The organism is Yoonia litorea (assembly GCF_900114675.1).
Classification (GTDB): Bacteria; Pseudomonadota; Alphaproteobacteria; order Rhodobacterales; family Rhodobacteraceae; genus Yoonia; species Yoonia litorea.
Window position 1 is genome coordinate 1,347,595 of sequence record NZ_FOZM01000001.1, and the last position, 115,343, is coordinate 1,462,937.

Consider the following 115,343-nt stretch of genomic DNA (forward strand, 5'->3'; position numbering starts at 1 on the left):
AGACCACGTGCCACTCGCGCTGCGAGAAAAGCAAAGGCCTGTGCCTCGATCATGTCTCCGTTGAGCCCGACGTCATCGATATTGACCACCGGACAAGGTAAGTCAGTTTCCAGCCGCTGCATTAGTGTTTTGTTGTGGCGACCACCGCCCGCGACATAGATGCGCGCAGGAAAGACAGGGCACTGTGCACAGCCGCGCTTGACTGACGCCACAACAACTCCGACCAATGTTGCCAGTGCATCTGCGTCGCCAAATCCATCGACCCGCGCCAAAACATCTTCAAAACTGTTGCGATCCAGTGATTTTGGGGGAAGCGCCTCAAAATAGGGATGGGACATGAAGTCTTCGACGAAATCTCTGTCCTCTTGACCCTTGGACGCCAAGAGACCGCCCGCATCAAACGAAAGGCCGCGCCGCTTCTGCATGAGATCATTCATCGGAGCATTTGCCGGGCCGGTGTCAAAGGCAAGCAATGCGCCGGTGTCGGAGGGTTTCTCAAACGTTGGATCGACGAACGTCAGATTTCCAACGCCACCAAGGTTGAGAAACCCGACCGGCTTTGTTTCTTTCAGCCACTTGGCAAGAGCGAAGTGGTAGAAAGGTGCGAGTGGTGCTCCCTGCCCGCCTGCAGCCACGTCTGCGCTTCGAAAATCCCACGCCACAGGCAACCCTGACTGATCAGCTATCCGCTGGCCGTCGCCGCATTGGTGGGTTTGGCGATTGTCAGGATCGTGCGCCAGTGTCTGTCCGTGAAACCCGACAAGTGCAATGTCATGGAAATCTGCCATCACCGCCAGATGCGCCGCCTCAACCACGTCAGCGGCGGCGCGAACGTCATCTGTTTGCCACTGGCCCAGTGCGGCTTTCAACGTGGCACGCTCTGCATCGCTGTAGGCACGATATGCGGTCTGACCAAAGGCGCGGATTGTCTCTCCATCGGTTTCGATCACAGCAGCATCGACACCATCGAGTGACGTCCCCGACATAAGGCCCAAAATCCGCTCAAACCGGCCTTCAAACATCCGCTTCCCCTCTGCGCATTGGCTGACTATAGAGTGCATCGCAAACCAAGCAGGAACAAGCAGATGACCTATCATCCCAAGTCCGATTTCATGAATGTCATGATCCGCCGCGGCTTTCTGGCCGACTGCACGGATTATCAGGGCCTCGATGAGGCGCTGAGCAAGGGAGTGGTGCCCGCCTATATCGGCTTTGATGCCACCGCGAAATCACTGCACGTCGGCAGCCTGATCCAGATCATGATGCTGCGTTGGCTACAGAAAACCGGCCACAAGCCGATCACGCTGATGGGTGGTGGCACGACAAAAGTCGGTGACCCGTCCTTCCGTGCCGATGAGCGTCCACTTTTGGGGCCAGAGCAGATTGACGAGAATATCGCAGGTATCCGCAAGGTCTTTGCCGCCTATGTCACTTACGGTGACGGCCCGACTGACGCGTTGATGCTCAACAACGCTGAGTGGCTGGACGGTCTGAACTACCTCGATTTCCTGCGGGATATCGGACGGCACTTCTCAATCAATCGAATGCTGTCGTTCGAAAGCGTGAAATCGCGGCTGGATCGTGAACAGTCACTGTCGTTTCTCGAATTCAACTACATGATCTTGCAAGCCTATGACTTTCTTGAGTTGAACCGGCGCTACGGCTGCCTTTTGCAGATGGGTGGTTCGGATCAGTGGGGCAATATCGTGAATGGTATCGACCTGACGCGCCGAGTGCTGGACCACGAGATTTACGGCCTGACCTCGCCTTTGCTAACCACCAGCGACGGCAAGAAAATGGGCAAGTCCCAATCCGGTGCGGTCTGGCTGAATGCCGACATGTGTTCGCCTTACGAGTTCTGGCAATTCTGGCGCAACACAACCGATGCCGACACGGGCCGCTTCCTCAAGCTCTACACAGAGCTGCCGATTGAAGAATGCGACCGCCTTGGCGCGCTCGAGGGGTCCGAGATCAACGCGGCCAAGATCATCCTTGCCAATGAGGTCACAACCCTGCTGCACGGCGCCGAAGCTGCGGCAGCGGCAGAGGCGACCGCACGCGAGGTTTTCGAAAAGGGCGGGATTGGGGATGATTTGCCAACCTTGAGCCTGTCTGCAGAGGACATTGGTGACGGCATTTCAATCGTGCAGCTGATTGTAAAATCTGGTCTTGCCAAAAGCGGGAAAGAGGCAAAGCGTCTCATCGCAGAGAACGGCGCAAAGATGAACGACGAAGCCCTGACAGAGGCGGGATTGATCATCGACGCCGATGCACTGGCGCAGCCGATCAAGCTCAGTGCAGGCAAGAAACGCCATGCACTGGTGCAGTTGGGCTAAAGCAACAGCAGATCAACAAGCAACAACGTGACTGTCACTGGGAAAACGATGTTGGCGGCGAATATCGCCGCCAACAGGATCGCCATCAGTGAATGCGGTTGATATTTTGCAAGCATGGGCCGAGGCTAGCCTTTGGTGCTTAACACGCCTCTAAAGGTGCCGCAGAAATCCGCGACAGGAGCCGAGAATGACCAAGTTCTTCGTCTACGACGTTTTCACGAACGAACCGTTTGCCGGGAACCAGCTTGGCGTTGTTCCAGACGCCGCAAATATACCGGAGGAACACCTCCAGAAGATTGCCAGAGAGTTCAACTTTTCAGAAACAACCTTCGTCTACCCGCCTGAAGACCACACCCACACTGCACGCGTGCGGATCTTTACGCCAACCATGGAAATCCCATTTGCGGGGCATCCGACGATTGGCACTGCGATTGCACTTAACGACGAGGGACATGAAGGCGATTTGGTGTTGGAGCTCGGTGTCGGTCCGATCCCGTGCACCCTCGACGCAGGTGGTGCATCATTCACTGTGGCCGCTCCGCTCGAACATTTCGGCGCACCCGAACCGGAACTTGTCGCGCAGGCGCTTTCACTGAACGCGGATGCGATCAATAGCGAGACGCATGCGCCAGTGAAAGCTGGCGTTGGTTTGGATTTTGTCATCGCAGAATTGAAAACAAAATCTGACCTTGAGGCCTGCCAGATCAATGTCTCGGCATTTCGTGAAGGTGCCGCGCGCTTCCCTTCGGGACTGGACTTCGCGATCTTTGCCTATGTCCGCAACGGTTCACAGATCGACGCCCGCATGTTTGCGCCACTTGACGATATTCTCGAAGACCCGGCCACAGGCAGCGCTTGTGCCGCCCTTGCGGCCCTCTTGACCGAAACCCTTGGCGCTGACCTCAGCCTGCAAATTCTTCAAGGCGAGGCGATGGGACGGCCCTCGCACATTCAGGCGCGCACGACGGCAAGCCAGCCTGTTGCTGTCACGATCAGTGGCCAGGCCGTGCGAGCGATGGAAGGCCAATTCACCTTCTAGCGTTATCAGGGTGGAATCCGGTCGCACGCTTGGCTATCAGATCACAGACCAAGACAAAGGGGCCGGTATGACCGCGACTATTCTGGAGCGTTGTGAAGCCAACGGTCTGCGTATGACCGATCAGCGCCGCATCATTGCGTCAGTGCTGCAAGACGCCGATGACCACCCCGACGTGGAAGAACTCTACAATCGCGCCTCCGCAGTCGATCCGCGTATCTCGCTCGCCACGGTTTACAGAACGGTCAAACTTTTCGAAGAAGCAGGGATTCTTGAAAAGCACGAATTCGGCGATGGTCGTGCCCGATATGAGGCCGCCGACCGCGACCACCATGATCATCTCATTGATGTGCATTCCGGTGAAGTGATCGAATTCGTTGATCCCGAGATTGAAGCCCTACAAGAAAAAATCGCTGCAAAGCTTGGATATCGCTTGATGGGCCATCGGCTGGAACTCTACGCCGTGCCGCTCTCTGACAAGGACAAATAGCTTGGAGAATCTGCGCGGCGCCGCCTTTATGGTTCTGGCGATGCTCTGCTTTGCGATCGAGGACGCCTTGATCAAAGTCCTCGCCGGGCGCATCCCTGCCGGACAGGTCCTCGGTCTGATCTGCTTTGGCGGGTTGGTGATATTTCTGCTCTGGTCAACCCTACGCGGCATGCCTCTTTGGGATGAGGCGTATCTGAATGGTCGTGTCATCTTGCGCAGCTTTTGCGAAGTTGTCGGATCGTGTTTTTTCGTGTCTGCGCTGGCGCTGATTCCGTTGACAACGGCGTCTGCCGTCATTCAGGCGACACCCCTGGTCGTCGCAATGGGCGCTGCACTGTTCCTGCAACAAGAGGTTGGATGGCGGCGATGGCTGGCAATTGGCGTTGGTTTCTTTGGCGTCTTGCTGATCATCAGACCGGGCTTTGAAGGCTTCGTTCCGGCGACGCTGCTGGCCGTCGGCGGAATGCTCGGGCTTGCTGCACGCGATCTGCTTACCCGCAGTTTAAGAGTCCAGATCAGCGGCATGCAGCTTGGCATTCATGCTTTCGCCTTCGTTGCGCCTGCAGGGTACATCGTGTCCCTCGCGCAGGGTCAGCCAATCGTCGTGCCATCCGGCGACGAGTGGTGGTTGCTGGGTGTGAGCGTCGTTGTGGGCATGTTCGCCTACCTCGCCATCGTTGCCGCGACACGCGGCGGCAATGCGGGCATCATTTCATCCTTTCGCTACAGCCGGATGGTATTTGCCTTAATCATCGGCTATCTGGTTTTTGCAGAAACGCCGGATGCGCCCACCTTGTTTGGCGCGGCGATCGTCATCGCCTCTGGCGTCTACACGCTGTGGCGAGAGGCCCGTCTGGCACGGGCTTCCCATACGTCATAACCCGCGCTATAGAGCGCCTGATACCGCTAACACTGCCATTAGGAGCACATTTATGAGCACAATCATCGACATCCACGCCCGCGAGATCCTCGACAGCCGCGGCAACCCGACGGTTGAGGTTGATGTGATCCTTGAAGACGGCACCATGGGCCGCGCGGCCGTACCTTCGGGTGCATCGACCGGTGCACATGAAGCCGTCGAGAAGCGTGACGGTGACAAAGGCCGCTACATGGGCAAAGGCGTGCTTGAGGCTGTCGCCGCCGTCAACGGTGAGATCGCCGAAGCCATCCTTGGCATGGACGCCACAGAACAGGTCGCCATCGATGAGGCGATGATCGAACTCGACGGCACCCCGAACAAGGGTCGTCTGGGCGCAAATGCGATCCTTGGGGTTTCCATGGCTGTGGCAAAAGCAGCTGCCGATTTTACCGCGCAACCGCTCTTCCGCTACATTGGTGGCACATCTGCGCGCACCCTGCCCGTCCCGATGATGAACATCATCAACGGTGGCGAACACGCTGACAATCCGATCGACATTCAGGAATTCATGATCATGCCAGTGAGCGCGGACAACATCCGCGACGCGGTGCGCATGGGGTCTGAAGTCTTCCATACACTGAAGAAAGAACTTTCAGCCGCTGGCCACAACACAGGTATCGGTGATGAAGGCGGCTTTGCCCCTGCTCTCGGCAGCACGCGCGAGGCACTGGACTTCATCCTGACCTCGATTGAAAAGGCAGGCTACAAAGCAGGCGAGGATATCTACCTCGCGCTCGATTGTGCCTCGACCGAATATTACAAGAACGGCAAGTACGAGATGGCTGGCGAAGGCATTTCGCTGACATCCGAAGAAAACGCGGACTATCTGGCAAAGCTGGTCGCCGACTACCCGATCATCAGCATCGAAGACGGTATGGCCGAGGATGACTGGGACGGTTGGAAGCTCTTGACCGACAAGATTGGTGACAAGGTGCAGTTGGTCGGTGACGACCTTTTTGTGACCAATCCTGCGCGCCTTGCCGACGGGATTGCCAAAGGATCGGCAAACTCCATGCTGGTCAAGGTGAACCAGATCGGCACCCTGACCGAGACGTTGAAAGCCGTTGATATGGCGCACCGCGCACGGTTCACAAACGTCATGTCACACCGTTCGGGCGAGACCGAGGACGCGACAATTGCGGACCTCGCCGTTGCCACAAACTGCGGTCAGATCAAGACCGGTTCGCTGTCGCGGTCTGACCGACTCGCAAAGTATAACCAGCTCATCCGCATTGAAGAACTGCTTGGCGAGACAGCGATCTATGCCGGTCGCAGTATCCTCAAAGGATGATCCCCGAAGGTATGCACGAGGTCCCCGCCGGACATGTTCCGGCGGTTGTGACCTACCTTCAGATGGCGTCTGCACAAATGACGGCGGCGAAGCCATTTCCGTTGGGTGTAACCGCCACTGAAGAAAACTTAGATGTCGCGGCATACCGGAATTTGTTCCGCGCTGTTGGCGCGCCTTGGCTGTGGTCATCACGATTGGTGATGCCAGAGGATGAACTTCAAGCTATCCTGCAAAGCGATCAGACCGAATTGTGGGTGATCCGTCACGAAAGCAAAGCGATCGGGATTGTGGAACTGTCGTTTCAGGACGATGGGGATTGCGAACTGGACTACTTCGGCATCGTCACATCAGCGACAGGACAGGGCTTGGGTGGCCCAATGATGCATCTGGCACAGACCCAAGCATTCTCGCGCCAGATCAATCGCTTTTTTGTGCATACCTGCAACTGGGATGATCCCCGCGCACTCGACTTCTATCAGAAGGCCGGATTTAAACCTTACAAGATCGCGGTTGAGGTCTTTCCGGACCCGCGCGTGGATGGAATCCACGACCGGAGAATTGCACCGCACGTCCCGCTGATCGAATAAAAAAGGACGTAATGCGCAAGCGCTACGTCCTTTTCTCTCAATATCGTTATGGCTTATGGGCAAGCAGCGAGGCGGTAAGTCCCGTCACCATTTGCATAGGCACACTGGCTTGTGCGCGAATTTTGCGCGACAACTGTACCAGCGGCAGCACCACCAAGCGCTGCAATCATCCGCCAATCGTCGTCCGCGTCAAAGACATCAGCGGCAACAAGCCCTGCAGCAGCACCACCAGCCGAACCGACGAGTGCAGCCTGATCTGCTGTCAGATTTTCACAGCCAGCCACGAAAAACGCGCCGGATGCGGTCAATGCGATCATCTTTGCTTTAAACATTCTAGTCTCCTCGCTCTGTTTTACAGCAAACGCATTGCTCAGAGAGTGGTTCCCGCATTTTTTACAAAGTTACCAAGACGCTGGCTTGTGAAGACACGGTCACAGCCATAGGCTGCCTCAATGATGACCGCCGACGAGATAATCACAAAGCTTGATCTCACACCGCATCCAGAAGGCGGATATTACCGGCAGACCTGGGAGGCCGAGAACGAAGGTCGCGCGACCGGAACATGCATCTATTTCCTGCTGAAGGCCGGTCAGGCCAGCCATTGGCATGCAGTCGATGCCGTGGAAATCTGGCACTACTATTCTGGTGCGCCGCTGATCCTATCGACTGCGCCGTCGCTTGAGGGGCCCGCTGTCGATCACCTGCTTGGACCAGACCTGGAGATCGGGCAATTGCCTCAGATCATCGTTCCGAAAGATTATTGGCAAATGGCGGCAACCACAGGGGATTGGACCTTGGTGGGTTGCACAGTCTCTCCTGGATTTCAGTTTTCAGGATTCTCACTCGCGGCCAAAGACCTGGAAATCCCGCGCTGATCGCCCTCAGTTGACGCCGCATCTGAGAACGCGTCCTCTGCGGGCATTTCACCGGTTTCAAGAATATGCATCATCTGTGCGTGAAGCTGGGCCTCGCGCGGGCCAAGCACTTCCTGTACACGTTTGATGTATGGTTCGTTTTCCATCACCGGGATATTCGGGTCATAGGCGCTCGCCAAAGAAATCATTGAGGCACGATCGACCCTGTTGAATGCTTCCACCATCATCTGCGCACGTTCTTTGGGCACATCCAGCGCCTCAAGAGCCGAGCGCCCCATCCGCAAGCTGCTGTCGTAGCTTTCACGAATGATATCGCGGCAACCGGCTGCCCACAGTTCATAGACATGATGGCGATCTACCGCCCGCGCGATCACATGGACCTGCGGCGCGTTCGCGATGACGTATTTGACGAGTGATGTAATCCGCTCACGATCGTCGATTGCGACGATAATCATTTTCGCGCGCTGAAGCCCTGCTGCATGCAGCATATCAGGTCGCGTCGCATCTCCGTAATAGAGGCGCGCACCAAAGCGACGCATGTTTTCGAGATGCTGCGCATTATAGTCAATCACTGTGAGCGAATAGCCAGCGGCACTCAGGATGCGTCGCACAAGCCCACCGACCCGCCCGCCGCCTGCAATGATAACCTCACCGGGCTCATCTATGTCATCCGCAGCATCATCAGCGGCGGTCGTATAGCGCGGGACGATGGCGCGGTCGTATAGGATGAACAGGATTGGTGTCAGCATCATTGAGAATGCCACCACCAGTAACAACAGGTCCGCCAGTTCTTGTGGCAGGATCGCATTGCTGACCGAAAAAGACAAAAGCACGAAGCCGAATTCACTAGCTTGTGCAAGACTCAAGGCCAGAAGCCACCTGTCTGCACCGCGAATCCGGAAGACGACTGCGAGCAGCAACAAAACGCCCGCCTTGAGGGCGATGAGCAAGACCGTCAGGCCAATGACAATGGCCACATTATCAAGAAAGAGGCCAAAATTGATTGCAGCCCCAACTGTCATAAAGAACAGCCCCAGCAGAAGGCCCTTGAACGGATCAACGTCTGATTCAAGTTCGTGACGGTATTCGCTATTGGCCAGCACGACGCCTGCAAGGAATGTGCCCAGTGCTGGCGATAGACCGACGAGCGACATCAGTAGCGCGATCCCAATGACAATCATCAAAGCTGTTGCAGTGAACAGCTCGCGCAGGTTCGCGGCCGCAATGAACCTGAAAATCGGCCGCGTCAGGTAGCTGCCTGCACCGATCACCGCGGCGATGGCGACCACGTTGACCAACGCCGTTTGCCAGCCGCTCAATCCCGCCACAAGGCTCATCCCTGCATCGTGGTGCTCTGCATCGCCTGCCTGCGCATGTGCATCCCCTGTCCCGCTCAGCAATTCGGGCATGGCGAGCAGCGGCATGAGGGCCAACATCGCAATGACGGCAATGTCCTGTGCCAGCAGGACAGAAAATCCCGCGCGCCCGCCATCGCTGCGCATCAATCCTTTTTCATTCAGGGACTGCAGAACAATGGCTGTTGAACTCAAAGATGCGATCAGACCAATTGCCAATGAGATGCGCCAGTCCAGACCGAATACGACACCCAAAGCGACTGCACCAGCAGCCGTCAGAGCGACCTGACCTCCGCCTAGGCCGAGCAGCTCTCCGCGCATTTCCCAAAGCCGGCGCGGCTCCAGTTCAAGCCCGACCAGAAACAGCATCATGACCACGCCGAATTCCGCGAAATGCTGAATTGAAATCACATCCACGTCCAGCACCGCAAGAATTGGACTGATCGCGATACCCGCAATCAAATAACCAAGGACAGACCCCAAATTATAGCGGCTTGCGATTGGCACGGCGACGACGCCTGCAACCAGAAAAATAAAGGCCAATAGCAAGAAATCTGTCACTGGCCATCCCTCGTCAGTGCGTGCGCGCGTTTGGTTCAGAGTGGCCTATCGTTCCCGAGATGCAAAGCGCGTTTCCGGCGATAATTACCCGCGGCGAGGCGAATTACGGCAACAATTCACGCAGCGTTCACTGAATATGCACGAAATTAACAAAATCGCTGCCAAATTCGCGCCCAATTCATCGGGCAACACATAAGCGAGGACCGAACGTCTATTTTTACCAAGTCGTATTTTTTCATAGTCCCAGGCGAGCGACCACATCTTTTAGCCGCACCGGATCTATCATCCGGTCTACTAGGACATTGGAAAGACTATGAAAATCAGATATAGCCTTGCGCTTGTGCTCGCCGCGTCGATAGGTGCAACGACCCTCCCCAGCATCACGCTCGCGCAGAGCACCTCTGCCGAAACAGTCGAAACGAATGCACAGCAGCGGATCAATTTTTCCGGCAAATTACGAATGTTGTCGCAGCGCATCCCTTCGGCGGCCTGTCATTTCAGCCAGGGCATTGATCCTGAAGGGTCCCTTGCGCTGCTAAACGCAGCAACAGCCGAATTTGACAAGATCATCACAGCGCTCGAATTCGGCGGCGACACGGATCTCAACATCATTGCTGCAGAATCACGCCGCAAGACGCTCGAGCGGATTCATCAACTCCACGAACAGTGGGACCCGCTGAAAACTGCCGCTCAGGCAGTTGCATCTGGCAACGGATCTGACGCCGATATTGATTTCATCCTGAACAACAACATGCCCGTCCTTCGGGCCGCACAGCTTCTTGTCGAGGAACTGGTCAAGCAATATTCGAACCCGAATGCGACGACCCGCGCGATGTTGTTCCTGATTGATATCTCTGGTCGCCAGCGGATGTTGACGCAAAAGGTTTCAAAGGAGTCCTGCATGCTGGGTGGGCCATTCGAGACAGAAACCACAATGACGGACCTTGAAGGCACGATTGGCATTTTCGAGGCATCTCTCGAAGCCCTGCGTTTCGGGATGCCAATGGTCGGTGTGAATCCTCCGCCAAATGACGCAATCTTTGAGGGGTTGAACGGAGTTCATGAGGACTGGCAGCGTGTCACACCGCTTTTGACCGAAATCAGAGCAGGCAATACGCTTGATGCTGAACAAAGCACGATCAAGTTTCAGGGCCTCAACACAACGATGGCCAATATGAACACCGTCGTCGGGATGTATACCGCAGCGGCTGGCAGCTAAAGCCTTACCACAGAACAAAAAAAGAGGGGCCAAGGCCCCTCTGTTAGTCTTGCTGATCAGGCTCACTCTATATTACCGCTCGGATTTTTTGCCTGCGGCCCGATCCGCGTCAGGGGCGAGCGCACCCGCCCCGGAACTGAGTTCTTAGCTACACCCCGATGTGCCGCCGCAGGTGTTGCACTTCATGCAGGTGCCGTTGCGCACCAGCGTGTAGTTGCCGCATTCGCCGCATGGATCGCCCTCGTAGCCTTGCATCTTGGCCTTGTCGCGGGCCGAGATGGTGGCGGTGCCGGTCGCAACGACGCTTTCCGTCTTTGTCTCGGTGACGATGGCAGCGACGGCTGTCTCTGGCTTGCTCGTGACGGCAGGCGCCGCTTGCAAGGCAACAAGATCCTGCGGCATCCGCTTGCGCAGATAGCCAGTCGAGGAAATCTGCTTGAGCACTTCGAGGGACCGCGACGCTGCATTCTCAGATGGGGCTTGCACGTTGCTGACACCCTCTTCTTCGCCACGGCCGATATCGTCGAAGGTCGCGCCCTCTGGCTTGACGTGAGCCAGATCGGTGCGGTCGAGATAGGACACGGCCAACTCGCGGAAGATGTAGTCGAGGATCGACGTCGCATTCTTGATGCTGTCGTTGCCCTGCACCATGCCCGCTGGCTCGAACTTGGTGAATGTGAAGGCATCCACGAACTCCTCCAGCGGCACACCGTATTGCAGACCGACCGACACGGCGATGGCGAAGTTGTTCATCATCGCACGGAAGCCTGCGCCCTCTTTGTGCATGTCGATGAAGATTTCACCCAAAGAGCCATCTTCGTATTCACCTGTGCGCAGATAAACCTTGTGACCGCCCACAATCGCCTTCTGCGTATAGCCCTTGCGACGCTGAGGCATCTTCTCACGCTCACGGCTGCGGACCTCTTGGACGATGATCTTTTCGACGATTTTCTCGGCCAGAACAGCGGCTTTCTCCTGCGGTGTGCCGGATTCGAGGGTTTCCATCGCTTCGTCATCGTCTTCGACCAGAGCGGCGGCCAGCGGCTGTGACAGCTTGGAGCCATCACGGTATAGCGCATTGGCCTTGATGCCTAGCGACCAGGACAGCTCGTAAGCCTTCTGGCAGTCCTCAATTGTCGCGTCATTTGGCATATTGATCGTCTTGGAGATCGCACCCGAGATGAACGACTGGGCTGCAGCCATCATGTAGATATGGCTGTCAACACTCAGATAACGCTTGCCTTTCTTGCCACATGGGTTTGCACAGTCAAAGACGCTGTAGTGCTCTTCCTTGAGGTGTGGTGCACCCTCAAGCGTCATCGTGCCACAAACGTGATCGTTGGCAGCGTCGATCTCTGCCTTCGAGAACCCAAGGTGGCGCAGCAGATCAAATGTCGGATCGTTGAGCTTTTCCGCCGGAATGCCCAGCGTCTTGGTGCAGAACTCTTCGCCCAGCGTCCACTGGTTGAAGACAAAACGGATATCGAAAGCCGACCCGAGTGCGGCCTCGATCTTGTCGAGTTCGGACTGACCAAACCCGTGACCGATCAGCGAGGTGTGGTTGATCGCAGGCGCCTGCCCGATGGAACCGTGACCGACCGCATAGGCGATGATCTCTTCAATCTCGGCAGAGCCGTAGCCCAAAACGTCCAAAGCTGCTGGGACAGACTGGTTGATGATCTTGAAGTAGCCGCCACCGGCCAGCTTCTTGAATTTCACCAGTGCAAAGTCAGGCTCGATCCCTGTGGTGTCGCAGTCCATGACGAGACCGATAGTGCCGGTCGGTGCAATGACAGACACCTGCGCGTTGCGGTAGCCGTGCTTTTTGCCCAGCTCCAGCGCCTCGTCCCAAGCTTCAACTGCCAGCTTGACCAGTTTCTGATCAGGGCAGTTGGCGTGATCGAGTGGCACAGGCTTGACCGCCAGCTTGTCATAGCCGGTGTCCTTGCCCAGAGCGGCCTGACGGTGGTTTTTGATCACGCGCAGCATGTGCTTGGCGTTTTTCTTGTAGCCCGGGAAAGCACCCAACTCGCCCGCCATTTCAGCAGAGGTCGCATAAGAGACACCCGACAGGATTGCCGTCAGCGCAGCGCACATGGCGCGGCCTTCATCGCTGTCGTAACCGTAGCCCATGTTCATCAGCAGACCGCCAATGTTGGCGTAGCCCAGACCCAAGGTGCGGAAGTCATAGGACCGCTGCGCGATTTCCTTGGACGGGAACTGCGCCATCATGACCGAGATTTCCAGCGTGACAGTCCAGAGGCGTGTCGCGTGGATGTAATCCTCAACCTGAAACTCGCCGTCCTTATAGAATGTCAGCAGGTTCATCGACGCGAGGTTACAGGCCGTATCGTCGAGGAACATGTATTCAGAACAAGGGTTTGAACCGCGAATCTCACCGTGCTCCGGGCATGTATGCCATGCGTTGACGGTGTCGTGGTACTGGATGCCTGGATCGGCACAGGCCCAAGCGGCGTGACCAACCTGCTCCCAGAGATCACGGGCTTTGATGATCTTGGCGACCTCACCATTGCGGCGGTTGACGAGCTTCCAGTCCGCATCTTCTTCGACTGCCTTCAGGAAAGCATCAGTGACGCGGATCGAGTTGTTGGAATTCTGGCCAGAAACGCTGTTATAGGCCTCGGAATCCCAGTCAGTGTCGTAGGTCGGGAATTCTATGCTGGAATATCCCTGCTTTGCATAGTCCAAGACGCGCTTGATGTATGTCTCCGGAATGGAGGACTTCTTCGCATCGCGGACTGCCTGCGCCAGCGTTTCGTTTGTTTTTGGATCGTAGGCCGCAACTTCTTCACCATCCCAGGACTTGATGGCCGAGAAGATCGCGTTGAGGTAACGCGAGTGCATCTTGGAGCCAGCCACGATCGACGCGACCTTTTGCTCTTCAAGCACCTTCCAGTTGATGAACTCCTCAATATCGGGGTGGTCCGCATCGACGATCACCATCTTGGCCGCGCGGCGTGTTGTGCCGCCCGACTTGATCGCACCCGCAGCACGGTCACCGATTTTGAGGAAACCCATCAGGCCGGACGACTTGCCACCGCCTGACAGCGGCTCACCCTCGCCACGCAGTGATGAGAAGTTCGTGCCTGTACCGGAGCCATATTTGAAGAGGCGCGCTTCACGGACCCAGAGGTCCATGATGCCGCCATCGTTCACCAGATCATCATCAACAGACTGGATGAAGCACGCGTGCGGCTGCGGATGCTCGTAAGACGATTTGGACTTTGTCAGTTTGCCTGTCTTGTAGTCGACATAGTGGTGGCCCTGTGCCGGTCCGTCGATGCCGTAGGCCCAGTGCAGGCCGGTGTTGAACCACTGAGGGCTGTTTGGCGCAGCGCGCTGGGTCGCCAACATGTAGCGCATCTCGTCAAAGTAGGCGCGCGCGTCTTCCTCTGTCGAGAAGTAGCCGCCCTTCCAGCCCCAGTAGGTCCAAGCACCGGCCAGACGATCAAAGACCTGCTTTGCAGATGTCTCGCCGCCGAAAGTCGCACCTTTGGCCGGCGCCGAGCGCCACAGAAACTCCGGTACACCTTTTTCCTTAACCTTCGTGACTTCAGAAGGCACACCTGCTTTCCGGAAGTATTTCTGCGCAATCACGTCAGATGCGACCTGAGACCAGCCTCCGGGGATTTCACAGTTGTCCAGCTTGAACACCACCGTTCCGTCAGGATTCCTGATTTCCGAGGTCGCCGATTTGAAAGCGACGTCTGCATAGGCGTCCTGACCAGACTTCGTGAAATTGCGTGCGATTTTCATCTGAACTGCCCCGTTCATTAATGGCCGACGTTGCGGCGTTTCTCCCCACCGCTGTCGCGGCGCCAAAATCATGCGGAGACAAAAACGATCCGGCCGCTGAGTCCCCAACCTCACCGGTTGGACCTCGCGCCTGTGCCATTTGCGGCACTTGCAGATTGAACCTATCCCCTTTTGCCGACACCACATATTGTGTGGCTTGTCTCGGCCCGCACAAACTGGCGCATCTACTGGTAGTGGGTCAACGAGTTTTTAACACAAAATGCAGATTTCTTTTGTTGACGGGGTGGGCATCCAATGCCGTTCAAAACGGCGAGTGATTCACACACAGATTTGTCCACGGGTCCTGGCGTCACCCTAGGCAGGCGAAAAAGTTTGAGATGCGGCACACTTAGGCCAAGCCCTTCATGGATTCGTTGAAGCGGCAGACGCATTGAACTGTATCAATGACATGATTTGTGGTTCGACAATCTCAAAGGAACACACGGACACTAGCGTGTAGATTTACAACACAGCTGCGTTCGGAGATGGCGAGAGAGTCGCGAGCCGGCGGCATCTTGCGGCGGCGTGCGGATGCCTGAGGACCGCGGCCACAAAGGCTCATTCAGCCTTCGCGTTGCCAATTGTTTTTGTGAAATGGTCGGGGCGGAGAGATTCGAACTCCCGACCCTCTGTTCCCAAAACAGATGCGCTACCAGGCTGCGCTACGCCCCGAACCGAGTGCGTCTTTAGCCCCCTATAAATGATTTGAAAACCCCTAACTTTGGGATTTTTCATCACAGGCCAAAATCGCATCCGGCCCAAAGCTTGGATGCTGCATCAGGTCACCTTCAGCAATCCCGAGGCGAGATGAAAGTCCGCCGTTGATCTCAAGGACAAACTGCACCCCTTCGCCTCCCGGGATCGGTGTGAGGTCCCCGGGAATCGCGTTTTCATGAATTCGCAGGACTTCGCCGGAGGGAGCGACAAAAATCATATCCAAAGGAATGAGCGTATTGCGCATCCAGAAAGACACAGATTGCGGCCGCTCGTAGACGAACAGCATTCCGCTCAAAAGCGGCATCGATTCGACAAACATTAGGCCTTGTGCGCGCTCTTGGACATCGTCGGCGACAGCGACCTGAAAGGTCGCTTGACCCCATTCCCCTTGCACAGTGACTTTGTCGTCAGCGCAAGCAGCATAGGCTTGCCCACCAAAGACAAGGAACAGAACCGCCGCACATGTCCGGATCAATGGATCGCAGCCTCCCAGCCGATCACCTCAAGCGCCATGCGTCCGCGTTCACCATCAACTATTCGCAAGCCAATCGCCTCGCCTGACTGAAGATCAGCCAGCCCGGACCGGCGTAATACCTCGATATGAATAAAGACGTCAGCATTGCTGCCGAAGACGTTGGCAAAGCCAAAACCTTTGGCTTTGTCGAACCATTTCACCCGCGCAGGCTCGATTGGTCGCTGCGCGATATCTTCTGGCGTGAATTCTTCCATGTCGCGCAAAGGCGGCGTGGTTTCGTCAGCCGGTGGAATAATTTCCACAACTTCCGTGGCCTGCAGGCCGCGCTGTGTGTCCTGCACAACAATCGTAATGCGTGATCCGTCGACCACAGAACCCTGTCCAAAGTTCCGCAGCACGTTGGCATGAAGAAGGATATCGCGGCCACCCTCATCGGCCACGACAAATCCAAACCCCTTGCCGGGATCGAACCATTTGACTTGTCCTTGCAGCTGGCGTTCACCACCAGTCTTCTGCGTCGTCATATTTGTGCCCTTGAAACAGCAGTGTTGAGTGCCACTTGCCATCCCCTTCTGACCCGAATCTGAATGAAGTCCCACGGTAACAGTTTTGCTTGGATTGACAAAACCAACTGTCAGGGTGAGAGGCGTGTAATTCTCCACTCGTCTTCGGGATCACCACGCGACCACCGAAACCGGTCGTGTAGCCTGAACGCACCGTCGGACCAAAACTCGATCTCGACGGGTACGATGCGGAAACCACCCCAGAACGGCGGACGCTTCGGATCCGAACCCTTCTGAACTGTTAACTTTGCCACCTCTGCCATGAGCGTTCCTCGGGACGCAAGAGGCTGTGACTGCCTAGAGGCCCATGCCCCCAGACGACTTTGTAGCGATCTGCTTTGAAAATAGGCATCGGCTTGAGCGCCGTCCTCTTTTCTAACCAACCCGCGGACGCGGATCTGCCTGCGCAAGCTCTTCCAGTGCATGACGAAAGCGGCCTTTTGTGTGGCCTCAATCTCGCGGCCTTTGCGACTTTCGTAATTTGTATAGAAGACAAAGCTGTCGTCGCTGATGTCTTTCAGCAGCACCATGCGCACATTCGGTAAACCGTCTGTATCAACTGTCGCCAATGCGATCGCGTTGGGATCGTTGGGCTCTGCCTTCTCGGCCTCGCGCAGCCAGTCCTGCGCGATGGTGAATGGGTCGTCACCAGCAAAGATGCCGTTACGGTCGGACAAAGCCCTTCCCCAAATTGTTCCCCCACCTGAAACGCTAAGCAGATTCCCTTGACCGCGCAAGAATATTTCAATGCTGCTGCAAGCTTGCCGCCTGACTTTCAATGGCCTAAACGAAAACCGGAACCAACAACTTGACGCAGAGGAACAGGCGATGACAGCACAGCTGATGGAAGGCAAAAGAGGCCTGATCATGGGGCTTGCCAACGACAAGTCGATTGCATGGGGTATTGCAAAAGCTTGTGCTGACGCCGGCGCGGAACTGGCGTTTTCCTATCAGGGCGAGGCGTTGAAGAAACGTGTGGGCCCGCTGGCCGAGTCGCTTGGATCAGACATCGTCCTGCCTTGCGACGTGGGCGACGAAGACAGCATTGATGCACTCTTCGCTGCGTTGGAAGAAAAATGGGGCAAGCTTGATTTCATTGTTCATGCGATTGGATTTTCTGACAAATCCGAATTGCGCGGACGCTATGTCGACACCACCCGCGGCAATTTCCAGATGTCTATGGATATCTCGGTCTATTCCTTCACGGCCGTGGTCCAGCGTGCTGAAAAGCTGATGACGGATGGCGGCTCATGCCTGACGCTGACCTACTACGGCGCAGAAAAGGTCATGCCGCACTATAATGTCATGGGCGTGGCGAAAGCTGCACTTGAGGCATCGGTCCGCTATCTTGCCGAAGATCTCGGCAAGAACGGGATTCGCGTCAACGCCATCAGTGCAGGCACAATCAAAACGCTGGCGGCCTCCGGCATTGGCGACTTCAGATTGATCATGCGCTGGAACGAATACAACTCGCCCCTGCGTCGCACGGTCACACAAGAAGAGGTTGGCAAATCCGCTCTCTATCTTCTCTCAGACCTGGGCAGTGCAGTCACCGGCGAGGTGCACCACGTTGATGCAGGCTATCATGTCGTCGGGATGAAGGCCGTTGACGCACCAGACATCACAAAGGAATAGTCTGTGACGCTGACCGCCCTTCTGACACTCGCGGGCCTTCAGGCTCTTATTGCGATCAGCCCCGGCCCTGTCCGGCTCTACCGCAAGGGCAAATCATCACTTGACCGCCTCTTCGGTGGTCTCATCGCTGCTTTGGGCGCTCGCATCGCCTATCAATAAAGGGTTTTCCTCATGTCAGACCGCCTGCCCCACGAAAAAGGCTTTCACATCAGCTGGGATCAGATCCACCGTGACAGCCGCGCATTGGCATGGCGGTTGGATGGACATGGTCCTGATGACGGCGCATGGCGGGCGATCGTGGCAATCACACGCGGCGGAATGGCCCCTGCCATGATTGTCGCGCGCGAACTGGATGTGCGCACGGTCGATACAATCAGCGTCAAGAGTTACGACCACCAGCATCAGTCGGAGGCCAAGGTCCTCAAATCACCTGACGAGGAGATGATGGGCGACGGGACCGGAATCCTGATTATCGACGACCTTGTCGATAGCGGCAAAACGCTGGAGCTGGTACGGCAGCTTTATCCGAACGCGCATTTTGCGACCGTCTACGCCAAACCCAAAGGGCGGCCACAGGTTGATACGTTCATCACCGAGGTCAGCCAGGACACATGGATTTTCTTCCCGTGGGACATGGCGCTGCAATATGTCGAACCCTATCGCGGCAAGGACTAGTGCGGGTCATTTCTGGCCCAGAAATATCCCCGCCGGAGGCAAATGCCTTTCGAGATCGTGACATTCCGTCAATCAGGTGATCCATGACACAAACACGGACAGCCAGTACTTTTGCCCCTCCGGTCATGGAGGCGCGGCGCTGGCTTGAGGGTGTCGAACACCCCAACGGACGCCCTCTCATCAATGTCAGTCAGGCAGCGCCAGTCGATCCGCCGCCGGCCCCGTTGCGCGAAGCGATGGCACAAATGGTGATGGAAGATGCCGAGGCGCATCTTTACGGCCCCGTGCTCGGCCTTCCTGCGCTCAGGGCAGAGGTCGCACGCCAATGGACGGCAAGCTATGGCGGATTGGTTGGGCCAGAGCAGGTCGCGATAACGTCCGGATGCAACCAGGCATTTGCGGCGGCGATCGCAACGCTTTGTGCGGAAGCTGACGAGGTCATTATCCCTGTCCCCTACTACTTCAATCACCGCATGTGGTTGGACATGTCAGGCGTCAGGACCGTCGCCCTTGAGACAGGCGACGGTATGGTCCCTTCGGCAGAGCGCGCTGCGGAATGCATCACCGAGCGGACCCGCGCCATCGCCTTGGTCAGCCCCAACAACCCCTGCGGGGTCGAATATCCAGAGGAGACGTTGCAGGCATTTCTCAATCTGGCACGTGAAAAGGGCATCGCGCTGATTGTTGACGAAACCTACCGCGACTTTGACAGCCGGTCTGCTCCGCCGCATGCGCTGTTCGCTGATCCCGATTGGGATGACACGCTGATCCAGCTGTATTCCTTCTCGAAGGCATACCGGCTGACAGGTCACAGGGTCGGTGCCGTCGTCGCATCCGAGGCCCGTTTGGCCGAAATCGAGAAATTCCTTGATACCGTCGCGATTTGCCCAAACCAGCTTGGTCAACGCGCGGCGCTTTGGGGGATGCAAAACCTTGGCGGATGGCTCGCTGGTGAACGCGCTGAAATTCTTGACCGCCGCGCGGCCATCGAAGAGCAGTTTCCGCGTCTCGCGGCAAAGGGGTGGGAGCTTTTGGGGTGTGGGGCTTATTTCGCCTATGTGCGGCATCCATTCTCGATGTCTTCTGCCGAACTCGCCCCGCGTCTGGTCAAAGAAGCGGGCATCCTGCTTTTGCCCGGAACGATCTTCATGCCTGACGATGTGAGGGGCGGCGAAAGCCAGCTGCGCATCGCCTTTGCCAACATAGATCGGGCAGGCATCGTGGCGCTTTTCGACCGGCTGGCGGCGCTTACGCTCTAAGGCTTGCACCCCCGCGCACTGGCCCTTATTCATGCGCCAATCAGCGGGTGGAGCAGCAGTCTCATGGCAGAAAAAAAGAAACCTCGTTACGGCGCGTGGATCATCGTCGCTGTCATCCTTTTGGGGCTGGCAGGGTTTGGAACAGGCGGTCTGAGCGGCACCATTCGCACGATTGGCACCGTCGGCGACAAAGAGGTGACGGTTCAGTCCTACCAGCGCGCCCTGAACGATCAGATCCGAGCCTTATCTGCACAATTTGGGCAGCAAATCTCGTTTCAGCAGGCACAAGCCTTCGGCATCGATCAGGTGGCACTGAACCAGGTCGTTCTGCTGAGCACGCTGGACAACGAGGCAGATCAGCTTGGTATCTCGATCGGCGATGAAAACGTGTTCGAGCGGCTTCAAGCAATCCCGCAATTTCAGGGCGCAAGCGGCTTTAACCGTGAAACCTACCGGCTGGCATTGCAGCAATCGGGGCAATCGGCTGCCGAGTTTGAAGACGAACTTCGCGATGAAACCGCGCGCACTCTGCTGCAAGGCGCTGTGGTCAGTGGCATTCCCACCCCTGAGGCGCTCGCGGATGCATTGGTCCAATACACAAGCGAGACCCGCGCCATCACATGGGCAATCGTGGATGAGCCAGCTTTGACCTCGCCCGTTCCCGGGGCCACAGAGGCTGATCAAACGGCATATTACGAAAACAATCCAGACGAGTTCACGGCACCGGAAGCACGGGAAATCACCTATGCGTGGCTGACCCCGACCATGATCCTGGACGACATGGAAGTTCCGGATGAGGCGATCACGCAGCTTTATCAGGACCGGATCACTGAATTTGTCCAACCCGAACGGCGGCTCGTTGAACGCTTGGTTTATGTCGCACAAGACCGCGCCGATGATGCGGCGGCACGCCTTGCCGAAGGAACCGTCACCTTTGAAGAATTGGTCGCTGAACGAGGCTTGTCGCTTGCTGATGTTGATTTGGGCGATCTGGCTGAGGATGAACTCGGGGCGGCTGGCGAGGCCGTATTCGACGCGGCCCCTGGCGAGGTCGTCGGACCGTTCCAGACCACGTTCGGCCCTGCTCTTTTCCGCATGAATGCCGTTTTGGCAGCGCAAGAAATCACCTTGGAAGAGGCCACACCCGACCTGCGCGAAGAACTGGCAGCCGAAGCTGCCCGCGGTTTCATCAATGACAGTGCCGATGGGATTATCGACCTTCTGGCTGGCGGGGCCACGATGGCCGATCTGGCCGAGCGAACAGATATGCAGCTTGGCACGATCTCTTGGACGGCTGAGGATAGCGAAGGGATCGCAGCATATGACGCCTTCCGCCGCGAAGCTGCAGCGGCCGAAGTCGGTCAATTCCCCGAACTGCACGATCTGGCTGACGGCGGGATTTTTGCGCTCACGCTCGACAGCATTACGCCGCCCACATTGCGCCCCATTGACGATGTGCGCGAGGAGCTTCAGGCGGCTGTCGTACGTGAAAACACCCGCGAAGCAATCATTGCCAAGGCAGAGGAATTCGCTGATGGCATCTTGCCTTTGACGAACTTCGAAAGCCTCGGACTGGTGCCAGTCAGCGAAGAAGGTCTGACCCGCCGCAGCTTCGTCGAAGGCACACCGCCTGAGTTTAATGCCGAAATCTTCGAAATGGCAGTGGGAGACGTCAAAGTCATCCCGGTTGAGGACCGCGCCCTGATCGTCCGCCTTGACGATATCGCGGCACCCGACCTTGCTGATCCGGCGGTTATTGCACAACGCGACGCCTTGGCCGAGAACGCCGCTGCAGGCATTGCACAGGATATTTTCGACGCCTATGCAACGACGCTGCAGCAGAACACCGAAATCAACCTTAACCAGCAGACGATCAACGCGATCAACGCGCAGTTCCAGTAAGGCAACCACATGGCGCTTTTGCCCGACTACGATACATTCGCCGAAGGGTTCGACAGCGGCGCCAATCAGGTGGTTTACACGCGGATAGCGGCTGATCTTGATACGCCCGTCTCGCTCATGCTGAAGCTGTCGGGTGCCGGCAAGAATGCGTTCATGCTGGAAAGCGTGACAGGTGGCGAAGTTCGGGGACGCTATTCTATCATCGGCATGAACCCTGATCTGATCTGGGAATGTCGCGGCACTTCAAGCCGTGTGAACCGCAACGCACGATTTGACGAAGATGGCTTTGCAACCTGCGATGCTGATCCTCTCACCGCGTTGAGAGGTCTTCTCGATGAAAGCCGGATTGACCTGCCAGCGGACCTTCCGGCCGCGTCTGCCGGCCTCTTCGGGTACCTGGGATACGATATGATCCGACTGGTCGAGCGGCTGCCGGACATCAACCCCGATCCGCTTGACCTACCTGATGCTGTCATGATGCGGCCATCTGTTGTGGCTGTGCTAGACGGCGTAAAGGGTGACGTCATTCTGGTGGCACCGGCTTACGTCAATTCCGATCTTTCCGCGCGGGCAGCCTATGCACAGGCGGCCGAACGGGTGATGGATGCACAAAGGGCGCTTGAGCGTCCGATGCCAAGTGAGAGCCGCGATCTGGCCGAGCCTGCACCCGTGGCGCCCCCCGTTTCCAACTTCACCCATGAAGGCTATTTGCAGGCGGTGGACAAAGCCAAGGAATACATCCGCGCAGGTGATATCTTTCAGGTGGTTCCGGCACAGCGGTGGACGCAGGAGTTTCGCGAACCACCCTTCGCACTTTATCGTTCACTGCGCCGGACCAATCCCTCGCCTTTTATGTTCTTTTTCAATTTCGGCGGCTTTCAGGTCATTGGTGCCAGCCCCGAAATTCTTGTGCGGGTCTTCGGCAATGAGGTCACCATCCGCCCGATCGCCGGAACGCGCCCGCGCGGAGCCACGCCTGCCGAGGACAAGGCAAACGAGCTGGATCTGATGGCCGACGAAAAAGAGCTGGCAGAGCATCTGATGCTGCTCGACCTTGGTCGCAATGACACCGGCAAGGTATCTAAAATTGGCACCGTGCGCCCGACCGAACAATTCATTGTGGAACGCTATAGCCACGTGATGCATATCGTCTCAAACGTTGTTGGGGAGTTGGCCGATGATCAGGATGCGCTCAGCGCGTTCTTTGCAGGGATGCCTGCAGGCACGGTCTCTGGCGCGCCGAAGGTCCGTGCGATGGAAATCATCGACGAGTTGGAGCCCGAAAAGCGTGGAGTCTACGGCGGTGGTTGCGGCTATTTCAGCGCCAATGGTGATATGGATATGTGCATCGCGCTGCGCACTGCCGTGCTGAAGGATGAAAAGCTCTATATTCAGGCTGGCGGGGGTGTCGTTTATGACAGTGATCCTGAGGCCGAATATCAGGAGACCGTCCATAAATCGAACGCGATCAGAAAGGCGGCAGCCGATGCGCGGATGTTCCGCGGCAAGGGCAACTAATCCTCAGTCGCGCAGGATCGCTGATACCGGTCCGACCACCGCCCCGACATCGGGGTTCTCGGCGACCCATGCTTGTAGCGCCTCAAGCGTTTGCTGGTTGAGATCGGCAACAAGAACCGCATCACCGGACTGACGTGCCCTGAAAGCAGCCTGATCAAGCGCGCGTCCCATGGCGTTGGCGCTCATGCCATTGCCACCCAATTCGCGCATAATAGCCACAGCGGGCACACCCGCCTGCCCCGCGCTCCGGATTGCGCCACCAAGCCCACGTTCCTTGGCGACGAAGCCCATGCCGTTGGCTGACAGAACTTCCATGACTTGCGCTGTCACCTGCCTGTCACCTTGCACCACGTCGTTGCCAGAGGAGTAAAGCATCGCCGATTGCGGCATCAGTTCAAGCGCTGCAGCGAAAGCGACCTCCACATCTTCTGGACGTGCACCTTGTGGCAAGGCAAGTTCCATCGCGACTTCGGCGCCTGCCGTTCTGAAGTCACGCATCTGGGTCGCGGAATTCGCTGACAATGCATTCACCACGACAGTGGGCGCAAAGCCCAAATCAGCAAGACCGGATGCAAGTCCGACACCCTCACCGCGATCAACCAAGAGGATCGCCATGACAGGAAGGTTCTGAGGATTTTCAAACACTGCGCCGTGGCGTACCAGCGCCGGGGCGTCATCGGCGATCTGCGGTTCTTCGACAACCTCAGCGGCAATTCCAGCGACAGCTTCCTCTTCGGTGTCTTCGCTGCCCGGACGGTTGATCCGGACCGATGGTGCCGCCGGCGCGCTCTCTGTCTCTTCAGACGCTGCCGCTTGCGTGCCATCCTGCTCTGGCGTCACTGTCGCCGGCGCCTCAGCAGGTGCGACAACGGGTGCTTCGGCCGTATCGACCTCTGGCAAGGCCTCGGGCGCTTCCCCCAAAACGATGACTTCCGGTGACGGTGCCGCATCAATCGCGGAGTCGCCATCAACCAACGGCAATTCAGGTCGTCGGGCCGTATTCGACAGGACTGGCACCCAGAGATCGATAAATGGCGGACGCGCCTCCATCGGCGTGCGCGGCAGACTGCCCTCTGACGGCGGGACAAACGCAGTGTCCAGCACGACCAGCCCGATATCGGAATTTGTTTCGCCGGTGCTATCAGCAATCTGAGGTGTGGCCAGCGGACCCGACAGATAGGAATAGGCGGCCACGGCAGTACCGCAAATCAGGACACCCCAGATGGCACCTCGAATATAGCCCAACATCCTGTCTCTATTCCTTGCTACCTGCTTGACGCGACCCGGCGTCCCGGCCCATGTATGACCGGGTTATAACGCCGTTTTCCAAAGGGATCATACCCCTTAATTCTACCTGCGCGGGATTCTACCATGCTGCTTCTGATCGATAACTACGACAGCTTCACTTACAACCTCGTGCATTATCTGGGCGAGCTCGGTGCCGATGTTGTCGTGAAACGCAATGATGCGCTCAACGTGCAAGAAGCGATGGCAATGCGGCCGGAAGCGATACTGCTATCACCGGGCCCATGTGATCCGTCGCAAGCAGGGATCTGCCTGTCATTGGTGCATGCCGCAGCCGAAACCAGACTGCCATTGATGGGGGTCTGCCTTGGTCATCAAGCCATCGGCGAAGCCTTCGGCGGCAAAGTTGTGCGGTGCCACGAAATTGTCCATGGCAAGATGGGTGTAATGCACCACAAGGCGAAAGGCCTTTTTGCCGACCTGCCGACCCCTTTCGACGCGACCCGGTATCATTCGCTTGTGGTCGAACGGGAAAGCCTGCCTGACTGTCTTGAGATCACCGCCGCACTGGAGGATGGCACCATCATGGGTCTGCAACACCGCGAACTTCCGATCCATGGCGTGCAATTCCATCCAGAGAGCATCCGGTCCGAGCACGGTCATCAACTTCTCAAGAACTTCCTTGATATGACAAAGGTGCCAGCATGAGCGACGCAATGAAGCCACTGATCTACGCGGCCTCCGAGGGGCCTTTGTCCCGCTCACAGGCGGAAGAAGCGTTCAACTACCTCTTTGAAGGGGCCGCCACCCCTGCGCAGATCGGTGGTTTCCTGATGGCGCTGCGCGCGCGCGGCGAATCTGTTTCTGAATACGCCGCGGCGGCGGCGGTCATGCGTGCCCATTGTGTCCCTGTCAAAGCGCCTGAAGGTGCTATGGATATCGTTGGCACAGGCGGTGACGGCAAACACACACTGAACATTTCGACAGCCACCGCCTTTGTCGTGGCTGGCGCAGGCGTGCCAGTTGCAAAACACGGCAACCGCAACCTGTCATCAAAATCAGGAACGGCGGATGTTCAGGGCGCGCTTGGTATTGATGTCATGGTCGGACCAGAGGTCGTCGAAAAGGCCATCGCAGAAGCTGGTATCGGCTTTATGATGGCCCCGATGCACCATCCGGCAATGAAACACGTCGGACCCATCCGCGTTGAGCTTGGTTCAAAAACGATCTTCAACATTCTGGGGCCATTGACAAATCCCGCTGGCGTAAAGCGGCAGCTAACAGGAGCCTTCGCGCCTGATCTTATTTTTCCGATGGCAGAGACACTGCAACAGCTCGGCTCCGAAAAAGCGTGGCTTGTTCATGGCAGCGACGGAACGGACGAGATCACAATCTGCGGAACCACGAGCGTCGCGGCACTCGAGGATGGCAAGATCACATCAAAGACCATCCACCCCGAAGATGCCGGCCTGCCAGAGCACCCCTTCAAGGACATTATCGGCGGCACACCACAGGAAAACGCGGCAGCCATGATGGCGTTGCTCGAAGGCGAAGAAGGCGCGTATCGTGACGCGGTCCTGCTGAACGCTGCTGCCGCACTTGTCGTCGCTGACAAGGCCACCGATCTCAGCGAGGGTGTTGGCCTTGCTGCAGAAAGCATTGACAGCGGCAAAGCCAAGGCCGCCGTTGAGACGCTGGCTCGTATCACGCAAGCCGGGTGATGCTTGATCTGACCGGTTTGGGCGCATGGCGCGCGCTACCGTTTTTCGCCGACGAACTACCGACACTCGAAAAACGGCTCGGTGCCGACATTCTGCCGCCAGAGGAAAAGGTTTTCGCGGCACTTGAGCAAACGTCACCGGATGCCACGCGCGTCGTCATACTGGGTCAGGACCCCTACCACACGCCCGGCAAGGCCGATGGCCTCGCCTTTTCGATCCCTGACGCTTTTGGCGGGAAGCTCGATAGTTTGGGGAATATCTTCAAGGAAATTCAGTCAGATACAGGGTCTAAGAGGACAAAGACCTCTCTGAATGACTGGGCAGCGCAGGGCGTCTTGCTTCTCAACACCGCGCTGACAGTCCCACCGGGCAAACCCAAGGCCCATGCAAAGCTTGGGTGGGACAAGCTGGTGAGCCAGGTTCTGGACAGACTGGACTCACATCCGCGTGCCTTTATCTTCTGGGGTGCGCCCGCGCAGCGATATGCGCGGAGTTTGCGTGATCATCACCTCGTCATCACCTCACCCCATCCATCCCCCCTCTCGGCCTATCGCGGCTTTTTCGGCTCCCGCCCCTTTTCCCGCGTGAACCGCTGGCTTATTGAACAAGGCCAAGAGCCAATCAACTGGGCGGACCCATGAGCGATATTCTCGAAAAGATCAAAACCTACAAACTCGAAGAGGTTGCGGCCCGCAAGGCAGCCGTCCCTTTGTCCGAGGTTGAGGCGCGCGCGAATGACGCCCCGCCCGTTCGCGGTTTTGCCGAAAATCTGCAGCGGGCCGCCCGTGAAGGCTATGGCCTGATAGCAGAGATCAAGAAAGCCAGCCCTTCAAAGGGCCTCATCCGTTCTGATTTCGATCCGCCAGCCCTCGCGAAAGCTTACGAGGACGGTGGCGCAACCTGCCTGTCGGTTCTGACGGATGGCCCCTCTTTTCAGGGCGACGACAGCTATCTGACAGCGGCAAGATCGGCAGTCAGCCTTCCGGCGCTCAGAAAAGACTTCATGTATGACATTTATCAGGTGGCCGAGGCGCGCGCCCTTCATGCCGATTGCATCCTGATCATCTTGGCATCGGTCAGTGATGCGCAAGCACAAGAGCTCGAAGAAGCCGCCTTTGCCTGGGGCATGGATGTTTTGCTGGAGGTGCACAACGCCGAAGAGCTGGAACGCGCCAGCCACCTCAAGTCGCCCCTCATGGGGATCAATAACCGGAATCTCAAGACGTTTGAGACGACGCTCGACACGACACGGACGCTATCCAAGCAGGTCCCCGTTGATCGCACCATCGTTTGCGAAAGCGGTCTCAACACTCCCGAAGAACTGGCCGATATGGCGCGCTATGGCGCGCGTTGCTTCCTGATCGGAGAGAGCCTGATGCGGCAAGAAGACGTGGCCGGTGCGACGCGCGAGCTACTGGCTAATCCCGCGCGCGGAGTGCGGTAATGGCAGAGCTTTCCCACTTTGATTCCGAGGGCAAGGCCCACATGGTCGATGTCTCTGACAAACCGGTGACATCTCGTATCGCCGTTGCCGAGGGCGCGGTTATGATGTCGGCGGAGACACTGGCCCTCGTGATGGAAGGCCGCGCCGACAAGGGCGATGTTCTGGGGATCGCACGTATTGCCGGCATTATGGGGGCGAAGAAAACCGCTGAGTTGATCCCCCTTTGCCACCCCCTGCCGATTACCAAGGTAGCACTTGAACTTGTGCCAGACGAGGGTTTGCCAGGTGTCAGGATCACAGCGACGGTGAAGACAGGCGGTCAGACCGGTGTCGAGATGGAAGCGCTGACCGCTGTGAGCACCGCGGCGCTGACGGTTTACGACATGTTGAAGGCCGCGCAAAAAGACATGGAGATTTCGGGGGTCCGCCTGACCTTCAAGGATGGCGGTAAATCAGGACGCTTTGAGAACCCATGATCACCGTCGCTGACGCACTGGCAGAGCTTTTTTCACTGGTCACGCCTTGCGACAGCGAAATTGTACCGCTGAGACTGGCAGCCGGACGTGTCCTTGCCCAACCCGTATCCGCAAAACGGACGCAGCCGCCATTCGATGCGTCAGCGATGGATGGCTATGCCCTTGCCCGCACCGATGTCCGTGCTGGTGTGACACTGTCCGTCATTGGCGAGGCCGCGGCGGGACACGGGTTTCGGGGGGACGTTGCTACAGGCGAGTGCGTCAGGATATTCACAGGCGCACCTCTTCCCAAGGGCACTGATCACGTCATCGTTCAGGAAAATGTGACACGTGACGGCGACAAGATCACGCTCGACAACAGTCCCAACGACAGCAGCCACGTCAGGGCGGCCGGCGGCGACTTCAAAGAAGGTGCGACCTTGTCTGCGCCACGCCAACTGCGCCCGTCTGATATTGCCCTTTTGGCCGCGATGAACATCGCTGAGGTGCCGGTTGTCCGCAAACCGGTGGTCGCGATCATCGCAACAGGCGACGAACTGGTCCAACCCGGAGAGAACCCCGGCCCGGACCAGATCATTGCGTCCAACAGTTACGGTCTTGCCGCAATGGTCGACGCGCATGGCGCAACAGCGCGTTTATTGCCAATTGCACGCGACAACGCGGCGTCGCTCGAACTGACCTTTGATCTTGCAGCATCGGCAGACTTGATCGTCACGATCGGGGGTGCCTCGGTCGGTGACCACGACATCGTTGCTCAAGTCGCCGAGGCCAAGGGCCTTCAGCGGGCGTTCTACAAAGTGGCCATGCGCCCGGGCAAACCGTTGATGGGCGGCAGGATCGGCACCTCTGCGATGCTGGGGCTGCCAGGCAATCCGGTGTCGGCGATGGTCTGCGGCCATGTTTTCCTTCTCCCGATGCTGCGCAAAATGCTTGGCCTTGGTGAGGCACCGGCCCTTCAGGAGACGGCAATACTGTCCCATGACCTTGCTGAAAACGGTCCCCGAGAGCATTATATGCGCGGGCGCGTGACAGACGATGGCTTGCAAGTGTTTTCGCGTCAGGACAGTGCGCTGCTTTCGGTGTTGTCCGAGGCGAACTGCCTCGCCATCCGCCCGCCGCATGATCACGCCAGACGGGCTGGCGACACACTTGAGATCATCAAGCTCTGAGACTCTTCCACAGTTTTGCTTCTCACTCCGTCACCTTGCAACTCGCCGTCTGCACGTCTGAGTTGACACAAAACAAGAACATGCATAGAACATAAGCAAAACTGACATGAGGGCAGGCCATGCTGACCAAGAAACAACTCGACCTGTTGGAGTTCATCCACAAGCGTGTGCAACGCGACGGGGTGCCGCCAAGTTTTGACGAGATGAAGGAAGCCCTCGATCTGCGATCCAAGTCAGGGATCCACCGTCTGATCACCGCTTTGGAAGAGCGCGGTTTTATTCGTCGCCTTGCGCATCGTGCGCGGGCGCTTGAAATCGTCAAACTTCCAGAGGCGATGCAATCAAGCAAAGGTTTCACCCCGCGTGTGATCGAAGGGGACAAACCGCAAAGCATCCCGCCCAAGGCGATGCCGGTCGACAACGGCGCAACCGAGCTTCCGCTGATGGGCCGCATCGCGGCTGGTGTCCCGATTGAAGCGATCAGCGAAGCGACGACGAACGTTTCTGTGCCGCAGTCGATGCTTGGTGGAGGCGATCACTATGCGCTTGAGGTCAGAGGCGACTCCATGATCGACGCCGGGATCAATGACGGCGATGTGGTCGTCATCCGCGAAACGACGGTCGCCGACAATGGTGATATCGTTGTTGCACTGGTCGAGGGTCATGAGGCGACGTTGAAGCGCTTCCGTCGCAATGGCAGCGCCATCGCACTTGAGGCGGCCAACCCCGCCTATGAAACCCGTGTCTTCCGTGATGATCAGGTCAAGGTACAGGGCCGGCTGGTGGGGCTCATCCGCACTTACTGAGGGGAAAGCGTGAAGCCTTCAAGTGGCTGACCATATGCCTCATTCCACAGCCGCCGCCCGGAGATTTGCCGTGCGGTTGTGATGCGTAGCTGACCGTCGGTGGTAAGCGAGAGCGCGAGCGCGCCGGACTGCCTCAGTTTGCGCTGGTCGAAATAAGGGCAGTTACGCTCATCAATTTCGGGCTGGTTGCTGATCAAGAGATCGGCACCATCACAGCCCTCCAAGCCGCGCAAGGCCGTTTTCCCCCTCACCTGCAAAATCTCAAATGGACCGATTTCTGCGACAAGTCGCTGTCCCTCTGTAAGAAATCCTGCCCGCAGTGCGGCTGCCTCTTGTGTAACCGGCGCCCCATCGTTTTCGAGCCAGATCTGCGCGACAAATCCATCCCCGCGGGGACGTGACAAAGCTCGCCCCTGCGGGGTCAGTTGCCCGACAATCCCGCCGGTATCCGCAATCAGAATATCGGGCCGTTCAGTTTGCGCCCAATGAAGACACGCCAGTGCAACCAAGGCCACCGCAACCAATCGCAAGCGTCCTGATAACGCGACGAGACCAACCAGCCCCGCACCCAGCAACGGCAAGACCAACCGATCCGGGGCCTTGATATGGCTGACTGCACCCTCCCAACCCGAAACCGTTTGCGCAACATTCAGGATCCATCCCAGCCCCTGCCCCATGACCCAAAGCGCCGGAGCCCACAGATCGAAAGGCGCAAGCAAAAGCGCAAGCACCCCAGCGGGCATGATGACCGCCCCCATCAAGGGCACGCTGAGCACATTTGCGATCAGGCCGAAGTGCGGAATCATGTTGAAATGGACGGCTGCAAAAGGTGCCGTCGCCAAGCCCGCGATGAAAGACGACAGGACAACGGTCAAGCCACCTCGCAACCATCGCGGCCACGCTGACAGGTCATAGCGCCTGAGCCAGCCAAAGACCGCCACGAGCGCCGTCGTTGCAGCAAACGACATCTGAAACCCCGGTCCAAGCAGCGCATGGGGCTGCCAGAGCAAGACAATCACAGCAGCAATCGCGACGGCCCTGAGCGTCAACGCGCGCCTGTCGAGTAAGACCGCAACCAGCATGACAGCCGCCATCACAAAGGCGCGCTCTGTGGCGACGTTCCCCCCCGACAGCGCCAGATAGAAAGCGCCTGCCAACAGCGCGCAAAGGGCGGCAAGCTTCTTCACAGGAAGACGCAGTGCCAGATACGGAACAAGCGCCAAACCGTAGCGCACCAAGGCAAACACAAACCCCGTGAGAAGCCCCATATGCAGACCCGAAATCGCAAGAAGGTGTGCAAGGTTTGCTGCCCTCAGATCCGCGAATGTTTCTTGCGCGATTCCTGATCGGTCACCTGTCATGATTGCGGCTGCAAAGCCACCGGTTGACCCTGGCAAATCGCGCTGCAACGCATGTGACAGCGCCATGCGCCAATGAAATATCCGCATCGGAACGGTCAGCCGATCAGCGACAGCCGCGCGCAGCACCGGCGTCCTCGTGTAGCCCACAGCGCCGATCTGCAGAAACCATGCGTGTCTTTGAAAATCGAAACCGCCGGGCTCTGCCGGCCCCGACGGTGGTGATAGATGACCGGTCAAGATCAGCTGATCACCCGGGGCAAAAGCGCTCAACGGTTGATCGCCGTGCAGCGATACCCTCACCCTTGCCGGAGTCCGTTCAGGCGCAAGGCGGGACAGCCTCACACGATCCAGCGTCAGCCTTAGGGCATCACTGCCCGAGCGGTCTATCCCGACCACTCGTCCCTCAATCGGTCCGTAGTAACGAAATGTCAGTTGCGGAGCGGCAAGATGAACCGCCTGCCACTTTGCGACAGCAAACCCTGCAATGACTAAGGCTACAGCGACAATGATTGGCCGCAGCCAAAGGGGCAGCGCACCAAGGCTCAATACCGCGGCGGTCGCTAAGGCCGACCCCGCCACCACGACCAGAGTTTGCGTTTCTCGATACTGCCAGAAATACAAACCAATGCCGATCGCAAGGCAAATGGGCACCCACGCAAAAAACATGTCACGCTGACTGTCGAGCGTATTTTGCAGCAGCGCCCGCACTTGTTCTTCACCTTGCCATTGCGTATCCCCAACCGAAGCCAAAACCGTAAGAGAAGCTGGTTAGCGAAAGGTTAATTGCCATGTCCGTCGTCACTCGTTTTGCCCCCTCGCCAACCGGAGCCCTGCACATCGGTGGCGCGCGCACGGCGCTATTCAACTGGCTGTTCGCGCGCGGAAACGGGGGAAAATTCTTACTGCGGATCGAAGACACCGACAAAGCGCGATCAACCGATGAGAACCGCCAGGCGATCCTTGATGGTCTGACGTGGCTCGGTCTTGACTGGGATGGTGAGCCATCCAGCCAAGCGGCCAATGCAGCGCGCCATGCCGACATTGCCCATGAGTTGTTGGACGCAGGCAAGGCTTATAAATGCTTCAGCACGCCTGAAGAAATCGAAGCCTTCCGCGAAAAGGCTCGTGCCGAGAAAACGTCGACGCTCTTCCGCTCGCCATGGCGCGATGTGCCAGAGAGCGAACATCCTGACGCGCCTTATGTGATCCGCATCAAAGCACCACGCGAGGGATCGACAACCTTGCATGACGCCGTGCAAGGCGATGTGACCTGGGCCAACGATCAGCTTGATGACATGATCCTGCTGCGCTCTGACGGCACACCGGTCTATATGCTTGCTGTGGTCGTGGACGACCATGACATGGGCGTCACTCACGTCATTCGCGGGGATGACCACCTCGCCAACGCGTTTCGTCAAAATCTGATCTACGAGGCGATGGGCTGGGACAAGCCGACCCTTGCCCATATCCCGCTCATTTTCGGCCCAGACGGCAAGAAACTTTCCAAACGCCACGGCGCGACCGGGGCTGCCGAATATCAGGCGATGGGCTATCCGGCGGCAGGCATGCGCAATTATCTCGCCCGTCTGGGCTGGAGCCACGGCGACGATGAATTCTTCTCTGACGCCGAGGCAAAGGAGTGGTTCAACTTGGAGGGAATCGGTAAATCACCTGCCCGTTTCGACTTCAAAAAGCTCGAAAATCTCTGCGGACAGCACATCGCGGTCGCTAACGATGCTGCACTGCTGCAAGAACTACAGTCTTTTCGCAAATCGGTAGCGCTACCAGCGCTCACCGAGACACAAGCCGAAGGGATGCTACGTGCGATGTATTGCCTCAAGGAAAGAGCCAAGACTTTCCCGGAACTCACTGAAAAGGCGCACTTTGTTCTAACTGAACGACCTATTGTGCCTGATGAGAAAGCGGCAAAGCAACTCGACGATGTATCCCGTGGTATACTGAAAGAATTGACGCCGCAGCTGCAAAATGCTAGCTGGTCCCGAGACGCTCTTGAGGGGGCCGTCGCATCCACTGCCGAAGCTCATGACATGAAACTTGGCAAGCTCGCAGGACCGCTTCGTGCGGCCCTCGCCGGACGCGCGGTCAGTCCAAGCGTGTTCGATATGATGTTGGTCCTCGGGCGGGATGAAACCATCGCCCGGCTCAAGGACGCCAGCGCCTGAGACCTGTCTAAACGACGTTCTGTCAGATCGCTGGGTAACGAAGATGCCCCTGCGCCATTTGTCATGCGCAGGTCCGAGAGGGGAAGAATATGGCTGAAAATACTGATACCGCAAAGCTCACGCTCAAAGGCAAGACCTACGATTTGCCTGTGCACTCCCCGACTGGTGGCCCAGACGTCATCGACATCCGCAAGCTTTATGGCCAGGCGGATGTTTTTACATATGACCCTGGCTTTACCTCGACGGCGGCTTGCGACAGCACGATCACCTTTATCGATGGTGACGCAGGTGTTCTTCTGCACCGTGGGTATCCGATTGATCAGCTTGCTTCGAAATCGCATTACCTCGAAGTGTGCTATTTGCTGCTTTACGGTGAACTGCCGTCTGCAGAGAAACTCGAGAAGTTTGAATCTCTCGTGACCAATCACACGATGATTCACGAACAGATGCACAACTTCTTCCGTGGGTTCCGCCGCGATGCACATCCGATGGCGACCATGGTGGGTGTTGTTGGTGCCATGTCTGCTTTCTACCATGACAGCACCGACATCAATGATCCGCACCAGCGTGAAGTCGCAACCATCCGTCTGATTGCCAAAATGCCGACCGTTGCTGCGATGGCTTACAAGTATTCGATCGGCCAGCCGTTCGTCTATCCGCGCAACGACCTCGACTATGCGGCAAACTTCTTGCACATGTGCTTCGCTGTTCCTGCTGAGGAATACCATGTGAACCCGATCCTGAGCCGTGCCATGGACCGGATTTTCACATTGCATGCCGATCACGAACAGAACGCATCCACATCGACAGTGCGCCTTGCCTCGTCCTCTGGTGCCAACCCGTTTGCGTGTATCGCTGCCGGTATCGCCTGTCTTTGGGGCCCCGCACACGGTGGCGCGAACCAGGCATGTCTTGAGATGCTCAAGGAAATCGGCACACCTGACCGCATCCCAGAATTCATCGCCCGCGCGAAAGATAAGGACGATCCGTTCCGCCTGATGGGCTTTGGCCACCGCGTTTACAAGAATTTCGATCCGCGTGCGACAGTGATGAAGCAGTCGGCAGACGAAGTGCTGGACCTTCTGGGCGTCGAGAACAATCCGATCCTGCAGGTCGCCAAGGAGCTTGAAAAGCAGGCGCTCGCTGATCCTTACTTCGCAGAGAAGAAACTCTTCCCGAACGTCGATTTCTATTCCGGCATCATTCTCGAAGCGATGGGTTTCCCGACCTCGATGTTCACGCCTATCTTTGCGCTGGCACGGACGGTGGGCTGGATTTCCCAGTGGAAAGAACAGCTGGACGATCCACAGCTCAAGATTGGGCGGCCACGCCAGCTATATCTGGGCGAGATGGAACGCGACTACGTCGACATCGAAAAGCGTTAACTGCTTTAAGGCCGCCTCCGGGCGGCCTTATTGTTTGGTGATGCTCAGAACACCTCGCCTGATTCTCCGCGCGGCACGCCAAAGCGATGTCCATGACCTCTTCGCCATCTATGGTGATCCGAAGGCAATGCGCTTTTGGTCCACAGCCCCTCACGCTGATCTGGGCGTCACCCAAGAGGCAGTGAGCCGTCAAATGGCAGCCGCGCAAGAGCGGCTGACCTACTTTGTGATCGAGATGGATGGCCGCGCAATCGGCAATGCAGGCATGTATCGCGGTGACGAAGTGGGCTTCATCCTGCACCCTGATTTCTGGCGGCAAGGGATTGTAAAAGAGGCAATGACAGCAATCATTCCCTACCTCTTCGAGGTGACAGATGTTGCGGCCTTGACGGCGGACATTGACCCTCGCAATGAAGGTTCAGCCGGTATCCTGAGATCACTCGGTTTTCACGAGACGGGGCGCGCCAAAAATACCTATTGCATCAACGGCGAATGGTCTGACAGTCTCTACTTTGCCTTGCCACGCCCTGCCAGCACGGGCTAAGAGGGCCTTGGTCATCAGTTCACCAAGGCGTCGCCAACCCTGTCTCAGGGTCCGCTAAACCTGATATTGGCAAGATACATCGCTGACCTTTTCATAAGGCCGGACGACAAGGGCGACCATCACCCTGAAACTATCAGGGCCCGGCTTTCAAATATGAAAGGCCAGAGATATGGCACGCGAAGCAATCGCAATTACGATCGACGACCTGTCGCAATTCACCAAAACCCTACGCAATGCCTTAAAGCAACAGGACAACCTGCCCGGCCACGCGACCATGCTCGGGTTGGTGGCCAAAGCGGCTGGTTACGAGAACTTCCAACATCTCAAAGCGGCTGCGCCGCAAACCAAACCGTCCTTTGAGCCTGAGCAGAAAAAGCGCATGGAACGGGCGTTGCGGATTTGGGATAATGGCATCATGACCCGTTGGCCGAAGCAGACATCGATGCAGGGTTTGTGCTTGTGGGTGTTCTGGGCGGACCTTCCAGCCAATCAGGATATGACCGAAAAAGAGGTCAACGCCATCCTGAAGGCACGTCATAGCTTCAAGGATCACGCGATCCTGCGCAGATCAATGGTCGAGCATCGCCTGGTCAAGCGCACAACCGATGGGAGCGTCTACCGCCGGATCGAGCAGACACCCCCACCGGAGGCCTTGCATCTGATCGCGTCTCAACGCCCCTCGTAAACGGCTTTCCGCTTCTCCAGGAAGGCAACGACGCCTTCCTGGAAATCACGGGTCTTGCCACAGACACCTTGCAGCTTCGCTTCAAGCGCCAACTGGTCGTCCAGTGAATTCTCGAACGATCCACGGATTGCAGACTTCAGTTCGCGGTAGGCAACTGTGGGGCCTTGGGCCAGATGGGCAGCACGCGCCTGAATGTGGTCCTCGAAAGCGTCATCCGGTGCAGTTTCATAGATCATACCCCAACGCTCGGCATCGGTCGCCATGATCTTGTCTGCAAACAGGGCTGCACCCATGGCCTTTGCGGCACCGACCTGACGTGGCAACCAATAGGTGCCACCGGCGTCAGGGATCAGCCCGATGCGGGTAAACGCCTGCACGAAATACGCGCTTTCTGCCGCGATCACCACATCAGCTGCAAGCGCAAGGTTCGCCCCTGCCCCGGCTGCCGGTCCGTTCACGGCGGAGATCGTCGGGATCGCGCAATCAAATATGGCCTTGAGCATCGGGACATACTCGTCACGCAATGTGCGCTCCAGATCGAGGCTCGCGGCGTTTCCGCCATCGCCCAGATCCTGACCGGAGCAGAATGCTTTCCCCGCGCCAGTCATGACAAGCACGCGTGCATCCTTCTCGGCCGCTTTCACCGCGTGTGTAATCTCTGCACGCATCTGCGTGTTGAGAGCATTCATCATGTCAGGGCGATTCAGCGTGATCACAGCGACATTGTTGCGGATCACAAGAGTGATGGCCTGATAGTCCATAGTGGCGTTCCTTACGTCGTGGTCAGCCATACAGTAGTAAACTGATCAGTTCAGGAAAGCCCTACCGGACGTCACGAACGCAGAATTTTATCCAGTTCCGCCTGTTCTGCTTCGGTCAGTGCCGTCGGCGTGCTGCGCTTGCTGCGAATTGCCGTCCAGCCGATCCCCAATGCAATCAGCAAAAAGGCCGGAGCCGCCAGCCACAGTACGATATTCGCCCCGCTGGTGTCTGGTCGGAGCAGCACAAACTCGCCGTAGCGTGCAACCATGAAGTCAACCGCCTCTTCGTCGGTGTCACCAGCGACGAGCCGTTCACGCAAGACAATCCGAAGCTCTTTGGCAAGGGTCGCGTTGCTTTCGTCGATGCTTTCGTTTCGACAAACCGGACAGCGCAGGCCTTGGGACAATTCACGTGCCCGCTCTTCAAGCACCGGATCGTCAAGCACCTCGTCAGGCTCGACCGCCCAAAGCGGTGCGGCCAACAAGGCAAAGACCATCAACAAGCGTTTCATTCTGCGGGTACCGCCTTTGGTGCTTTCTTGGACGCCGCAGCACCGACACGCAAGCGACGGTCGGTCAAAGAGAAACATCCGCCCAATGCCATCAGGATTGCGCCGCCCCAAATCCAGTTGGCAAAGGGCTTGATATAAACACGCGCAGCCCAGCCGCCATTCTCCTGAGGATCACCGATGACCACATAGATGTCACGCAGAACCCCGTTGATAATCGCAGCTTCTGTCGTTGGCATGTTTGCGACAGGATAGAACCGCTTCTCGGGGTGAAGATCACCGACCTGCCGGTCTCCGCGCCAGACCGAGATATCGGCCAGCGTCGTGATGTAATTTGGGCCCTGCTCATTGCGCACATCGTCAAGGCGAAAGTCAAACTGCCCGACGGTCCATTGATCGCCGATCTGCGCCACACGGATGTCCTCTTGCTCCCATGCCAGCATGGCCGCGATCCCGAAGATCGTGACGCCCATACCGATATGGGCCGTTGCTTTGCCCCAGTCCGCGCGTGGCAGGCGGGTGATCCGGCGCAGGCGATCTGCAAAACCGCCGCGGCCACTGCGCAACCAGAGATCTGCAATGGCGCCACCGACGACCCAGACACCAAGTGCAACACCGACTGGCCCAAGCGCCGAATTGCCTGTCTGCATGGCGTAAGCCAGTGCACCAAGCGCAAGCGCCAGCACCAGCCAGCCGACAGTAGCCTTGGTCGCACGCTCAAACGTTCCACGCTTCCATGCGATGATCGACCCGATGGGCAGGACAATCGCCAAGCCGACCATGAAGGGGGTAAACGCCGCATCAAAGAACGGCGGCCCCACCGACAACGTGCGGTCAAAGAATATCTCAGCCACCAGAGGCCAGATCGTGCCGATGAACACCACAAAACAGCTCACTGACAACAGAATGTTGTTGAGGATCAGGGCGCTCTCACGGCTTACCGTCGAAAACACACCCTTTGCCTCCATCGCGCCAGCGCGGAATGCAAACAGTGTCAACGAACCGCCAAGGAAGATCGCCAGAATAATCAGGATCAGCATCCCGCGCTCGGGATCGTTGGCAAAGGCATGTACCGATGTCAGTACGCCAGAGCGCACAATAAATGCACCAAGCAGTGAGAACCCGAAAGCAAGGATCGCCAAAAGGATCGTCCAGCTTTTCAACGCCTCGCGCTTCTCAACGACGATGGCAGAATGAAGCAAAGCGGCCGCGATCAACCAAGGCATGAAACTGGCGTTTTCGACGGGATCCCAGAACCAGAATCCGCCCCAACCAAGCTCGTAGTAGGCCCACCACGATCCCAACGCTATGCCGACTGTCAGGAACATCCATGCCGCCAACGTCCACGGCCGGACCCAGCGCCCCCAAGCCGCATCGACACGCCCTTCAATCAGAGCGGCAACAGCAAATGAAAACGCCATCGAAAGGCCCACATAGCCCAAATACAGAAACGGTGGGTGGAACGCCAAGCCGGGGTCTTGAAGAAGCGGGTTCAAGTCCCGTCCGTTCAGCGGTGGTACCTCAAGCCGAACGAAGGGGTTCGAGGTAAAGATCACAAAAGCAAAGAACGCCACAGCGATTGAGGATTGCACCGCCAGAACCCGCGCCCGCAACCTTGCTGGCAAACCGCCACCGAACCATGCGGCGCAAGCGCCAAACAGCGTCAGGATCACCATCCAGAGCAGCATTGACCCCTCGTGGTTCCCCCAAACACCGGTGATTTTGTAGATCATCGGCTTGTCGGTATGCGAATTGGTGTAGACGAGCTGCAAAGAGAAGTCGGATGTCACGAAAGCCCACGTGAGCACCGCGAATGAAAAAGCTGTCAGAAGAAACTGAACTGTCGCGGCCGGTTCGGCCAATGACATCCAGCCAATATTTCCACGATGCGCCCCGACCAGGGGCACGATCATCTGAACAATGGCAACGCCAAAGGCCAGAATCAAAGCGAAATGTCCGAGCTCTACTAACATGAGGCGCAAGATAGACTATTCCGCCGGAAGGCAACATAGCGTGACCTTCACTTCCGCGATACAAATTGGCGCAGCCTCAGGGAACCAGACCGCCCTGCAGCACGAATGCAAGAACCCCCATTAGCAAACCCCCGACAATCAACCTCACCAGCCACTTCAGTGTATCTTCAATCGCTGTGAGCCTGTCAGATACGTTTTCGCGGTGAACCGTATCGACGGCATTGCGGACTTCAAGCGCGGCGATCCGGCGTTCGGCGCGCTCTGACCATTCAGTCTGCATTGCGTGCACGCCATTCTTCCAAGGCAGGGTTGTCTGCTTTTGATGACGCTGGGGAAGCAGACTGTGCGACAATCGCAGTCAGACGGTTCTGGAACTCATGCGCTTTGGCTTGATGCCGCGCACCGAAGTAAAAGCTCACGACAGCCCCCATGAGCCACCACAAGGGTTCGGGGATCGCGGCCAGCCCGACCATTGCCTCGGCAAACTCTTCCGGCTTTCGCATCGCTTCCGTGAACAACCAGATCGTCCCCAATGCCAAAACAGGCCGTGGCAGGCGGTTCACTCCATCGACGAAGCGGTCAAAGACCCCACGGCGCTGGTGCTGAAACTCGGCAGCAAACTGGGACAGGCTTTGTGACCGCGCATCAGCCTCCCTGACTGCGCCATTTTCCGCATTTTCCCGAAACACCGTGACCGTATCTGCAACGACATTGCGACCATCACCAAAGAGAAAACCCATTAGTCCTGTGATCATGCCCATGTTGCAGTCCTTTCACGGTGCTCTGCATCTGTCAGGTGAAAGCGCGGCGATATGAAAGCCTCTGCCCGCGTAATCCAACCACCCTTTCCACCATCACGACGGCGGGCGTATTTCCGACTTGCGGGACGGCGCTGCGCCAGATCGTAATAATAGTTCCGCCGCGCAATCCCGTAGGCATCAACCAGATGGTCCGGCGCGGCATCAATCGCATCATGGGTCGCCCTGCCGGTTTGCGGACCAATGACACCATCGACGGCTACGTTAAACCGCATCTGCACCAAAAGGCGTTGCAGGATACGAACCGCGTGGGATCCCGCATTGACGTACATATCAAAAACCGACGGCTGAAGCGGTTCAGGCAACCGGTCAATTCCCGGCGCGCGAAAGTAGTGCGCGATGAAGATCGAAACGGCACGGGCACGACTGAGAACCTTCACATCCTCGGTGTCGATGTCGCCATCATGGTCAAGGTCCAGCCCTAACCTGCGCAAAGTGTGTATCGTCACACCGTATTTCGTCGCGCCACCAGGATCGTCCGGATCATCAACAAAGCCGCCCTCTCTGGCGACGATTTCTTGTGCAATCTGTGTAACCGTCTGCATGCTGCCCCCGCTTTGAAGCTGAGACAAACACTGCCGGTCAAAGGTTAATTGGTGACGACAGTATCGTCCGGTGCCACATAGACGCCTTGCTCTTTCAGAGCATCAACCACTTCGGAGGGCATGTAGGTTTCGTCGTGTTTTGCAAGTATTTCAACGGCTTCAAAGCGACCGTTGATGTAGTTTCCCTGCGCAACCATTCCTTCACCTTCGTTAAAGAGGTCTGGAAGGATGCCGGTGTAAACGACCTGTACAGACGCACCGCCATCCGTGACAGAGAAGCTGACTTGTTCGCCTTGTCCCCGCACCAGTGTGCCTTCTTCAACCAGACCGCCGATCCGGAATCGCTCATTGGGTGGCGGTGGTGCTTCGACAACTTCGCTCGGAGAGCGGAAAAACTGGAAACTGTCGTCAGGCAGAAACCACAGCAGGACAAGGACAAGCGCCAGACTAACACCCGCCAGCGACAGCACCTGAACGCGGCGGCGTTTCTTGAGGCTCTTGAAACCACCGGTCATGGGAACACAGGGGCCAGCATCAGCCCCTCCTCTTCTGGCAAGCCAAGCATCAGGTTGGCATTCTGCAACGCCTGTCCTGACGATCCCTTGGTCAGGTTATCAAGAGCAGCGATCACAATCGCACGGCCCGGTACACGGTCAGCCACCACACCGATGTGGCAGAAGTTCGACGCACGGATGTGTTTGATCGACGGATGTTGTCCCATCGGCAAAACCTCAATGAAAGTCTCGTCAGCATAAGCAGCAGACAATGTGGCATATATGGTCTGCGGATCGCCCTGGACATAGGTCGTCGCCAAAATGCCGCGGTTGGCGGGGATCAAATGGGGCGTGAACTGGATATTGACCGGACGACCGGCAAGAGCAGAGAACTCCTGATCGAATTCCCCAAGATGCCGGTGCGTGCCACCCACCGAATAGCCATGCGCACCTTCTGACAGCTCTGCGTGCAACAGGTTCTCCTTCAAACTGCGCCCTGCCCCGGATACTGCAGCTTTTAGATCAAGAATGATCTGATCGAGATCAATTACACCTGCGGCAATCAGTGGCCGCAAAATATACTGGCCAGTCGCCGCATTGCAGCCGGTCCCGGCGACCAGACGCGCCGCCCTGATCTCGTCACGGTAGAATTCGGTCAGCCCGTAGACCGCTTCTTTCTGCATCTCTGGCGCTGCGTGAGGCTTGCCATACCACTTTTCATAGGCGTCCGGATCACGCAGCCGGAAGTCCGCTGAAAGATCAACAATCTTGAGCGTCTTTGGCAGTTGCGAGATGACCGCCTGTGATGTTGCGTGTGGCAAAGCGCAAAACACAAGGTCGACACCATCAAGGTCCATATCCTCAATCGTGGTCAGGTCTGGCAAATCAAGGTGGCGCAGATGCGGAAAAACATCTGCCATGGCCATCCCGGCCTTGGAGTTCCCCGACAGCCCGACGATCTTCAGGCTTGGGTGTGTCGCGATCAGGCGCACAAGTTCAGCGCCGGTGTAACCAGAAGCGCCGAGAATGGCGACGTTATAGGTCATAGTCTTTATCCCTCTGACAGGAATGAATTTTGTAAGGTTCAGGCCGCTTGAAAGGTGATCTGTCGTCGCAAGAACTGCGTCGCGCGCGATGAAACCTGTTGCGGGTTGCCAGTCGTCAGGAACATCGACTCCGTCCCCGGCCCGACCATCTCTGGACGACGCTCCAGATAGTCGGCAAGACTTTCGGCCACCAGTGAGGCTTGCGAGAACACCCTAACGTCAGGCCCGAGGGCCTCCTGAAATTCTTTCGCCATCAACGGGTAATGCGTGCAGCCAAGTACGGCTGCATCCGGATGGGGCATCTTGCGCTTGAGCGCATCGACATGGCTTTTGACGAGCGCCTCGGCAAGGATCATATCACCATCTTCGATTGCATCGACCACGCCGCCACAGGCTTGGGCTTCGACATCAACACCGATCGCCCTGAAGGCTAATTCGCGCTGGAACGCCCGGCTCGAAACAGTGGCCGGTGTCGCAAACAGCGCCACATGATTCACATCAACTTCGCGCGGCGGAGAGTTGTCGCCCCACTGACGCTCTGTCAGCGCCTCGATCAGCGGCACAAACACGCCCAAGACACGCTTGTCCTTCGGCACCCAGCTTTCCTGCATCCGCCGCAGGGCCGCGGCAGAGGCCGTGTTACACGCCAGGATGACCAGATCGCACCCCGCATCGAACAGACGTTGTGTAGCCGCGGTCGTCAGGTCGTAGATATTATCGGCGTCACGCACACCATAAGGCGAATGGCTGTTATCACCCATGTAAACGAGCGGCAGATCAGGCAGTCGCTTGGCGACAGCATCAAGCACTGTCAATCCGCCCAAACCGCTATCAAAAATGCCAACCGCCATGGTTTTCGTGCCTTGTGTTCTAACCCATTGAAGACGCAGGACTCACGTTCTGCTCAATTAGCTGAAGACATACGTCGCTTTGCTCAGGAAATCCATGCATGGTTTTCCACGCTCCAAGACTGCAGCGTTTACTCCGCAGCGATCCGCTCACCGCCACGACGCAGCTCAGCCAGCAAAGCTTCGCGTCGCTTGGCTGCCTTGCGCTCGTTTGCCTCTTTCACCGGACCAAACCCCCTGATTTCCAGCGGCAAAAGCGCCAAGGCCTTGGCCGTTTCCATGTTAGCCGGGGATAGCTGCTGCAAGACCTCGGCCATATCGGCCTCATACTGTTTGATCAGCGCACGCTCCATCCGGCGTTCCGCCGTCCGTCCGAACGGATCGAACGGCGTGCCCCGCAAGAATTTGAACTTGGCGAGTCTTGGGAACATCGCAGCCATGCGCGCCCCGTATTCCTTCTTTAGCGGGCGGCCATCAGGGCCGGTTTTGGTCAGCATAGGCGGCGCAAGGTGGTAGGTCAGCTTCAAGTCACCGGCAAACTCGGCCTCTGCCTTGTCCTTCGTCGCAGAAAGCAGCCGCGCCACCTCGTATTCGTCCTTGTAGGCAAGTAGCTTGTGATACCCCTTTGCGACAGCCTCCCGCAGTGCGGGATCTTCGAACCGCGCGAGCATCTTGTTGTATTTCTTGGCAAGCCGCTTGTTCTGGTAGGCGACAAGATGATCAGCGCGATAAGCGATCTTTTCATCGAGTGACTTCGGCAGGCGGACGATTTTCGGTGCAAGAAGGTCCTTTGCATCCTGCGGATGCAGATAGGCCCAACGCCCGAACGCAAAGGCCTTCTTGTTGCGCTCGACCGCAGCGCCATTGAGTTCAATCGCGCGCAAGATCGCGTCATATGTGACTGGAATTGCACCCATTTGCCAGGCAGCGCCAAAGACCATCATATTCGAATAGATGCTGTCCCCAAGCAGCGCCTTGGCCAGTTCAGACGCATCGAACATGGCCAGGCCGTCGCCCATCCGAGCCTCCAGCGACAGTTTGAGCTGATCTGTTGGCAGTCGGAATTCGGTATCGCGGGTAAACTCTCCGGTGATGATCTCATGGCTATTGACGACGGCTTGCGTCCGCCCTGTCTTCATCAACCCAATGGTTTTGGCACCGGCCGAGACAACCAAATCGCCGCCGACAAGGGTGTCGCACTCACCTGTTGCTACCCGAATTGCATTGATATCGCCCGGTGTGTTGGCCAAGCGGCAATGGATGTGCACCGCACCCCCCTTTTGCGCAAGACCCGCCATCTCCATCATGCCTGCACCTTTGCCGTCGATATGTGCAGCCATGGCAAGAACAGCACCGATGGTGACGACCCCCGTACCACCAACGCCAGTAATCACGACGTTATGCGTGCCGCGGATTGCAGGCAGCAGTGGCATCGGCAGGTCTGGCAGATCAACCTCTGCCGTCGCTTCCTTCCTGACTTGCGCGCCCTCAATGGTAACAAAGGAAGGACAGAACCCCTTCACGCAAGAGTAATCCTTGTTGCAAGACGACTGGTCAATCGCCCGCTTTCGGCCAAGTTCGGTTTCGACAGGTACGATCGAGACACAGTTGGATTGCACACCACAGTCGCCGCACCCCTCGCAGACATCGGTATTGATGAAAACCCGCTTGTCGGGATCCGGGAATTGCCCGCGCTTACGACGCCGCCGTTTTTCAGCTGCACATGTTTGCACGTAAACAATGACGGACACGCCTTTGTATTTGCTGAATTTCTCTTGCACTGATTGGAGTTCTGCCCGCTCATGCACATCCAGTCCCTTGGGGAAAAGCGCTAGATCAACGTCTTCTTTCTCGTCATAGACAAGGGCCACGTTGCGCACACCCATCGCCATGACCTCGCGACAGATCTGATCGGCATTGAGGCCACCATCATTGCCCTGCCCGCCCGTCATGGCGACCGCATCGTTATAGAGAATTTTGTAGGTGATGTTTGTTCCCGCCATCAGCGCAAAGCGGATGGCCTGAACGCCGGAATGGTTGTAAGTGCCATCTCCGATGTTCTGGAACACATGATCGCGGGTCGAAAATGGTGCCTCACCAACCCAGTTGGCCCCCTCGCCCCCCATCTGGGTAAAGCCGACGGTTTCGCGGTCCATCCATTGGACCATGTAATGGCAGCCAATGCCCGCATAGGCACGGCTGCCTTCAGGGACTTTTGTCGATGAATTGTGCGGACAACCTGAGCAAAAGTACGGGGTGCGGGCCGCGATCTCGGGGGCGTTGTCGGCTCGACGTGCCTCGGCAAGTGTTTCAAGCCCCGCTTTGACACCTTCGGAGCCACATCCCTCTTCCACGAGGATCCCGCCAAGTTTTTCTGCCACGACAATGGGATTGATGTCGGCTTTGGTCTGAAAAATCTCCTCGCGGCGCCCCTCGGAGTGTTCATCGCCCTTATGCCAGCCATAAACACGGCGGCCCTGACGATCGTCAAAGATGGCTTCTTTGACCTGAACCTCGATCAGTTTGCGTTTTTCTTCGACGACGACAATCAGATCGAGCCCTTCCGCCCAATCATGGAATGACGCCATGTCCAGCGGCCAGACCTGCCCCACCTTGTAGGTCGTGATACCAAGGCGCTCTGCCTCTTCCTCATCAATGTTGAGAAGTGCAAGCGCGTGCTGCAGATCCAGCCAGTTCTTGCCTGCAGCCACGAAACCGATCTTTGCGCCGGGTTTGCCCCACTTGCGCTGGTCCATCTTGTTGGCCCGTGCAAACGCCTCTGCGGCAAAGCGCTTGTGGTCGATCATCCGCGCCTCTTGCAACTGAGGCGTATCGACCAGACGGATATTCAGCCCGCCATCAGGCATCTCGATCTCAGGCGTCACGAAGGACATCCTGTCAAGCCGGGCATCCACGACAGAGGTGACCTCAATCGTGTCCTTCATGGTTTTCAACCCCACCCACACACCTGCAAACCGCGACAATGCATAGGCGTAAAGCCCATAATCCAGAACCTCCTGCACACCGGCGGGTGAGACGATGGGCATATAAGCATCAACCATGGCCCAGTCGGACTGATGCAAGGTTGTCGAGCTTTCGCCGGTATGATCGTCGCCCATGGCCATGATGACACCGCCATTTGGCGAGGTGCCGGCCATATTGGCATGACGCATCACGTCGCCGGACCGGTCAACACCCGGTCCTTTGCCATACCACAGACCAAAGACGCCGTCGTATTTGCCTTCGCCGCGCAACTCTGCCTGCTGGCTGCCCCAGAGCGCGGTTGCAGCCAGATCTTCGTTCAACCCCGGCTGGAAGAGGATTTGTGCGGGTTCAAGCACATCCTTGGCTTTGGTCATCTGCATATCGACAGCGCCAAGTGGCGACCCGCGGTAGCCGGTGACATATCCAGCCGTATTCAACCCTGCCTCTGCATCCCGCGCCCGCTGCATCAGCATCAGCCTGACAAGCGCTTGGGTGCCATTCAGCAAAACCTGATCCTTTGACAGATCATAGCGGTCGTTCAATGAGATTTCGTGCTTGCTCACACCGTGCCTCCCAACAGGTTGAACCTGTCTCGATCTTAGGTCAAAGGCTCTGACCTACAAAGACAAAAATCAGTGAGATCGGAGTTTGCTTTCAACGGCTTCGGTCAGGTAATGTTGTTCAAATGATAACGGTAACAGAACGTCAGCCGGGGAAAAATGGACTGGGATAAGCTAAGAATCTTTCACGCGGTCGCAGACGCGGGATCACTCACCCATGCCGGCGATACGCTTCACCTGTCTCAATCTGCGGTGAGCCGGCAGATCAGGGCCCTCGAAGAATCGCTGAATACGACGCTTTTCCACCGTCATGCACGTGGCCTGATTCTTACCGAACAGGGCGAACTGCTGTTCGACGCGACAAAAAGCATGAACCGACGGCTTGAGGCTGCCTCCGCCCGCATCCGCGACAGTGAAGAAGAAGTCTTCGGCGAGCTACGCGTCACAACGACGACAGGTTTCGGCACCTTATGGCTCGCACCGCGCCTGCCGAAACTCTATGAGCAATATCCCGATCTCAAAATTGATCTGATGCTTGAAGAGCGCGTCCTCGATCTGCCGATGCGCGAGGCCGATGTCGCGATCCGGATGAAAGAGCCCAGCCAAGCCGATCTCATTCGCAAGCGGCTTATGTCTGTGCGGATGCGGCTTTACGCATCACCGGACTATCTTGAGAAATATGGCACGCCCCAAACACTTGCCGACATGGGCCAGCACCGTTTGATCTGCCAAAGCCCGAATTCAATTCAGGTTTCTGCCGGTGCTACGCTGGTGCAACACCTGCTGACCCAGGATATTCCGCATACCTTCACCGTAAATAACTACTTCGGAGTGCTGCAGGGAATCCTCAACAAAATCGGGATCGGTGTCCTGCCGGATTATGTGACCGAGGATTTCCCGGACCTTGTTCGGGTCCTCCCCGATCTGGAAAGCGGCGAAGTGCCTGTGTTCCTCGCCTATCCCGAAGAGTTGCGGCAATCCAAGCGGATCAGCGCGTTCAGGGATTTCGTGCAGGATGAAATCTTTGCGCATCGCCGGAGAATCAGGGACGCCAGCGCCGCCGAGTAGCGGCGCATAAAATCATTCTGCTGCGATGGCTTTTGCTTTCCGGTCAGCCAGGATCGCCTCGACCAGTCTTTCTGCCTCGCGCCGGGTGATTTTTTTGCGCGCGGTCGGGCCGTAGCCGTTTTCCGGGTCGTCTTTCAAGGGAGGCACCACAGCAAATAGCGACGCGCGCTGCGCGGGTGTCAGCATCCGCACCGCTGTCGGACCGGGGTAGAAGGATTCAGTCTGGATGCCTTGCGCCGTAATGATTTCGTGCCGGGCCAGCATGACGTGATAGTATTCCACCGAACGCTTGCCTTTCATCACACGGACGCCTGGCAGGCCGGTGAGCCCTTTGGCGGGGGCAAGGACTTCATCAGCTTCGAAGATTTGCCGAACAATATCGCCACTCAGAACCAGATGATGCTGGGGAGAAACAGCTAGTTCGCTTTGCGGCGAGTTCGGCCCCAAGCAACCTTGACTAAACAAAACCGGCTTATTCTCGAGATCGAAACCGATCATCTCAACAGAAGACCTTCCTATCCAGGCAATTGGTAGATGATTTCCATCGCGGCCCAGAAGAACATCATCCGTAGTTAAGTCTTCAACTTTTCTCGACCCGTGAGGTGTTTCCAGCAAAACACCTTTCACGAAACAAACGTTCTTATTCGTCGTGTTTGTTCCATCTAGATCAATCCGCCCCTGCTTGAAGCCCTCCATCTGCGCCAGCGTGGCATCAAAGTCAGGCAGAAACATTGCCCGCGTATCGCCGTTGTAGCCGATGATAGTGACCACAGTAGCATCGAGAGGCTGCGGCACCGCTGGAGGAAGCAGGTCGTTCGGTATGAATCCCGCACCGCTAGACTGGTTTGTCGGCAGGGCACCCGTAAATTCATAGATAAACGTATAAGTCCCAACGAGTTCAAATTCACCCGTCACTGAATTGAACTCATACACATTTACGCGTGTGTCAGGATCGATGTCTGCTGTGAGTGGGTCACCGTCTGTTTCGAGTGTAAGGTCGCCACTCGACGAAAGCGGAACGAACTCAATTTCGATAACAGGCTCATTTGACAGTTTCTTAAGATTGAGCGCAGCATTGCCGGCTGTTGGTTGGTCAACGCGGGCAAAATATCGTGTATCAAAATCAGCCATTTAATTCAGTCATCCCTGCTCTCTCTGGCTTTAGCCGTATCGAATTCGACGCCTCCGATCAATACTTTTACGGGTCGGTCAAAGAAGCGAGCTACCCCAGCCATGCACCACATACATAGCGGCTTTGCGCCACATCAGGCGCTTATTTCTTGATTGCACAAATAACAGGCCCTATCTCCTGTTTCGAAGGCGCTGATGCTACGCGCTCGCCCTTCAACCTCCCTGTTGGACTTTGCCGGGCTTTATGCCCGGCTTTTTTTTGCCTACCGCACATCTGACTTGCACAGATGTTTTGCACAGGCGGATGCGGCAAAGCCGTTGCCCCGCTGCCCCCCATCGCTTAAAGCATCGCGCAAGCAGCCAAAGGGACACGCATGCAAGAGCCAGCCATCACCGAAGACCTGATCGCAGCCCATGGCCTCAAGCCGGATGAATATGCGCGGATCCTTGACATCATCGGGCGCGAACCGACCTTTACCGAGCTTGGCATCTTCTCAGCGATGTGGAACGAGCATTGCTCCTACAAGTCATCAAAGAAGTGGCTGCGCACACTTCCGACAGAAGGCCCGCAGGTGATTTGCGGTCCGGGTGAGAATGCAGGCGTCGTCGATATCGGTGATGGTCAGGCTGTTGTGTTCAAAATGGAAAGCCACAACCACCCCAGCTACATCGAACCCTATCAGGGGGCCGCAACCGGTGTGGGTGGCATTCTGCGCGATGTGTTTACCATGGGGGCGCGACCGATTGCTGCAATGAATTCGCTGTCATTTGGCGAGCCGAGCCACCCCAAGACCCGCCAGTTGGTCAATGGCGTCGTTGCAGGTGTCGGCGGATACGGAAACTGCTTCGGCGTCCCGACTGTCGGGGGCGAGGTGCGTTTTGATCCAGCATACAACGGCAACTGTCTGGTCAACGCCTTTGCCGCCGGTCTCGCAGATGCTGACAAGATTTTCTATTCTGCGGCCTCAGGGATCGGGATGCCGGTTGTCTACCTCGGCGCGAAAACGGGGCGCGATGGTGTTGGCGGGGCGACCATGGCGTCTGCGGAGTTTGACGATACGATTGAGGAAAAGCGCCCTACAGTGCAGGTTGGCGATCCCTTTACCGAAAAGCGTTTGATGGAAGCCACCCTTGAGTTGATGGCCACTGGCGCTGTCATTTCCATTCAGGACATGGGCGCGGCTGGCCTCACCTGCTCTGCTGTGGAAATGGGCGATAAGGGCGGCCTTGGTGTGCGCCTGAACCTCGACGCTGTCCCACAACGCGAAGAGAACATGACCGCCTATGAGATGATGCTCTCGGAAAGCCAAGAACGGATGCTCATGGTCCTCAAGCCAGAGCTTGAGGCCGAAGCCCGCGCTGTCTTCGAGAAATGGGACCTCGATTTCGCCATTGTCGGCGAGACAATTGCCGAGGACCGTTTCATTATTGAACATCAAGGCAAGGTCTGGGCTGATCTGCCTCTAGCGACGCTGTCTGGATCAGCACCAGAATATGATCGCCCTTGGGAACCGACCCCTGCCGCCGAACCACTTGGCGATGTGCCGAATGTCATGCCCATCGACGGGCTTAAGGCCCTGATCAGCAGTCCGAACTATGCGGCAAAACAATGGGTCTATGAACAGTATGACTGTCAGGTCATGGGTGACACCGCCCGCATCCCCGGTGCGGGTGCCGGCATCGTGCGTGTCCATGGCACGGACAAGGCGCTTGCCTTCACAAGCGACGTGACCCCGCGCTACGTCAAAGCCAATCCGGTCGAAGGTGGCAAACAGGCCGTCGCCGAAGCCTACCGCAACCTGACGGCCGTTGGCGCGCGGCCGCTTGCCACGACTGACAACATGAACTTCGGCAATCCTGAAAAGCCGCATATCATGGGGCAGTTTGTCGGTGCGATCCAAGGCATCGGCGAGGCAGTCAAGGCGCTCGATATGCCAATCGTCTCCGGCAATGTCTCGCTTTACAATGAGACTGACGGTGCGGCGATCCTGCCAACGCCAACCATCGGTGCTGTCGGTTTGATTGACCATCCGGACCAGATGATCACAGGCGATTTGCGCGATGGGCATCTGCTTTTGCTCTTGGGCGAAACGGCGGGGCACTTGGGGCAGTCTGCCATTCTTGCAGAGGTTTACGGCCGCGCCGAAGGTGACGCGCCACCGGTTGATCTGGACCGCGAAAAGGCACACGGCGATTTCATCCGTGCCAACTGCGCATTGATCAAGGCCTGCTCCGATCTCAGCGATGGCGGCCTTGCGCTCGCAGCCTTCGAGATGGCCGAAAAAGCCGATGTTGGTGTGACCCTCGACGTTGAAGACACCCCCACCCTCTTTGGTGAAGATCAAGGGCGCTATCTGATCGGCTGTAACTTTGATCAGGCAGAAGCATTGATGATTGCGGCAAACCAGGCCGGTGTCACGCTGACCACGATCGGCAAGGTTGCGGGCGATCAGATCACATTCGGCAGCCAAAGCGCGCCGCTTGATGAATTGCGCGAAATCTATCGCACGTCTTTTGCGCAGGCCGTCGCTTAATGGCCCATTATTGGCCCCAAAATATCCCCGCCGGAGGCAATCCACTTGTCCAACCGGCGGTGCGTGCCTAACTTGAGCGCAGGACGTCAAAGGAAATCAAATGGCCATCTCTGCACGTGACATCGAAGCGCTCATTCGCGAAAAAATGCCCAACGCCACTATCCAGATCGAAGGTGATGATGGTGTCCATTTCCAGGGGCTCGTGATTGACGAAAGTTTCCGTGGCATGAACCGCATCCAGCAGCAACGCTCTGTGATGGCGATCATCAAACCGAAGGTCGATAGCGGCGAAATCCACGCCCTTGGCCTCACGACACGGGCGCCAGAATGATGCTGAGAGCTTTCTTATTGGCCCTCTTGGGCCCGTTCTATCTTTTCATTCCGCCAGCACGCCAACCAATCCGCGTGCGGAGCACGCCCACACGCACACGTAAAGGACTTCAGAAATGACCGCACAAGACAGGATCAAAGACACCGTCGCAACCAATGACGTGGTTCTCTACATGAAGGGCACCAAGTCGATGCCTCAGTGCGGGTTCTCTTCGCGTGTTGCGGGCGTGTTGAACTTCATGGGTGTGGATTACACCGACGTAAACGTTCTGGCTGACGACGAAATCCGTCAGGGGATCAAGGATTATTCCGACTGGCCAACAATCCCGCAGCTTTATGTGAAGGGCGAGTTTGTTGGCGGATGCGACATCATCACGGAGATGACCCTGTCAGGCGAACTGGATACTTTGTTTGCAGAAAACGGTGTCAACTTTGACAAGGATGCTGCTGACAAGATCCGCGAAGCCAACAGCTAGATCTTGGCCAGCGAATTAGAGCTGAGAAAAGGGGGCCATGCCCCCTTTTTTATTTGATTCCAGCTACTGACCTTCGACCTTTGCGGCCAGCGATTCAGCGCGCGCGGCAATCTCGGCCAATGCCTCGCTGACTTCGATGGGAATGACGGGCACTTCGATCCGCTGCGGCGCGGGCGCAGGCTGTGCCTTCAAGGTTTCAATCGCAGCCCGAAGTTCGCCTGCTTCCTGCTCCAAAGTCTGCACCTTATCTTCAAGTCCCGCTGTCTTGTCAGCGAGCATCAAGCCGGCCATCAACAGCATCCGCGCCTCTGGCACGCGCCCGATCTGGCTTGCTAGATGCTGTGCCTCGACATCAAGCATCTGCGCGGCAGAGTGAAGGAAGGGCTCTTCCCCTTCCTGGCAGGCAACCTCGAACGTGCGTCCCCCGATATTAATTTCGACTTGTGGCATTGTCCTAAGCCTCCGCAATCAGGGGTTTGAGTTCGGCAATAATCGCGTCCATCTCTGCGATGTCGGCGGCGCGCTGTGCTTCCATGGCTCTGACTTCAACTGCTATCGCCGCTTCCTGCAGGTCAGGCGCAAGCCCTGCGGTCACGGTTTCGCGCAATCTGGCATTCATCTCGCGAAGCTGCTCGTTTGACGCGCGCAGTGTCTGCAGTTGTGCATCCAGGGCACCTAGCTGGCTGCGCTGTGTCTCAACCCGATCCGAAAGTGCAGCGACCTGACCATCCTGGCGTTCTTTCAAAAGCCTGACCCGTTCGGTCAACTCGGCGTTGTTGCGACGTTCGTTCTCCAATGCTGCCTGCAAGGCTTCGACATCACCGCCACCGTTCTGCGGTCTGGCATCCAAACCGCGACTGATCCTGTCGAGCGCCGCAGTGATCCGGTTTTCCAAACTATTGATGTCGCTCATCTTCGAATCCTCTTGCGGTTCTAAAGACCACATACGCTGTGGGACCGCTTTATCTGCGTTCGGTCCAAAAAGGACGAATCGTGCCTGTCTGTTCAAAGCCTAAGCGAAGGCTTTCGGTCTCGCAAACGGCATGGCCTTTGAAAAATGAGGAACTTAGCTGACGTGCTTGATCTTGGAGGCTGTCCTGATATGACGCCAATGAGATATGTGACGCCATCAGATAGGACCGACACCTTGGATATTGCTGCTCTTCGTTCCGCCAATCCTGACCATTGGAAAAAAGCCACTGCCATCCGGACATTGACGCTGGATGCGGTTGCCGCCGCAAACTCCGGTCACTCCGGGATGCCGATGGGCATGGCAGACGTCGCAACAGTCCTTTACGAAAAGCATCTGAACTTTGATCCCAAGGCGCCTGAGTGGCCGGATCGCGACCGGTTTATCCTGTCGGCTGGCCATGGGTCGATGCTGCTTTATTCCCTGATGTATCTGACCGGCTACGAAGATATGCCGCTTGAGCAGATCAAGGACTTCCGTCAGTGGGGCGCACGCACTGCAGGCCACCCTGAATATGGTCATGCGCGTGGTATTGAGACGACGACCGGCCCATTGGGTCAGGGTATTGCAAACTCGGTTGGTTTTGCGATTGCCGAAGAAATCCAGCGCGCCACATGGGGCAAGAAAATCGTCAACCACTACACCTATGTGATGGCGGGTGACGGCTGCCTGATGGAAGGTGTCAGTCAGGAAGCGATCTCGCTTGCTGGTATGCAAAAACTGCGCAACCTGATCGTCTTCTGGGATAACAACAACATCACAATCGACGGCACAGTGGATATTGCTGACGCAACAAACCAGCAAATGCGCTTTGAGGCCTCCGGCTGGCATGTCCAGTCCATTGATGGCCATGATCCCGACGCCATCGATGCCGCGATCACAGCCGCCAAAAAAGACCCACGGCCATCCATGATCGCCTGCAAGACGCACATCGCCTTGGGGCACGCAGCGCAAGACACATCAAAAGGCCACGGTGCTTTGACGAATGCAGAGCAACTCAAAGCCGCCAAAGAAGCCTACGGCGCACCTATGGGCGACTTCGAGGTTGAGGCTGACGTCCTTGATGCATGGCGCGCCATCGGTGCACGTGGTGCCGAGACCCGCAAGGATTGGGAGGCGCGCTTTGCAACGCTCTCAGCGTCCAAGCAGGCAGAGTTCAACCGCATCTATGCCGGTGAAGCCCCGAAGCGCCTGTCAGCCACAATCCGTGCTCTGAAAAAGCAGATTAGCGAGGGCGCTCCAAAGGTGGCGACCCGCAAGTCGTCCGAAATGGTGCTGGAGGTGATCAACCCGATTGCACAGGAAACGATTGGCGGGTCCGCCGACCTCACCGGTTCGAACAATACGCTGACCAAAGATATGGGCACCTTCCATCCTGACACGCGCAAAGGCCGTTACATCTACTACGGTATTCGCGAGCATGGCATGGCTGCTGCCATGAACGGTATGGCACTTCACGGTGGCACAAAACCTTATGGCGGCACGTTCATGTGCTTTACCGATTATGCGCGCGGCGCGATGCGGTTGAGCGCGTTGATGGGGCTGCCGGTGACCTATGTCATGACCCACGACAGCATCGGCCTCGGCGAGGATGGTCCAACACACCAGCCGATTGAACATCTCGCGATGCTGCGTGCTACGCCGAACATGAACGTGTTCCGCCCTGCCGATACGGTGGAAACCGCGGAGGCTTGGGAATTGGCGCTGACTTCGGAAAAAACACCGAGCGTTCTGGCCCTGACACGCCAAGGACTGCCAACCGTCCGCACAGATCACAAGACCAAGAACATGGTCGCTCAAGGGGCTTATGTGCTTGCTGATGCCGAAGGGTCGAAGCGTCAGGCAATCCTGCTTGCCACCGGTTCAGAAGTCAGCGTGGCCATGGCCGCGCGTGAACTCTTGCAGGCCGAGGGGATCGGCACGCGCGTCGTGTCTATGCCATGCTGGGAGCTGTTCGAGGAACAGGATGAATCCTACCGCAAACGTGTGCTGCCCGGTGGGCCTGTCCGTGTCGCAGTCGAGGCAGGCATACGCTTTGGATGGGATCGTTGGCTCTTTGGAGAGCGCGGCAAGCGTGAAAAGTCCGGCTTCATCGGTATGCACGGGTTCGGGGCCTCTGCCCCGGCAGAGCGGCTCTTCGAAGAATTCGGCATCACGGCGCAGGCGACAGCAGACAAGGTAAAATCGCTCCTCAAGTAGCGTTCGGGCAGGTTTAAGGCATGAGAAATCTCAAACGCCAGACGACACTCGCGCTATTTGCTATCGGTGTGCTTGTCGGTTGTTCAACAGGCAATGGCGGAACACCGAACCTTGCCAAAATTCAGACGATTGCGCCCATCTTTGCTGAAACCGATGACGTGGATGGCTTTGCAACCCGTGTTCTCGACGGGTTGCAGCCCCGTTCCATCGGAGAGAGCCGCGAATACTGCGGTCTGATTATCAGGGAACCTGACGGACAGCTGCGCACCTCGCGCATTCTCCCCGGCGGTGAGGATTTCTGTGAAATGCCGTCGGTCATTGGTGACGTTGTGGCCTCGTTTCATACACACGGCAGCTACTCGCCCCTTTATGACAATGAAGTCCCTAGCATGAGCGATGTGAAAGGCGACTTCGAGCAGCGCATTGACGGCTACGTCGCAACTCCGGGCGGACGAGTCTGGCACGTCGACTACGAGACCCGCAGTATCAGACTGCTCTGCGGTCCGCTCTGCATCACCTCTGACCCTCGGAACGACCCCGCTGATGCAGGCTTTGTTCCTGACAGCTTTACCGTCGGCGAGTTGCGCGAACGCTTTAGCTGATCGCCGCCTCGCGGCGGAAGAGGGTCGGAAACCAGTCCTCGCGCAGGCGCTCACCCGGTTGCATGCCGTGCCCTGGAAACGGAGGCGATGTCGGCCCGGGCCGTACAACATAGCGCGCATCATCGCCAAGCAACCTCAAGGAAAACGCCCTGCGGCGGCTCTCTGTCTCGTTTCCGCGCGCGCCGTGCAAGATGAGAAAGTGGAAGGCGACTGCATCGCCGGGTTCCATATTATATTCGACGATACGCATCCCTTCGGCGTCAGGATCGGGGACGGGGATGAAATCCTGCGCGTCAGGATAGAAATCTGCCTCGGACAACCAGCGGGTCGGCAAAACAGCCTTGGGCCATTTGTGCGATCCTGCGACACATCGCAACGAAGCCTCTGTCACCGGATCAAGCGGTGACCAAAAGCTGACTGTCTGTTCGCCTTCAACAAAGTAATACGGGCCGTCTTGATGCCACGGTGTCGGCTTGGAGGTGCCAGGCTCTTTGACCAGCACGTGATCATGGAACACCTGGCATGTCTGCGATTGCATGAGGTCCGCCCCGACTTCGAGCGCAGGGGATTCCCTGATAACCCTCTCAAATGGGGCAATGCGCGTCCAATTGCAGTAGTCATCAAAGAAGCGCCCCGCCTCGCCTTCATGCAAATTCTCGGCAGCATACGGGCCGGGATTTTCCATGTTCATCGCAACGCCCTGACGGAGCGACGCGATATGGTCAGCAAAAAGCCCTCTGATCAAAACAACGCCATCGCGTTGATACGTCTCAATATGGTCCTGCGTGATAAGTGGATGCATGGCTGTTTCCCCTCTGAACGATCAGCCTATCGCTGTTCTTGCGATTCGACAGCCTTATCCGCGTGTTTGCGATAACACGAAAAACAACCGTTGCTTCGTTATCGCTAACGGCGTTTGTTACCGATAACATATTGATGAAAAATGACTTTTTTCTTTTCTGGGACGGTACACGCAAGTATACGGACCCCAAAGACGAATGCGCGATAAGGAATACAGAAATGACTGTCACCATCGGTATCAACGGCTTTGGTCGCATCGGACGCTGCACTTTGGCACATATCACCGAAGCAGCACGCAACGATGTGCAAGTGGTCAAGATCAATGCCACAGGACCAATCGAGACCAATGCGCATTTGCTGAAATATGACAGCGTTCATGGCCGCTTTGGCAATCCAGTGAAGGTCGACGGGAACACACTTGATCTGGGGCGCGGCCCGATTGACGTAATGTCTACCTATGAACCGTCAGAACTTGATTGGGACGGCGTTGATGTGGTTCTGGAATGCACCGGCAAGTTCAATGATGGCGCGAAATCGGCTATTCACCTGGAACGTGGCGCCAAGAAGGTCTTGATCTCCGCACCTGCCAAGAACGTTGATCGCACTGTTGTCTACGGGGTTAATCACCGTGACTTGATGGCGGCAGAGACCATGGTGTCGAACGGGTCCTGCACAACGAATTGTCTGGCCCCGCTCGCCAAAGTTCTGAATGACGCGATTGGCATCGAGCGCGGCATCATGACAACGATCCACAGCTACACCGGTGACCAGCCAACGCTGGACCGCCGCCACAAGGATCTTTATCGCGCGCGCGCCGCCGCCATGGCGATGATCCCCACATCCACCGGCGCGGCGAAAGCCCTAGGTGAGGTCCTGCCGGAATTGTCCGGCAAGCTTGACGGCACAGCAATGCGCGTCCCGACCCCGAACGTCAGCGCAGTTGATCTGACCTTCGAAGCCGGAAAATCAGTCACCGTTGACGAAGTGAACGAAATCGTCCGCGAGGCCGCAGCAGGCTATATGGGCATGGTGATGTCATATGATGATGAGGCCAAGGTCAGCATCGACTTCAACCACACAACCGAAAGCTCGATCTTCGCACCAGACCAGACCAAGGTCGTCGGCGGAAAAACCGTGCGTGTCCTTGCATGGTACGACAACGAATGGGGCTTCTCTGCGCGCATGGCCGACGTCGCCGCAACGATGGGTCGCCTGCACTAAACACGTCCTTATGACTGACGAAGCAAGCCCGCTTGATGCGGGCTTTGCCATTTTCAAAGGCGCGGATTACATCTTGCCGCTATGACAAACAGACTCGCCATTTGGCTCATCCTCTTTGTCGCGGCGTTGCTCGCGTACGATTATTACCAATTTGGCTGGACAAACACAGTATTCTTGATGCGTCGCTTTGTAGACCTAATTGAATGGCTAGCCTTCTGGCGATAGCCGCGAATGCCGGTTGACCTTTCCGCGAAATTCGCAATGTTAGCGCCAACATTGAATGCCAAAGGAGAATACCATGGCTGTCAAAGTCGCCATTAATGGATTTGGCCGGATTGGCCGCAACGTCCTGCGCGCCATTATCGAAAGCGGACGCACCGATATTGAAGTCGTCGCAATCAACGATCTGGGGCCTGTCGAAACAAATGCACACTTGCTGCGGTTCGACAGCGTGCACGGCCGCTTCCCTGCCGAAGTGAAGACCACCGAAGACACAATTGATGTGGGCCGCGGCCCGATGAAAGTCACAGCCATTCGCAACCCCGCCGATCTGCCATGGTCTGACGTCGATGTTGTGATGGAATGCACTGGCATTTTTACCAGCAAAGAGGCCTGCCAAGCGCACCTCGACAATGGATCAAGCCGCGTCCTGATCTCTGCCCCTGGCAAGAATGCTGACAAGACAATCGTCTACGGTGTGAACCACGACACCCTGACCAGCGACGACATTGTTGTCTCGAACGCGTCTTGCACAACAAACTGCCTGTCACCTGTCGCCAAGGTCCTCAATGATGCGATTGGGATCACCAAAGGTTTCATGACAACGATCCACAGCTATACCGGTGACCAACCGACACTGGACACAATGCACAAGGACCTCTACCGCGCACGTGCCGCTGCCCTGTCGATGATCCCGACGTCCACAGGAGCTGCCAAAGCCGTTGGTCTGGTACTGCCTGAGCTGAACGGCAAGCTCGACGGTGTGGCAATTCGTGTGCCAACACCAAACGTCTCGGTCGTTGACCTGACGTTTGAAGCGTCGCGCGAGACAACACCTGAAGAGGTGAATGACGCAATCAAAGCAGCCGCTGACGGGCCGCTGAAAGGTATTCTGGGTTACACTGACCTGCCGATGGTCAGCTCGGACTTCAACCATGACCCGCACTCTTCGATCTTCCATCTTGATCAGACGAAGGTTCTGGACGGCAATATGGTGCGTATCCTGACGTGGTATGACAATGAATGGGGCTTCTCCAACCGGATGGCTGACACAGCGGTTGCCATGGGCAAGCTGATCTGATCTTTCGCTGAGAATGCTGAAAAGAAAGCCGGTCCTTTGCGACCGGCTTTTTTCTTGTGCACCTTGTGAATCCGCTATGCAAAAAATGCAAAGCTGCTAGCGCTAACTGTCAGTTGTTCTGCGGTGCAGCATGGCTATGTGTGGGTCAACAGCAACGAAGCGTACACAAAAGGAGCACGCAAATGACTGTATTGAGCAATGTCCGCAATGCGATTGAAAAGCGCGTTGCCTACAAGCGCCTGAAGCATGAACTGGAAGCAATGCCAGTCGAAACAGCTATCGACCTGGGTATGTTCCGCGAAGATGCGGGCAAAGTAGCAGCGAAAGCCATCTACGGCTAAACCGAAAAGACCAAGCTTCACTCGGGCGGTGTATCCGCCCGGGTCAAAAACGCCTCAATCCGCGCCCGGTACCCTGCTTGCCCCGCGAGATTGTTGTGACTTGCTCCGGCGACAGGCTGGAATAAGACCCCGCCCCCCTCACCTTCCATCAATGCCGCCAGACGCGCGCCATGCTCTTGCGGGATCAACTGATCCTCGCTGCCATGCTGGATCAGAACAGGTGCCGAAATTTGAGGGACGTCCTTGGCATTATCCCATTTCTGAACAAATGGCATGTAGCAGGCCGGAAGCCATGAGGCGCGTGTCATCAATTCACACATCCGCACGTATGGTGCATCAAGCAAGACTGCGGCGACGTCCCGTCGTGCCGCAACATGCAGCGCAAGGCCAGTCCCCATTGAATACCCATGAACGGCGATCGGACCATCGTGCCTGTCTGCGAGCCAGTCAAATGCAGTCAGCGCATCTGCTTTCAGCGATTGCTCGGACGCGGACCCGGGGATACCGCCGCCGCCGGGATATTCCAAAGCAGCGATCGTGCGCCCCGCATCCTGATGCGCTTTGAGTGAAAACGTGAAGTAGGCAAGCGCCCCGCCATTTCCCATGAAGAAAAGGACCGCTGTCTCCTCATCGCCTTCCGCGATTGCGACGTGAACATCGCTACCTTCAATGACATGTTGAGTAAACGTTGGGTCATCGAAGCTGTCAGGGCCGAACGGATAGATGAACCTCGGATGCGCCAGCACCATTACCGTCGCATAGACCAGATAGGTGCCAATAAACATCCACAGCCAGTTCAAACACCAAGCCGTTCTTTAAGCGCGCGATGCACCGACGGTGTTACAAATTTTGAGACGTCCCCACCAAGCCGCGCAATCTCTTTCACGAGCTTTGAGGCAATCGCCTGATGCTCGGCCTCGGCCATCAGAAACACGGTTTCAATACTGTCATCCAGCGCGCGGTTCATACCGACCATCTGATACTCATATTCAAAATCAGCAACCGCCCGCAGGCCGCGGATGATCACATTCGCGCCGACATCCCGTGCGCAGTCGATCAAAAGGTTTTCAAAAGGATGCGCAACAATCTCGCACCCAGTCGCCGTGGCGAGCGGCGCAGCCTCTGCCTCGATCATCGCCACGCGTTCCTCAAGCGAGAAAAGTGGACCCTTGTCACGATTGATCGCGACACCGATGACCAAACGATCCACCAATGAACAGGCACGTCTTATGATATCGATATGGCCGAGTGTAACCGGATCAAATGTGCCAGGGTAGAGTCCAACGCGCATGGCCCATCCTCATTCGTGAAATTTGGCGCAAAGCAACATGATTGCGTCTGGGATTGCAAGCAATCGCCGAAATCCCGGGCTAGTGCCCCATGATCATCCCTTCAAGGGATTCCTTTTCCATGGAGAGCTGTTGCAGTCGCGCCTTGACCGCGTCACCGATCGAAATCAATCCAACCATCTTCCCGTCATCCATCACCGGCAAATGTCGGAAACGGCCCTTGGTCATCATTTCCAGCACATCAAGCGCGCTGTCGGATGGTTTGCATGTCGTCAGATCCTTCGTCATCAGATCGCGGACCGGATCGTTCATGCATCCCGCACCACGCTTGCCCAGTTCGCGCACAATGTCACGCTCGGACAGGATTCCGTCCAAGGTCTCACCATCAGCCGAGACAACCACTGTACCAATTTTATGTTGCGACAGGAGTTTTGCAGCATCCGTCACCGTATCGGTTGGCTTGACCGCGATCACACCGACATCAGATTTAGATTTGAGGATTTGAGATACGATCATGGCGGTCTCCTTGCGCTGACTACAAATTCAGCGTCTCAAATCAAGCCACTGGCTGTCAAGCGTGCTGCGCGTTCGAGCTTGGCAATCTCTTCGGACATTCGTTTGCGAAGTTCCGTTGCAAAACGTGTGAGCCGTTCAGAATGCCGGTCTGACGTGTGGCGGACCAGATAGAAAGCACGTTGCAAAGCGACCTGTTCTGGCAGGACTATTTGCAGTTCGGGCGCAAAGGGTAGTGCGAAGTCATGCACGATCCCGACCCCGCCTTGGCGGATCAGTTGAAGCTGCACAGCCACAGAGTTTGATGCCAGATCAACTTTTGTGAGACCAAGCGCGCCCAGATAGTCCAGCTCTTTGTCGAAAATCATATCCGGGATGTATCCGACAATCCGCTGCGACCTGAGGTCAGCCAATGCCGAGACAGGTGGCGCATCGCTCCGCATCGCCAAATGCAACTGATAGTCTGTGATTTTCTGCACCGTGAGCCGCCCCGCCTCTGGTGGGCTGACCGTGATCGCCATATCCGCTTCACGTCTTGAAAGGTTCACCACCCTTGGCAATGCAAGGATTTGCACCTCAAGGTCAGGGTTCTCTGCCTGAATAGCCGCAACCACCTGCGGCAGGACAAAATTCGCAGCCCCGTCTGGTGCGCCAATACGGATCTGGCCCGTTAGCTGCTCGGATGTGCCCTGCCCTTCATCAAGCGCCCTCAACAGATGGCGTTCCGCCTCTGTCGCCGTCTCCCGCATCCGCTCTCCAAGGTCGGTCAACGCGTAACCTTGCGGAGATTTTACAAACAGAGCAGCACCAACAGAGCGTTCAAGCCGGCCAATCCGTCGGCCCAATGTGGAAGGGTCCATCTTCAGCGTGCGTGCAGCACCGGTCAGACCTTCGGCCCGTGCAACCGCAAGAAACACACGCATGTCATCCCAGTTATCCACGCTACACCCTTGCATTTTTGCAAAATGATTTTGGTATATTGGTTCTTTTAGGGGGAAAAACGCAACCTTATAAGAGTGTGAAATCATCTGCGGAGGAACACCCATGCAAGAGTTGACCCACTATATCGGCGGCGAACATGTGAAAGGCACGTCCGGCCGTTTTGCCGATGTCTACAATCCCGCCACTGGCGAGGTGCAGGCCAAGGTGCCGCTGGCCAGTCAGGCAGAGTTGGAGCAAGCCGTCGCTATCGCCGCCAAAGCGCAGCCGGCATGGGCCGCCGTGAACCCACAGCGCCGCGCGCGGGTGATGATGAAGTTCGTGGACCTCCTGCACCGCGACATGGACAAACTGGCCGAAGCCCTGTCTCGAGAACATGGCAAAACCCTGCCCGATGCCAAAGGCGACGTGATCCGTGGTCTGGAAGTTGTCGAATTCTGCATCGGCGCGCCGCACCTGCTGAAGGGTGAGTTCACCGATAGTGCGGGTCCAGGCATCGACATGTATTCGATGAAGCAACCCTTGGGTGTGACCGCTGGCATCACCCCCTTCAACTTCCCCGCCATGATTCCGATGTGGATGTGCGCACCCGCCATCGTTTGCGGCAACGCCTTCATCCTCAAACCATCCGAGCGTGATCCTTCCGTCCCGCTGATGCTGGCCGAACAGCTGGAAGAGGCCGGTCTGCCGAAGGGCATTATGCAGGTCGTCAACGGTGACAAGGAGGCCGTGGACGCCATCCTCTATGATCCGATCATCCAGTCCGTCGGCTTTGTCGGCTCGACCCCGATTGCCGAATACATCTACGGCACAGGCTGTGCGCAAGGGAAGCGCGTACAGTGTTTTGGCGGCGCCAAGAACCACATGATCATCATGCCTGACGCCGACATGGATCAAGCGGCTGATGCCCTCGTTGGCGCTGGCTATGGTGCGGCTGGTGAACGTTGTATGGCCATCTCGGTCGCCGTCCCCGTGGGTGACGACACCGCTGATCGCCTCATCGAAAAGCTGGTTCCCAAGATCGAAGCGCTCAAGGTTGGCCCCTACACCGCTGGCGATGACGTTGACTACGGCCCTGTGGTGACGGCGGCAGCTAAAGCCAATATCGAAAACCTTGTGCAATCTGGAATCGACCAAGGTGCCAAGCTGGTCGTCGATGGTCGCGATTTCAAACTGCAGGGCTATGAAGACGGCTTCTTTGTTGGCGCGCACCTTTTTGATCATGTCACCAAGGACATGGACATCTACAAGAAAGAGATCTTCGGTCCCGTTCTGTCGACCGTCCGTGCACAAAGCTATGAAGAGGCTATCGGTCTGGCGCTTGACCATGAATACGGCAACGGCACCGCGATCTTTACCCGTGACGGTGACACCGCACGTGACTTTGCCGCGCGCATAAACATCGGCATGGTCGGCATCAACGTGCCGATCCCGGTGCCGCTGGCCTACCACACCTTCGGTGGCTGGAAGAAATCGGTATTCGGCGATCTCAACCAGCATGGCCCAGACGCCTTCAAGTTCTATACGCGCACCAAAACCGTGACAGCCCGGTGGCCGTCCGGCATCAAAGAAGGTGGCGAATTCTCGATCCCTGTGATGGAATAACGTCAGCAAGGCCCACCCTCAAAGGTGGGCCTTTGCTTTGTCCATCTCTTGCCAAGCCAAGTGGCTTGGGAAAAAATATGAACGCGCGTTCATTTCTGACCGGAGATCCCGATGGATTTTGCCCTAAGCGAAGAGCAATCCGCAATCTACGATATGGCCCTCGCCTTTGGGCAGGAGCATATCGCGCCCAATGCCCGCGCATGGGAAGAGGCAGGCACAATCCCGCGGACGCTTTGGCCACAGCTTGCAGAATTGGGCTTCGGCGGGCTTTACGTCTCAGAAGATCATGGAGGCTCCGGCCTGTCACGGCTTGACGCAACATTGGTGTTCGAGGCGCTGTCGCAAAGCTGCGCCTCTGTGGCCGCATTCCTGTCGATCCACAATATGTGCGCGCGCTTGATCGAAAACTATGGCACCGAGGCACTGAAAGAGCGCCTCTTGCCGAAAGCCATCAGCATGGAGGCATTTCTTGCCTATTGCCTGACCGAACCGGGATCAGGGTCGGACGCCGCTGCGCTCAAAACCCGCGCGGAGCGCACAAGCGACGGCTACGCCCTGACCGGCACCAAGGCCTTTATCTCGGGCGGCGGCTATGCAGATGCCTATATCGTCATGGCCCGCACGGGCGACGATGGCCCCAAAGGTATCAGCGCGATTGTGCTCGAAGACGGCACTGATGGCCTCTCATTCGGTGGGCTTGAGAACAAGATGGGCTGGAAATCACAACCCACACGGCAGGTCCAGATGGACAGCGCCACCGCACCTGTAGCAAACCTCTTAGGTGAAGAAGGACAAGGGTTTACCTATGCGATGGCAGGGCTCGATGGCGGCCGGTTGAACATCGCGGCCTGTTCGCTTGGCGCAGCACAGTCGGCGCTCGACCAGACACTTGCATACATGTCGGAAAGGCGCGCTTTCGGCAAAAGCATCGACCAGTTCCAGGCCTTGCAGTTCAGGCTCGCAGATATGGAAATTGCCCTGCAATCGGCTCGCACCTTCTTAAGGCAGGCCGCTTGGAAACTGGACACCGGCGCACCGGACGCCACGAAATTCTGCGCCATGGCCAAGAAACTCTGCACAGAAACCGGTAGCGCGGTTGCGGACGGCTGCCTGCAACTTCACGGCGGATACGGCTATCTGGCAGACTACGGCATTGAAAAAATCGTGCGCGACTTGCGCGTGCACCAGATCCTCGAAGGCACAAACGAGATCATGCGCCTGATCACAGCACGGGGGATGATTGGCAAATGAGTGACCTGATCGTCAGAACCGAAGGCTATGTAGGGTGGATTACCCTCAACCGCCCTGATGCGCTGAATGCGCTGACATGGGAAATGACCCTGGAGATCGAGACAGCCTTGCGCAAATGGCGCGAGGACCCGACCGTCAAACTTGTGATCATCGACGGCGCGGGCGAACGTGCCTTCTGTTCAGGCGGAGACATCACGCAGATGTACGCCAGCGGCCGCCGGGGTGACCTCGACTATGGCCGCCGGTTCTGGCGCGACGAATACCGGCTGAACCGCAAGATCTTCATCTATCCCAAACCCATCGTGACCTTTCTGCACGGGTTCACCATGGGCGGCGGCGTTGGTGTGGGCTGTCACGCCAGCCACCGGATCGTTTGCGAGAACAGCCAGATCGCGATGCCCGAATGCTCGATCGGGTTAGTGCCCGATGTGGGCGGTTCGCTGATGCTGGCCCTTGCACCAGGGCGTGTGGGCGAGTTTCTCGGTGTCACAGGCGACCGCATGGACGCCGCCGATGCGATATTCGCAGGTTTCGCCGACAGCTATATCCCGCAGGAGAACTGGGACGCTCTCAAAACCGAGCTTGCCGAGTCCGGTGATGTCGATGTGATCACCCCCCACATCACCCCCACCCCCGACAGCCGCCTTGCCGGATGGCAGGCCGAGATCGACGCCAATTTCTCGGGCGACACATTGGGCGATATCTATCGCGCCATGCCTGCTGACCCTGGCCCTGCGGTCGCCCATGCGCAGAAACTCATGGCCCGCAATGCGCCTTTCGCAATGACCTGTGCGGTCGAGATTATCCACCGCGTCCGCAACGGGCTGCGTCTGGAAAACGCGCTCGATCAGGAATTCCGCTATACCTATCGCTGCGTGGAACAAGGCGACTTTATCGAAGGCATCCGCGCCGCGATCATCGACCGCGACCGCAACCCGCAGTGGCAACATGCCTCATGGCAGGATGTCAAAACACTCGACGTGACACGGATGCTGATGCCACTGGGCAAAGACGCATTGAAATGGGAGGACTGACCATGAAGATCGGATTTATCGGACTAGGCAACATGGGCGCACCCATGGCCGCAATCCTCGCCAAAGAGCATGACGTTGTGGGTTTTGATACCGTGGCCAAACCAGACGGGCTGACGCTCGCAGCAAGCGCCGCCGAGGCCGCAAAGGATGCCGATGTGGTCATCACCATGCTGCCCAATGGCGCAATCTTGCGAGCGGTCGCCGCCGAAATCCACACTGCGATGAAGGCGGGCGCCGTCCACCTCGATTGCTCAACCGTGGACGTGGAAAGCGCCCGCGCTGTTGCCGCCGCAGCAGAGGCCGCAGGGCTCTCCGCCATCGACGCCCCTGTCTCAGGCGGGATCGGCGGGGCCACAAACGGCACGCTCACCTTCATGGCCGGTGGACCGAAGGCCGCCTTTGAAACTGTGACACCTCTCTTTGACATCATGGGGCAAAAGGCCGTGCATTGCGGTGACGCAGGCAACGGGCAGGCCGCGAAGATCTGCAATAACATGATCCTTGGCGCCACAATGATTGCCACTTGCGAAGCTTTCGTGCTGGCCGACAAGCTGGGCCTCGACCGGCAGGCAATGTTCGATGTGGTCAGCACATCCTCGGGCTATTCGTGGAGCATGAACGCCTACTGCCCCGCCCCCGGCATCGGGCCGCAAAGCCCCGCAGACAATGACTACAAGCCCGGCTTCGCCGCTGATCTGATGCTCAAAGACCTCCGGCTTAGCCAGATGGCCGCCGAAGCTGCCGATGCCGACACACCGATGGGTCAGGCCGCCACAGCGCTTTATCAGCAATTCGTCGAAGCAGAAGATGGCGCAGGCAAGGATTTCTCGGCCATGCTCCCGCGGTTCTCAACCCGCAAACGCAGCACCTAGCCGTTTTCCGCCAATCCGCAGGCTTTGACATTGAATAACAACAGCCTTCTGCCCCATCTTTCCGCCGAACAGCGAAAAGGCAAAAGAATGACGAGAATTTTCAAATTGGCGATGGTTGCAAGCGTAGCCTTGCTGCCTGCGCTGGCCGAGGCACAAGGGAACGGAAACGGTCGTGGGAACGGGAATGGCAACGGCAATGCCCGTGCAGACAATCCTCTGAATTGCCCTCCAGGTCTTGCCAAGCGGCAACCGGCCTGTGTCCCCCCGGGACTGGCTCGCCAAGGCGTGACCACGCAACAGTATCTCGATCTCAGCGATGAGGAATGGGAACAGGCGACCACAGAGAACCCTGATCTTCTCGAAGGAAACGACCAAGACCTGGCCGCAGAGGATGGCGTCACAGGCCCATTGACCGCAGAGGAAATCGCAGACCTCTTCGGCATTGATGTTCCTGACGAAGGTCGCACCTACGGCGTGATCGACGGTCAGGTCGTTGAGCTCGGCACTGAGGACAAACTGATCTTCGATCAGGTCAAATTGCTCTCTCAGTCCGTCGAACCCGGCAACGATATCGGTGTGGTGCCGGATGTCGGGCTGACGGAAGAGCAGCTTGTTGCCATCTACAACCTTCCGCCCTCGCCAGACGGCAGCAGCTATGCTGTGATTGACGGGCAAATCTATGCAGTGCCGGAAGCCACATACGGCCTTCTTGAGGTGATCAAGCTCGCAGCGGCATTCCGCTAAGCCGCTGACCGCGCATCATTTTGCCAGAAATACTCCCGCCGGAGGCACCAGACCGTGCCACCGGCGTTGGCGTCGGATGATGACGCTATTCAGCTGCCACCTTGCCTGCTTTCAGCATCGGCTTGAGGTAACGTCCTGTGTGGCTCTCGGCGACCTCGGCAACCTCCTCTGGGGTTCCTGTTGCCACGATTAGGCCGCCACCGTCCCCGCCTTCTGGACCGATGTCGATGATGTGATCCGCCGTCTTGATCACATCGAGGTTGTGTTCGATCACGATCACAGAGTTTCCCTGATCGACCAACTCGTGCAGCACTTCCAATAGCTTGCGCACGTCCTCGAAATGCAAACCTGTCGTGGGTTCATCAAGAATATAGAGCGTCCGTCCCGTCGAGCGTTTCGCAAGTTCCTTCGAGAGTTTGACCCGCTGGGCCTCGCCACCTGAAAGGGTCGTCGCCTGCTGGCCTACCTTGATATAGCCAAGCCCCACCCGCATCAGCGCATCCATCTTTTCGCGGATCGACGGCACTGCGCTGAAGAACTGCTGCGCGTCCTCGACTGTCATATCAAGCACATCAGCAATCGACTTGCCCTTGAACTTGATCTCCAGCGTTTCGCGGTTGTAGCGCGCGCCCTTGCAGGTCTCGCAGGTGACATAAACGTCGGGCAGGAAGTGCATCTCGATCTTGATGACACCATCACCCTGACAGGCCTCACAGCGCCCGCCCTTGACGTTGAAGCTGAAACGCCCCGGCTTGTAGCCACGTGCCTTGGCCTCCGGCATACCAGCGAACCATTCACGGATCGGGGTAAAGGCCCCTGTATAGGTCGCAGGGTTCGAGCGCGGCGTGCGCCCGATGGGGCGCTGGTCAATGTCGATCACCTTGTCCAGATGCTCGAAACCCTTGATCGTCTCGCAAGGCGCAGGCGTCTGTCGCGCGCCGTTCAGTTTGACGGAGGCATTCTTGAAGAGAGTCTCAATCGTCAGCGTGGACTTGCCACCACCGGACACGCCCGACACGCAGACAAACTGCCCCAGCGGGAAATCCGCGGTAATGTTTCGCAGGTTGTTGCCAGTGGCCTTCACCACCGTCACCTTTTTGCCTTTGCCTTTCCTGCGGGTCGCAGGGACGGCAATCTCTTTCGCACCGACAAGATATTGGCCCGTGATCGACCCCTCATTGGCCATGATCTCCTGCGGGGTGCCCTTGGCCACAACCTGCCCACCATGCACACCGGCTCCAGGCCCGATGTCAAAGACGTAGTCCGCTTCACGGATCGCCTCTTCATCATGTTCGACCACGATCACGGTATTGCCCTGATCGCGCAGGTTCTTGAGCGTCGTCAGCAGGCGGTCATTGTCGCGCTGGTGCAAACCAATGGATGGCTCATCGAGCACATAAAGCACCCCTTGCAAACCCGAGCCGATCTGGCTGGCCAACCTGATCCGCTGGCTCTCTCCGCCCGAAAGCGTGCCGGAGTTGCGTGATAGAGTCAGATAGTCGAGACCGACGTTATTGAGGAAACCGAGACGCTCGCGAATCTCCTTAAGGATCGCATGTGCGATCTCGTTCTTCTGCTTGCTCAGCGCGTCCGGCACATCCTTGCACCAATCATAGGCCTCCTTGATCGACATCTGTACGACCTGACCGACGTGCAATAGGTTGTCAGGCTTGCCGATCTTGACCGCCAAAGCCTCTTCGCGCAGACGATAGCCGCCGCAGGTGCCACAGTTGCGATTGTTCTGGTATTGCTCGAACTCTTCGCGGATCCAGTTGCTGTCCGTCTCGCGATAGCGGCGTTCCATATTCGGGATCACGCCCTCGAAGGCGCGCTCCACCTGATAGACGCGCCCGCCCTCGTCATAGCGGAACTTGATCTGTTCATCGCCTGACCCGCGCAAGAAAACTTCCTGCACTTTGGGGTCAAGATCCTTCCAGCGGGCGTTCTTGTTGAAGCCGTAGTGTTTGGCAATCGCCTCGATCGTCTGCAGGAAATACGGCGACTTGCCTTTGCGCCACGGCGCCAGCGCACCATCGGCGATCTTCAGCGTCACATCGGGCACAACCAGTTGTTCGTCAAAGAACAGTTCGACCCCCAAACCGTCGCAGGACGGACAAGCTCCAAATGGCGCGTTGAAGGAAAACAGGCGCGGTTCGATTTCGGGGATGGTGAAACCTGACACAGGACAGGCGAAATTCTCCGAGAAGGTGATGCGCTCGGGATCACCCTCCTTCGGGGCGGTCTCGAGAATGGCAATGCCGTCCGCCAGATCAAGCGCGGTGCGGAAACTGTCCGCCAATCGTGTTTCGAGGCCCTCGCGCACAACGATGCGGTCCACAACCACGTCAATGTCATGGCGGAACTTCTTGTCCAGTGTGGGCGGTTCGTCCAACTCGTAGAACTGGCCATCCACCTTGACGCGCTGGAACCCCTGCTTACGCAGTTCCAGAAACTCTTTGCGGTATTCGCCTTTGCGGTCGCGGATGATCGGGGCGAGCAGATAGCCGCGCGTTCCCTCTTCCAGCGCCATGACGCGGTCGACCATATCCTGCACCTGTTGGGCTTCGATTGGCATGCCTGTGGCGGGGCTGTAAGGGGTGCCCGCGCGGGCAAAGAGCAGACGCAGATAGTCGTAAATCTCGGTGATGGTGCCGACGGTCGAACGGGGGTTCTTGGATGTCGTCTTCTGTTCAATCGAAATCGCAGGCGACAGACCCGAGATGTGGTCCACATCCGGCTTTTCCATCATGTCGAGGAACTGGCGCGCATAGGCCGACAGCGACTCAACATAGCGGCGCTGGCCCTCGGCGTAGATCGTATCGAACGCCAACGAGGACTTACCCGACCCCGACAGCCCCGTGATCACCACAAGCTGATCACGCGGAATATCCACGTCGATATTCTTGAGGTTATGCTCGCGCGCGCCGCGTACTTCGATGTTCTTCAACTCTGCCATGACGGCCCCCAGTCTGCGTTACCTCTCACATAGAGGTCGGGGCCACAGGTGCCAGCCCCGCAAAAGAACGTTTAGAGAACATACACCATTTTATTTTCCGCACCAGCCAGAAAGCAAAAGGCCCGCCGGATGGGCGGGCCTTTCTCAACCGGTTTGACCGGATCACATGTGGATCACACGGCCATAAGCATCCAGAACGCTTTCGTGCATCATTTCCGACAGTGTCGGGTGCGGGAAAACAGTGTTCATCAGGTCTTCTTCGGTGGTCTCCAGCTGGCGGCCCACAACGTAACCCTGGATCAATTCGGTCACTTCTGCGCCGACCATATGTGCACCCAGCAACTCACCTGTCTTGGCATCGAAGATTGTCTTGATCATGCCCTCAGGCTCGCCCAGTGCAATCGCCTTGCCGTTGCCGATGAAGGGGAAGCGGCCGACCTTGATGTCATAGCCCAGTTCCTTGGCTTTCGCTTCGGTATAGCCGACAGAGGCCACCTGCGGATGGCAGTAGGTGCAGCCGGCAATGGTTTCAGGTTTCACCGGATGGGCATGCTTGCCCGCGATGACTTCGGCAACCATCACGCCCTCGTGGCTGGCTTTATGGGCAAGCCATGGCGCACCGGCGATGTCGCCGATGGCATAAAGCCCCTCGACACCCGTGCGGCAGAATTCATCGGTCACCACATGGGTGCGGTCGATCTTGACGCCCAACTCCTCAAGACCCAGGCCCTCGACGTTGCCGACAATACCCACGGCGGAGATAACTGTGTCGAATTCCATCTTCTCGACCTTGCCGCCGGTCTCGATATGGGCGGTCACCTTACCCTTGGCGCGGTCCAGTTTCTTGACCATGGCCTTTTCCATGATCTTCATGCCCTGCTTGACGAATTGCTTTTTGGCAAAGGCGGAGATTTCAGCATCTTCCACTGGCAGCACACGGTCCATCACTTCGACCACTGTCGTGTCGGCGCCCAGCGTATTGTAGAAGCTCGCAAATTCGATCCCAATGGCACCCGAGCCGATGACCAGCAGCTTCTTCGGCATCCGCTTGGGCTGCAGCGCGTGCTTGTAGGTCCAGACCAGATCACCGTCGGCCTCAAGCCCTGGCAGTTCGCGTGCGCGCGCACCTGTTGCCAGAACGATGTTCTTGGCAGTTAGTTCTTCTGTGCCTTTATCGGTTTTGACGCTGACTTTACCTTTTGCGGGGATTTTGGCCTCTCCCATGACCACAGTCACTTTGTTCTTCTTCATCAGGTGACCAATACCGCCGGAAAGCTGCCCGGCGACCGCGCGGCTGCGCTTCACGACCGCATCCAGATCGTAATCCACGTTGTCAGCCTTGAGACCGAATTCCTTGGCGCGGTGCATCAGGTGGAAAACCTCTGACGAACGCAGCATGGCTTTGGTCGGGATACAGCCCCAGTTGAGGCAAATACCGCCAAGATGCTCCCGTTCGACAATCGCGACTTTCATGCCAAGCTGAGCGCCACGAATTGCGGCGACATAGCCACCTGGTCCGGCACCAATTACAATCAGGTCAAAGTTTTGCGCAGCCATGCGGGGCCCTCCAAATCGAAATTTAGTTGAACACTAAACTATTTTTGGGATGACCTCTAGTGACCATAGGTCATAACGGCTAACCGATCAGCGCAAGTGGCCCTGTTTTGCAGCCGCCTGCTGTGCGCGAATTGCCGCACCGTAGCCTCCGGCGTCGAGAAAGGCTTGCTCGGCGGCCGTTGTTTTGCGGCCCAGCGCGTCGTTGCGATAAGGAAACCGCCCGAAGTCACGGATCACGGCACGATGCGCCGCTGCATGATCTCGGTTACCGTCCCCATGTTCCGGCATACGCGTATGGATCAGGCGGACCGCCCTGTCCTGATCGCAAAGGTTCTCCGAATGCATCAGAGGCAAGTAAAAGAACTGTCTGGCCGGTTCGTCGATCTTCATATCCCAGCCACGCTCAATCGCCATTTTCGCAGCCGCGAGGGACAGATGATCAGTCGAGAATGCCACGCCGCTGTCGCGGAACATGTTGCGTGGGAACTGGTCTGTCAGAATGATGTAAGCCAGCGTGCCGGACGGATAGGTCAACCACAGCCCCAACGCCCCTTTTGTGGCTTCACGCCAGGTTCCCTCAAACCGCTCTCTGATCTTTTTATCAAAGTCAGGATCGGATCGATACCAGTCTTCCGGACCGCACTCATCAAGCCAGAACGACAATACTTCTTCGGGGCTTACCAATGCTCTGCTCCGCACCGATTAATTTAGATTAATCGATACAGAGAAAACACACCATGACAAGGAGTTACCTTGCCGCAGGGTTCACGTCATGCAACGAACTGACATCTGGCGTGAACGCGCCGCCTAACTTGTGGGCCGCTCTTCCTCTTCCTCGGCCTCGATATAGACCTCTTGGGCGAGCTCTGCTGCGATTGGGGTGGATGCTGCTGACACTGGTGCATAAGACACTTGCGAGGCCTCGATATCGTCACGGCTCCGGCGTGTGGAGCGGTAGATACCATATGCTCCAACGGCACCCATCAAAGCTGCCGTGTAAAGCCAGTATCCGCTCTCGCCAATCGCATCCATCATGAAACCAACGATCAGCGGACCTGCGATTGCGCCGACGCCATTGATAAAAAGCAAACCACCGGAGGCCGCCGCCATATCCTCGCGCTCAAGATAGTCGTTGGCATAAGCAATCACGAGCGCATAGAGCGGGTTCGACGTGCCGCCAACAATTGCGCCACTGATCACGATAGCGACATAAGAGTTCTCGACGAAGAAGGCGACCATCGACCCTGCGCCGCCGATCAGGCCAAGCCAGATAATCAACTTCCGCCGGTCGATGCGGTCAGACAACCAGCCGATCGGATACTGCAACACCAGCGCAGAGACATAGATCGCTGAAACAAAGAATGAAATCTCGGCAACCGTCAGTCCGACGCGGCTGCCATAGACGGCAGACATGCCGAACTGCGCCGAAAACACGCCTCCAAGCATGAACATACCGAAGCAGGCAAGCGGTGATGCCGCGATCAGGTCCTTGATCTTCATTGGCTTTGTCGACTCGAAAGCCGGCATCGGTTTGACCGACAGCAGCACCGGCGCAAAGGCCAGCGAAACCAGAATGGAAGGGATGATGAAAAGCACATAGCCTGACACATCGCCCTGGCTCACAATCCACTGCGCAAAGACAATCCCTGCCATCTGCGTGATCATGTAAAGCGAAAGCGCCTTGCCGCGGTTTTCATTGCTGGACGCGTCGTTCAGCCAGCTTTCTGCGGTAATGTAGAGGCCACAAAAGCAAAAGCCGATCACCACACGTCCAATGGTCCAAGCCCATGGTTCGACCAGAACAGGGTAGGAAATCAGGACTGCCGACACCATGGAGCCGAGTGCAGCAAAGACCCTCACGTGACCGACGCGTCTGATCAGTTGCGGGGTAAAACGCGAACTGAAAAGGAAACCTAGGAAGTAAGCCGACATCACAATCGACAGCGACAGCGTGCTAAAGCCTTCCACTTCGCCGCGCAGACCCAGCAGGGTCCCTTGCAGGCCGTTGCCGACCATAAGCATGAACATCCCGACGAAAAGCGCCCAAGACCCTGTGAATACCTGAACCATGACCAGCCCTCCTGACGTTTTGCGTCCTATCACACGATTCGAAACTGAATTCACCACGAGAGTGCGACCAGTGCGCGCCCGTTTGCGCCGCGTCATATCTTATGCAAGATCGCAAAAGCATGACCAAGACGCACAAAATCTATATCGGCCTCGCAGCTTTTTTCGCGCTTGGCGTTGCGATTGACTGGAACGTTTGGGACGGGCAGCCGCCAGCATGGACATGGAACGATGTCATGCAGATGATTGGCGTGATCACGCTCTGCCTTTACTGGGAAAGCGCAGATGCCATGGAAAGAGGGGCAAAACATTCCAGAGCATCGCAGCTTTGCACGATCCTGCTTCCGCCGCTTGGCACAGGCCTCTACCTCGCCCAGACACACCGCGCAACAAAAGCCGTCGTTGCTTTCTTCGCATTCTGGGGCGGTTTGGTTGCAAGCGCCTTTGTCACGGACGAGATCTGCTACAGGCTTTTATCAGCCGGCTGAGGCAACAAAAGCGATGAGTCCCCGTATGAGAAGAACCGGTATTCGTCGGCAATAGCATGGGCATAAATCGCGCGGATCGTATTCACGCCCATCAGCGCAGAGACCAGCATCATCAATGTCGATTTGGGCAAATGGAAGTTCGTCATGAGCCCGTCCGACATTTGAAACTCAAAGCCCGGCGTGATGAAGATATCTGTCGGTCCAACCCATGGCTGCATCTTGCCATCTTTCGCCGCACTTTCGATCAAGCGCATCGCTGTTGTGCCAACCGGGATGATGCGCCCCCCTGCGGCACGCGTCGCGTTCATTTCCTCTGCCGCTTGGCTTGTCACCTCACCCCATTCGGCATGCATCTTGTGTTCGCTGATGTCATCGACCTTGACCGGCAGGAATGTCCCTGCCCCCACGTGGAGCGTCACGTGGGTGAACGCAACGCCGCGCTGTTCCAATGCGTCAAGCAAAGGTCCATCAAAATGCAAGGAGGCCGTCGGTGCTGCAACAGCACCCGCGCGTTTCGCCCAGTAGGTTTGATAATCCTGCTTGTCAGCCTCATCAGCCTTCCGCTTTGCCTCGATATAGGGCGGCAACGGCATCGACCCCGCAGCAGCAAGTGCCGCGTCAAAGTCATCGCCCGTCAGATTGAAGCGCAGAACGCCCTGCCCGTCGCGGCGTCCCTCAACCGAGGCAGAGAGGTCATCGGAAAAGACAATCACCTCTCCGTCACGCACCTTTTTTAGCGGCTTGATGAGCGCGGTCCATGCGCCGTCCGACTGCGGCTCCAGCAATGTCACCTCGATCCGCGCCGCTGTATCCCCCGCCTCTCCAGACCTGTGACGGAGCCCGCTCAACCGCGCAGGGATCACCTTTGTGTCGTTCAGGATCAAACGATCACCGGGGCGCAAAATATCGGGCAGTTGATTGACGATCCTGTCCTCGATCATACCGCCCTGCGCGAGCAAAAGACGTGCGGATGAACGCGGACGCGCGGGACGGGTCGCAATCAACCGTTCAGGCAGATCAAAGTCGAAATCACTCAGTTTCATTGGGACAGTTCCGGTGCTGGCCTGCGGAAGATTTCGCGAAACATCCCTGGCGTCAGCGCTGACAAGGGATTGACGCCAACCACAGGCGCGTCAGCCGTGCCGCCAATGGTATAATTAAATCCGATCAAACCTTCCCCTCGCCGTGTCAGAAATGCGCCAAGGCCGTTCACCAGATAGAACGGCGAGACCACGCCTTGCAGATCAATCCGCTTACTGGCGAGCGTGTAGATGCCATCAAGCGAAATGCCAAGACCCGGCCCCACCGCGCTGGCCTCCGCAATGATAACCTCCGTCGGTGTGAGCCGAAATCTGGCCTCGACGCTGTCAAAGGCAAGACCTTGACCGTCAAGTTGTTGCAGCAGCCCCACGACACTGATCGCATCAAGCAGTGCCGCGATCGTCGGCGCATCCCTGACACGAATATCATCGACGGTAACGAACCCATCGAATTCGCCTGCGCCTGCGCTTGGCAGAAGCGTCAGATCGAACGCCCCGCCGACGACGGTATCGGCGAGGCCAGTGGCCCGCAAAAGATCACCGGCATCTGCACTCCGCACCCTGACGGCAGATCGCCCGTCCCGTGGTGCGACGGCCCCTGCAACTTGTGCTGCACCATTGACCTCAGCGGTGAAGTCTCCACGAAAGCCGCCTTCGCTGCGGAAGGCACCGGCAAAATTGCGCAGCGCGATACCTTCGGTCACCTGGAGACGGTCAAGACGGATATTGATAGGGCCGCTGTCACCGCCGCCTGCGCCAAAGCGGGCCGCGCGCAGATCAATCGCACCGCCAAGAATATTCACACCGACTGGCTGGCCAGCCCCGCGCCCTTGCAAGGTAATCGGCGCATCCAGCCAATTGCCGACACGCACCCTGTCGAACCGCGCCACATCAAGCTGCCCTTGCGGATCCAGGGCAATCGCGCCGGATGCCTGCAAGCCACCCCCGCCAATCTCAAGTCTGGTGACTTCAGGAACCGGCCCCAAGCGCCCTTCGATAACAAGATTGCCCGTGGTCTGCGGCCCTTTCGACCACCCCACCGCCGGTATTCCGACTGTGAGACCCGCCAAATCAGACGTCAGCGAAAACGATGGCGTGCCCTGCCCGAACTGAACCGCAAGCTCACCGCGACCCCGCCCGGCTATTGTCCCCGGCGGAAGTGCGATTCCGAATTCATCGAGAAAGTCCTGTGACAAGGCGACATTGGCCAGCACCCGGCTACCAGGCAAATCAGGATCGCCAAAGCGCTGGTCCCATGCACCGATTGCGCTGACATCTCCAACCTGCACCGGGCCGGCGATGTTCACGCCTTGCCTGCTTGCCGTCACCTGCAGGCGCGGCGCCACGAATGTGCGACCGGGCAGCAACCGCTCACTGCGGACAGATGTCAGCTCAGACGTCATCGCAACCGTGATATCTGCAGGGTCGGGGCGTGGCATCAGCGGCCACCTGATCTGCCCTTCTGTCAGTGCGCGTCCCTGCGCCACTGTGACCGGCAGATTGGCCTTGTCCATGTATTCAAAGGGCTTTTGATTGAGGATCGAGAGCGCCGCGGTGAGCGAACTGTCAATCGTCAGATCAAGCGTCGCTGGCGACGGGTTCAACCGCATATCTTCGATAATCATATGCGATCCGGCCAACGAAAGTGGTCCGCCCTGCGGGGCAAGAACGCGGCCATCCTCAAGACTGATCACAAATCTGCTGTCTTCGATACTGGCGACACCGTCAGCACCTCTGATCGGAGGGATATGGCGCAGAAACTTGATCGCCGTATCCTCAAAGGCAAACCCGACAGCGAATTGGGTCTCACGCTCTGGGGCCCGTCTGAAACCGAAAACGATATCCTCGAAGATGCCGCCACTGACATTCTTGGCAAACCAGTCACGCGACCGCGGCTTCATTGCAGGCGGCCAGAAGGCAACCATGCGTTCAGGCGTGACCTCATCCATCTCGGCGTCAAGTGCGATGTCCCAGCCAGCGTCAGTTGCCGCGATCCGGCCGTCAGCGACCAACCTGCTGTCAGCATCGCGCGCCGTGATCTGCCCGATATCCAGAACAAAAGGATTGAACCTCGCGCGGAAATCGACGGCAAGCGCAGGCAACGCCGGCGCCGTCTCATAAAAACCTGGCGGATTGATCACCACGTCCGTCAACCGCAACTGCGCAAGGATAGCGTCCGGCAAACCATCCTCAAAGGCTCGCAGATAGGCAGTCCCGTCGCCGCGCAAGCGCCCCCAGTCTGACGTGACATTCATTTCGCTAAAGCTGATCAGATCACGCACCGGGTCGAAGCTGAAATAGGCCTGCGCGTTCTCAAACCTGACAGGCGGTGTGCCGGGGTTCGGCTGAAACGCCCCTGCCCCGATCTCCAACCGCGCGTTCAATGGTCCCAACGCACCATCTTCATCCAGCACAGTGCGCATATCGGCACTGATGGGCGCGTCAATACCCTCAAGCCATGTCAAAGCGGGCGACTGCGTGGCCAGATCGCTTGCCACCGCATTGTCGAGGTTGAGGCCGATCTGTGCAGCAGCACTGCCTCGCGTGCTGGTATAGGACAAGCTCACCGTGGTCACGTCAGGGCGTCCTGCAAGCAAAGCAAAGTCGCCCCGCAACCGCGTTTGCCCATCCCTGAGGTCAAGTGAAAGACGACCACCATCAATGATCCAGCTCCGTCCGGCGCGCGCATCGTCGAAATTGATGATCACGCCTTCGGTGGTGACACGCTCCAGCGCGGCAAGGGCCGGTATCTCAAAAACGGCGTCAAACTGTTCGAGCAACTCAGGCAGGTTACGCCCCTCAGCCACATCTGATGCGCCGGTCTCGAAGGCAAACGACACCCGCCCGTCCCGCGCGCGCCTGAGGTTCACCTGCGCACCAAGCAGCCTGACCTCTTGCGGCAAAAGCTGGCGTTGCAGGATCAATCCACGCGGCGAAATAAGGCCTTCAACCACAGGGACCCGGGTCAAGGTAAGGCCATCGGCGTCTACCAGCTTCGTATCGACCAACCTGACTGTCGGATGCAGATCGCGCCCGATGCGCACCGTGATCCTGCCAAAATCGAGTGCTGCGCCTGGCAGGATCTCTTCGACCCGCTCCTCCACCCGCTCTGCGATCCAGCTTGGTGCGGTAATCTCGCGGTCGATCACCATCACAGCGGCAGCGGCAAGAAACGCCAGCGGCAAAAGCGAGACAACGAAAACGGCACGCAGCCAGAAGACCCAGGCAGGCATCACTTTGCGCTTGGGTGCAGGTTTCCGGGGTTCGTCGTCTGTTTCGTCTGCCATCTTTTATTGATCGTCGCCAATCACTCTTTATCTTCGCCTGCCACGCACTAAAACGAAACCTACAAAACAACCCGGAGACGAAACCCAATGTCACAGCCCGCCGTCGGAGACAACGCACCTGATTTCAACCTGCCACGCGATGGCGGCGAAATGGTCAGCCTATCGGATTTTTCCGGCAAGAAGGTCGTGCTTTATTTCTACCCCAAAGACGACACGCCCGGCTGCACGAAAGAGGCGATTGGTTTCACCGATATGGTTGATGCCTTTGATGCTGCCGGCGCGGTGATCCTCGGTGTCTCGAAAGACAGCGTGACAAAGCACGATAAATTCGTGGCCAAGCACGACCTCAAGATTGCGCTTCTTTCCGATGAAGAAGGCGACGTCTGCGAACGCTACGGCGTCTGGGTCGAGAAGAACATGTATGGCAAGAAATACATGGGGATCGAACGCGCAACCTTTCTGATCGGGGCCGACGGCAAAATCGCCCAGATCTGGCGCAAGGTAAAAGTGCCGGGCCATGTCGATGCTGTTCTCGCAGCGGTCAAAGACGCGTGACGCTCGCAGAAATGGCCGTCGCGGTTCTGACGACCGCTGACGGTCGTCAAAAGACCGCTCTTTCAAGGAATTTCGCAGCCCAATGGCGGGCGTCCCGCGCCGCAGGGACGCCTATTGAGGTTGGCACTGCAAATCCGCCTTTGCGTCCGGCACGCCCGGAAAAACCCGAGCTACGCGACCCCCGCGACGTGCCGCACCGCAAACCGGGGTCAGAGGCGGGTCGGATCGCCTTGCTCCATGCAGTTGCGCATATCGAGCTGAATGCGGTCGATTTGCATTGGGATATTATTGCACGGTTCAGCGGCACCCGCCTTCCGATCGGTTTCTTCGATGATTGGGTGAAAGCCGCCGATGAAGAATCCAAGCATTTCAACCTGATGTGCGACTGCCTTGAACGACTGGGCAGTCACTACGGCGCCTTGCCAGCGCATGCGGGGATGTGGCGTGCAGCAGAAGACACCTGCGATGACCTGATGGGCCGTCTTGCCGTTGTGCCCATGGTTCTCGAGGCGCGCGGTCTGGATGTTACCCCTGGCATGATCAAGATTTTCAAACAGGCCAAGCTGCCGGATGCGGTGGCCGCCCTTGAAACGATCTATGCCGAAGAAGTGCACCACGTCGCTTACGGATCAAAGTGGTTCCATTTCCTCTGCGGACGCCATGACCTTGATCCCACAGAGGTTTTTCACGGACTGGTGCGCAAGTATTTCCATGGCAACCTCAAGCCACCCTTCAACGAGGAAAAACGCGCAGAAGCAGGGATTCCGCCTGATTTCTACTGGCCGCTTGCTGGAACAGAACACGCGCGCTCAGGCTGACACACCGGTCGGCAGAACCTTGCTCATGTCCAGTAAATACAGGGTTTTCGCGCCGTCACATAGCAAATAGGTTGCAGCCAAACGCCCGTCTGCGTAAACCGTTGCGGGGGCCATGCGCGAGAGCGCATGAAATGGAAACGGGATGGGGAATTCCAAAGCTTGAGATCACGACTGACAGCGAAACTGCATGCGATGCTGGAGCGCGCCTTTCCTGAGCGCCGCCTCTTCCTGCGATCTGAGGAAGAAACACGGTTTATCCGTCTCAAACCCGAAACGCAGCTTGTCGCATGGACCGGATCAGTGCTGGTCGTCGGCTGGACCATCATCGCCACGGCCATCCTTTTGATGGACAGCATCGGGGCTGGGAACTTCAGGGCACAAGCGCAACGCGATCAACTTGCCTACGAGCAACGTCTGAACGACCTATCGGCAGAGCGCGACGCTCGTGCGCTCGAAGCAATCGCCGCACACGAACGTTTCAGTGCTGCACTTGAGCAAATCTCGATCATGCAGTCCCAGCTTTTGCTGGTTGAGGAAAAGCGGCGCGAACTGGAACGCGGGCTTGAGACCGTGCAGGCGACTTTGCGCGATACGATGCGCGCGCGCGAAGATGCGCTTGAGCGTCTGGCAAACCTCGAGGCTGAAGGTGGCGACACCGGGCAGACGGTTGTCTCTAGCGACGCAACTGGCACGGTCGATCTCTTGTCCACCGCCTTGGCAGAAACAGCGGCCCAGCGTGACCAGATCGCCGAAGACGCCGCATTCGCAATTACGCAGGCTGAGGAACTTGAACTTGAGTTGCGCCTGCAACAGGAACGCAACGACCAGATTTTCCGGCAGCTCGAAGAAGCCATGCTTGTCTCAGTGGAGCCACTTGACCGGATGTTCCGTGCGGCTGGCATGAACCCTGACAGATTGATTGATCAGGTGCGGCAGGGCTATTCGGGCACAGGTGGACCGCTGACACCGATTCAGTTCTCCACCCGCGGGGAAGAGCCCGATCCTGATGCATTGCGCGCGAATGCGATCCTGACGGCCATGGACCGCATCAATCTTTACCGGATTGCTGCCGAAAAAGTGCCCTTCTCGATGCCGGTGCGGTCAAACTTCCGGTTCACCTCCGGCTTTGGTCCCAGATGGGGCAGGCTTCACGCGGGAACAGATTTCGCGGGGCCAATCGGAACGCCGATCTATGCCACTGCCGATGGCGTGGTCAGTCATGCAGGCTGGTCCTCTGGATATGGGCGGCTGATCAAGATTCAGCACGACTTTGGTATCGAGACCCGGTACGCGCACCTCAATTCGATGGACGTGCGCGTCGGCCAAAGGGTCTCGCGTGGCGATCGCATTGGTGCTATGGGGAATTCTGGACGTTCGACCGGACCCCACCTTCACTACGAGGTCCGTGAAAGCGGTGACCCCGTCAACCCCATGAATTACATAAGAGCTGGACAAGATGTTTTCTAAATCCAAAATCAACGAACCAGGGCCAAAAGCCACCGAATCCGAAGCGGACAAATCAACCGATGCGGCAAAGCCTGCTGGGTCTGATTTCAAGGCATCTGCCCCGAAGCCCAAGCCAGCAGCCTCGACATTGTCGTCTGATCTCTTGATCACTGGCAACCTCAAGACGACCGGTGACATTCAGGTCGAAGGTCAGGTTGAGGGCGATATCCGCGCACATCTTTTGACGGTTGGTGAAGGCGCGACCATCAAGGGTGAAGTCGTAGCTGACGATGTGGTCGTCAATGGCCGCATCATTGGCCGTGTCCGCGGTCTGAAAGTGCGTCTGACCTCAACTGCGCGCGTTGAAGGTGACATCATTCACAAGACCATCGCAATCGAAAGCGGAGCACACTTTGAAGGCTCCGTGCAACGTCAGGACGACCCGCTGTCCAACGGCTCCAAGAAGATGCCGACTGCTGCGGCGGGTGACGCAAAATCCTGATCGCCATCTCATCGGAAACAGTATTGAACTGGGCGTCCTCTCGGGCGCCCTTTTTCGTTCAGGACAATGCCTTGCGGTAGATGTGCCATGTGGCGTGACCCAACACCGGCAAGACGAACATCAGCCCCAAAAACCACGGCAGCAATGCGGCCAACGACAGGATCGCAATGATGGCAGCCCAGAGCCACATCACAACAAGATTCTCTTTGACGCATTTCAGGCTCACCAGCATGGCAGTGACAAAATCAACCTCACGGTCCAGAACCAAAGGCAGGCTCACGACTGTCAGCGCGAAGAGCAGGAAGGCCAGCACCGCACCCACCGCAAGCTCCACAGCAATCATGGTCAAACCATTCGGTGTCAGAAAGGCCTCAAAGCTCTGACTGACGTTGGTCATGGTGGAGAGGCCCATAAACAGCGCAAAGATCATGTGCGCCAGAAAGGTCCAGAACAGAAAGTAGATGACGATAATCGCGCCCAGCCAAGGCAGTTGTCGCGTGCGTTCCTGCCAGACGATTCCCAGAACGCCGGGCCAACTGAGGTCTTGTCCTTTTTCAAGTCGTCTGCTGACCTCGTAAAGGCCAGCGGCCGCGAATGGTGCAATCAGCGGAAAGCCTAAAGATGTCGCAAGCGTCCATGTCACATGCCCTGCCCCGACCCAGAGCATCACAAACCCGCCGACCACATAGACCGCGCTGAAGAATAGACCGAACTGCGGTGCGGCGAAGAAGTCCCGCATTCCCGCCTTCAGCGCGCTGCGGATATCGGCAAATTGGACGGTGTTGATTGATACCTGTTCAGCCATCCTTGTTCTCCCCGCTGTGCCAAGCCTGGCCCAATTGCAACACGGTCAGATCATCACCGCGTCGTCCGGCCAATTGCAAGCCCATTGGTCGTGAAGATGCCAGCGGCACCCCCAGGCACGGAAGGCCGATCAGACTGACCGGCACGACAACTTCCATCCAGCGATGGTAGCTGTCCATGCTGACCCCTCCGATTTCACGGGGCCAATCCCACGCGACAGGAAATGGGAAACACTGAGCAGTTGGCAGGATGAAGGCGTCAAACTGATCGAATAACGCCGCCGCAGCGCGGAACCAGTCTGACCGGATCGCACTCGCCCGTTGGATCTGCGCACCGGTCAGGGCCAACCCGCGTTCGATCTCCCAGATCGCTTCGGGTTTGAGCTGATCGCGATGTGAAGGTGTGTGGTAAAGCGGGGATAAAGATGCCGCGACAGCCCAAGACCGTAACGTTGTCCATGCCTCCCACAGGGACTCCACCGGGAAGGGTGGCGCGACATCGGACACAATGCACCCCAAATCGCGGAAACGTGCAAGTCCCGATTCAGCGGCTTCAATGACCCCTGCTTCCATCGGCAACGCACCACCCCAATCGCCAAGCCAGGCAAGCGTCTTCCCGCTGACGCCAGACGAAATTCTCTCCTCCATCGGCTGATGAGAAAGACCAAGAGGCTGACGTGGATCAGACCCCGCCTGCACATCCAGCAGCAGTGCCACATCCTGCGGGCAACGCCCCATCGGTCCGTTGGTCGAAAGCTGGTGCAGGAAAAGATCGCCCACAGGCTCTGAAGGGACCAGCCCCCACGTCGGGCGCAAACCGTATACACCATTCCATCCTGCAGGGTTGCGCAAGCTGCCCATCATGTCGGACCCATCCGCCAGCGCGACCATCCCGGTAGCAAGCGCGACCGCCGCACCTCCTGACGATCCCCCCGCCGAACAGCCCTCGACCAGGGCGTTTTCCGTCGCGCCAAAAACGGGATTGAAGGTATGGCTGCCAAGCCCGAATTCCGGGGTATTGGTTTTGCCGATGACGATCGCACCCGCATCCTGCATTCGCTGCACCATAATGTCGCTTTTCGGCGCCGGTTTACCTGCAAAGACGGATGAGCCCATCGAGGTTGGCAATCCACCGACATTTGCCAGATCCTTCACCGCGATAGGCAATCCATGCAGCCGCCCGCGTCGCGGGCTGGTATCGGCTTTGCGCGCTTCCTCCATCAGTTCCGCTTCATCGCGCAGGGACACGATGGCATTCTTCTGAGGGTTCACCTGCGCAATCCGGCGAAGCGTCGCCTCCATAAGCTCACCGCAACTGATTTCGCCAGCCGCCAGTTTTGTAATGAGTGCGTGGGCATCAAGATCAAGAAAGTCATCCATACTGGCATCCAACCGCCCAATGCCTCGTTTTGCAACAAAGGCTTTGCCTATCGCCTTAGTCAGCAAGCCTTTGGGCGATGGCGTCGAACACCACTTCTGACCAAAGCGGATAAATCTCGCCGCGGTAGTCGGGTTTGCCCGACCATGTCAGATGCACCAGATAGAAGATGTCCTTTTGCGCGCTGTCCCATAGCAGCACATCATCGCTTGCCTTTGCGGTAGCGACGACAACGCCGCTTGTCTTGAGACGCGACAAGGGATGGGCGGGACCCATCTCTCGACGGAAATCATAGGTGAACGCGCGCCGGGTTTGTGGCGGAAGTTCCGCCCAATCAGCCGGCAGAACAGCTTTCAGATCAGGCATTGGGCTCGTGTCGGGTAACGCGACACGGGCCAAAGCACGCTTGTATTTGAAATCGGCAAACGCCCTGAGGAGCTTACTCCGCATTCGCCTCGGCGCGGCTCTTGCCAGAAACGTCCAAGGCAAGCGTTGCCGCCATGAAGGCATCAAGATCACCGTCGAGTACACCCTTTGTATCGGATGTCTCATAGTTCGTCCGCAAGTCCTTCACCATTTGGTAGGGTTGCAGCACATATGACCTGATCTGATTACCCCAGCCAGCATCGCCAGCATTCTCATGGGCTTCGTTTACAAGCGCAGAGCGCTTATCAAGCTCGATCTGGTAAAGCCGCGATTTCAGCGCCTTCAAGGCGATGTCACGGTTCTGATGCTGCGACTTCTCAGAGCTGGTGACCACAATCCCTGTGGGATTATGCGTGATCCGCACAGCAGAATCGGTGGTGTTGACGTGCTGTCCGCCCGCCCCCGAAGAGCGATAGGTATCAATCCGGATATCTGCAGGATTGACCTCAATCTCGATATTGTCGTCCACGACCGGATAGACCTTCACAGATGTGAAGGACGTGTGGCGCTTGGCTGCACTGTCGAACGGCGAAATGCGCACAAGACGGTGGACACCGCTTTCAGACTTGAGCCATCCGTAAGCGTTATGCCCGCTGATCTTGTAGGCAGCAGATTTGATACCAGCTTCGTCACCTGGCTGCTCTGATTGCAGCTCGACCTTGTAGCCCTTTTTCTCGGCCCAACGCACATACATCCGCGCCAGCATGTTGGCCCAGTCGCAACTTTCGGTGCCACCAGCACCGGCGTTGATTTCAAGGAAGGTGTCGTTGCCGTCCGCCTCGCCGTCAAGCAGGGCCTCCAGCTCTTTCTCGGCGGCCTTAGCTCTCAGGGCTATCAAAGCTGCTTCGGCTTCTGCGACGACGTCAGTGTCGTCTTCCATCTCGCCAAGCTCGATCAGTTCAACATTGTCAGACAGCTCTTGCTTGATGCTCTCGTAGCTTTGCATGGCATCGACAAGAAGCTGCCGCTCGCGCATCAGCTTTTGCGCGGCCTCCGGATCATCCCACAATGTAGGGTCCTCGACACGCGCGTTGAATTCCTCAAGCCTGTGCGGCGCGGTGTCGTAATCCATCCGCTGCGCAAGAAGCGAAAGCGACTTTTCAATCGCCTCGACTGTATTTTCGGTTTCCGCGCGCATCAGCCACCCTTGTCTGCTTTGTCATTGCGTGAAAGCTGTCTTACAGCCCGCTTTCGACAGCCACAAGCGGGGTCAGTAAAGACCACCCGACGACAGTTCACCAAAGGTGGCGCGATCCCCGACGGTGACCCGTTCACCTGTCGATGTGGTCACCTGACGACGCTGCGAGTCCGCTTCCTCGAAAAGCGGCAGATCAGCCCCCATCGCAAATCCACCATCGAACATGATGCCAAAGAGCGGCTCTTCACCCGGACGGAAGCATTCGCGCACCACATTGTCGCCACCCACGCCATCAGGCAGGCGTCCACCGGTAAAGCGGTCGATGTTGATGAATTGGCAATCCTGAGGGACGCGGAAGGGTCCTGAGCCGTATTTCTCGATTGCCTCTTCCATGAAGCGCGTGAAGACAGGCCCGCAATAGCCCCCACCCGAGGCACCACGGCCAAGAGGCTCTGGCGTATCAAACCCGATGTAGCAGCCCGCTACGATGTTGGATGAGAAACCGATGAACCAGACGTCCTTGGCGTCGTTTGTCGTCCCAGTCTTGCCCGCAATAGGCACGGATAGGTTCACTGTGCGGCTTGCCGTGCCGCGATCCACAACGCCCCGCATCATCGACGTCAGCTGGTAGGCCGTGATCTCGTTCATGACGCGGCTGCGATTGGTGATGATGCGCGGTGCCTCACCAGCAGGAAGCGCAAGTTCGTCGCAATCAAGACAATCGCGCTGGTCATGGCGGTAAAGCGTATTGCCATAGCGGTCCTGTACGCGGTCCACCAAGGTTGGCTCTACCCGTTCACCGCCATTTGCAAACATCGCATAGGCCGCGACCATCTTGAAAAGCGTGGTTTCGTTTGAGCCCAGTGATGCCGCAAGAACCGGTGTCATATCATCATAAACACCAAAGCGTTCCGCATAGCGCCCGATCGTGTCAATCCCGACCTCTTGCGCCAGCCGGATCGTCATCAGGTTCCGCGACTGCTCGATCCCGGTGCGCATCGGTGTCGGACCGTAAAACTGGTTCGACGCGTTGCGCGGCCGCCATGTGCCCTGTGGCGTGTTAATTTCAATCGGGGCATCGACAATGATCGTCGCAGGGGAATACCCGCTATCGAGCGCCGCCGCATAGACAAATGGCTTGAAGGATGAGCCCGGCTGCCGCTGCGCTTGCGTCGCGCGGTTAAACACAGACTGCTCATAGCTGAAGCCGCCCTGCATCGAAAGCACACGTCCGGTGTTCACGTCCATCGCCATAAAGGCGCCCTGCACTTCGGGCACCTGTCGCAAAGTCCAGCGGACGAAATTGCCTTCGTCATTCAGCAACCGGCGGACGTGCACCACGTCACCGGGATCGAAGTTTTCAAAGAAGTCACCGACCGTCCACTGGATATCCTCGCGTGGGACAACGAAGGGTTCCGCCTCGGTTTCCTCGACACCCTCAATGCCGATGGTCAGCGTATTCTCGGCCACATCAAGAATGACCGCAGGGTACCATTGCCCGCCCAGATCAATGTTGCGTGGCACGTTGACCTCTGACAGCGCAGCGCGCCAAAGCGTCTCTTCAGACAGCACGTTCTCCGGCAATGTTTCACCGGTGCCGCGCCAGATCTGTTGTTCGCGGTCATACTGCTCCAGCGCCTGCTGCAAGGAATGGGCAGCAGTCTTCTGCAAATCAGGGTCAATCGTGGCGCGGATCGACAGACCACCTGAGAAGAATTCCTCCTCGCCAAAGTTTTGGCTCAACTGGCGTCGGATTTCGTCAGTAAAGTAATCCCGGTCAGGCAGTTCTTCGCGGAAGTCTGCATAATCCCCGCCCTGCACTGTCAGCAGTGGGCCGTTGCGCTCACGCTCATAGGTTTCCGCGTCGATATAGCCGTTTTCAAACATCTCGCGCAGCGTGTTGTTGCGCCAGAAAATCGCCGTATCGCGGTCGCGGACCGGATGGCGGTTGGACGGGGATTTCGGTAGCGAGGCAAGATAGGCGGCCTCGCCGGGTGTGAGTTCGGAAAGGGATTTGTTGAAATAGGTCAGCGCCGCGGCAGTCACGCCATAGCTGTTCTGGCCCAGAAAAATCTCATTAAGGTAAAGCTCAAGGATACGTTCTTTCGACATCGTGCCTTCGATGCGCGTGGCCAGAATGATCTCTTTCAGCTTCCGTTCGACCGACACCGATCCATCAAGCAGGAAGTTCTTCATCACCTGCTGTGTGATCGTCGAGGCCCCGCGCAGGTTTTCACCTCGCGACTGAACCGCATCCACGAAAGCAGAGACCATCCCCATCGCATCATAACCCTGATGCTCGTAGAAATTCTTGTCCTCGGCCGAAATGAACGCCTGCTTGACGATATCGGGGATTTCCTCAGCAGGTGTAAACAGACGACGCTCAACCGCGAATTCGTCGATGATCTGCCCTTCGCCGGAATAAATCCGGCTGATGGTCTTGGGGGTATATTGCGCCAATGTCTCATAGCTGGGCAGATCACGCCCATAGAGATAAAGCACGCCGCCAAGCCCGATGCCCGCCATCAGCAGGCCAAGAAAGAGCAATGAGAAGATGCCACCAAAGAATGACAGGATAAAACGTAGCACGAATGGGTACCAATCGCTGAGTTCAACAGACCTTTCTTATAGGCCTCTCCAACCGGACGGTCAAAAGGCCATATCGCCCGCGTCAGCGTCGTTTCGCTCCGTCAGCTTCACGTTCGCTTGAATTGGACGTCAGCCTAACGCGCCAAAAGCAAAACCGTTTCCGCGATCGCGCGCCCAATGGCGTTGCGTCCTTCGGGTGCCGCAAGAAAGGCCCGCAAATCGGGATTGGCCAGATCACCGAACGACACAATCACCGCAGGAAAATCAGGCGCCCGCAAGAGTGGCGAGGTCGCTTCGCCACGACCATCCCGCAACACAGGCACGCCCGTTCTGGCCATGCTCGCGGCAAAGGCATCCGCGATCCGGCGCGCCTCTGGCAGCGTTTCCGCTACAGACAGATCATTCAGGACAGTCGCAACGCCTGACAGCGTACCCTCCTGCAAAGCAGACGTATCAGACGCAGCATTATCAGGGCGTGTCAGAACACGAACACCCTCACCGTCACCAAAGCTGGCCTCAAATGAGATCAGCAAATCAGGCGCAAGATCGCGCGCGCGTTGCAGCCGCTCTGTCGCGCTGACGGTCTCGTCGCTGCGTCTGGTTGAGATTGCCGCCACACCCGAAATCGCGTTGAGCCTGAAGGCCAGTTCCTCAGCCATGATCAGGGCCAGATCAGCCTCTTTGATGCCGCCGCCCACGACGCCGCTGTCACGGCCCCCATGGGCCGGATCAAGGACGATGACAAAGTCAGCCGCCAATGCCGCCGCCGCGGCAACATCAGGGTCAAATTCTGCGGTGGCCTGCCAGTCAGGATCAAGCGGAGCACCCGCCGCCGCGGCAAAAGACGCCTCATCGCTCTCGCGCAGTGCCAATGTCAGCACCGCGCGATCACCCTCACGACGCAGACCGGCGGTTTCGATGGCCAACGGACTTGCAAGCTCTGCAATGATCCGCGTCCAGCCGGGTCGCAGGGCCGCAACCTGCACTGATGTGATCCCGTCAGCCGCAGGGTCAGTCTGGAGCACATCCACCGGGGCGCCCTGAATATCCAGAACCACGCGGCGTGGTGCGTCCAGCGTAAAGACGCGATAGGGTGCAATCTGGGACATCGCCACTGTCATGGTGACGCCACCCCGCGTCTCGGTGATGGTCAGGTCGCGCAGCGCCGTCGTGCCTTGTGCTGCCGCCGCCACCCCCAGCCACACCAGCAAAAAGGCCAGACGCAACATCAGCCGCGCTCTTTCATGAAGGCCGCCAGCCGCTCCAGCCCTTCGGTGATATCTGCGGTGCTGCGCGCATAGGAAAACCGCAGCCAGTGATGGCCGCGACGGCTATCAAAGTCGAGACCCGGTGTGACAGCAACGCCAACCTTTTCAAGGATTTCCGCAGCAAAGCTCAACGCATCATCGGTATAGTCAGACACATCAACATAGACATAGAAGGCCCCGTCAGGCGGCGCGAATTTACCCAGCCCGGCCGCTTTGAGACCTTCAATCATCAAATCACGATTGGCCTTATAGACCTCCTTGAACGCATCCAGCTCCGCGCCGCAGTCCATCGCATGAAATGCTAGGCGCTGTGCTGCGTGGGGCGCGCAGATAAACATATTCTGCGCCAAGCGTTCAACCTGCCGAACGTGATCCTCCGGCACCACCATCCAGCCGACGCGCCACCCCGTCATCGAGAAATACTTCGAGAAGGAATTGACGACATAGGCCTCATCCGTGACCTGCAAGGCCGAGACCGGCGCGACGTCATAATCGACACCATGATAGATTTCGTCGGACACAAATGCAGCACCATGCGCCTGACAAGCCGCTGCCAGATCTGAAAGTGCCGCGTTGCCAAGCATTGTGCCGGTCGGGTTGGCAGGCGAGGCGACAATCAGCCCGTCGAGGTCATTGGATGCCACATCTTCGGGACGCGGCTGAAAACGGTTTTCCAAACTGGTCTTGATATCAACTGGCGTTAGGCCAACAGCCTTCAGGATTTGACGATATGACGGATAGCAAGGTGTCCCCAAACCCACACGCGCATCGTTGTCAAAAAGCGCCGAAAACGCCAGGAGAAACGCACCCGAGGCACCGCTGGTCACGACCACTCGGCGCGGGTCCAGATCAACGTTATACCAATCGCCATAATGCTGCGCGATCCGCTGCCGCAGCTCAGGCAACCCAAGCGCCACGGTATATCCCAGCGGCGTCGCCATATCACCGATCAGCTTTTGCTTTGCTGCCTCAGGTGCCCCGGTGCCCGGCTGACCGACCTCCATGTGGATGATGTGACGGCCCGCTTCTTCCGCCTGGCGCGCAGCCTCCATCACATCCATCACGATAAAGGGATCAACATCGCCCCGCTTTGACTGGCGCATGACGGGCCTTTCCTGATTGGTCTTATTCGGCAGCGGCTTTGGCGCGTTCGGCCTCAAGCTCGGCGGCTTTCCTTTCGACCTGTTCGACAATGTGGTCGATCATATTCTCGTTGGACTGTTTGTGGCTTTGCTTGCCCGCCAGATAGACCATGCCGGACCCTGCCCCGCCACCGGTGAAGCCCACATCTGTCATCAGCGCCTCTCCAGGCCCGTTGACCACACAGCCGATAATCGACAGCGACATGGGCGTCTTGATGTGCTCCAACCGCTTTTCGAGTGCCTCAACCGTCTTGATGACGTCAAACCCCTGCCGCGCACAGGACGGGCAGGAAATGATGTTCACACCGCGATGGCGCAGGCCGAGCGATTTGAGGATTTCGTATCCGACCTTCACCTCTTCGACCGGATCAGCCGAAAGGCTGACACGGATTGTATCGCCAATGCCCATCCAAAGCAGATTGCCCAGACCAATCGCCGATTTGATCGTGCCTGACATCAAGCCACCGGCCTCTGTAATGCCGAGATGGATCGGCGCATCGGTCACATCAGCAAGCTGCTGATAAGCTGCCGCTGCCATGAACACGTCAGAGGCTTTGCAGGAAATCTTGAATTCGTGGAAATCATTATCCTGCAGGATCTTGATGTGATCCATGCCGCTTTCAACCATGGCGTCAGGGCAAGGCTCTCCGTATTTTTCAAGCAGATGCTTTTCCAGCGACCCTGCGTTGACGCCGATCCGGATCGAGCAATTGTAGTCGCGCGCGGCTTTGATCACCTCTTTCACACGGGTTTCATCACCAATGTTGCCCGGGTTGATACGCAGACAGGACGCGCCGGCTTCTGCCGCTTCGATCCCGCGTTTGTAATGAAAATGGATATCCGCGACGATCGGTACGCTGACCTCGGGGATGATCTGCTTGAGCGCTGCACTTGATGCCTCGTCAGGGACTGAAATCCTGACAATATCGGCCCCCGCCTCGGCAGCCGCGTTGACCTGTTCAATCGTCGCCTTCACATCCGTCGTCAGCGTGTTCGTCATGGTCTGGACCGAAATCGGGGCATCGCCACCTACGGCGACATTGCCAACCATGATCTGTCTGGACTTGCGGCGGTAAATGTTGCGCCACGGACGAATGTGATTGAGGGACATCGGCTCGCTTTCTTATGCGGGGTCGTTGACACGCAACCTAGGCTGCGCGCGCCCTCTCAGCAAGGCCAAGCTCTCGGCGATTACGGGTCTGTGGTCACTTCTGCGACGTTCACGATCTGGGCAAGGTCATTGTCGGCGTCCAGATCGGCAATCTGATAGGTTTCGGTCAGGCTGACCGCGCTCAGATCAACATTCGAGGTCACCACACCGGGCTGCCCGACAGGGCCATAATGCTGGCCGTTCACGGCGAAATACATCGCCCCGCTCTCGCCAACGCGCAAACGGGCTGGCTCTTCGGTGGTGGGAACGACAAAGTTCTGGCCCGGCTCCATCACACCTTCAAAGATGATTGTGCCGTCCGCCGATTGCACGCGCACCCACGCAGGGCGCACCGCAACCAGTTGCACCTCAGGGATCGGAGGCTCGACAACCTGAGGTGTCAGCACCTCGGGTGCGGTCTGTTCGATCTGTGCCAGCACAGGCGCTTCCGGTTCGCTCAATGTCGGGGCCAAGGCCCCGATGTTTGACGGCGACAGTGTCGAAATCGGCGCATCACGGGCGACAAGCACAGGCACATCGAGCGCCTGCGGACGATATAGCCGGTCAAGCGCCTCGAAGGATGGTGTCTGCAGGTCGGCCAATGCATCCTGAGGCGCAATCGCATTTGTCGCCCCTGCCAAAGGATCAAGCTCTGACACCACAGCCGGTGTCTGATCAACCGGCGCAAACTGCACCTTCTGGACCTCTTGCAGAACGGTCCAACCGCCGTAGCCCAATCCGCCAATCAGTGCCAAAAGCACCAGTGAAGACCCGATGGCGCGCGGCTCGATGCCTGAAAACACGGCTTCATTGGCCGGGATGAACGGTGTCGCGGAAGACTTGAAAATATCCTTGCCCAACGGCGCCGTGGATGGATCATACCCTTTGGGCTTGCGCGGCGATGCTTCCGAGGACATGCCGTGCGATGTGGTAAAGCCACTTTCCGCACAGAAGGCCGCAAAGGCCTCGTCAGGATTCATATTGAGATAGCGGGCATAGGACCGGACATAACCGGCAATAAAGCCTGGTGTATCGAATGCACTCGGGTCGGCGTTTTCAATCGCTGCGATATAGGCCGCTTTGATTTTTAACTCGCGCTGCACATCAAGCAGGCTCTTGCCCATTGTTGCGCGTTCACCGCGCATCACATCGCCAAGACGAACCTCGTAATCGTCAAACCCTTTGGTGACGATTTCACCCTCCGCCTGCGCGCGTTTGAAGGCTTTGCCTATCATCGACTGTCCCGTCGCTTTCTGCCCCTAAGCGCCCGACCAGTCACGAATCAACAATTTCCGAACGCTTTCACCAGTATTAACACGCAGCAACGAGTTATGCACAGGCAGAAAAGGTTTTATCCCGCCAAGTCAGCACGATTCAGCGCACAGTGCGACCACAGCCCATCGAGCGCGCCAACCAGTGCATCAATCTCGCGCGGGCCGTGAACCGGCGACGGTGTGAAGCGCAAACGCTCGGTGCCGCGCGGCACGGTGGGGAAGTTGATCGGCTGTACGTAGATGCCGAAATCGGCCAGAAGCATATCCGACAGCTTCTTTGTGTGCACAGGATCACCGACGATCAAAGGCACGATATGGCTGCCGTGGTCAATGATCGGCAGGCCCAGCCCCTTCAGGCGCAGCTTCAAGATTTTCGCTTGTGTCTGATGACGTTCGCGCAGGGCCTGATCTGTCTTGAGATGCTTGACCGACGCAGCTGCACCAGCCGCAACCGCAGGCGGTAGCGAAGTCGTAAAGATGAACCCCGGCGCATAAGATCTTATGGCATCACACATTTTCGCAGATGCCGCGATATAGCCACCCATGACACCATAGGCCTTGGCCAGCGTGCCATTGATGATATCAATGCGACCCATCAGGCCATCGCGTTCAGCAACACCTGCCCCGCGTGGGCCATACATGCCGACAGCGTGCACTTCGTCGATATAGGTCAGCGCGCCGAACTCGTCAGCAAGATCACAGATCGCTTCAATCGGGCCAAAGTCACCGTCCATCGAATAGACCGACTCAAACGCGATCAGCTTTGGCGCGGCCGGATCGTCAGCCGCCATCAACTCGCGCAGATGCGCCACATCGTTGTGACGGAAAATGCGTTTCGCCCCACCGTTCCGGCGCACGCCTTCGATCATGGATGCATGGTTGAGCGCATCGGAATAGATGATCAGACCGGGAAACAGCTTAGGCAAAGTGCTTAAAGTTGCATCATTCGCAATATAGGCGGACGTGAAAAGCAGGGCCGCTTCCTTGCGGTGCAGGTCGGCCAGCTCGGCTTCAAGCTGCTTGTGATAGACCGTCGTGCCCGAAATATTGCGTGTCCCGCCAGAGCCAGCACCTGTGGCGTCAATGGCCTCATGCATGGCCGCCAGCACGACGGGATGCTGCCCCATGCCAAGATAGTCGTTGCCGCACCAGACGGTGACCGGTGCTTCCGATCCATCCGGCTTGCGCCATGTTGCGTGTGGAAACTGACCACGCGTCCGTTCAATATCGATGAATGTCCGATAGCGTCCTTCATCGTGCAAACGTGCAATCGCGTTGTCGAGCTGGGCGTTATAATCCACAGATTCGTCCTTCGTCTTCGTCTCATCAGGCGGGTCTTGTCGCCTTTTGAATCGTTCTAAGCGTCATATAGGGCGCGCGATGCTCCGACAACCCGTAACAAAGTGTCGCCCCTTCTCGGAATCATAAGTGCTGGATGTAGCGTCAGGCTTCATTGATTTGCATCAAGAAATGCCGCCCTCAACGGCACGTCAGCCGCCAGAGATGGCGTACAAGGGCCAAGTCTTTGGGATCACCGAAGGTCAGCACCACGCGTGGACGCGTCACTGATCACCGTCACGATAGCGGACACAGCACGCGATCTGCTGCGACACCACCCGTCGTGAGGCTGCAAGATGCCCCGAAAGCCTTACGGTCCTGCAATTTCCCGCTGCGGTCAGCCTATTCATTCGTTTCCAGGTGGATCCAGCGGGCGACCTGCTTGACGCTGGCGGCAAAGCGGACAACCTTCAGCCCTGAATATCACCCTCAGCAGGTAGGCCCCATGACCCTTGATCCCGTACTCGCCCGTGTTGACGAAAATCTAGACGAGGCGCTCGACCGCCTTCTGGCCCTTTTGCGGATCCCGTCGATTTCGACCGATCCTGCCTACAAGGGCGATTGCGACAAAGCGGCCGACTGGCTTGTGGCGGACTTGCAAAGCATCGGCTTTGACGCCAGCAAACGCCCCACGCCGGGACACCCGATGGTCGTGGCCCACTACGACGGCGAAGGCCCGCATGTCCTGTTTTACGGGCATTACGATGTGCAGCCCGTTGATCCGCTGAATTTGTGGGACAATGACCCCTTCGATCCCCAGATCGAAGAAACGCCTGCAGGCAAGGTCATTCGTGGCCGCGGGTCGTCCGACGACAAGGGGCAGCTCATGACATTCGTCGAGGCCTGCCGCGCATGGAAGGCGGTGCATGGCACCCTGCCCTGCAAGATCACCATGTTCTTTGAAGGCGAAGAGGAATCCGGTTCGCCTTCGCTTACTCCCTTTATGGAGGAAAACCGCGACGAGCTGACAGCCGACATCGCACTGATCTGCGACACCGGTCTTTACGACGAAAAGACACCGTCAATCGTCACTCAATTGCGCGGGCTGCTGGGCGAGGAATTGACGATCACAGGCCCCGACAAGGACCTGCACTCTGGCATGTATGGCGGGCTGGCGATGAACCCCGCCCGCGTTCTGGCCAAAGTGATCGCAGCGCTTCACGACGACACAGGCCGGATCACCATCCCTGATTTCTACGAGGGTGTGCCAGAGCTTTCGAACGAACTCGCCGCCGCCTGGGACGACCTGAGGTTCGACGAAAAAGCATTCCTGGGTGAAGTCGGTCTCTCGATCCCTGCGGGCGAAGAGGGCCGCCGCCCGCTCGAGATGATCTGGTCGCGCCCCACCTGCGAGGTCAACGGGATGACCTCAGGCTACACCGGCGACGGCTTCAAGACGGTCCTGCCGTCCAAAGCCTCTGCCAAGATCAGCTTCCGCCTTGTCGGCACCCAAGACCCCCACGCCATCCGCGAGAATTTCCGCAAAATGGTGGAAGACATGATCCCCGCCGACTGTAGCGTGGCCTGGGCAGAGCATGGCGCCAGCCCCGCAGGACAAATGACAACAACCCACCCCGCCTTTGATCAGGCACGGCAGGCGCTTTCCGATGAATGGCCCAATGCGGCCGCTTATGTCGGCTGCGGCGGGTCAATCCCGATCGCGGGATACTTCAAGGATATCCTCGACATGGACGCGATGCTGATCGGCTTCGGCAAGGACGACGACCAGATCCATTCTCCAAACGAGAAATACGACCTGTCATCGTTCCACAAGGGCATCAGAAGCTGGGTGCGCATCCTCGACGGAATGACGGGCTGACCCGCGTCGAAACGGGCGGGCCGGCATCTGACCGGCCCGTTCCTGTCGCATCCCGGCAATCAAATTCAGCAGTCTCCGGCACCGCCCCATGACGTCACCTCTTCTGCAAGATCGCACGTATCTGATGGGCTATTGGCCCACAGAGGATAATCCGAAGCGGTCACTGCGCTACTATCGCCAGTTGCACGAGAAAAGCATCGCGCTGATCAGTGGCGGCAATCTGGTGTTTATGTCGGACTGCCCCGATACCATCGCCGCAACCACCGCATTTGCCGAAAAACACGATGTCAGGCTCCACGTCATCACCCGCGCAGTTGTGGACCTGCCCAAATACCCTTTGATGCCAAAGCTTTACGACCTCTCCGTCGCCTTCGGAGAAGCGCTGCCAGACAATGCCAGCAAGCGGAGCGGCGACAAGGGGATCATTCACTACCTGCGCGATCTCAAAGGGACGAGCCGCGAAACTTTCGAGAAGGTTTTTGGCATCTGGCACAGTAAGATCGCCCTCTTGGACGAGATCGCGAAGGCGAATGTCTTTGAAACCTCGACATTTGCCTGGATTGATTTCTCGATTGCGAGGTTCGTGGGCAAGCGCGAGGCATGGAATTTCAACCTCATCGACGCCGCCCGCGACGACGCGATCTATCACTACCGCAGCCCGATGAAAAAGAACGGCACCCGCCTGCCCCTGAATGCAAGCTGCCTGCTGGGACAAACTGCGGCGATTGACTGGCTCAACCAGACCTACGACGCCGCCTTCAAAACCGCCCTGACCGAAGTATACCCCAACGACGAAGAAACGGTTCTTGCGGATGTGCACCGGGACAACAGAGCAAAGTTCATAACGATCACGGACGAAATGATTGCATAGCAAGCGCTCTGAGAACGGCAGAACGCTCCTACCGATGTCTGGCTTCGACATGTCCGCAGACTTTTCCGGTCAACGACCAAAGCGCTGCTTCTATCAGCATCAGCTACTGCATTGTGCGCAAAACGGAGGCTGCCTCGCCTGACTTCTCCAACCGAAAAACACGATTGGTAAGATTTGCCCCACTAAACATTTTTGCCAGCTTCGCGCCTTAGAATCGACATGCAGCCGTAGGACTCAATAACCACAGACAACATTCCGAGGTAGCAATGTCATTTATGCGCTTAAGAGTGTTACGAGTTTCGGGGTCCTTGGCGACGGCCCTTGTTTCCGGTTCCCTTCTCATCACCACGCCAACATTCGCGCAACAGTCCGCAAACAGCGACCTAAACGTTCTGACCGAAGTCGCTCTTGCGTCTGATGCCTCTGAACGGCTGGAGCTTGTCAGTCGGCTGCGCACACTCTCGCAACAACTGGCGGCGGCCACCTGCACCCTGACGTCAGGTGTCGTGCCGGAAGAGGGCGAAGCGGTCTTGCACCAGGCAAAGCAGGATTTCGACCGCTACATCGCGGCGCTGCGGTATGGCGATCCAGAACTGGGGACGCTGGTGGCCGAGACCGACCGCAAGATCCTGCACGACATTGATGAAGTCGAGGCCGAATGGGCGCTTGTCGCCGAGGCCGTGCTTGCGGTCCTCGCCGACCCGACCGATATCGAAAGCGCACATTTTGTCGACGACCACAACCTCAAGCTGCTGGAATTGACGAACCAGTTGGCCAGTGATGTACGTGGCCACTACACCAATCCCTTTCAGGTTTCTGCCCGCGACTCGATGATGATCGAATTGGCAGGGCGGCAACTGATGCTTACGCAGAAGATGGCCAAGGACAGCTTTGAAATCTGGACAGGCTACAACGCAGAGGCCGCTGCAGAAGACCTCGCAGCAACAATGCAAATCTTCGGGGCCTCACTTGAGGCATTGCGCCACGGCCTCCCTGCCGCAGGGATTGCGCCGGCACCCAACGACGTCATCGCAGAGGATCTTGACGGGCTTTTGTCACGCTGGTCGGTGATTGAGGCCAACCTGCAAGCGCAACTCGATGGAGCAGTCCTCAGCGAGGAACAAAAAGCGCTCGTCTTCCACGAATTTCAGGTGGAACTTGCCGAGCTGAAATTGCTTCTGACGCATTACCGCGAACACGCCGAACGGCTTTTGTGAAAAACATTGATCAAGCTGTGCCCGCGCGCAGCTTGGTCCAATGACCTTGGCAACCGGACGGGCGCCTGACCAACGAGATACGAGCTTTGGTGAAATGGCGCGGTTGACGGGGCTCGAACCCGCGACCCCCGGCGTGACAGGCCGGTACTCTAACCAACTGAGCTACAACCGCGCGTGACGTGCGGAATACTCATCACGTTAGGAAGCGTCAACGACAAAAACGACGTTCCGGATGTTTTTCTCTGACGCGGCCGGATGGCGCTAACGATGTGGTCAGGATTTGACCCGCACGGTGCGTTAACCACGTCGCCTTTGGGCGGGTGTATGCACGGGCCGTGTACAATCTGTGTACGCATGGTGCACCGCCGGTGCACGGGCTGTGACCCGTAAAAATTGGCGTTTACCACGATTGCACAAACATCCAGCGCATATGCTGCCGGACCCGTTGCGTCATGTCTCGTGATCGGGGGAAAGCAGTGGCGCGGTTGACGGGGCTCGAACCCGCGACCCCCGGCGTGACAGGCCGGTACTCTAACCAACTGAGCTACAACCGCGCATCTGCATCATCCGGACTGACGCCCGAATGATGCGCTTCTATGAGGACGGCGCGACGCCGTCAAGCAGGCTTAACGCTCTGGCAGCGGAATAAATTCCGCATCGTCACCGGGCGGCAATTGGAAGCGCCCGTTTTGCCAATCGCCGGCGCGCCATGCCTCCTTGGCCTCTTCGATCCGCTCCTTGCTGGAGGCCACGAAGTTCCACCAGATATAACGGTCACCTTCCATTGTGGCCCCGCCAAGCAGCATCACGCGCGCGCCATTTGCACCGGCCCTCATGCTCACACGGTCGCCAGGACGGAACACCATCATCTTTCCGGCATCGAACGTCTGCCCTGCAATTTCCACTTCACCTTCAAGCACATAAGCACCACGGTCCTCGTGATTGTCGGGCAATGGCAGCTTGGCTCCGGCCTCAAGCAGCGCATCAAGATAGAACATCTCTGACGGGGTTTCGACAGGTGCACGCTCGCCATAGGCCTCGCCCATGATCAATCGCACCTGCTTGCCTTCACCTTCCAGCATCGGCAGATCGGCTTTTGGCGCATGGATGAAATCGGCCGCGCGGTCTTCGGCACCTTTGGGCAGGGCAATCCAGCTCTGGATGCCGAAAAGGCTCTGCGGTTTCTCGCGCGCAGCACCATCCATACGCTCGGAATGGGTAATGCCGTGACCTGCGATCATCAGGTTGACAGCGCCGGGTTCGATCCACTGATCGGTGCCCAGACTGTCGCGGTGATGGATCGAACCGCGATGCAGGTAAGTGACCGTGGCCAGACCGATATGCGGATGCGGCCGCACATCAATCCCCTGCCCCGTGACAAACTCGGCAGGGCCCATCTGGTCAAAAAAGATAAACGGCCCAACCATCTGACGCCGCGGCGCAGGCAAGGCGCGGCGCACCTCAAATCCACCCAGATCACGCGCACGCGGCACGATCACAGTGTCAATTGCGTCAATGTCATCGCCGGTCGGGCAGTCTGGGTCTAGTGCAGGATTCCAACTCATTGGATCACTCCTTTTCCTGATTTGACCGCAATGTAACCTGTGCGCAGAAAAGAAACATTCCCCATGCTTCCGAAAATTCTGTGCACAAATGCACCTATGAGCCGCAGAGCATCAGGCGATGTGCAAAAACAAAAATGAGGGAGGGAATGGTGGGTGATGAGAGACTCGAACTCCCGACATCTTCGGTGTAAACGAAGCGCTCTACCAACTGAGCTAATCACCCGACAGCGCATCGTTTAGGCGAAGTTTTTGGACGATGCAAGCGGCTGTTTTCATCAATTTCCAAAAGAACTCGCGATCTCGCTTTAAGTTTGTCGCCAGCCATGGACAACGCGTAAGGAAACCGACAATTTCCACGAGCAAGATCCCCCTCAACACGCGGAACGACACCAGATGCCACAGGACAGCGCCCAGAATGATACCGACCTCGGCGCTGAATTTGAGGGTGTTAAAGTTCCACATTCACCATTTCTCAATGAAAAGATGGTAAAGAGGATTGCGAAGGGGATATACGAACGCCCTGAAAGGAAACTCGCCACCAAACTGACGCGGGAATCTGATCGCGTTTTGGAAATGGGCGCGGGTCTGGGATTCGTCGGAGGGTTCACTGCATTTCATAAGAAAGGAGTCGAACTTCTCAGCTTCGAGGCGAATCCCGAGCTGATCCCTCACGTCGAACGGCTCTATCAAATCAACGGACTTTCCGCCCGTGCTTCCGTGGAAAACAAGCTGCTGATTGCTAATCCCGACCGGCCCGACAGTATGCGCTTTCACATCCATGGGTCATATCTCGGCTCCTCCGTTTACAAGGTTGGCCGCCCCAACCGCCCGAAAATCGACATTGCAACAATTGGCTGGGATGACGTGAAATCGCGGTTTCGGCCTGACGTCCTGATCATGGATATCGAAGGTGCAGAACTTGATTTCCTGACACATGCAGACCTCTCAGGTGTCCGGGCAATTATCGCCGAATTCCATCCTGACCACTATGGCAAAGAAGGTGTAAAGGCGTGCATTGATGCCGTGAACGCCCAAGGGTTACGCCAAACACATCACCGGATGGAAGTGCGGGCATTTGTTGCCGAAGGCGTCGAGGCGCCGCGCTAGCATTTAATCCAGCACGTGCTGCTCACCATTCTTGAGCCAGTAGACGCACCCCTGCCCACCATGAGGCGACTGGCCGCGATGGGCCTTTTCGCCAATCACAAGCCCACGCATGATCCCTCCGGTGATTCCGTGTGTCACGATCACTGACGGTCCGGGCAGGTCATCAAGAAAGGCCTTTACACGGCGCTTCACCGCGGCGAAACCTTCGCCGTTCGGGGCCATTTCATACTGCGCCATAAGCGGGTTCGGACCTTTGGGCATTGGCAGTTCATCGCGCAGACGCCCTGACCAATCCCCGACCCCGATCTCGCGCAGCCGGTCATCCGTCCTGATCGTTTCGGCGAGGCCTCCGAGTGCTATGGCTGCTGTCTGAAAAGCACGCCCCTGCGGGCTACAGTAGAAGTGAAAACCCTGCAGATCGCGGCTGCGCAGGATCTCATGCTGACGCGCAGCATGCAACTCACCCTTATCCGTCAGCGGTGAATCGAGCTCACCCTGCATGCGGTTTTCGGCGTTCCAGAAGGTCTCGCCGTGGCGCAGAATATAGAGTTCTGGATGGACCACGCCGGTTTAATCCGCGCTGTCTGTCTGCGCGGCGACCGTCGCATTCTTGGGTGTGCGCAGTTTCAGCGTGATCACAGAGGCCCCGCCGTCGAGGTCCTTGGCTTTTACCACTCTCATCTTCCCCAGAGGCGGCAGGTTGACTTCCTCGCCGTTTCTGAGCGCATCACCAATCAATGCGAGCGCCGCTTCTACGGCGGGTTTCACATCACGTTTCTTGAGATTGGTGCGCGCCACGACGGCATCCAGAAGATCAGGCTTCTTCATCAGCCCGACTGCTTGGCCGTCTTGTTCGGGTGCGTCTGCGCCGTCCACGAATGAGGATTGAGGTGTCTTGGCCATGTGCCAGCCTTTCATTCAGATTTCGCCGCCATACCGCGACAGATCAAACCGAAGGTCAAGCCGGTCGGCCACAAAAAAGGGCGCCCTGTTCAGGACGCCCTTCTCAATTTTAACCAAGGCTTAGTGGGCGATGGCTCCTGCCCCGCCGTTATCGCTTTTCAATGCGGCGGCGGCGGCTTCCTCTGCGGCCTCATCCCACTCAATCGGCTCCGGCTTGCGCACAAGCGCGTGCTCCAGAACTTCAGAGACGTGTTTGACGGGAATGATGGTCAATCCCTCTTTCACGTTGTCCGGAATCTCCGGCAGGTCTTTGGCATTGTCCTGAGGGATCAGGACCGTTGTGATCCCGCCACGCAAGGCTGCAAGCAGCTTCTCCTTCAGGCCACCGATCGGCATCGCATTACCACGCAGCGAAACCTCGCCTGTCATGGCAATGTCTTTGCGCACAGGGATCTGGGTCAGGACCGACACGATCGACGTCACCATGGCCAGACCCGCTGACGGGCCGTCCTTCGGGGTTGCCCCGTCAGGCACGTGGACATGGATATCGAGCGTATCAAACTTTGGCGGTTTGACCCCGATCTCGGGCGCGATGGAACGAACGTAAGATGACGCGGCATCAATCGACTCTTTCATCACATCACCAAGCTTACCGGTCGTCTTCATCCGGCCTTTGCCAGGAAGACGCAGCGCTTCGATGTTCAAAAGCTCGCCACCAACCGATGTCCAGGCCAGACCGGTGACGACACCGATTTGATCCTCTTCTTCGGCCAGACCGAAGCGATGCTTTTCCACACCAAGGAAGTCGGAAAGATTTTCGGCTGTGACTTCAATCACATCCGCCTCTTTCTTCACAATCTTGGTGACGGCTTTCCGTGCCACTTTCGCAAGTTCACGCTCTAGGTTTCGGACGCCCGCCTCACGGGTATAGACCCGTACCATCGCTGTCAGCGCATCGTCAGTGACCGTGAACTCTTTTTCCTTCAGGCCGTGGTTCTTCATGACCTTCGGAAGCAGATGCTGTTTGGCAATCTCGCGCTTTTCATCCTCGGTGTAACCAGCCAGCGAAATGATCTCCATCCGGTCCAGAAGCGGGCCAGGCATGTTGTAGGAGTTCGCTGTGGTCAGGAACATCACGTTCGAAAGGTCGTATTCCACCTCAAGGTAGTGATCGACAAAAGTCGAGTTCTGTTCCGGATCAAGCACCTCAAGCATGGCCGAGGCCGGATCACCACGGAAGTCCTGCCCCATCTTGTCGATTTCATCGAGCAGGATAAGCGGGTTGGTGGTCTTCGCCTTTTTCAGCGCCTGAATGATCTTGCCGGGCATCGAACCGATATAAGTCCTGCGGTGACCGCGGATTTCGCTTTCATCACGCACGCCACCTAGGCTGATGCGGATGAACTCGCGGCCCGTCGCTTTGGCAACCGATTTGCCAAGCGAGGTTTTACCCACACCCGGAGGGCCGACCAAGCACATGATCGGGCCTTTCAGCTTCTTGGAGCGCTGCTGGACGGCGAGATATTCCACGATCCGTTCCTTGACCTTTTCCAGACCAAAGTGATCGGCATCCAAAATATCCTGCGCGCGATTGAGGTCCTTTTTGACACGCGATTTGGTGCCCCAAGGCACGCCGAGGATCCAATCCATATAATTGCGCACTACGGTGGCTTCGGCGGACATGGGGGACATATTCTTGAGCTTCTTCAGCTCTGCTTCCACCTTCTCGCGGGCCTCTTTGGACAGCTTTGTTTCGGCGATTTTCGCCTCAAGCTCCTCGACCTCGTTCTGGCCGTCTTCACCATCACCAAGTTCCTTCTGAATGGCTTTCATCTGCTCATTCAGATAGTACTCGCGCTGGGTCCGCTCCATCTGGGATTTCACGCGGGTTTTGATCTTTTTCTCGACCTGCAACACGGACATTTCGCCCTGCATCATGCCAAAGACCTTCTCCAGGCGTTCAGACACAGACAGCGTCTCCAAAAGCGCCTGTTTCTGATCAACCTCGATGCCAAGATGGCCGGCCACAAGGTCTGCCAGCTTTTCAGGCTCGGTCGCATCACCGACAGCGGCCATCGCCTCTTCAGGGATATTCTTTTTGATCTTGGCGTAGCGCTCGAATTCGGCTGACACATTGCGCAACAGCGCTTCGATTTCAGCCGGATCGCCAGACGTTTCTTCAAGAACCTCACAGGAGGCTTCAAAGAACTGGTCGTTTGAAGCGAAGTCGGTGATCCTGACGCGTGTGCGGCCTTCGACCAGAACTTTTACGGTTCCGTCGGGAAGCTTCAGCAGCTGCAAGACATTCGCCAGCACGCCAACTTTGTAGATACCGTCCTGATCAGGCTCGTCCTGACCGGGGTCGATCTGGCTGGACAGCAGGATTTGCTTGTCGTCCTGCATCACCTCTTCAAGTGCGCGGACCGATTTCTCACGCCCGACGAAAAGCGGCACGATCATGTGCGGGAAGACCACAATGTCGCGCAGCGGCAGGACGGGGTAAGACGAACTCGTTGGTTCTTGCATGCTCTTTTCCTTTTTTCGGCAAGACGCGCCTGTCCCGCTTTGCGGCAACATGGAGCATCTCCTTGGCTTCAACATGTGGGGCGATGGGATGAAGGTTTCAAGCGCCACATCTATCGACTGGGCCCACAGTGGCGGTCATTGAAGTCGCCCGCAAGCGATGAGGGGCGATTCTTTTTGCGCTGCGGCGTTTCGCCGGTCAGAGGGGTGCGATATCGCCCTTCGCGCGGCCCGCGTGGAAATCCGCTTCCCAATCGGCGAAGGCACCTGCTGCAATTGCCGTGCGCATGCCGGCCATGATTTCCTGAAAGTAATGCAGGTTATGCCATGTCAGCAGCATCCCTGAAATCATTTCCTGCGCGCGGAAAACGTGATGAAGATATGCCCGCGAATAATTGCTGCAGGCCGGACAGGTGCATTCGGCATCCAAAGGACGCGGATCGTCTGCATGACGCGCGTTCTTGATGTTGACCACGCCGCGGCGTGTGAACGCCTGACCGGTGCGACCCGACCGGCTTGGCAGGACGCAATCCATCATGTCGATACCGCGTTTGACCGCACCGACGATATCGTCAGGTTTGCCCACCCCCATCAGGTAGCGCGGCTTATCGACAGGGAGTTGATCAGGCGCGAAATCAAGCACCTTGAACATCGCCTCCTGCCCTTCACCAACGGCCAGTCCGCCGACAGCATAGCCGTCGAATTCGATCGCCCTGAGCGCCTCGGCAGAACGCCCGCGCAGGTCTTCTTCCAGACCACCTTGCTGGATACCGAACAAAGCATGTCCCGGACGATCCCCGAAGGCATCCCGGGACCGCTGCGCCCACCGCATCGACAACTCCATGCTTTCTTGGATCCGCTTGCGGTCAGCAGGAAGTGCCGGACATTCGTCGAAACACATCACGATGTCCGATCCGAGGAGCTTCTGAATTTCCATGGAACGCTCGGGCGTCAAATGATGCCGCGATCCGTCAATATGGCTTTTGAAGGTCACACCTTCTTCGGTGAGTTTGCGCAGGTCAGAAAGGCTCATCACCTGAAACCCGCCTGAGTCCGTCAGGATCGGTTTGTCCCAGTTCATAAACTGATGCAGCCCGCCAAGGCGGTCGATGCGTTCGGCCGTCGGACGCAGCATCAGGTGATAGGTGTTGCCGAGCAGGATATCTGCGCCGGTGGCAGCCACGCTTTCCGGCATCATCGCCTTGACCGTCGCCGCTGTTCCGACAGGCATAAAGGCCGGCGTCCGGATATCGCCGCGCGGCGTGTTGATCACGCCGGTGCGGGCCTTTCCGTCGGTAGCCTTGAGATCAAATGAAAATGTCGCCGTCATGGTGCCATCCTTTGCAATGGTGTGCATATGACCGAAGTGATGTGCGATGAAAAGGCTTCTCCGGTCGCGGACTTGGCGCTAACGTCGCGCAATGGAAACTCAGACGCCAGATGCCCCCGATGCCCCCGCCGTCAATGCCGCCATTTGGGCGGGTTGCTTTATCGGTTTCGTCAGTTTCGGCTTTGCCGCGACTTTTGGGGTGTTTCTGCGCCCCATGTCGGAAGCGTTGGGCTGGTCGCGCGAGGTCTTTGCCCTATCGCTGGCCATTCAGGCAATTTGTTGGGGCATTACCCAACCGCTCGCGGGAATGCTGGCCGACCGCTTTGGCAGCGGGCGTGTTCTTGCAGCAGGTGCGGCCATCGCGGCCACCGGTTTTGCAATCCGTGGACTGATCATTGATCCGACAGTATTTGTGCTGTCCGGTATCATCGTTGGCATCGGCACTGGAGCCGCAGCGTTCCAAATCGTGATTATCGCTTTGGGAAAAATCGTCTCGCCCTCAAAGCGCAGCTTCATCATGGGACTTGGCACCGCGTCGGCGTCGGCGGGTATGTTTGTCTCAGCGCCACTTTCTGTGGCGCTGATTGGCTGGATTGGGTGGCAGAATGCAATCTTGTTTATTGCGGTAAGCTTTCTGCTGATCCTGCCCGTGTCGGTTCTGGTGCACCGCGTTTCGATCCCCACTGTGACGGCTGGAAACAGCCGGTTCGGCTATGCGATCCGCACGGCATTTCAGGATCGCGCTTATGTGCTTTTGTTCACGGGCTTCTTTGTCTGCGGGTTTCACGTTGCCTTCATCCAGACGCATCTGCCTGCGTATATCGCAGATCAGGGGCTTTCACCGGCAATCGGTGCTTCGTCGCTTGCGTTGATCGGGCTATTCAACATTGCCGGATCGTTTGCCTCTGGCTGGTCAGGACAACGGTTTTCCAAGAAACGTGTCCTCAGCGGCATCTACTTCGCCCGCGCCATCGTGATTGCGCTCTTTATCCTGGCGCCACTGTCACCCGGCAGCATCTACATATTCTCTGCAGCAATGGGGCTTTTGTGGCTGTCCACGGTGCCATTGACGACTGCGCTTGTAGCGCAGACCCAAGGCGTCTCATACCTCGCGACGCTCGGCGGTCTGATCTTTCTCAGCCACCAGACCGGCGCGTTTTTGGGGACGTGGCTGGGCGGGCGGATTTATGACACCTACGGCACTTATGAGCCGATGTGGTGGGCCGCGATTGTCCTCGGCATCGCTGCAGCGCTGATCCATCTGCCGATCCGTGAGACCCCCGGACCACTTGCCCAAGCGAGTTAAGCCGTGAAGTCACTCAGAAGCTACAATCGGCACTTTCTGACCGGGACAGGGATTATTGCCGCGGTTTATCTCGCGCAGAACATGCTGTCGTTTGCCCTGCCGTTGTTGGCGCTAGAGATCAGCGGGACAGGTGCAGGATTTGCCTTGATCACAGGCGCGGGCTTTGTTCCCAATATCCTGTTTGCGATTTTTGTGGGTGTGATCAATGACCGGATCCGCAAAGCGACAGGATTCCGCGCCTATAGCATTCTGCTAGCACTATCCTGCGCTGCGCTTTGGCTTTTGATGGTGACAGATCTGGTCAATCTGGCAGCGCTTGCCGTCTTTATGATCGCGTTGAACCTCTTGGGCTATGCGATTGGAAACCTGCAGTTCACATTGTTAAGGCTGACTGTTCCGCACACCGACCTTAGCGATGCGACATCGCTGAGCAGCGCCATAAATTCGACGATCAGCACAGTCGGTCCGGCGCTTGGTGGCCTTGCCCTCTATCTTATCGGAGGGACGGGGCTTGTTGGTCTGGTGACGTTGCTTCTCGCTGTGAGTATGGCAGCGGCCTACACGGTCACGCCCGAAGAACCCGATCCGACCCCTGCCCCGTTCTGGCCGTCGCTGCGCGAAGGTTTCGTGGTCTTCTCCCGCAATCGGGAACTTGTGATGATGACCATCGCAGTTGTGTTGACCAACGCCGCGGCAGGCGCGTTTACCGTGGCAATGATCCTCAAACTCAAGACAGGTCTGGGTGCCAACGACTTTCAGGTCGGACTCGTGGCCGCCGTCGGAGGCGTTGGCTCGATCATTGCTTCTGGTTACGCGCCCCGCCTGCGGCGCTGGCTCGGCTATCGCGCGGCGTTCTACTGGCCGATCTGGGTGTTGGCGTTGATCTGCCTTGCCGGTGCCGGAGCGCCAACACTCTGGCTATTGTTTATCATCAGCTTTTTTGAAGGCGCGTTCTCGATCTTTTACGCAATCGGGGTCTGGTCGTACCGGCAGGAAAGCACCGAGGCTGCCCATATGGGACGGGTCGCCGGAATCACTGGGGCTATCTTCAAGCTTCTGATGCCGCCGGTGATCTTTCTTGCTGGTGTTCTGACCGATGCCGAAGCCGTTGCCGCGGCCTTCTGGCTTGCAGCGAGTTTGAACATCGCCGCTGCAATTTTCCTCACAACGGTTGCAGGTTGGGGATGGCCCCGCCGTCCGGTGGCCGCATGACATCCCTCGTTGTGCAAAAAAGACCCGCGCGAAAGGTGTGGCGCGGACGACGCGACGCAACCGGCACCCTTTACGCCACAAGGCCTAATCCCTATATGTTTGCTCAGGAATTCAGGAACGGACGCCATGACGGATAGCAATGCCCAGCTTGAAGGTGCGCCAATGATCGCACCCTCGACCACAGAACACCCGCTCTATGATGATATCGTGCAAGCGTGCCGCTCTGTTTATGATCCGGAAATTCCGGTGAATATTTACGACCTTGGATTGATCTACACGATCGACATCAAGGAAGATAACGCCGTGAATATCATCATGACACTGACAGCGCCCGGTTGCCCTGTTGCAGGCGAGATGCCGGGATGGGTGGCAGACGCCGTCGAACCGCTGCCAGGTGTTAAGCAGGTCGATGTCGAAATGACGTTTGAGCCGCAGTGGGGCATGGACATGATGTCTGACGAGGCACGGCTTGAATTGGGATTCATGTAGGAAACCGTGACACTGCGCCCTCTTGAGGACGCAATGGCAGCCCACTATCTTTATGCTCAAAGGAGCAAACGCATGTTCGGTATTCCAGGCAAACAAGCGGTCACCATAACTGATAAGGCCGCAGCACAGATCGCCAAACTGATGACCAAAGATGGTCACCAGGGCTTGCGCATTGGCGTCAAGAAAGGCGGCTGCGCGGGCATGGAATACACTATGGATTACGTGACCGAGGTCGATCCGCTTGATGAAGTCGTCGAACAGGACGGCGCGCGCGTGATGATTGCGCCGATGGCGCAGATGTTCCTTTTCGGAACCGAAATCGACTACGAAGTTTCACTGCTTGAAAGCGGCTTCAAATTCCGCAACCCCAATGTGGTGGACGCCTGCGGATGTGGCGAGTCGATCAAGTTCGACGAAAAGATCGCCAGCACCTGATGGCTGTGTCGGAGGCTGATATCGCCTTCGCCACCGATCTGTTTTCCGATCTGGGGCCAGTCACAAGTCGAAAGATGTTTGGTGGTATCTGCCTTTACCTCGATGGCACAGTCTTTGCGCTGATGACAAGCGAAGGCCAGTTGCACCTCAAAGCAAAGCCACCTTTATCTGACCAGCTTGCAGCGCAAGGCTCAACCCAATTTCACAACATGCCTTACTGGTCCATGCCAGAGGCGGCCCTTGACGACCCTGCCGAGGCCTGTTCACTTGCCCGCCAAACACTGCCAACCCTGACATAAGGATCTGCCGATGCCTCGCAAACTTGCCGCCGGAAACTGGAAGATGAATGGCCTTCGGGCTGACCTCGTCGAACTGAAGGCGATTGCGGATCATGCAGAAGGCGCGGCCGTGGATGTGCTGATCTGCCCACCTGCTACACTGATCGCGGCATGTGCCGACATGACTGTGACGATTGGCGCTCAGGACTGCCACACGGCAGAGAGCGGTGCACATACAGGCGATCTTAGCGCAGAAATGCTTGCGGACGCAGGCGCAAAAGCTGTCATCACTGGTCATTCGGAACGCCGTGCAGATCACGGCGAAACCGACGCAACCGTTGCTGAGAAATCCGAAGCCGCCTACCGCGCAAATCTGACAGCCGTGATCTGTATTGGCGAAACGCTGGCACAGCGCGAGGACGGCACGACCCTTTCAGTGATTGATGCCCAACTTGCAGGCTCTGTCCCGGATAGCGCATCTGCGGCAAACACGGTGATTGCCTATGAACCCGTGTGGGCCATTGGCACAGGTAAGGTGCCGACAACTGAACAAATCGCCGAAGTGCACGCTCATATCCGCGAGCGCCTGACGGACCGTTTTGCTGACGGCGCAGAGTTTTCCGTCCTCTATGGGGGGTCGGTCAAGGCCAGCAATGCTGCAGAGATATTCGCGGTCGACCACGTCGATGGCGCACTTGTTGGTGGCGCAAGTCTCAAGGCTGCCGATTTCACGCCAATTGTTGACGCACTGGGAGCCGCAGACCGCTAGTTTGCGGGAAGCTCGACCACATCCTTCAGGCGCTCAACCGCACCCTCGATGTCCTTGATCACGTCATCGGCGCCAACAAGCGTCTCGATGTCAGGGTGATGGTCGAGGATATTCCCTGCCACAACAATCATTGCGAGTGGATGCGATATCCGCAGCGCCAGAACCAGGCGCGTCAGTCTAGCAATCAGCACATCTGAATTGGCCACAAGTACGATTGCGCGGTAGTTGCGCAGCTCTGCTTTGTCGAGGATGGTTTCATGATCCATCCCGATCATCATATCGATATCCCAACCATTCCTGCGGAAGATGTCGGTCGCGATCTCGATGCCGAGCGTGTGCGTTTCACCGGGTACCAAAGCAAACATCGCTGGATGTTCTGCGCGATTTTCGATGATCGAAGGGGCGATGACATGCCGCAAACCGCGGATGATGCGGAAAAGTTTGCCACAGGCCAGCGTAACGTCGACGAATGTGATCTTATCGGCATCCCAGAGGTCACCAAGACGCCTCGCTGCAGCAGCGACGTAGCCAAGATAGATCTGCTCGACCGCTGCCCCATCTTGACGGGCCTCAAGAATGACACGATCAGCCGCGCGGTTGTCGGAGGACAACAGCGCATCGCAGAGCCGTTCAATCTCTGCCTTTGTCGGGAACCCAGCTTTCTGCGCGTTCCTTGGCATGCGAAATGCTAACCTTCTGACTACCTCACGCGCAACGGCAATGAGAGCATCCTCTGGTAGATCCTTCTCTACGAGCCTGAATTGCTTTTCAGCTCTCTTATACTCTGCGCTATCAAACGCACTTTCGTTCAACGGCGCCTTCGCCATGAACGGACCTCCTCTTTTGGCCAAGACAAAAGTCGGCTCATCACAAGACTCACCGACAATCATTCTTAACTTGCTGTCAAAGTACCATAAAAATAGGGGGAAATGCGCGTGTCAGAAGGTCGCGGATCAGCTCTGTCAACTTAGATTGACACTTTTCGGAATGCGCATTGCTAACGCGTTGCAAAGACACATGACTATAGCAGGCTTGCAAGTTCAAAACCGCTTCGCCAAACCTGACACATGAAAAAACTGCACCAATCGCCAACTGATCCCGCCTTTGTTCAAAACCCGTACCCGTTCTATGAAAGTGCCCGCGCGCATGGCTCTTTTGTTTGGTGGGAGGATTACGGCATGGCCTGCGCGGTTTCTCACAAGATGGTTCATGCGGTCCTGCGAGACAGGCGGATGGGCCGGGAATGCCCGCCAGAGCTTGCACCGGATATCCCGTCACACCTCAAGCCATTCTATAACGTCGAAGCCCATTCGATGCTTGAGTTGGAACCGCCCCGTCATACGCGCCTGAGGGCCTTGGTGCTGCGGGCCTTCACCAGCCGGACCATCGCAGCGCTTGAGCCGGATATTCGGTCACTGTGCCACAATCTGATTGATCAATTCCCGAATGAACCTTTTGATCTATTGACCCACTATGCCCAGCCTGTGCCGGTCATTGTGATTTCCAGGCTTCTTGGCGTTCCTGAGGATCGGGCAGATGATCTGCTGAAATGGTCAAATGCAATGGTGGCGATGTATCAGGCCAGACGCACACCGCAAATCGAAGCAGACGCCGTTGCCGCCACGGAGGCTTTCGTTGCCTTCATGCGCAGCTATATCGAGGAACGCCGCAAGACACCTGCTGACGATCTGATCTCAACGCTCATCGCCGCCCGCGAGGACGGCGAGCGTCTGAGCGAAGATGAGCTCATCACAACCTGTATATTGCTTTTGAACGCAGGGCATGAGGCGACTGTCCATACGCTCGGAAACGGCACGAAAACCCTTTTGGAACAGAACGTTCGAGAGATCAATGACAGCTCCGTGGAGGAGGTCATCCGCTACGATCCACCGCTGCATATGTTCACCAGATGGGTCTATGAAGACCTCGAAATCGACGGACATCGCTTTCAACGCGGTGATCAGATTGCCTGTCTTCTGGGTGCGGCGAACCGTGATCCGGAGGCCTACACCGCCGCCGATACTTTTGATCCTTCCCGCAAGGGACCGCAGAACACCAGCTTTGGTGGCGGCATCCATTTTTGTGTCGGGGCACCGCTTGCGAGGTTGGAAATCAAATTTGCCCTAGGCGTCCTCTTTGAAAGATGCCCCGAACTAAGACTGGCCGAGCCGCCGAAGTACGGCGACGTTTATCACTTTCACGGTCTTGAGCGGCTCATGGTGACCTTGCGCTAAAGCGGCAATGCCACTGTCGATTTGATTTCTTCCATGGAGAGCAGCGCCGTGACGTTGTGGACTTTCACTTCCGATATGAGCGCCTGATAGAAAGTATCGTAGGCTCGCGCGTTCTGGACCCGCACCTTCAGGATATAGTCGATATCGCCTGCCAGACGGTGTGCTTCTTGCACTTCGGCTCTTGATCTCAATGCCTTGAGGAATTTTCCCTGCCATTCGGCGTCATGTTCAGACGTGCGGATCAGAACGAAGAAACATGCTTCAAAACCAAGCGCCTCGGCATCCAGTAGAACGGTCTGCTGGCCAATGATCCCGGCGTCGCGCATCTTGCGAATCCGGTTCCAGACTGGGGTCTTGGACGACCCCACATTCTTGGCGATTTCATCTAGCGACTGGGCTGCATCCGCTTGCAACGCCGCCAAAATCTTCCTGTCTGTTGCATCGATCCGCACTGACATTCTTATTTCTCCGCTTTGACAGGACACACGGTCCAAATTTACGCAAAACCAGAACATCGTTCCTTATCAGCGCTGATGGGGCAGCAAATAGCAGAACAATATTCTATGTTGAAGTCAGAATTTCAGAGGTCCGTGATGAAACACTTTCCGATCTTCCTGGCCGTCGAAGGCCGCCGCATCGTCCTCTCGGGTGGTGGTGACGCCGCCATGGCCAAGCTGCGCCTGCTCATGAAGACCGAAGCGCACCTGACGGTCATCGCGGAAGATGTGGCGGACGACATCCGCAAGTGGGAAGCGCAGGGCAAGCTGCGCATCATCAATCGCGCTATGGAGCCCGGTGACGCGATCTGCGCCGCACTCTTCTATGCCGCCAATGAGGATGACGTTGAAGACGCCCGTGTGGCCACCATCGCCCACGCCGAAGGTGCGTTGGTCAATATCGTCGACAATCTCGGCGACAGCCAGTTCATCACCCCCGCGATCGTCGACCGCGATCCGGTGACCATCGCGATCGGCACCGAAGGCGCAGCACCGGTCCTCGCTCGCGCCATCAAGGCCGATCTGGAAGAGCGTCTCCCCTCTTCTCTCGGCGTCCTGGCCCGCATCGGCAAGACCTTCCGCCACGCTGTCGATGTGCTGCCAATGGGCAAGAAGCGCCGCGACTTCTGGTCGGCCTTCTATTTCGGCGCTGGACCCAAGGCGATTGCCGAACGCGGCGAGACCGGTGTGCTACCCGCCCTTGAAACCCTGCTTGATGATCAGGTGATGACGGCGCGCTCTGCTGGACATGTCGATCTCGTCGGTGCAGGCCCCGGCGATCCTGAGTTGCTCACGCTCAAAGCCCGCAACGCCATCGACAAGGCCGACGTTGTGATCCACGACCGTCTGGTCACACCCGAAATCCTCGAACTTGCCCGCCGCGAAGCGATCATCATTGATGCTGGTAAAGAGGGTTTCGGTAAATCCATGGCACAGTCCGATATTGATGCGCTGATCGTGCAGCACGCGCTGGACGGTCACCATGTGGTGCGTCTCAAGGCCGGTGATCCAACCGTCTTCGGTCGTCTCGATGAGGAAGTGGAGGCCATCGAAGTCCACAACATTTCCTATAGCATCATCCCGGGCATCACCGCCGCCTCTGCCGCAGTGGCAAACATCGGCCAGAGCCTGACCAAGCGCGGCCGCAACTCTGCCGTTCGCCTGATCACAGGGCACGACACAAAAGGCTACGCCGATCACGACTGGCGTGCGTTGGCTGCGCCGGGTGAGGTCGCCGCGATCTACATGGGCAAGAAATCCGCGCGTTTCATCCAAGGTCGCCTGCTGATGCATGGTGCCGACCCCGCGACGCCAGTCACAATCATCGAAAACGTCAGCCGCGCCAATCAGCGCATCATCGCGACCACATTGGCCGAGATGGAGCCTACCATGACACAGGCCAACCTGACCGGTCCTGCCATCACTTTCTACGGCCTCGCGCCACGCGACGCTGCAGCCCAAGCTTACAAATTGAAGGAATTTGCATAATGGCCCGCGCCTTCACCCCCAAAGTTGTCACTGCCAACGCCCTGCTCGAAGGCGACGCTGTCTGGCTGACC

107 protein-coding genes and 4 tRNA genes (2 of these 111 only partly in view) are annotated in these 115,343 nt (G+C 57.4%); 57 read left to right on the top strand and 54 right to left on the bottom strand.

Annotation, left to right across the window (positions count from 1 at the left end):
- Positions 1–1,022: the 5' portion of an anhydro-N-acetylmuramic acid kinase gene (locus tag BM316_RS07020; RefSeq protein ID WP_090205727.1), read on the bottom strand. 127 nt of this gene lie to the left of the window's left edge; the window shows 1,022 of its 1,149 coding nt (coding positions 1–1,022); the start codon lies at positions 1,020–1,022; its stop codon lies off the left edge, out of view.
- Positions 1,023–1,085: 63 nt separating this feature from the next.
- On the opposite strand from BM316_RS07020, the gene tyrS reads away from it, so the two are divergent.
- From tyrS to BM316_RS07050, 6 genes are all read left to right on the top strand, one after another.
- A complete protein-coding gene (tyrS, locus tag BM316_RS07025; protein WP_090205730.1) occupies positions 1,086–2,336 on the top strand; it encodes a tyrosine--tRNA ligase in 1,251 nt (416 codons plus the stop codon).
- Between the two features lie 187 nt (positions 2,337–2,523).
- Entirely contained in the window at positions 2,524–3,375 is an 852-nt protein-coding gene (locus BM316_RS07030; protein ID WP_090205732.1) for a PhzF family protein, read from the top strand.
- Positions 3,376–3,442: 67 nt separating this feature from the next.
- Positions 3,443–3,862 (top strand): Fur family transcriptional regulator, encoded by a 420-nt coding sequence (locus tag BM316_RS07035; RefSeq protein ID WP_090207675.1) that lies wholly within the window; start codon positions 3,443–3,445, stop codon positions 3,860–3,862.
- Position 3,863: 1 nt separating this feature from the next.
- Entirely contained in the window at positions 3,864–4,742 is an 879-nt protein-coding gene (locus BM316_RS07040; protein ID WP_090205735.1) for a DMT family transporter, read from the top strand.
- A gap of 52 nt (positions 4,743–4,794) precedes the next feature.
- Complete coding sequence (eno, locus tag BM316_RS07045) at positions 4,795–6,072, top strand: phosphopyruvate hydratase (RefSeq protein WP_090205738.1); 1,278 nt, start codon at positions 4,795–4,797, stop codon at positions 6,070–6,072.
- A gap of 11 nt (positions 6,073–6,083) precedes the next feature.
- Positions 6,084–6,659 (top strand): GNAT family N-acetyltransferase, encoded by a 576-nt coding sequence (locus BM316_RS07050; protein WP_165606548.1) that lies wholly within the window; start codon positions 6,084–6,086, stop codon positions 6,657–6,659.
- Between the two features lie 53 nt (positions 6,660–6,712).
- Here BM316_RS07050 and BM316_RS07055 read toward each other — a convergent pair whose 3' ends face one another.
- A complete protein-coding gene (locus BM316_RS07055) occupies positions 6,713–6,991 on the bottom strand; it encodes a glycine zipper 2TM domain-containing protein (RefSeq protein WP_207493631.1) in 279 nt (92 codons plus the stop codon).
- Positions 6,992–7,114: 123 nt separating this feature from the next.
- Between BM316_RS07055 and BM316_RS07060 the strand changes: the two genes are divergently transcribed.
- Positions 7,115–7,534 (top strand): cupin domain-containing protein, encoded by a 420-nt coding sequence (locus tag BM316_RS07060; protein WP_090207679.1) that lies wholly within the window; start codon positions 7,115–7,117, stop codon positions 7,532–7,534.
- Here BM316_RS07060 and BM316_RS07065 read toward each other — a convergent pair.
- A complete protein-coding gene (locus BM316_RS07065) occupies positions 7,483–9,450 on the bottom strand; it encodes a cation:proton antiporter domain-containing protein (RefSeq protein ID WP_090205744.1) in 1,968 nt (655 codons plus the stop codon). The genes BM316_RS07060 and BM316_RS07065 overlap by 52 nt on opposite strands.
- Positions 9,451–9,763: 313 nt before the next feature.
- Here BM316_RS07065 and BM316_RS07070 point away from each other — a divergent pair, with 313 nt between their 5' ends.
- Complete coding sequence (locus tag BM316_RS07070) at positions 9,764–10,669, top strand: type IV pili methyl-accepting chemotaxis transducer N-terminal domain-containing protein (protein ID WP_090205747.1); 906 nt, start codon at positions 9,764–9,766, stop codon at positions 10,667–10,669.
- Positions 10,670–10,813: 144 nt separating this feature from the next.
- On the opposite strand, the gene BM316_RS07075 is transcribed toward BM316_RS07070, so the two are convergent.
- The 5 genes from BM316_RS07075 to pdxH all read right to left on the bottom strand — a co-directional run bounded on the left by BM316_RS07075 (position 10,814) and on the right by pdxH (position 16,917).
- Positions 10,814–14,446, bottom strand: coding sequence for a vitamin B12-dependent ribonucleotide reductase (locus BM316_RS07075; RefSeq protein ID WP_090207681.1), 3,633 nt, complete (start codon positions 14,444–14,446; stop codon positions 10,814–10,816).
- Between the two features lie 634 nt (positions 14,447–15,080).
- Positions 15,081–15,157: transfer RNA gene (locus tag BM316_RS07080), tRNA-Pro, on the bottom strand.
- A gap of 43 nt (positions 15,158–15,200) precedes the next feature.
- The gene (locus BM316_RS07085) at positions 15,201–15,677 is read right to left on the bottom strand and encodes a DUF192 domain-containing protein (RefSeq protein ID WP_242649788.1); all 477 of its coding nucleotides are present in this window, start codon (positions 15,675–15,677) and stop codon (positions 15,201–15,203) included.
- Complete coding sequence (locus BM316_RS07090) at positions 15,674–16,201, bottom strand: cold-shock protein (RefSeq protein WP_090205749.1); 528 nt, start codon at positions 16,199–16,201, stop codon at positions 15,674–15,676. The genes BM316_RS07085 and BM316_RS07090 overlap by 4 nt, the downstream gene beginning before the upstream one ends.
- 110 nt (positions 16,202–16,311) lie before the next feature.
- On the bottom strand, positions 16,312–16,917 hold the full coding sequence (gene pdxH / locus BM316_RS07095) for a pyridoxamine 5'-phosphate oxidase (protein ID WP_090205752.1): 606 nt from the start codon (positions 16,915–16,917) through the stop codon (positions 16,312–16,314).
- Positions 16,918–17,068: 151 nt separating this feature from the next.
- Here pdxH and fabI point away from each other — a divergent pair, with 151 nt between their 5' ends.
- The 6 genes from fabI to trpE all read left to right on the top strand — a co-directional run bounded on the left by fabI (position 17,069) and on the right by trpE (position 23,229).
- Positions 17,069–17,875 (top strand): enoyl-ACP reductase FabI, encoded by an 807-nt coding sequence (fabI, locus tag BM316_RS07100; protein WP_090207686.1) that lies wholly within the window; start codon positions 17,069–17,071, stop codon positions 17,873–17,875.
- 3 nt (positions 17,876–17,878) lie between these two features.
- Entirely contained in the window at positions 17,879–18,034 is a 156-nt protein-coding gene (locus BM316_RS16685; RefSeq protein WP_165606549.1) for a hypothetical protein, read from the top strand.
- Between the two features lie 12 nt (positions 18,035–18,046).
- Complete coding sequence (gpt, locus tag BM316_RS07105) at positions 18,047–18,550, top strand: xanthine phosphoribosyltransferase (protein ID WP_090205755.1); 504 nt, start codon at positions 18,047–18,049, stop codon at positions 18,548–18,550.
- A gap of 83 nt (positions 18,551–18,633) precedes the next feature.
- The gene (locus BM316_RS07110; RefSeq protein ID WP_090205758.1) at positions 18,634–19,809 is read left to right on the top strand and encodes an aminotransferase; all 1,176 of its coding nucleotides are present in this window, start codon (positions 18,634–18,636) and stop codon (positions 19,807–19,809) included.
- Between the two features lie 63 nt (positions 19,810–19,872).
- A complete protein-coding gene (locus tag BM316_RS07115; RefSeq protein ID WP_090205761.1) occupies positions 19,873–21,711 on the top strand; it encodes a peptidylprolyl isomerase in 1,839 nt (612 codons plus the stop codon).
- A 9-nt stretch (positions 21,712–21,720) separates the two neighbouring features.
- The gene (trpE, locus tag BM316_RS07120) at positions 21,721–23,229 is read left to right on the top strand and encodes an anthranilate synthase component I (RefSeq protein WP_090205763.1); all 1,509 of its coding nucleotides are present in this window, start codon (positions 21,721–21,723) and stop codon (positions 23,227–23,229) included.
- A gap of 3 nt (positions 23,230–23,232) precedes the next feature.
- On the opposite strand, the gene BM316_RS07125 is transcribed toward trpE, so the two are convergent.
- Positions 23,233–24,477: a divergent polysaccharide deacetylase family protein gene (locus BM316_RS07125; protein ID WP_090205767.1), complete on the bottom strand. Its 1,245-nt coding sequence runs from the start codon at positions 24,475–24,477 to the stop codon at positions 23,233–23,235.
- Positions 24,478–24,600: 123 nt separating this feature from the next.
- Here BM316_RS07125 and BM316_RS07130 point away from each other — a divergent pair, with 123 nt between their 5' ends.
- The 7 genes from BM316_RS07130 to lexA all read left to right on the top strand — a co-directional run bounded on the left by BM316_RS07130 (position 24,601) and on the right by lexA (position 30,090).
- Positions 24,601–25,182 carry an anthranilate synthase component II gene (locus tag BM316_RS07130; RefSeq protein ID WP_090205770.1) on the top strand — a complete coding sequence of 194 codons (582 nt, stop codon included), beginning with the start codon at positions 24,601–24,603 and terminating at the stop codon, positions 25,180–25,182.
- Positions 25,179–26,195 carry an anthranilate phosphoribosyltransferase gene (trpD, locus tag BM316_RS07135; RefSeq protein ID WP_090205773.1) on the top strand — a complete coding sequence of 339 codons (1,017 nt, stop codon included), beginning with the start codon at positions 25,179–25,181 and terminating at the stop codon, positions 26,193–26,195. Before BM316_RS07130 ends, trpD begins: the two co-directional genes overlap by 4 nt.
- Positions 26,195–26,836 carry a uracil-DNA glycosylase gene (locus tag BM316_RS07140; RefSeq protein WP_090205775.1) on the top strand — a complete coding sequence of 214 codons (642 nt, stop codon included), beginning with the start codon at positions 26,195–26,197 and terminating at the stop codon, positions 26,834–26,836. The genes trpD and BM316_RS07140 overlap by 1 nt, the downstream gene beginning before the upstream one ends.
- Positions 26,833–27,639: an indole-3-glycerol phosphate synthase TrpC gene (gene trpC / locus BM316_RS07145; protein WP_090205778.1), complete on the top strand. Its 807-nt coding sequence runs from the start codon at positions 26,833–26,835 to the stop codon at positions 27,637–27,639. Before BM316_RS07140 ends, trpC begins: the two co-directional genes overlap by 4 nt.
- A complete protein-coding gene (gene moaC, locus BM316_RS07150) occupies positions 27,639–28,115 on the top strand; it encodes a cyclic pyranopterin monophosphate synthase MoaC (RefSeq protein WP_090205781.1) in 477 nt (158 codons plus the stop codon). Before trpC ends, moaC begins: the two co-directional genes overlap by 1 nt.
- On the top strand, positions 28,112–29,284 hold the full coding sequence (locus BM316_RS07155; RefSeq protein WP_090205783.1) for a molybdopterin molybdotransferase MoeA: 1,173 nt from the start codon (positions 28,112–28,114) through the stop codon (positions 29,282–29,284). Before moaC ends, BM316_RS07155 begins: the two co-directional genes overlap by 4 nt.
- A 119-nt stretch (positions 29,285–29,403) precedes the next feature.
- Complete coding sequence (gene lexA / locus BM316_RS07160; RefSeq protein ID WP_090205786.1) at positions 29,404–30,090, top strand: transcriptional repressor LexA; 687 nt, start codon at positions 29,404–29,406, stop codon at positions 30,088–30,090.
- On the opposite strand, the gene BM316_RS07165 is transcribed toward lexA, so the two are convergent.
- Positions 30,084–32,159 carry a ComEC/Rec2 family competence protein gene (locus BM316_RS07165; protein ID WP_311135659.1) on the bottom strand — a complete coding sequence of 692 codons (2,076 nt, stop codon included), beginning with the start codon at positions 32,157–32,159 and terminating at the stop codon, positions 30,084–30,086. The two genes, lexA and BM316_RS07165, sit on opposite strands and share 7 nt — an antisense overlap.
- Before the next feature lie 80 nt (positions 32,160–32,239).
- On the opposite strand from BM316_RS07165, the gene gltX reads away from it, so the two are divergent.
- The 4 genes from gltX (at position 32,240) to BM316_RS07185 (ending at position 36,248) form a co-directional block, all read left to right on the top strand.
- On the top strand, positions 32,240–33,634 hold the full coding sequence (gene gltX / locus BM316_RS07170) for a glutamate--tRNA ligase (protein ID WP_090205789.1): 1,395 nt from the start codon (positions 32,240–32,242) through the stop codon (positions 33,632–33,634).
- Between the two features lie 89 nt (positions 33,635–33,723).
- Entirely contained in the window at positions 33,724–35,019 is a 1,296-nt protein-coding gene (locus BM316_RS07175) for a citrate synthase (RefSeq protein ID WP_090205792.1), read from the top strand.
- Positions 35,020–35,059: 40 nt separating this feature from the next.
- The gene (locus BM316_RS07180) at positions 35,060–35,563 is read left to right on the top strand and encodes a GNAT family N-acetyltransferase (RefSeq protein ID WP_165606550.1); all 504 of its coding nucleotides are present in this window, start codon (positions 35,060–35,062) and stop codon (positions 35,561–35,563) included.
- 169 nt (positions 35,564–35,732) lie between these two features.
- Entirely contained in the window at positions 35,733–36,248 is a 516-nt protein-coding gene (locus BM316_RS07185) for a DUF2087 domain-containing protein (protein ID WP_090205795.1), read from the top strand.
- Here BM316_RS07185 and BM316_RS07190 read toward each other — a convergent pair.
- The 10 genes from BM316_RS07190 to BM316_RS07235 all read right to left on the bottom strand — a co-directional run bounded on the left by BM316_RS07190 (position 36,233) and on the right by BM316_RS07235 (position 46,790).
- Complete coding sequence (locus BM316_RS07190) at positions 36,233–37,009, bottom strand: enoyl-CoA hydratase-related protein (RefSeq protein ID WP_090205797.1); 777 nt, start codon at positions 37,007–37,009, stop codon at positions 36,233–36,235. The genes BM316_RS07185 and BM316_RS07190 overlap by 16 nt on opposite strands.
- Before the next feature lie 71 nt (positions 37,010–37,080).
- Complete coding sequence (locus tag BM316_RS07195; protein WP_090205800.1) at positions 37,081–37,521, bottom strand: cytochrome c-type biogenesis protein; 441 nt, start codon at positions 37,519–37,521, stop codon at positions 37,081–37,083.
- Complete coding sequence (locus tag BM316_RS07200; RefSeq protein WP_090205802.1) at positions 37,518–39,491, bottom strand: heme lyase CcmF/NrfE family subunit; 1,974 nt, start codon at positions 39,489–39,491, stop codon at positions 37,518–37,520. The genes BM316_RS07195 and BM316_RS07200 overlap by 4 nt, the downstream gene beginning before the upstream one ends.
- Before the next feature lie 76 nt (positions 39,492–39,567).
- Entirely contained in the window at positions 39,568–39,771 is a 204-nt protein-coding gene (locus BM316_RS07205) for a hemolysin XhlA family protein (protein WP_090205805.1), read from the bottom strand.
- Complete coding sequence (locus tag BM316_RS07210; protein WP_090205809.1) at positions 39,761–40,252, bottom strand: holin family protein; 492 nt, start codon at positions 40,250–40,252, stop codon at positions 39,761–39,763. Before BM316_RS07210 ends, BM316_RS07205 begins: the two co-directional genes overlap by 11 nt.
- Positions 40,243–40,854 carry a holin-associated N-acetylmuramidase gene (locus tag BM316_RS07215; RefSeq protein WP_090205810.1) on the bottom strand — a complete coding sequence of 204 codons (612 nt, stop codon included), beginning with the start codon at positions 40,852–40,854 and terminating at the stop codon, positions 40,243–40,245. Before BM316_RS07215 ends, BM316_RS07210 begins: the two co-directional genes overlap by 10 nt.
- A 44-nt stretch (positions 40,855–40,898) precedes the next feature.
- Entirely contained in the window at positions 40,899–41,369 is a 471-nt protein-coding gene (gene ccmE / locus BM316_RS07220; RefSeq protein ID WP_090205814.1) for a cytochrome c maturation protein CcmE, read from the bottom strand.
- Positions 41,366–42,394, bottom strand: a complete 1,029-nt coding sequence (gene argC, locus BM316_RS07225; protein ID WP_090205817.1) for an N-acetyl-gamma-glutamyl-phosphate reductase — start codon at positions 42,392–42,394, stop codon at positions 41,366–41,368. Before argC ends, ccmE begins: the two co-directional genes overlap by 4 nt.
- Positions 42,395–42,432: 38 nt before the next feature.
- Positions 42,433–43,245: a glutamate racemase gene (gene murI / locus BM316_RS07230; protein ID WP_090205821.1), complete on the bottom strand. Its 813-nt coding sequence runs from the start codon at positions 43,243–43,245 to the stop codon at positions 42,433–42,435.
- Between the two features lie 128 nt (positions 43,246–43,373).
- Positions 43,374–46,790 (bottom strand): indolepyruvate ferredoxin oxidoreductase family protein, encoded by a 3,417-nt coding sequence (locus tag BM316_RS07235; protein ID WP_090205824.1) that lies wholly within the window; start codon positions 46,788–46,790, stop codon positions 43,374–43,376.
- Positions 46,791–46,946: 156 nt separating this feature from the next.
- On the opposite strand from BM316_RS07235, the gene BM316_RS07240 reads away from it, so the two are divergent.
- Positions 46,947–47,855, top strand: a complete 909-nt coding sequence (locus BM316_RS07240) for a LysR family transcriptional regulator (protein ID WP_090205827.1) — start codon at positions 46,947–46,949, stop codon at positions 47,853–47,855.
- Positions 47,856–47,867: 12 nt separating this feature from the next.
- Here BM316_RS07240 and BM316_RS07245 read toward each other — a convergent pair whose 3' ends face one another.
- A complete protein-coding gene (locus tag BM316_RS07245) occupies positions 47,868–48,986 on the bottom strand; it encodes a Hint domain-containing protein (RefSeq protein WP_090205831.1) in 1,119 nt (372 codons plus the stop codon).
- A 374-nt stretch (positions 48,987–49,360) separates the two neighbouring features.
- On the opposite strand from BM316_RS07245, the gene purL reads away from it, so the two are divergent.
- The 3 genes from purL to grxD all read left to right on the top strand — a co-directional run bounded on the left by purL (position 49,361) and on the right by grxD (position 52,326).
- A complete protein-coding gene (gene purL, locus BM316_RS07250) occupies positions 49,361–51,520 on the top strand; it encodes a phosphoribosylformylglycinamidine synthase subunit PurL (protein WP_090205833.1) in 2,160 nt (719 codons plus the stop codon).
- 100 nt (positions 51,521–51,620) lie between these two features.
- Positions 51,621–51,851: a BolA/IbaG family iron-sulfur metabolism protein gene (locus tag BM316_RS07255; RefSeq protein WP_090205836.1), complete on the top strand. Its 231-nt coding sequence runs from the start codon at positions 51,621–51,623 to the stop codon at positions 51,849–51,851.
- Between the two features lie 115 nt (positions 51,852–51,966).
- A complete protein-coding gene (gene grxD / locus BM316_RS07260; protein ID WP_090205839.1) occupies positions 51,967–52,326 on the top strand; it encodes a Grx4 family monothiol glutaredoxin in 360 nt (119 codons plus the stop codon).
- Between the two features lie 63 nt (positions 52,327–52,389).
- Here the strand turns inward: grxD and BM316_RS07265 are convergent, their stop codons facing one another.
- Both BM316_RS07265 and BM316_RS07270 read right to left on the bottom strand, forming a co-directional pair.
- Complete coding sequence (locus tag BM316_RS07265; RefSeq protein WP_090205841.1) at positions 52,390–52,776, bottom strand: cell division protein ZapA; 387 nt, start codon at positions 52,774–52,776, stop codon at positions 52,390–52,392.
- A gap of 4 nt (positions 52,777–52,780) precedes the next feature.
- Positions 52,781–53,239 (bottom strand): hypothetical protein, encoded by a 459-nt coding sequence (locus tag BM316_RS07270; protein ID WP_090207695.1) that lies wholly within the window; start codon positions 53,237–53,239, stop codon positions 52,781–52,783.
- Between the two features lie 234 nt (positions 53,240–53,473).
- Here BM316_RS07270 and tkt point away from each other — a divergent pair, with 234 nt between their 5' ends.
- The gene (gene tkt, locus BM316_RS07275) at positions 53,474–55,495 is read left to right on the top strand and encodes a transketolase (protein ID WP_090207697.1); all 2,022 of its coding nucleotides are present in this window, start codon (positions 53,474–53,476) and stop codon (positions 55,493–55,495) included.
- Positions 55,496–55,515: 20 nt separating this feature from the next.
- A complete protein-coding gene (locus BM316_RS07280) occupies positions 55,516–56,097 on the top strand; it encodes a DUF4329 domain-containing protein (RefSeq protein WP_090205843.1) in 582 nt (193 codons plus the stop codon).
- Here BM316_RS07280 and BM316_RS07285 read toward each other — a convergent pair.
- A complete protein-coding gene (locus BM316_RS07285; protein ID WP_090205845.1) occupies positions 56,090–56,899 on the bottom strand; it encodes a phytanoyl-CoA dioxygenase family protein in 810 nt (269 codons plus the stop codon). The two genes, BM316_RS07280 and BM316_RS07285, sit on opposite strands and share 8 nt — an antisense overlap.
- 218 nt (positions 56,900–57,117) lie before the next feature.
- Here BM316_RS07285 and gap (BM316_RS07290) point away from each other — a divergent pair, with 218 nt between their 5' ends.
- The 3 genes from gap (BM316_RS07290) (at position 57,118) to BM316_RS16690 (ending at position 59,760) form a co-directional block, all read left to right on the top strand.
- Positions 57,118–58,119, top strand: coding sequence for a type I glyceraldehyde-3-phosphate dehydrogenase (gene gap / locus BM316_RS07290; RefSeq protein ID WP_090207700.1), 1,002 nt, complete (start codon positions 57,118–57,120; stop codon positions 58,117–58,119).
- Positions 58,120–58,417: 298 nt separating this feature from the next.
- Positions 58,418–59,419, top strand: coding sequence for a type I glyceraldehyde-3-phosphate dehydrogenase (gap, locus tag BM316_RS07295; RefSeq protein ID WP_090207703.1), 1,002 nt, complete (start codon positions 58,418–58,420; stop codon positions 59,417–59,419).
- A gap of 182 nt (positions 59,420–59,601) precedes the next feature.
- Positions 59,602–59,760, top strand: coding sequence for a hypothetical protein (locus BM316_RS16690; RefSeq protein ID WP_165606551.1), 159 nt, complete (start codon positions 59,602–59,604; stop codon positions 59,758–59,760).
- 17 nt (positions 59,761–59,777) lie between these two features.
- Here BM316_RS16690 and BM316_RS07300 read toward each other — a convergent pair whose 3' ends face one another.
- The 4 genes from BM316_RS07300 to BM316_RS07315 all read right to left on the bottom strand — a co-directional run bounded on the left by BM316_RS07300 (position 59,778) and on the right by BM316_RS07315 (position 62,503).
- On the bottom strand, positions 59,778–60,545 hold the full coding sequence (locus tag BM316_RS07300) for an alpha/beta hydrolase (RefSeq protein ID WP_090205848.1): 768 nt from the start codon (positions 60,543–60,545) through the stop codon (positions 59,778–59,780).
- An 11-nt stretch (positions 60,546–60,556) separates the two neighbouring features.
- Complete coding sequence (gene coaD / locus BM316_RS07305; RefSeq protein ID WP_090205851.1) at positions 60,557–61,051, bottom strand: pantetheine-phosphate adenylyltransferase; 495 nt, start codon at positions 61,049–61,051, stop codon at positions 60,557–60,559.
- Between the two features lie 79 nt (positions 61,052–61,130).
- The gene (locus BM316_RS07310; RefSeq protein ID WP_090205854.1) at positions 61,131–61,565 is read right to left on the bottom strand and encodes a CBS domain-containing protein; all 435 of its coding nucleotides are present in this window, start codon (positions 61,563–61,565) and stop codon (positions 61,131–61,133) included.
- A 35-nt stretch (positions 61,566–61,600) separates the two neighbouring features.
- The gene (locus BM316_RS07315; RefSeq protein WP_090205856.1) at positions 61,601–62,503 is read right to left on the bottom strand and encodes a LysR family transcriptional regulator; all 903 of its coding nucleotides are present in this window, start codon (positions 62,501–62,503) and stop codon (positions 61,601–61,603) included.
- Between the two features lie 103 nt (positions 62,504–62,606).
- On the opposite strand from BM316_RS07315, the gene BM316_RS07320 reads away from it, so the two are divergent.
- The 5 genes from BM316_RS07320 to BM316_RS07340 all read left to right on the top strand — a co-directional run bounded on the left by BM316_RS07320 (position 62,607) and on the right by BM316_RS07340 (position 68,007).
- On the top strand, positions 62,607–64,106 hold the full coding sequence (locus BM316_RS07320) for a CoA-acylating methylmalonate-semialdehyde dehydrogenase (RefSeq protein ID WP_090205859.1): 1,500 nt from the start codon (positions 62,607–62,609) through the stop codon (positions 64,104–64,106).
- A 111-nt stretch (positions 64,107–64,217) separates the two neighbouring features.
- Entirely contained in the window at positions 64,218–65,357 is a 1,140-nt protein-coding gene (locus BM316_RS07325; RefSeq protein ID WP_090205861.1) for an acyl-CoA dehydrogenase family protein, read from the top strand.
- A complete protein-coding gene (locus tag BM316_RS07330; protein WP_090205864.1) occupies positions 65,354–66,391 on the top strand; it encodes an enoyl-CoA hydratase/isomerase family protein in 1,038 nt (345 codons plus the stop codon). Before BM316_RS07325 ends, BM316_RS07330 begins: the two co-directional genes overlap by 4 nt.
- Positions 66,392–66,393: 2 nt before the next feature.
- The gene (gene mmsB / locus BM316_RS07335; RefSeq protein ID WP_090205867.1) at positions 66,394–67,263 is read left to right on the top strand and encodes a 3-hydroxyisobutyrate dehydrogenase; all 870 of its coding nucleotides are present in this window, start codon (positions 66,394–66,396) and stop codon (positions 67,261–67,263) included.
- 87 nt (positions 67,264–67,350) lie between these two features.
- Entirely contained in the window at positions 67,351–68,007 is a 657-nt protein-coding gene (locus tag BM316_RS07340; RefSeq protein WP_090205869.1) for a hypothetical protein, read from the top strand.
- An 85-nt stretch (positions 68,008–68,092) separates the two neighbouring features.
- On the opposite strand, the gene uvrA is transcribed toward BM316_RS07340, so the two are convergent.
- From uvrA to BM316_RS07360, 4 genes are all read right to left on the bottom strand, one after another.
- Positions 68,093–70,963 carry an excinuclease ABC subunit UvrA gene (gene uvrA, locus BM316_RS07345; RefSeq protein ID WP_090205872.1) on the bottom strand — a complete coding sequence of 957 codons (2,871 nt, stop codon included), beginning with the start codon at positions 70,961–70,963 and terminating at the stop codon, positions 68,093–68,095.
- 162 nt (positions 70,964–71,125) lie between these two features.
- Positions 71,126–72,520 (bottom strand): dihydrolipoyl dehydrogenase, encoded by a 1,395-nt coding sequence (lpdA, locus tag BM316_RS07350; protein WP_090205874.1) that lies wholly within the window; start codon positions 72,518–72,520, stop codon positions 71,126–71,128.
- 87 nt (positions 72,521–72,607) lie between these two features.
- Complete coding sequence (locus BM316_RS07355; RefSeq protein ID WP_090205877.1) at positions 72,608–73,204, bottom strand: DUF924 family protein; 597 nt, start codon at positions 73,202–73,204, stop codon at positions 72,608–72,610.
- Between the two features lie 123 nt (positions 73,205–73,327).
- The gene (locus BM316_RS07360) at positions 73,328–74,590 is read right to left on the bottom strand and encodes an MFS transporter (protein WP_090207706.1); all 1,263 of its coding nucleotides are present in this window, start codon (positions 74,588–74,590) and stop codon (positions 73,328–73,330) included.
- Between the two features lie 119 nt (positions 74,591–74,709).
- Here BM316_RS07360 and BM316_RS07365 point away from each other — a divergent pair, with 119 nt between their 5' ends.
- A complete protein-coding gene (locus BM316_RS07365; RefSeq protein ID WP_131802546.1) occupies positions 74,710–75,075 on the top strand; it encodes a hypothetical protein in 366 nt (121 codons plus the stop codon).
- Here BM316_RS07365 and queA read toward each other — a convergent pair.
- Together queA and BM316_RS07375 are read right to left on the bottom strand one after the other, a co-directional pair.
- A complete protein-coding gene (queA, locus tag BM316_RS07370; RefSeq protein ID WP_090205883.1) occupies positions 75,051–76,118 on the bottom strand; it encodes a tRNA preQ1(34) S-adenosylmethionine ribosyltransferase-isomerase QueA in 1,068 nt (355 codons plus the stop codon). The genes BM316_RS07365 and queA overlap by 25 nt on opposite strands.
- Complete coding sequence (locus BM316_RS07375) at positions 76,115–79,402, bottom strand: YhdP family protein (RefSeq protein ID WP_090205886.1); 3,288 nt, start codon at positions 79,400–79,402, stop codon at positions 76,115–76,117. Before BM316_RS07375 ends, queA begins: the two co-directional genes overlap by 4 nt.
- A gap of 87 nt (positions 79,403–79,489) precedes the next feature.
- Between BM316_RS07375 and bcp the strand changes: the two genes are divergently transcribed.
- From bcp to BM316_RS07395, 4 genes are all read left to right on the top strand, one after another.
- Complete coding sequence (gene bcp, locus BM316_RS07380) at positions 79,490–79,957, top strand: thioredoxin-dependent thiol peroxidase (protein WP_090205889.1); 468 nt, start codon at positions 79,490–79,492, stop codon at positions 79,955–79,957.
- Between the two features lie 11 nt (positions 79,958–79,968).
- Complete coding sequence (locus tag BM316_RS07385; RefSeq protein WP_090207709.1) at positions 79,969–80,775, top strand: ferritin-like domain-containing protein; 807 nt, start codon at positions 79,969–79,971, stop codon at positions 80,773–80,775.
- Between the two features lie 159 nt (positions 80,776–80,934).
- Positions 80,935–82,242 (top strand): M23 family metallopeptidase, encoded by a 1,308-nt coding sequence (locus BM316_RS07390; RefSeq protein ID WP_242649789.1) that lies wholly within the window; start codon positions 80,935–80,937, stop codon positions 82,240–82,242.
- Positions 82,232–82,723 (top strand): bactofilin family protein, encoded by a 492-nt coding sequence (locus BM316_RS07395; RefSeq protein ID WP_090205894.1) that lies wholly within the window; start codon positions 82,232–82,234, stop codon positions 82,721–82,723. The genes BM316_RS07390 and BM316_RS07395 overlap by 11 nt, the downstream gene beginning before the upstream one ends.
- A gap of 58 nt (positions 82,724–82,781) precedes the next feature.
- On the opposite strand, the gene BM316_RS07400 is transcribed toward BM316_RS07395, so the two are convergent.
- From BM316_RS07400 to hemA, 10 genes are all read right to left on the bottom strand, one after another.
- Positions 82,782–83,528 carry a DUF2189 domain-containing protein gene (locus BM316_RS07400; protein ID WP_090205897.1) on the bottom strand — a complete coding sequence of 249 codons (747 nt, stop codon included), beginning with the start codon at positions 83,526–83,528 and terminating at the stop codon, positions 82,782–82,784.
- Positions 83,521–84,906, bottom strand: a complete 1,386-nt coding sequence (locus BM316_RS07405) for an amidase (RefSeq protein ID WP_090205900.1) — start codon at positions 84,904–84,906, stop codon at positions 83,521–83,523. Before BM316_RS07405 ends, BM316_RS07400 begins: the two co-directional genes overlap by 8 nt.
- Before the next feature lie 55 nt (positions 84,907–84,961).
- A complete protein-coding gene (locus tag BM316_RS07410) occupies positions 84,962–85,354 on the bottom strand; it encodes a hypothetical protein (RefSeq protein WP_131802547.1) in 393 nt (130 codons plus the stop codon).
- On the bottom strand, positions 85,344–86,468 hold the full coding sequence (gene prfB / locus BM316_RS07415; RefSeq protein WP_090205907.1) for a peptide chain release factor 2: 1,125 nt from the start codon (positions 86,466–86,468) through the stop codon (positions 85,344–85,346). Before prfB ends, BM316_RS07410 begins: the two co-directional genes overlap by 11 nt.
- 72 nt (positions 86,469–86,540) lie before the next feature.
- On the bottom strand, positions 86,541–89,057 hold the full coding sequence (locus BM316_RS07420; RefSeq protein ID WP_090205910.1) for a penicillin-binding protein 1A: 2,517 nt from the start codon (positions 89,055–89,057) through the stop codon (positions 86,541–86,543).
- A gap of 134 nt (positions 89,058–89,191) precedes the next feature.
- Complete coding sequence (locus tag BM316_RS07425) at positions 89,192–90,286, bottom strand: N-acetylmuramoyl-L-alanine amidase (protein WP_090205913.1); 1,095 nt, start codon at positions 90,284–90,286, stop codon at positions 89,192–89,194.
- Positions 90,286–91,428: a pyridoxal phosphate-dependent aminotransferase gene (locus BM316_RS07430; RefSeq protein ID WP_090205916.1), complete on the bottom strand. Its 1,143-nt coding sequence runs from the start codon at positions 91,426–91,428 to the stop codon at positions 90,286–90,288. Before BM316_RS07430 ends, BM316_RS07425 begins: the two co-directional genes overlap by 1 nt.
- 22 nt (positions 91,429–91,450) lie before the next feature.
- Positions 91,451–92,578, bottom strand: a complete 1,128-nt coding sequence (gene ispG, locus BM316_RS07435) for a flavodoxin-dependent (E)-4-hydroxy-3-methylbut-2-enyl-diphosphate synthase (RefSeq protein ID WP_090205917.1) — start codon at positions 92,576–92,578, stop codon at positions 91,451–91,453.
- An 80-nt stretch (positions 92,579–92,658) separates the two neighbouring features.
- Entirely contained in the window at positions 92,659–93,852 is a 1,194-nt protein-coding gene (locus tag BM316_RS07440) for a helix-turn-helix domain-containing protein (protein ID WP_090205920.1), read from the bottom strand.
- A gap of 116 nt (positions 93,853–93,968) precedes the next feature.
- Complete coding sequence (hemA, locus tag BM316_RS07445) at positions 93,969–95,192, bottom strand: 5-aminolevulinate synthase (RefSeq protein WP_090205922.1); 1,224 nt, start codon at positions 95,190–95,192, stop codon at positions 93,969–93,971.
- A 482-nt stretch (positions 95,193–95,674) separates the two neighbouring features.
- Between hemA and BM316_RS07450 the strand changes: the two genes are divergently transcribed.
- The 3 genes from BM316_RS07450 (at position 95,675) to BM316_RS07460 (ending at position 99,136) form a co-directional block, all read left to right on the top strand.
- A complete protein-coding gene (locus tag BM316_RS07450; protein WP_090205925.1) occupies positions 95,675–97,048 on the top strand; it encodes a M20/M25/M40 family metallo-hydrolase in 1,374 nt (457 codons plus the stop codon).
- Positions 97,049–97,136: 88 nt separating this feature from the next.
- The gene (locus BM316_RS07455) at positions 97,137–97,919 is read left to right on the top strand and encodes a hypothetical protein (RefSeq protein WP_090205927.1); all 783 of its coding nucleotides are present in this window, start codon (positions 97,137–97,139) and stop codon (positions 97,917–97,919) included.
- 287 nt (positions 97,920–98,206) lie between these two features.
- Complete coding sequence (locus BM316_RS07460) at positions 98,207–99,136, top strand: type IV pili methyl-accepting chemotaxis transducer N-terminal domain-containing protein (RefSeq protein WP_165606552.1); 930 nt, start codon at positions 98,207–98,209, stop codon at positions 99,134–99,136.
- Between the two features lie 95 nt (positions 99,137–99,231).
- On the opposite strand, the gene BM316_RS07465 is transcribed toward BM316_RS07460, so the two are convergent.
- From BM316_RS07465 to BM316_RS07480, 4 genes are all read right to left on the bottom strand, one after another.
- Positions 99,232–99,308 (bottom strand) — tRNA-Asp (locus BM316_RS07465).
- A 305-nt stretch (positions 99,309–99,613) separates the two neighbouring features.
- Positions 99,614–99,690, bottom strand: a tRNA-Asp gene (locus tag BM316_RS07470).
- Between the two features lie 72 nt (positions 99,691–99,762).
- Positions 99,763–100,701 (bottom strand): pirin family protein, encoded by a 939-nt coding sequence (locus tag BM316_RS07475; protein WP_090205932.1) that lies wholly within the window; start codon positions 100,699–100,701, stop codon positions 99,763–99,765.
- A 147-nt stretch (positions 100,702–100,848) separates the two neighbouring features.
- A tRNA-Val gene (locus tag BM316_RS07480) sits at positions 100,849–100,924 on the bottom strand.
- A 170-nt stretch (positions 100,925–101,094) separates the two neighbouring features.
- On the opposite strand from BM316_RS07480, the gene BM316_RS07485 reads away from it, so the two are divergent.
- A complete protein-coding gene (locus BM316_RS07485) occupies positions 101,095–101,808 on the top strand; it encodes an FkbM family methyltransferase (RefSeq protein WP_090205934.1) in 714 nt (237 codons plus the stop codon).
- Positions 101,809–101,811: 3 nt separating this feature from the next.
- Here BM316_RS07485 and BM316_RS07490 read toward each other — a convergent pair whose 3' ends face one another.
- The 4 genes from BM316_RS07490 to tgt form a co-directional block, all read right to left on the bottom strand.
- Positions 101,812–102,372: a histidine phosphatase family protein gene (locus tag BM316_RS07490; protein ID WP_090205937.1), complete on the bottom strand. Its 561-nt coding sequence runs from the start codon at positions 102,370–102,372 to the stop codon at positions 101,812–101,814.
- A gap of 6 nt (positions 102,373–102,378) precedes the next feature.
- Complete coding sequence (locus BM316_RS07495; protein ID WP_242649791.1) at positions 102,379–102,711, bottom strand: HU family DNA-binding protein; 333 nt, start codon at positions 102,709–102,711, stop codon at positions 102,379–102,381.
- Between the two features lie 120 nt (positions 102,712–102,831).
- A complete protein-coding gene (gene lon, locus BM316_RS07500) occupies positions 102,832–105,237 on the bottom strand; it encodes an endopeptidase La (protein WP_090205939.1) in 2,406 nt (801 codons plus the stop codon).
- A 196-nt stretch (positions 105,238–105,433) separates the two neighbouring features.
- On the bottom strand, positions 105,434–106,564 hold the full coding sequence (gene tgt, locus BM316_RS07505; RefSeq protein ID WP_090207714.1) for a tRNA guanosine(34) transglycosylase Tgt: 1,131 nt from the start codon (positions 106,562–106,564) through the stop codon (positions 105,434–105,436).
- Positions 106,565–106,655: 91 nt separating this feature from the next.
- On the opposite strand from tgt, the gene BM316_RS07510 reads away from it, so the two are divergent.
- The 6 genes from BM316_RS07510 to tpiA all read left to right on the top strand — a co-directional run bounded on the left by BM316_RS07510 (position 106,656) and on the right by tpiA (position 111,053).
- The gene (locus BM316_RS07510; RefSeq protein ID WP_090205942.1) at positions 106,656–107,870 is read left to right on the top strand and encodes an MFS transporter; all 1,215 of its coding nucleotides are present in this window, start codon (positions 106,656–106,658) and stop codon (positions 107,868–107,870) included.
- 3 nt (positions 107,871–107,873) lie between these two features.
- Complete coding sequence (locus BM316_RS07515; RefSeq protein ID WP_090205944.1) at positions 107,874–109,082, top strand: MFS transporter; 1,209 nt, start codon at positions 107,874–107,876, stop codon at positions 109,080–109,082.
- A 126-nt stretch (positions 109,083–109,208) separates the two neighbouring features.
- Positions 109,209–109,571: an SUF system Fe-S cluster assembly protein gene (locus BM316_RS07520; RefSeq protein WP_090205946.1), complete on the top strand. Its 363-nt coding sequence runs from the start codon at positions 109,209–109,211 to the stop codon at positions 109,569–109,571.
- 72 nt (positions 109,572–109,643) lie between these two features.
- Complete coding sequence (locus BM316_RS07525) at positions 109,644–110,006, top strand: HesB/IscA family protein (RefSeq protein ID WP_090207718.1); 363 nt, start codon at positions 109,644–109,646, stop codon at positions 110,004–110,006.
- Positions 110,006–110,305, top strand: a complete 300-nt coding sequence (locus BM316_RS07530) for a TfoX/Sxy family protein (protein ID WP_090205949.1) — start codon at positions 110,006–110,008, stop codon at positions 110,303–110,305. The genes BM316_RS07525 and BM316_RS07530 overlap by 1 nt, the downstream gene beginning before the upstream one ends.
- Positions 110,306–110,315: 10 nt before the next feature.
- Positions 110,316–111,053, top strand: a complete 738-nt coding sequence (gene tpiA, locus BM316_RS07535) for a triose-phosphate isomerase (RefSeq protein ID WP_090205951.1) — start codon at positions 110,316–110,318, stop codon at positions 111,051–111,053.
- Here tpiA and BM316_RS07540 read toward each other — a convergent pair.
- A complete protein-coding gene (locus tag BM316_RS07540; protein ID WP_090207721.1) occupies positions 111,050–111,880 on the bottom strand; it encodes a cobalamin B12-binding domain-containing protein in 831 nt (276 codons plus the stop codon). The two genes, tpiA and BM316_RS07540, sit on opposite strands and share 4 nt — an antisense overlap.
- A gap of 240 nt (positions 111,881–112,120) precedes the next feature.
- Here BM316_RS07540 and BM316_RS07545 point away from each other — a divergent pair, with 240 nt between their 5' ends.
- A complete protein-coding gene (locus BM316_RS07545) occupies positions 112,121–113,287 on the top strand; it encodes a cytochrome P450 (protein ID WP_090205954.1) in 1,167 nt (388 codons plus the stop codon).
- Here the strand turns inward: BM316_RS07545 and BM316_RS07550 are convergent.
- Positions 113,284–113,745: an Lrp/AsnC family transcriptional regulator gene (locus tag BM316_RS07550; RefSeq protein WP_090205956.1), complete on the bottom strand. Its 462-nt coding sequence runs from the start codon at positions 113,743–113,745 to the stop codon at positions 113,284–113,286. The genes BM316_RS07545 and BM316_RS07550 overlap by 4 nt on opposite strands.
- A gap of 135 nt (positions 113,746–113,880) precedes the next feature.
- On the opposite strand from BM316_RS07550, the gene cysG reads away from it, so the two are divergent.
- Both cysG and BM316_RS07560 read left to right on the top strand, forming a co-directional pair.
- The gene (cysG, locus tag BM316_RS07555) at positions 113,881–115,272 is read left to right on the top strand and encodes a siroheme synthase CysG (protein ID WP_090205959.1); all 1,392 of its coding nucleotides are present in this window, start codon (positions 113,881–113,883) and stop codon (positions 115,270–115,272) included.
- On the top strand, positions 115,272–115,343 hold the beginning of the coding sequence (locus BM316_RS07560) for a DUF2849 domain-containing protein (RefSeq protein ID WP_090205962.1). 231 nt of this gene lie beyond the right edge of the window; only the first 72 of its 303 coding nucleotides appear in the window; its start codon is at positions 115,272–115,274; its stop codon lies beyond the right edge, outside the window. The genes cysG and BM316_RS07560 overlap by 1 nt, the downstream gene beginning before the upstream one ends.

Coding starts and splice junctions, on each gene's coding strand:
- tyrS (WP_090205730.1), top strand. CDS start 1,086: ATGACCTATCATCCCAAGTCCGATTTCATGAATGTCATGATCCGCCGC.
- BM316_RS07030 (WP_090205732.1), top strand. CDS start 2,524: ATGACCAAGTTCTTCGTCTACGACGTTTTCACGAACGAACCGTTTGCC.
- BM316_RS07035 (WP_090207675.1), top strand. CDS start 3,443: ATGACCGCGACTATTCTGGAGCGTTGTGAAGCCAACGGTCTGCGTATG.
- eno (WP_090205738.1), top strand. CDS start 4,795: ATGAGCACAATCATCGACATCCACGCCCGCGAGATCCTCGACAGCCGC.
- BM316_RS07050 (WP_165606548.1), top strand. CDS start 6,084: ATGCACGAGGTCCCCGCCGGACATGTTCCGGCGGTTGTGACCTACCTT.
- BM316_RS07055 (WP_207493631.1), bottom strand. CDS start 6,991: ATGTTTAAAGCAAAGATGATCGCATTGACCGCATCCGGCGCGTTTTTC.
- BM316_RS07060 (WP_090207679.1), top strand. CDS start 7,115: ATGACCGCCGACGAGATAATCACAAAGCTTGATCTCACACCGCATCCA.
- BM316_RS07070 (WP_090205747.1), top strand. CDS start 9,764: ATGAAAATCAGATATAGCCTTGCGCTTGTGCTCGCCGCGTCGATAGGT.
- BM316_RS07075 (WP_090207681.1), bottom strand. CDS start 14,446: ATGAAAATCGCACGCAATTTCACGAAGTCTGGTCAGGACGCCTATGCA.
- BM316_RS07090 (WP_090205749.1), bottom strand. CDS start 16,201: ATGACGACGCAGAAGACTGGTGGTGAACGCCAGCTGCAAGGACAAGTC.
- fabI (WP_090207686.1), top strand. CDS start 17,069: ATGACAGCACAGCTGATGGAAGGCAAAAGAGGCCTGATCATGGGGCTT.
- gpt (WP_090205755.1), top strand. CDS start 18,047: ATGTCAGACCGCCTGCCCCACGAAAAAGGCTTTCACATCAGCTGGGAT.
- BM316_RS07110 (WP_090205758.1), top strand. CDS start 18,634: ATGACACAAACACGGACAGCCAGTACTTTTGCCCCTCCGGTCATGGAG.
- BM316_RS07115 (WP_090205761.1), top strand. CDS start 19,873: ATGGCAGAAAAAAAGAAACCTCGTTACGGCGCGTGGATCATCGTCGCT.
- trpE (WP_090205763.1), top strand. CDS start 21,721: ATGGCGCTTTTGCCCGACTACGATACATTCGCCGAAGGGTTCGACAGC.
- BM316_RS07125 (WP_090205767.1), bottom strand. CDS start 24,477: ATGTTGGGCTATATTCGAGGTGCCATCTGGGGTGTCCTGATTTGCGGT.
- BM316_RS07130 (WP_090205770.1), top strand. CDS start 24,601: ATGCTGCTTCTGATCGATAACTACGACAGCTTCACTTACAACCTCGTG.
- trpD (WP_090205773.1), top strand. CDS start 25,179: ATGAGCGACGCAATGAAGCCACTGATCTACGCGGCCTCCGAGGGGCCT.
- BM316_RS07140 (WP_090205775.1), top strand. CDS start 26,195: ATGCTTGATCTGACCGGTTTGGGCGCATGGCGCGCGCTACCGTTTTTC.
- trpC (WP_090205778.1), top strand. CDS start 26,833: ATGAGCGATATTCTCGAAAAGATCAAAACCTACAAACTCGAAGAGGTT.
- moaC (WP_090205781.1), top strand. CDS start 27,639: ATGGCAGAGCTTTCCCACTTTGATTCCGAGGGCAAGGCCCACATGGTC.
- BM316_RS07155 (WP_090205783.1), top strand. CDS start 28,112: ATGATCACCGTCGCTGACGCACTGGCAGAGCTTTTTTCACTGGTCACG.
- lexA (WP_090205786.1), top strand. CDS start 29,404: ATGCTGACCAAGAAACAACTCGACCTGTTGGAGTTCATCCACAAGCGT.
- gltX (WP_090205789.1), top strand. CDS start 32,240: ATGTCCGTCGTCACTCGTTTTGCCCCCTCGCCAACCGGAGCCCTGCAC.
- BM316_RS07175 (WP_090205792.1), top strand. CDS start 33,724: ATGGCTGAAAATACTGATACCGCAAAGCTCACGCTCAAAGGCAAGACC.
- BM316_RS07180 (WP_165606550.1), top strand. CDS start 35,060: ATGCTCAGAACACCTCGCCTGATTCTCCGCGCGGCACGCCAAAGCGAT.
- BM316_RS07185 (WP_090205795.1), top strand. CDS start 35,733: ATGGCACGCGAAGCAATCGCAATTACGATCGACGACCTGTCGCAATTC.
- BM316_RS07190 (WP_090205797.1), bottom strand. CDS start 37,009: ATGGACTATCAGGCCATCACTCTTGTGATCCGCAACAATGTCGCTGTG.
- BM316_RS07195 (WP_090205800.1), bottom strand. CDS start 37,521: ATGAAACGCTTGTTGATGGTCTTTGCCTTGTTGGCCGCACCGCTTTGG.
- BM316_RS07200 (WP_090205802.1), bottom strand. CDS start 39,491: ATGTTAGTAGAGCTCGGACATTTCGCTTTGATTCTGGCCTTTGGCGTT.
- BM316_RS07205 (WP_090205805.1), bottom strand. CDS start 39,771: ATGCAGACTGAATGGTCAGAGCGCGCCGAACGCCGGATCGCCGCGCTT.
- BM316_RS07210 (WP_090205809.1), bottom strand. CDS start 40,252: ATGGGCATGATCACAGGACTAATGGGTTTTCTCTTTGGTGATGGTCGC.
- BM316_RS07215 (WP_090205810.1), bottom strand. CDS start 40,854: ATGCAGACGGTTACACAGATTGCACAAGAAATCGTCGCCAGAGAGGGC.
- ccmE (WP_090205814.1), bottom strand. CDS start 41,369: ATGACCGGTGGTTTCAAGAGCCTCAAGAAACGCCGCCGCGTTCAGGTG.
- argC (WP_090205817.1), bottom strand. CDS start 42,394: ATGACCTATAACGTCGCCATTCTCGGCGCTTCTGGTTACACCGGCGCT.
- murI (WP_090205821.1), bottom strand. CDS start 43,245: ATGGCGGTTGGCATTTTTGATAGCGGTTTGGGCGGATTGACAGTGCTT.
- BM316_RS07240 (WP_090205827.1), top strand. CDS start 46,947: ATGGACTGGGATAAGCTAAGAATCTTTCACGCGGTCGCAGACGCGGGA.
- BM316_RS07245 (WP_090205831.1), bottom strand. CDS start 48,986: ATGGCTGATTTTGATACACGATATTTTGCCCGCGTTGACCAACCAACA.
- purL (WP_090205833.1), top strand. CDS start 49,361: ATGCAAGAGCCAGCCATCACCGAAGACCTGATCGCAGCCCATGGCCTC.
- BM316_RS07255 (WP_090205836.1), top strand. CDS start 51,621: ATGGCCATCTCTGCACGTGACATCGAAGCGCTCATTCGCGAAAAAATG.
- grxD (WP_090205839.1), top strand. CDS start 51,967: ATGACCGCACAAGACAGGATCAAAGACACCGTCGCAACCAATGACGTG.
- BM316_RS07265 (WP_090205841.1), bottom strand. CDS start 52,776: ATGCCACAAGTCGAAATTAATATCGGGGGACGCACGTTCGAGGTTGCC.
- BM316_RS07270 (WP_090207695.1), bottom strand. CDS start 53,239: ATGAGCGACATCAATAGTTTGGAAAACCGGATCACTGCGGCGCTCGAC.
- BM316_RS07280 (WP_090205843.1), top strand. CDS start 55,516: ATGAGAAATCTCAAACGCCAGACGACACTCGCGCTATTTGCTATCGGT.
- BM316_RS07285 (WP_090205845.1), bottom strand. CDS start 56,899: ATGCATCCACTTATCACGCAGGACCATATTGAGACGTATCAACGCGAT.
- gap (WP_090207700.1), top strand. CDS start 57,118: ATGACTGTCACCATCGGTATCAACGGCTTTGGTCGCATCGGACGCTGC.
- gap (WP_090207703.1), top strand. CDS start 58,418: ATGGCTGTCAAAGTCGCCATTAATGGATTTGGCCGGATTGGCCGCAAC.
- BM316_RS16690 (WP_165606551.1), top strand. CDS start 59,602: ATGACTGTATTGAGCAATGTCCGCAATGCGATTGAAAAGCGCGTTGCC.
- BM316_RS07300 (WP_090205848.1), bottom strand. CDS start 60,545: ATGTTTATTGGCACCTATCTGGTCTATGCGACGGTAATGGTGCTGGCG.
- coaD (WP_090205851.1), bottom strand. CDS start 61,051: ATGCGCGTTGGACTCTACCCTGGCACATTTGATCCGGTTACACTCGGC.
- BM316_RS07310 (WP_090205854.1), bottom strand. CDS start 61,565: ATGATCGTATCTCAAATCCTCAAATCTAAATCTGATGTCGGTGTGATC.
- BM316_RS07320 (WP_090205859.1), top strand. CDS start 62,607: ATGCAAGAGTTGACCCACTATATCGGCGGCGAACATGTGAAAGGCACG.
- BM316_RS07325 (WP_090205861.1), top strand. CDS start 64,218: ATGGATTTTGCCCTAAGCGAAGAGCAATCCGCAATCTACGATATGGCC.
- BM316_RS07330 (WP_090205864.1), top strand. CDS start 65,354: ATGAGTGACCTGATCGTCAGAACCGAAGGCTATGTAGGGTGGATTACC.
- mmsB (WP_090205867.1), top strand. CDS start 66,394: ATGAAGATCGGATTTATCGGACTAGGCAACATGGGCGCACCCATGGCC.
- BM316_RS07340 (WP_090205869.1), top strand. CDS start 67,351: ATGACGAGAATTTTCAAATTGGCGATGGTTGCAAGCGTAGCCTTGCTG.
- uvrA (WP_090205872.1), bottom strand. CDS start 70,963: ATGGCAGAGTTGAAGAACATCGAAGTACGCGGCGCGCGCGAGCATAAC.
- lpdA (WP_090205874.1), bottom strand. CDS start 72,520: ATGGCTGCGCAAAACTTTGACCTGATTGTAATTGGTGCCGGACCAGGT.
- BM316_RS07360 (WP_090207706.1), bottom strand. CDS start 74,590: ATGGTTCAGGTATTCACAGGGTCTTGGGCGCTTTTCGTCGGGATGTTC.
- BM316_RS07365 (WP_131802546.1), top strand. CDS start 74,710: ATGACCAAGACGCACAAAATCTATATCGGCCTCGCAGCTTTTTTCGCG.
- queA (WP_090205883.1), bottom strand. CDS start 76,118: ATGAAACTGAGTGATTTCGACTTTGATCTGCCTGAACGGTTGATTGCG.
- BM316_RS07375 (WP_090205886.1), bottom strand. CDS start 79,402: ATGGCAGACGAAACAGACGACGAACCCCGGAAACCTGCACCCAAGCGC.
- bcp (WP_090205889.1), top strand. CDS start 79,490: ATGTCACAGCCCGCCGTCGGAGACAACGCACCTGATTTCAACCTGCCA.
- BM316_RS07385 (WP_090207709.1), top strand. CDS start 79,969: ATGGCCGTCGCGGTTCTGACGACCGCTGACGGTCGTCAAAAGACCGCT.
- BM316_RS07395 (WP_090205894.1), top strand. CDS start 82,232: ATGTTTTCTAAATCCAAAATCAACGAACCAGGGCCAAAAGCCACCGAA.
- BM316_RS07400 (WP_090205897.1), bottom strand. CDS start 83,528: ATGGCTGAACAGGTATCAATCAACACCGTCCAATTTGCCGATATCCGC.
- BM316_RS07405 (WP_090205900.1), bottom strand. CDS start 84,906: ATGGATGACTTTCTTGATCTTGATGCCCACGCACTCATTACAAAACTG.
- BM316_RS07410 (WP_131802547.1), bottom strand. CDS start 85,354: ATGCGGAGTAAGCTCCTCAGGGCGTTTGCCGATTTCAAATACAAGCGT.
- prfB (WP_090205907.1), bottom strand. CDS start 86,468: ATGCGCGCGGAAACCGAAAATACAGTCGAGGCGATTGAAAAGTCGCTT.
- BM316_RS07425 (WP_090205913.1), bottom strand. CDS start 90,286: ATGTTGCGTCTGGCCTTTTTGCTGGTGTGGCTGGGGGTGGCGGCGGCA.
- BM316_RS07430 (WP_090205916.1), bottom strand. CDS start 91,428: ATGCGCCAGTCAAAGCGGGGCGATGTTGATCCCTTTATCGTGATGGAT.
- ispG (WP_090205917.1), bottom strand. CDS start 92,578: ATGTCCCTCAATCACATTCGTCCGTGGCGCAACATTTACCGCCGCAAG.
- BM316_RS07440 (WP_090205920.1), bottom strand. CDS start 93,852: ATGATAGGCAAAGCCTTCAAACGCGCGCAGGCGGAGGGTGAAATCGTC.
- BM316_RS07450 (WP_090205925.1), top strand. CDS start 95,675: ATGACCCTTGATCCCGTACTCGCCCGTGTTGACGAAAATCTAGACGAG.
- BM316_RS07455 (WP_090205927.1), top strand. CDS start 97,137: ATGACGTCACCTCTTCTGCAAGATCGCACGTATCTGATGGGCTATTGG.
- BM316_RS07475 (WP_090205932.1), bottom strand. CDS start 100,701: ATGAGTTGGAATCCTGCACTAGACCCAGACTGCCCGACCGGCGATGAC.
- BM316_RS07485 (WP_090205934.1), top strand. CDS start 101,095: ATGCCACAGGACAGCGCCCAGAATGATACCGACCTCGGCGCTGAATTT.
- BM316_RS07495 (WP_242649791.1), bottom strand. CDS start 102,711: ATGGCCAAGACACCTCAATCCTCATTCGTGGACGGCGCAGACGCACCC.
- lon (WP_090205939.1), bottom strand. CDS start 105,237: ATGCAAGAACCAACGAGTTCGTCTTACCCCGTCCTGCCGCTGCGCGAC.
- tgt (WP_090207714.1), bottom strand. CDS start 106,564: ATGACGGCGACATTTTCATTTGATCTCAAGGCTACCGACGGAAAGGCC.
- BM316_RS07510 (WP_090205942.1), top strand. CDS start 106,656: ATGGAAACTCAGACGCCAGATGCCCCCGATGCCCCCGCCGTCAATGCC.
- BM316_RS07520 (WP_090205946.1), top strand. CDS start 109,209: ATGACGGATAGCAATGCCCAGCTTGAAGGTGCGCCAATGATCGCACCC.
- BM316_RS07525 (WP_090207718.1), top strand. CDS start 109,644: ATGTTCGGTATTCCAGGCAAACAAGCGGTCACCATAACTGATAAGGCC.
- BM316_RS07530 (WP_090205949.1), top strand. CDS start 110,006: ATGGCTGTGTCGGAGGCTGATATCGCCTTCGCCACCGATCTGTTTTCC.
- tpiA (WP_090205951.1), top strand. CDS start 110,316: ATGCCTCGCAAACTTGCCGCCGGAAACTGGAAGATGAATGGCCTTCGG.
- BM316_RS07540 (WP_090207721.1), bottom strand. CDS start 111,880: ATGGCGAAGGCGCCGTTGAACGAAAGTGCGTTTGATAGCGCAGAGTAT.
- BM316_RS07545 (WP_090205954.1), top strand. CDS start 112,121: ATGAAAAAACTGCACCAATCGCCAACTGATCCCGCCTTTGTTCAAAAC.
- BM316_RS07550 (WP_090205956.1), bottom strand. CDS start 113,745: ATGTCAGTGCGGATCGATGCAACAGACAGGAAGATTTTGGCGGCGTTG.
- cysG (WP_090205959.1), top strand. CDS start 113,881: ATGAAACACTTTCCGATCTTCCTGGCCGTCGAAGGCCGCCGCATCGTC.